Here is a 115343-nt window from a genome sequence, read left to right as displayed (position 1 = left end):
CCTGGTCGAGAACTACCGCACCGACGCACGCACCCGCCGCATCGTGCAGCGCTCGCGAACCATCGTGGTTCCGGTCGTCAACGTCGACGGCTTCGTCATCTCCCGTGCAGCCGCGCCCCTGGGCGACTTCAGCGAGTTCGACTACGAGATGAAGCGCAAGAACTGCTCGATCTCGGTCCAGACCCCGGCGGACCGGCGCGGTGGCACCTGCGCCGACAACCCGGCCGGGCGGCTGCGGGGCACCGACCTCAACCGCAACTACCCCGGCTTCTGGGGTGGCCCCGGTGCGAGCCCGCTGTGGTCCTCGGACACCTTCCGCGGGGACGGGCCCGGGTCGGAGCCGGAGACCGACAACGTCCGAAAGCTGGTCTCGGAGCGCCAGGTCACCAACCTGATCACCAACCACACCTACTCCAACCTGGTCCTGCGTCCGCCGTCGATCCGCTCGACCGGGTTCAGCCCCGACGAGCCGGTCTACCGCCAGCTGGGTGCGGACATGACCGAGGCCAACGGCTACGCCAACTGGGCCTCGTTCCAGCTCTATGACACCTCCGGCTCCACCGAGGACTGGAGCTACTGGAACACCGGCGGGCTCGGGTTCACCTTCGAGATCGGACCCGACGAGTTCCACCCGCCGTACCAGCAGGGCGTGGTGAACGAGTACCTCGGCCTGGCACCGGCCGCGGGTGCGGGCTACGGCGGCAATCGCGAGGCCTACTACGTGATGGCCGAGGCCACGGTGGACGCCGGGCTGCACTCCACCATCGTGGGCAGCACTCGTCCGAACCGGAGGCTGACCGTGAGCAAGTCGTTCATCACGGCCACCTCGCCGGTGATCCAAACCGACGGGACTACCGCTGCCCCGCGCTACTACCGCGACAACCTCACCTCGAGCCTCGAGACGAAGGGCGGGCAGTTCCGCTGGGCGGTGAACCCGTCCACCCGTCCGCTCGTGGTGGGACGTTACGGCCGTGACCCGCAGGGTCCCGCGCAGCCGACCCAGGCGATCGTGAACCCGGCGGGCACCCCGGCCGAGGGCACCTACGAGACCGCGACCTTCACCGTGGCGGGTCAGCCGTCCTACGACAACGGCACCGCCACCGTCGTGATCCAGTGGCCCGACGCCCAGGTCGACTGGGACGTCGAGATCTACGACTCCCGGGGCCGGCCGGCCGCGACTGCGGCCACCCTGGCCGACCCCGAGCAGGCAGTGCTGATCGACCCGGCGCCGGGCACCTACACCGTCCGGTTGGTCAACTACGGCGGAGGAGCCACCTCCGACTGGACCGGTCGGGTCGACTACGCCTCCCCCACCCCGGGCACCTACTCCGGGCTCAAGGAGGCATGGAACCTCACCTGCAGCAACCGCAACGGCCGCGTGCTCGCCACTCGGGAGGTCGTGGTCGACCGCGGTCAGACCGCCCGGGTCGGGGATCCCTGCACCAGGAAGGGCAGGTAACCGGCAACCCGCGTGGCTGGGTCGCGCACCGGGGTCCCTAGCCCCGCCCCCGGCGCACCCAGCTCGCGCAGGCCCGGGTGGAACCGCGGCGCACCCCGGCACAGGGTGGTGGCTCCGCTCCTGCCACCTCGTCACCGTAGGAGTCGTAGTCCCGCAGGTGGGGTGCACGTCGCATCCCGTTGAGGAAGATCTCGCAGTCGCAGAACCCACCCATCCCCGCGAGCCGATGCTCCAGCGCAGTTGCCCGCGGTGCACGCAGGTCGCGATAGCCGCGAGCGAACCGCAGGGTGGTGTCGCAGCCGAACTCGTTGAGCATCCGCAGCACGTAGCAGACCAGGCACTCACCGCTCCGTGGAGTGGTGAGTGCGCGGGCCCGGGAGCGCACGAACTGTTCGGCGTACTGGTCGATCGTGATCTCTTCCACGGCGATCCTCCTCAGACACACATCAGTCCTACGGCGGAGCACCGACAAGTCGGCCACCACGGGCCCTAGAGTCCGCACGTGCCACGGAGAAGCGCAGGACTCGGGACCGCTCTGGCAGCCGCTGTGCTGCTGGCCGGCTGCAGCAGCCTTGCCCTCGAGGAGGGCCCGACACACGACACCAGCGCGCCCGCTACCTCGTCCCCCGCCAAGCCGGCGCCGTCCCGGACCCCCGCCACATCGCCAGCCCCTACACCGACCGAGCCCGGCGACACCGAAAGCGGCGACACCGACCGCGCCCGTGACGTCCTCGACCGGCTCCCGGTGAAGGGCCGCGCCCCGATGACCGGCTACGACCGGGCGCGGTTCGGGCAGGCCTGGCTGGACGCCGACCGCAACGGCTGCGACACCCGCAACGACATGCTCGGAGTGCGCCTCACCGAGATCGTGCACCGACCGGGGACGAAGGACTGCGTCGTGACCAGCGGCGTCCTGGCCGACACCTACACCGCGACCACGATCAGGTTCGTCCGCGGCGACGGCACCCTGGTCGACATCGACCACGTGGTCGCGCTGGCGGACGCGTGGGTCACCGGCGCCTTCGGCTGGGACATCAAGAAGCGTGCCGCCCTGGCGAACGACCCGCTCAACCTGGAGCCGGTCGACGCCTCGGCCAACCGCAGCAAGGGCGCGAGCAACGCCGCCTCCTGGCTCCCGCCGAACAAGGGCTACCGGTGCGCCTACGTCGCCCGCCAGGTGGCGGTCAAGGCGAAGTACGGCCTCTGGGTGACGCCGCCGGAGCAGGCCGCGATCGCGCGGGTGCTCACCAGCTGCCCGGACGAGCGCGTGCCCGCAGACTCCGGAGCTCCCACCACGGTCACCCAGGCCATCACGGACCCGGACGCCGAGCCCGAACCCGCCCCGGAGAAGGCCACACCTCCGCTCGGAGGCTCGGTGTACTACGAGAACTGCACCGCCGCCCGCGTAGCCGGAGCCGCACCCCTCCGCCGCGGCCAGCCCGGCTACGGCTCGCACCTCGACCGGGAGGGCGACGGCATCGGCTGCGAGTGAGCAACACTCGCGTCCGATTCAGCGGGTCAGGACCCGGCCTGTCCCTGCTCGCCTGCCAGGACCCGACAGACGGCGTCGGCGGGTGCCGCCAGCTGCTCGGCCAGCCGACGCAGCTCGGGTGCGTCCGAGTCGGTCACGCCCCCGGCAAGGGAAGGGATGACCGTCGAGTGCAGGAGCGTGGCGGCGACGATGGGCCATGGTTCCGCGACGAAGTCGACCCCCTCCACCTCCCCCTCGATCGCCGCCCGTACGAAGGCGGTCGACACCGCGGCGAGGTCCCCGGCGTCCACCCCGAGGTTCGACTCTCCGACGTGCTCCACGAAGGCCCCGATGGTGGCGTACTGGAGGTCGAGGGGGACGTCGGTCAGCATCCGGAAGTCGTGAGGGCTGGTCCGCACACGTTGCTCCGGCGGAGCCTGCCGTCGACACGCCTCCGCGACAGCCGCCACCCAGCCGTCCGGTTCGTCAGCCACCCTGTGGGCCACGTCGTCGGGCACGAACAGGGGTGCGGTCTCGAACATCGCTCCCCCCTCGATCGGCACCAGCCGACCGATCACGCACTCGTCGGGCAGGAGCAGCGAGGCACCTCCGAGGTTGGGCACGGTGACCTGCTCCCCCGCCCCCAGGTCGAGCCAGGTCAGCGTTCGGGGAGACCTGTGCAGAAACCTGAACGCGCCCATGGTTGCGCTGGCCCAGTCGTGGATCTGGTCGGCTCCCGCGATCAGGTCCGGCGTCGCGACCCGGGCCAGGAAGTGCTGGAGAGCACCGAGCTCGTAGAGGAAGACCTGCCGATGCACCCAGTCGTGGTCGATCACCTTCGCGCGGGCGTCGAGCCGGTTGACGCCGACCAGGGTCCCCTCCCCACCCCTGGTCTCGACGGCGATCTCGATCGCCCTGTGGGCACGGGGGCGGACCGTCTCGTGCAGCGATTGGGCCGCCTGGTCCAGGATCCAGCGCGAGGTCACCCATCGGGGCAGCAGCGGCCGCAGGGCGACGAGCTGGATCAGTCGCTGCACCCGTAGTGGACGCCAGAAGTGGTCGTCTCGACCGGTGTCCAGGTCCCTCATGATCAGCTCGAGGGCCGTGAGGGCGTCCCCGCGCGCCTCGGCGAGGTCGGTGGCGTGCACCAGCTCGCCGAGGCCACCGAGCGCGCCCGCCCGCAGCTCACCCATGCTCCGCGGATGACTCCCCGGGCGCGACCTGTTCTGCTGCGCCTGCTTGCGATGCGACTGCTTCTGGTGTGCCTGCTTCTGGTGCGGCTTGCGCTTGCGACCTCGTGACTTCGGCATACCTGGAGCCAAGTCCGTGGCGCCGCCGCCTGCCAGCAGCATTCCTCGCCCTGTGGAAAACCCGGGGAGGTGCGGAGTCCCTGGTGTGCCTGTGGATGACGAGATGCGCACTGCGGCTTCGCGGCCAATCATCGGCCCATGACACATGACGAAGCTTTCCGGGCGAGGATCGACCACCGTCTGCACGACCAGCTCGTCGAGCTCGTCCTCGACCAGGGCCCCCAACGCCTGGAGTGGCTGGTTCGCCGTGCGCGACTCGAGCTCCGCGACGCTCGCATCGACGAGCAGGCGGCGATCGACGCGATCGAACCGTCGACGATCCTGGTACCTCGTCCGACCGGGGAGATCGATCACGCTCTCGCGCTCCTGGAGGGGAACGTGCTCACCCACCGGGTGCGTGCTCCACTGCGCGGTCGCACCGACCTCTGGCTCGGCGCTGGTGTGCAGCCGCTCCTCAACTTGGCAGCGTTTCGTCCCCTGCAGCTGGCCGACGGAAGCGGGGAGGTACGCCGCGCCGAGACCGGCTTCGACGCCCTCGTGGGCCCGCCGGGATGGCTGCCCGACGTTGAGCGCTGGGAGCTCATCGGGCTTCGCATCGTCGGGCAGCGCCTTGTGGTGCAGCCAGTGCAGGAAGACGATCTCCCCACGCCTGCCGAACAGCTGCGAGTGCGACAGATGCTCTCCTCGATCTATGTCCGCGAACAGTTCTTCAGTGGCCAGGACCTCAACTTCTCCACCCGTCCGGCCGAGGTCGCGCGGATGATCTCCCTTGCCCTGCTCGAAGATCCTGAGCTGTTCGCAGCGCCGTACCCGCCGCTGGACGAGCTTCTGCACAACCCGCTGCAGCGACAGGTCGACCTCGACCACTGGCGCTCGGTGGCCGTGAGCCAGCAGTGCGAGACCGTCGGCTTCTGGCTGGACGGGATCCCTGCCAGCCTGCACATCGAGCTGACGGCGCGAGCGCAGCACTACGGAATGAGCGATGCCCAGTTCATCGTCGCCCTGCTCGGCACCCTGGCCTGGAGGACTCCGTTCGCCGAGGACATCGAGGCCTGGAACGACTGGAACCCTGACTGGCGTCCGGCTTCGACCACACCACTGCCGCAGCAATCCGACGGCACCTGACGCTGCACTTGCGCGGCCTAGCATCGTCTGCTGAACCGGACGTCGCCATTCGGCAACCGGCTGGCGTCATATGCCTCGTCATGGACTCGGTGGTGGTGCCAATTGCAGAGCAGGACCCCGTCCTTGAGGTCGGTGCGGCCGCCCTTGGCCCAGGCTCTGCCCCAGTGATGGGCCTCGCACCAGGCGGCGGGGATGGTGCAGCCTTCGGCGCGGCACTCCTTGTCACGCACGACCATCGCCTTGCGCTGCGCAGGCTTGAAGAACCGCGAGGACCGACCCAGGTCGAGCACCTCGGACTTCCCGTTCAGCACGGCGGGGATGATCTTCGCGGTGCAGGCGAGGCGCCGGACCTCCCCGGCGGTGAGCCGGTCGGTCGGCCCCAGTTCGCCGACGCCGAGGTCACGGCGCAGGTCCGCGAGCGGGATCGTGACGATCACCGTGGTGGCATCCCCACCGTGGACCGGCAGCCGCTTCGCGTCGACCGCCTCCAGCAGCGCGCAGAACGCCTGGCCGCGGCGTACGTCGGCCGGGACGCGCTCGGTCGTGCCGGCAGTGAAGCCTTCGACGCCGTGGTGTCGAGGTGAGGTGAACGCCTCCAGGTAGGTGTACAGCCGGGCGGCCACGCTGTCCGGAACATGGATGGTGATCCGGGTCGACCCGTCACCCAGCCTGGTCGTCGCCAGCGAGGTGCGGCGCCAGGCGCGGGACTCCTCAGCGGCGAGCGCCTTGGCCTCCTGCTCCTCGGCGACCTCCGGTGCCACGTGGTCCAGGATCCGCCGACCGAGGTGTCGCAGCTCGCGTGGCCCGAAGTACGCCGCCTGTGCCACCAGATGGGTCTCGGCGGCGGCCATGATCTGGGTCCCGAGCTCGTTGGCGGGCAGCTCCTCAAGCGCGTGCGCGATCACCCGCGCCTGCGCGACGTTCACCTCCCCGGCTTCAAGGGCGGAACCCAGGTGCTGCCAGCGCCGGTCCAGTGCCAGCCCCAACGCGAGATCGCGTCGGTTCGCACCCGCATCACCACGCGTGTGGTGCGTGACCAGCGCCGCCGCGTCCCGGGCGCCCTCGGCCACTGCGAGATCGTCCGAGGCGGCCAGCACCCGCATCCGCAGGGAAGCGAGCTGCGCCTCCACCCGACTCAGCTGCACCAACGCAGCGCGTTTCTCGGCCGGGGCCATGAACTCCACCGCCACATCTGCGGTGTCCTTCAATGCCGCCTCCACGGCGTCCGCACACTCCAGCACCGGATGCAGCGCGGGCCGATCGAACGTCGAGCTCATCGCGCACCTCCCGCACCGACTCGTGACCATGACTGACTGGTCTCACACGTCGATGCAGCACGCCCGTGAGCAGGCGGACCCTCATCGGGAGAGTCCGGGCCGATCCCTCAGCATCACTATTGGATCGAACTTATGTTCGATTCTACAGGCGCAGGCGGGAACCGGCAAGGGGGTGGGTTCAAGCGGTTGTGGCAACCTGCCGCTGGCCCAGGCGGGACCACTCCCGGTCACCCTGAGCACCGCTCCGGAGACAGCGCCAAGCCCGGAAGGTCACGGGCACCCCTCGTCCAGCTTCACCGCAAGCAGCTCCACCAACTTGTCGATGGGCACCTTCGCCCCGACCGCCGGTCGCTGACCACAGACCTTCCAGCCCGAGTCGAGCACCTGGAACCGCCCCAGGCCAGTCGCGTCGGTCTGTGTCAGCAGGTAGCTACCCAGCGCCTGGAGCATGTCCTGGGCGTCCTGCAGGTTCGCCCCGACCAATGCGGGCATCACGAACGTCTCGACTTCCGCCTGTGACCTGTTCGCCTTCGGCTTGTTGTTCGGGCTCTTGCTGGACTCAAGGGTGGGGTCCGCCTCCGGCTCGGCCTCCCCAGAGTTCTCGTCGGGCGGCCCCTCGTTCTCACACGTGCGGTCCACGACGAGCCGCGGCGGCGAGTCGATGGTCTTTCCGGGAGCAGGCTCCTGTTTGCACACCGTCCACGCAGACTCGTTCAGCACCCCGAACGTGCCACCCCCGACGACCTCGACCTCGTCCTCGAAGCCAGCCCGCTTGATGTCACTCAGGGCGATGTCCAACTGCCGAGCACCGACATCTGGCATCACTTGCGGATCGCCACTTCCGCACCCCGTCTGCACGACCAGGAGCAGCACGGGAATCGCGGCGTACCAGCGTCGGGTCCTGGCCGTCGACTTCGACCTGGCTGAAGCGGAGGCGTACGACGTCCGCAGGCGCAATGGAGCAAGCATGAGAATGGTCCCCGAAGAGTAGTCAGATGCGGTCCCACCGCTGGCGCGCACGTGAACCTACGGACCGATGAGCAAGAGGGCGAGACCTTGTCTCATCCCCGCACCTTCCAGGGCTCCCGGCACGTCCCACCGCAAAGGCAGATGCGCGACCGGCCGAAACCTCGTCGAGCGGTCGGACACAACGCCTGTGCTCGCGTTGCCTGGGAACTGGCAAAGGGTCTGTGCCCAGCCGATCTCAGTCCAGCTCGCGCCGCACCCGCGCACAGACGCCGTCCAGCCGGCCCGCGAGGGCGTCCGCCTCGACCACCGTGATCCCGCCGACCGGGTCGGCTTCCCGGACATCCGTGTCACCGGAGGACGCGGCGATGCGCAGGTTGCCGACGAGGTTCACGGTCGCGGTGCGCACGGCCGCGGCGTACGCCACCGCAGCGGCGGCGACGTCGGCGAGGGGCTGCCGGCTGCCGTCACTCAGCAGCAGCTCCAGCAGCGGCTCCGCCTCGGCGGCGACTTCGATGATGTCCGCGCTGCTCCGGGCGGCGGCCACGGCAGCGTCGTGCAGGTCGGGCCCGCCGGCCCGCCAGGCGGAGACCAGCCGGACCGACGCGGCGGCATCGGAGTCCACCAGGACCAGTGCCCTACGGCGCAGCTCGACGCACGCGGAGACGGCCGGGCTCAGGTCTGCGGAGGACTCCGGCCGGGGCGGGTAGGAGGCCACCATCTGGGTCAGCGCGGACCCCAGGGCGAGCATCACCGCCGCCGCCGCACCTCCACCCGGGTCAGGCCCCGGAGCAGCGAGCCGGTCCAGCCATCCAGCCCCGTCGTCTCCCACTGCGCCCCTCCCGACTCAGGATCGTCGGCTCCGCCGCCGGCGTCACGTCGGGGAAACATACCGTTCCTAGGATGCCGGGTGTTGACCACATCAACATGCAGCTGGGGACGGGACCGGCGGATCGGAGGGCGCGATGCAGGCGTGGCCGTTGGCCGGGGACGCCCACCCCGAGGACCGGCTTCGTCCCGGTGTGCACGGGCCGCGCGCGGCCCATCTCGCCAGCTCCCTGGCGGCCGGCGGGTCGCCGCTGCTGAAGACCGATCCCGCCGCGGAAGGCTCCCTGGCCGACCTGGCCCGCATCGCCAAATCACTGGCAGACCCCATCGACTCGACAGCCCGACCCGATGCTGTGCTCGTCTCGGACCTCGCCCCGGTCACCGCCGTGCTCCGGGCAGCGGCGTACCGCGACGCCGGGCTCGACGTCTGGTGCCGGATCTCGCTCCACGACCGGAACCGCGTCGCCGTAGAGGGCGACCTCGCGGCTCTCGCCGACCTCGACGTGGCGGCGGTCGTCGTCGGCACCGAGCCCGTCCCCGTCCGGGTGGACGACCTCAGCCCGCTGGACTGCGTCCGGCTGGCGGCGTACGCCGGGCACCTCGTCGTCCTCGACCACGGCGACCAGAACGTCGAGCCGGTATGGCAGCAGGCGGGCGCGACCGCGGTGCTCCGCGGCCTTCGCGCCGTCGCACTCGGTGGGCACCCATGACCGCGGCCGTGTCGGACTGTCCGAAGCAGATGACCTACGGGCCGTGCGGCGGAGTCGCCGCCGACGGCACCTGCGAGGTCGCTCCGACGCCGTGCTGCTTCGTCTCCTCGACGCTCCCCTCGGGCTGGCCCGCCGTCGACGAGACCCCGCCCGGACCCACCACCGCCGCAGGCCGCGAGGTGGTGGCGCTGCTCGCCCGCCGGCCCCTCGTGGTCACGGGCTTCCCAGCCCTCCCGATGAGCAGCGACTCGGTACGCGCCTGCGCGGAGGTGCTTCGCGACGCGACCGACTGCGCACTGGCCGGCGACTCGGGCCGGAGCCGCGTGCAGTATCCGCCCGCCTACCGCGCGCGGCTGATGGCCCAGGAAGGGCTCCGGGTCTGGTCGGGGGTCAACTGCCGCGACCGTGACCGCGACGTCCTCGACCTCGAGCTGGCGACGCTGCGCGAGGTGGGAGTGGCCGGGGTGCACTGCGTGACCGGTGACCACACCGATTCCGGCGACCGGCCCGATGCCAGGCCGGTCTTCGACCTCGAGGCCGCGACCCTGCTCCCCCGCGCCCACGCGCTCGGCCTGCTCACCTCCTTCGCGGAGAGCCCGAACGCGCCACCGGTGGAGGTGCGTCCGGCGCGGGTGTCGGCGAAGGCCCGGGCCGGTGGCTCGATGTGCTGGCTGCAGTACTGCGGCGAGGTGGAGGACGTGCACGCCTTCGCCGAGGCGACCGCGGCGGCCCACGGCGCACGGGTCCCGATCGTGCCGGGGGTGCCGCTGGTCGTGGACCGGGCGGGAGCACTGCTGCTGGCCGACTTCGCGGCTGCGGTCCTGCCGCGGGGATACGTGGAACGGGTGCTGGAGGCCCGCGACCCTGAGGCCGAGGGGATCCGGGCAGCGGTGGAGCTGGGCACCCACCTGCTGGAGGTGCCCGGGGTCGTCGGCGTGGTGGTCGCCGGGGGCGCGGCGCCTGACAGAGAGGTCGCCTTCGCCGGGGCGCTGGCCACCGTGGCGCGCGAGCTCGGCGGGGGTTCCTGACCCGACCTGACCTGACCCGACCTGACCTGACCCGACCTGACCTGACCCGGGCGCTCAGCAGCGCCCGGGATAGTCCGCGAACCGCCGCTGCGGGTCGAGCCGCGCCCGGACCGCGTCGATCCGGTCCAGCACCCCTTCGGCGAAGCAGCACTCGAGCCGCTCGGGGCTGCGGCGCAGGTCGAGCTCGCCGACGTAGTGCCCGGTCCACGCAGGGCGCAGCTCCTCGATCGCGTCGCCCGCCCACCGGCGGTTCTCCTCGTCGCGGTCACCCGGGACCCAGTTGGAGTACGCCGCCACGGTGATCGTCCCGAGCGGCCGGTAGGCCTGGTCTCTCGCGGGTGGCGCGAGCCGCCGGTAGGACGACGAGCTGACCAGGATGCTGCTCCACCGGGACGGGCACCGCTCCATCGGCTCGACCAGGGCCGGCAGCACCTCGGCATAACCGGTGGTCGTCCACGCCTGCTGGGCGACGATCCCCAGTCCCGGCGGGGCGGTCTCGGTCTCGGTCATCGTGGCGATGTCGCTCGGCCCGGCGTACGCCATCCGCGCGCCGCGGAGCACGGTTGCGTCGACGGGCGCGAGCAGCGCCTCGGCCGTCTCGGCGTCGTCGGCGTACGCGGTGGCGGCCACGGTCACCGCCGGCTCGTGGAGGTCGGGGTGCAGCGGTGAGCCGGTGGGAGCGAGGAACACCGTGAGCTCGACGCCCGGCGCGATCGACGCCGCGAGGTGGTCGGCCCAGGCACCGATCTCCGCGACCCGTGTGGCCGGGAAGGACAGGATCCGGCGCTGCACCTGCTGCTCTGGCCACAGGCGCAGGTGGAAGGCGGTGACGATGCCTGGGAACCCGGGGCCGGCTCCGCGCAGCGCCGCGAACGCCTCGGCATCGGTGGCGGCGTCCACCCGGACCACGGCCCCGTCGGCGAGCACCACGTCCGCGGCGACGACGCTCTCGCCCGCGCTCCCCCACACACCGTGGTTCCAGCCGTTGCCGCCGGCGAGGAGGTAGCCGCCGAGCGCCACCGTCGCCCGGTGGCCCACCGGGAAGGCCCAGCCGCTGCCGTGCAGCGCCCGGCCAGCCTCGAGGGAGGTGGTGCCGGGGCCGACGACGGCCGTGCCGGCGTCCCGGTCGAGACGTACGCCGGACAGGGCACGCAGGTCGAGGGCGAGCGAGTCCTCGCGCAACGCGGCGAACGACGCGCTGTGCCCGCCGCTGCGCGAGGTCACCTGCAAGCCCTCCACAGCCGCGTGCGCCAGGGCGGCCCGGACCTCGTCGACGTCACGCACCCTGGCCACCACACGGGGGCAGAGATCGGGCACCACCGCCGAGGCGGAGAGGGCGCGGCGGGCCTCGTCGTACCCGGCGTCGTCACGCCGGAATGTTGACCACATCGACATGTGCGCCATCGTGGCCGAGGTCCGTGACGCCGTGATGACGAACGCCGACCCGCCGTGTTACGGCCACCGGTGCAACGCAAACGCAACAGGGACGCCGCGGACGACGTCGTTGGCGAGACTAGATTGGCGGCCATGTCGTCCCAGACCTCGCCAGCCGCCGAGCGAGCCCTCGACCGCTCCGTGCACCGCCTCGGGGCCCGGATCCGGGACCTGCGCAAGGCCCGCGGGATGACGATCGTGCAGCTCGCCGCCGCCGCTGACCTCTCCCACCCGTTCATCAGCCAGATCGAGCGCGGCCTGGCGCGGCCGAGCATGTCCTCGCTGTTCCGGATCGCGCGCACCCTCGGCACCGACCAGCAGACGCTGCTCGCCGAGAGCTCCGCCCCGGAGACCGGCTCGGTGCGCCGGCGCTCCGACGAGGCGGCGGCCGACGTGGCCGGCGGCTCGGTGCACGCGCTGGTGCACGGCGCCGACCGGCCCTTCATCCCGATGGAGTACCTCGGCGAGTCCGAGGTCCTCACCGACTACTGGGTCCACGAGGAGGACGAGTTCATCTACGTGGTCTCGGGTCGCGTCCGGGTCGACCTCGAGGGGACGCAGGACGTGCTGGAGCCGGCGGACTCGATGTACGTCGAGGGCGGGGTCCGCCACCGGTGGGCCAGCGCCGACGGATCGTCGTACCGACTGCTCGTCGTCAAGGAGCGGCGACGACCGAGCCCCGGTCAAGCCGGCGACCCAACCGGCGACTGAGACCCTCGACCAGCTCCCGCTCGTCGGCGGCCACCAGCCTCCCGTCGCGGACCACGACGCGACCGCCGACCACCACGTGGCGCGGCCGCCTGCCGGGAGCGGCCCAGAGCAGCCCGGCCACCGGGTCGGCGACCCCCGCGTCGGCGACCCCGGAGACGTCCCACACGCAGAGGTCACCGGCACTGCCGGGACGCAGCGTGCCGAGCTCGGGGCGGCCGAGCCCGGCAGCGGAGCCCGCGGTGGCCATCTCCAGCACCTCGCGCGCCGCGAGCGACGGGCCGACCAGCGGCGCGACCTGCATCGCCAGGCGCGCATCGGCCAGGAGGTGTCCGGCGTCATTGCTGCCGCCCCCGCTGGTGCCGAGCCCGACGACGACGCCGGCTGCACGCAGCGCCGCGACCGGCGCGATCCCCCAGCCCATCGGCAGGTCGCAGCCGGGTGCGTGCGTGGCGGTGACCCCCGCGGAGGCCAGCCGGGCGATCTCGGAGTCGCTGACGCCGCACAGGTGCGCCAGGGTGACGTCGGGTGCCAGCCAGCCCCACTCCTCCAGCAGCTCGAGGGGGCGGCGCCCGTAGCGCTCCGCGGCCACCGCGACGTCGACCTGCTCGTTGGCCTGGGTACGCCGCCGCACCCCCCGCCGGGAGGCCACCTCACCCAGCAGCCGGAACGTCTCCTCGGAGTCGGAGTGCACCCCGGCCGGGCCGACCGCGACCTGGAGCATCCCGTCGGCGGACACCCCCCGAGGGGAGCGGCCCACCAGCGCCTCGGCGACCAGGTCGGCGCTGAGAGCCGCCGTCTCGGGATCGTCGCGGGCCGCGCCGCGGACGAACACCAGCCGCCCACCGAGGCCCCGGGCAGCGTCCGCCGCTGCTGCGGCGAGGTGCACGGAGTCCTCCGGAGAACAGCCGGCCGGCCAGGCGAGGTGGTGGTCGGCGACCGTGGTCACCCCGCACAGCAGCCCTTCCGCCACCCCCACCCGTGCCGCGACCGCGACGAGCTCGGGATCGACCACGACCTGCTCGTACGCCGCCGCCATCGTCACCAGCCACGAGGCCATCGGCACGCCGCGGGTGCCCGGCAGGGTCCGGAACGCCGACTGGAGCAGGTGGTGGTGGGCGTTGACCAGGCCGGGAGTGACGACGCAGCCCGAGGCGTCCAGCACCTCGGCGCCTTCCGGAGCCGACCCCACGGCGACCACACCATCGGAGACGAGGACGTCGCCGGTGCGCTCGGTGCGGGCGTCCTCGACCACCGCGGTGGCGCCCCGCACCAGCAGGTGCGCGGGCCGCTCGGAACGGCTCACGCGCCCGAGCGCGGGACGCTGAACCGGGCCGCCTCCTCGATCACCTCGACGAGGGTCTCCACGGCGGCCTCGAAGCGCACCTTGCCCACCTCCGCGTTCGCGTCGGTCGCGTCGCCGATGTAGCCGTCGGGACCGAAGTCGTCGGAGAGCCAGCCGAACGAGACCGGCCGTCCGAACCCGATGTGGCGGTACTCCGCGAGCTCCTCGGGGACCCGTCTCCCCGCGTGCTCCATGTGCACCAGCTCGGGACGAAGGTGCAGCATCAGCGAGGTCTCGCCGTGACCGCCGTGGATGCCCATGCCGAGCTCGTCCTCACGCGACGCACCGCCCTGGTCCACCGGCAGCGAGAGGTGCGCGAAGAACGTCTGCAGCCCGAACTGCCGTCGCAGCTCCCGGTTGGCCACCTGCCCGAGCGCGGAGTTTCCCCCGTGTCCGTTGACGAAGAGCAGCCGGGTGATCCCCGAGGTCTGCAGTGACCGACCGATGTCGACCAGCACTCGCATCAGGGTGTCCCAGGACAGCCAGATCGTCCCCGGGGACCAGGAGTGCTCGTCGGACTTGGTGTAGGCCAGCCCCTCCAGCAGCACCACCGAGGCGTTCCCGGCCTGTGCCGCCGCGGCGACGGCCGCCTCCGCGGCCTCGGTGGCGATCACGTAGTCGGTGGAGACCGGCAGGTGCGGGCCGTGCTGCTCGACGGCCCCGAGCGGGAGCACCGCGACCGTGTCCGCAGGCAGCGCGGCGATCTCGGGGGCGGTGAGGTCGATGAACCGGGGCGCGTGTCCATCGCCCGTCAGAGCGGGGTCCCGCATCAGCGCACCCCCACGTTCACCCGAGTCGGTACGACGTGGTCGGGCACCAGCTTGCCGGGGTTCAGCAACCCCTTCGGGTCGGTCCCCCGCGCCGTCTCCACGGCGAGCTCGACGTTGCGGTCGACGTACCACTGGTGCGGAGAGTGCACCGTCATCCCGAGAGCCTCCATGGCCTCCATGCCGGCCAGGACGCCCTGCTCGTCGTGGTAGTCGGCGACCACCATCGCCAGCGGCCCGTGCCCCATCAGCTCGAGGTGGAGGTAGACCTCGCCGGGATAGACGGCGCGGACGGCGTCCGGGTCGGACCAGTAGATCTGGCCGCCGGTCTCCATGTGGAACCACGTCCGTTCGGGGTTGGCGCGCTGCAGGAACAGCACGGGGTGGTTGTAGGACATGCCCGAGAGCCGGTCGCACGCGGCGTAGTCGGCGGACACGTTGACCACGTCTCCCCCGGCCGCGAGCACCCGTCGCTCGATCTCGGCCACCGTCGATGCCTCCGCGATCACCCGCAGGCTGAACCGGTCGGGGTCGAGCTCCAGGCCGGCCGGCAGGCTCGGCACCAGCATCGGCTCGTCGCCCGAGGCCAGCCGGGGCAGCACCGGCAGGTCGAGCAGGCTGCGGTGCACGGTGACCATGTCGGCCCAGGAGTCGAAGGCGGCGTGGATCGCGCTCCACTCCCGGGCCGGGTCGGTGGCGATCTCGACCTCGACCAGGATCCCGGTGACGCCGTACGCGTGGATGTACGGCGTCGCCTCCTCCCCCCGGGCGTGGATGAGCTCGCCGCTGCCGTCCATCGGCGCGACCGTGACCGCGCGGACGAACCCGTCCGAGGTGGTCCCGTGCTCGATCGTCCCGGTGCCCGCGCTGCCGCCCGCGACGAAGCCGCCGACCGAGGAGGCCTTGGTGGACGGGAAGATCCAGATGTCCCGCCCGGCCGCGCGCGCCACCCGGTCGATTTTGGAGAGCAGCGCACCGGCACCCGCGCGGATGCTGCCGTCCTCCAGCAGGGTGATCTCGCTGAGCTTGCGCAGGTCCAGCACGATCCCGCCGTCGAACGGAGTCGCCTGGCCGTAGTTGCCGGTGCCGGCCCCGCGGGGGGTGACGGGCACGTCCTCGGCATGCGCGAGGGCGAGCATCCCGGCCACCTCCTCCGGAGTCCGCGGGCGTACGACGACATCGGCGACGTACTTGCCGCGCGGGACCTTCTCCTCCAGCACCGGTGACATCCGCGACCAGTCCGAGGAGTTCTTGATCAACGTGTCGGGGTCGGTGGAGACCCGGTCGGCTCCCCACCGGTCCGCCACCTGGGCAGCGACGTCGAGGCTGCGCTCACGGATGGACACCGGCTGACTGGTCACGGGCTCACTTCCCCATGGAGATGGAGGTGTCGATGAACTCGTTGGTGTACAGCGACTTCGGGTCGATGTCGGCGCTCTTGATCGTGCCGGACTTCAGCAGGATCGGCCCGAAGGTGTCCACGATGCCCTGCATCCGCTCGGGGTCGAGCTGACCGAAGACTCCGGAGGCGGGGTCGTCGGTGACGATGTCCAGCGCCTCCATCTGCTCCTCGGCGAAGTCGGCCACCTCGGCGGAGTAGGTCCAGCCGGTCTGGTACTTCTCCACGATGTCGACGATCACGCTGTTCGCGTGGTCGGGCTCCTCGAGGTAGTCGATCTGCGCCTGCTGCATGATCGGCACCAGCTTGGCCAGGCACTCGGCCTCACCCTTGACGTCTGCCTCGCGGACCGCGAGCGGCTCGGGGTAGATGCTGTAGCCGACCTCGGAGAGCAGCTGGTAGCCGATCTCCTTGCCCCACTGGGGAATCTCCTTCTCGTAGATGTACGGCTCGGCGGTGGCGAACCCCTGCTGGAGGATCGCGGGGTCGGAGACGAAGCGCTGCGGCGTACCTTCGTAGGACTGGTCGGACTGCTTCTCCTTGATGATCCCCTGCGAGGCGAGCAGGCCCGGGATCAGCTCACCGGCAGTGACCACGGGGTCCCCGTCCGCCGCCGCCTCCTTGATGGTCTTTGCGCCCTTCTGCGTCTTGGGGTCCCACATCAGGATCTGGGGGCTGTTGGTCATCTGCGAGGTGACCGCGACGGTCGGCTGCCCGGGCGCGGCGATCGCGGCGTCGCTGTTCACCGCTCCGATCAGGATGTCCTTGTCGAGGTACATCAGTGCCGGCACCGGCTGGAAGTTCACCGCCGGGCCGCCGGAGCGGATCTCGATGTCCACGCCGGTCTCCACGCCGCCGGCGACCAGCGGACCGCTCACCGTCTTCTTCTCGGTGTCCACGGTGTAGTCCTTGCCGACCAGGTGGTACATCGCACCGTGCTCGGCCTCGGGCTGCCAGTCCTGCTGCATCACGACCTTCGCGGGGCACACGTCGGCGAGGTCGAGCTTGCTCCCCTTGTCGGCGGACCCTTCGGCGGTGGCGCCGCCGTCGGTGGAGCCGGACTCATCACTGCCGCAGGCGGTCAGGCCGAGGGAGAGGACGGCCAGCGTGGCCAGGGCGGAACGGGACAGGCGGTTCATGGTGACTCCCAGTGTTCGGCGGTGGGGTGTGTGGCGCGGGCGGGATGTACGGCGGGGGCGGCGTCACTGGCGCCCGGTGCCGTACCAACGGCCGATGACGGCCCGATCGAGGGCGGCGAAGACCGAGAACACGGCCACGCCGAACAGCGCGGTGAGGATGATCGCCATGAACAGCGGGTCCATGTTCAGCCGCAGCGTGTAGATGCGGAGCAGGCTCCCGATGCCGGGGCTGCCCTGCTGGAAGAAGAAGTCACCGACGATGGTGCCGATCACCGAGAGGCCGGCGGCATTGCGAAGCCCGGTGAAGATCGCCGGCACCGCTGCGGGGAACTGCAGCTTGAGCAGCCGCTGCATCCGCGTCGCCTTGTTGAGGGTGAACAGGTCGTGCGCGTCCGGGGTCGCGCTCTGCAACCCGAAGAGCGTGTTGGAGATCATCGGGAAGACCGCGATGATCACGCAGACCACGATCCGGGCGTTGAACCCGTAGCCCATCCAGATCCCGATCAGCGGCGTCAGCGCCAGGATCGGCACGGTCTGCAGGATGACGGCGTACGGGTAGAGGATCTTCTCCACGAAGGTCCACTGCGACATCAGCACGGCCCAGCCCATCCCGATGACGACCGCGAGCACCAGGCCCAGCAGTGCCACCGCGACGCTCTGCCCCAACGCGTCGAACATCGGGTTCATCACGTTCGGGTTGGTCACGGTGTTGCCGACCACGTCGTGCAGCGGTGGGAGCAGGAACCGGCGGTCGGGCTCGAGGATGACGTAGGTGACGAAGTACCAGATGGCGACCAGTCCGGCGAGGGCAGCGAGGACCGGGAGCACCTTGTTCCACAGCACCCCGGCCACGGCGCGCAGCCGTGGGGTGGGGGCCTCGGGCGCGGCCGCCTCGACGCTGCTCAGCTTGGGGCCCCGGGTCTGGGTCAGCTCGGTGTGCGAGTGGAGCTCGGCGCTGCTCATGAGTGCTCCCCCAACGCGGCGGAGACGCGGCCGGTGAGGGCGGCGAACTCGGGGGCGTAGCGCAGCTCTGGTGGTCTCGGATAGGCCCAGGGCACTGGGACCTCCGCGACGATCCGTCCCGGGCGCCCACTCATCACGATCACGCGGGTGGAGAGGTAGACCGCCTCGGAGACCGAGTGGGTGATGAACAGCCCGGCGAACCGCTTGAGCTCGAAGATCCGCTGCAGCTCGGTCTGCATCCGCAGCCGGGTGATCTCGTCGAGCGCGCCGAACGGCTCGTCGAACAGGGCGAGGTCCGGCAGGGCGACCAGCGCGCGGGCGATCGAGACGCGCATCCGCATGCCGCCGGAGAGCTGGCGGGGGTGCTGCTTCTCGAAGCCGGTGAGCCCGACCAGCTCCAGGGCCTCCAGCGCGGCCGCCCGGCGCTCGGCGCGCGGGGCGCCGCGCAGCTCGTTGACGAGCTCGACGTTCTTCAGCGCGCTGCGCCACTCCAGCAGCGTGGGGTCCTGGAAGACATAGCTGGTGGTGGTCGCGGCGACGTCGATCTCCCCGCCGGTGACGGTGTCGAGCCCGGAGGCGAGCCGCAGCAGGGTGGACTTGCCGCAGCCCGAGGGGCCCACCACGGAGACGAACTCCCCCGGACCGACGTCGAGGTCGACGCCGGTCAGGGCGGTGGTGCCGGTCGGGAACCGCTTGGTGACGTTGCGCAGGGACAGCGTCGTGGTGGTGTCCGCTCCTTGCGAGGAGCCTGGGCGGTGCTGGGTGCTGGTCATGGTTCTCACCTCGAAGTGGCGGCGGGGGTCAGTGACCGGGTCCCGGTGGACCAGGCGGTGAGGTCGAGCGAGCGGCTGACGCGGGTGTCGGCCACGACCCGGCCGGCGTGGACCACGACCCGGGCGCCCTCGGCGCCGGCGAGCACGTCGGCGATCGGGACGTCCGGGACGAGCATGAAGTCGGCGGCGTTGCCGGACTGGGCGCCGATCTGGGCGCCGACCTGGGGCAGGCCCAGCACCGATCGCGGTCCGGTGGTGACGGCGGCGAGCGCCTCGGTGACGGTGAGGTGCCCGGCCGTGACCAGCAGCGAGGTGGTCTCGAAGGGATCGGCCCGCCCGACCGGGTTGAACGGGTCGCGCAGGTTGTCGGCGCCGGCCGCGAGCGGGATGCCGGCATCGAGGACGGCGCGCAGGTTGGGCAGGCCCCGGGGCATGACCCCGTCGACGCCCCAGCCCTGCAGGTAGAGGTTGGTGATCGGCAGCGTGACGATCCCGATCCCGGCCTCGGCGACCCGGGCCAGCACCGGGACCAGCCGGCCCGAGGCGAGCGAGCCGAGCCGCACGCAGTGGCTCGCGGTGACCAGCCCCTGCATCCCCCGAGCGAGCACCTGGTCGGCGAGGTCGAGCAGGTCGACGGTGTGCGGGTCGGTCTGCTCGTCGGTGTGCAGGTCGACCGGGAGGCCGTACTGCTCCGCGACGTCGAGTGCCCGTCGGGTCTGGTACGCCGGGTCGTCGGCCAGGTGCGGGCAGCCGCCGACCACGTCGATGCCGCGGGCCACGCCCTCATGGATCACGTCGGTGGGGGTGTCGGGTCCGGCCAGCAGGCACACCTGGAGGTTGACCACGCCGGCCAGCTCCTCGCGCAGCTCGACGAGCGCGTCCACCCCACGGAGCGGGTCGCCCTCGAGGAGCGCGTCGACATGGGTCCTGATCGTGGTGATCCCGTTGGCGACGTACAGCTGGAGCGCGGAGCGCGCCCGGTCGAGCACGTCGGCGCGGTCGATGCCCGGCACCAGCGTGCGCCACTGCGCGATCGCGCTGAGCAGGTCGTTGCCGGCGGCGGGATCGGTGCGGGACCAGGTCAGCGCCTTGTCCAGGTGGGCGTGCGGCTCACTGGCGGCGGGGACATAGCGCCACCCCTCGGCCTCCAGGACGGCGCCGCCCTCATCGGCGACGTCGTCCGCGACATCGTCCTGCCTGGCGCCCGGCGCGCGCACGGCGCCGATCCGCGGGCCGTCGAGCACCAGGTCGGCGAGGCTCCCGTCGAGCAGGCGCACGCCCCGCACCTCGGCCAGGCGCAGCCCGCCCAGCACCGCAGGATCTCCCGGTGCACCGACCGGCACTGCTCTGCCTGGAACGCTCGTCACACGTCACCCCTGGGTCTCGGGCTCCTCGCAAATGTTGATGTGAGGAACATTCGTGACCCTAGGCAGCGAATATTTCAACCACGTATCCGTGCGGGTGCAGTCGCGTGACGTCGTTCGTTCCGCTCAGGCGGTGTCCCGATCGCCGCTGCGGACGACCGCCTCCTCCGGCACCCAGCGGAGCAGGTCGCCCGGCTGGCACTCGAGGACCTCGCACAGCGCCGCCAGCGTGCTGAACCGGACGGCCTTGGCGCGGCCGTTCTTGAGCACGGCGAGGTTGGCCGGCGTGATCCCCACCGCCTCGGCGAGGGCACCCACGGACATCTTCCGCTGGGCCAGCACCACGTCGATGTCGACGACGATCGGCATCAGATCACCTCGTCGAGCTCGGAGCGCAGGTGCCTGGCCTCGGCGTCGCGGGCGACGGCCTGGGCCAGCAGGGTGCGCATCACCAGCACCACCAGCGCGATCCCGGCGATCACCACGGCAGCGCCGCCGATCAGCAGTACGACGCCCGGCGCCACCGCCTCACCGGGGGCGAGCAGCACCCCGAGCCCGAACATCAGCAGCGACGCGACCGCGATCGCCCCGATGATGACGTCGACGTACCGGAACGAACCGTGAGAGAACACCGTCCCCCGCCGCACCATCGTCAGCAGCCGCCACACGCAGACCATCACGACCTGCGCGGTGACGATGCCCAGGAACACGATCGCGAACAGCGCCGGCCGCAGCTCCAGCACCTCCTGGTCGGCGCCGTCCAGGTCGCTGAACGCCAGCGGCAGCATCACCAGTTGCAGGAACACCGACCCCACCAGCGCACAGGCGAGGACGAAACGGAGCGCGAGTGTCGCCCAGGCGGCCATCAGATCTCCTTCGATTGGATCTCGATAGGAATCTATCGAAAAACAATCGATCAGACCAGAGTCGCCTTGAGAGTTCTCGGCTACCTACTCGCGGTCTCGCGGGTCCACTCGGCAGTCCTGACCATCCCCATGCCCACGGTGAAACGAACGCTGGTGATGCTCGTGGCGCGGGGAAGCTGCATCACCACGACGCCGCGACGTCGGACACCCGGCTGCAGGGACGAGATGTCGAGCAGCTTTCGTCCCCGCAGCTTCACCAGCCCGTCCGCCGGGCGATGGATCTCGCCTCGATCGTCGGTGGCCCTGACCTCGACGCCCATCGAGTCGGCGAACGGCTGGGTCCCGACGTTGCGCACCGTGAACGGGAGGCCGACGAACTTCGTCCCCGGGGCCGGCCGCACGCCACGTGTGGCCGAGCGGACCCATACGGGCTCCGTGGCGACCAGCGACAGTGCCGGCCGCTCGGCCCGGCCGGCGAGTTCCACCGGAGCACCGAAGGCAACGGTGGTCGTGGGGGCCACCAGTCGGTCCAGGTTCCCTGACCCCAACTCGGCGATCCGCGCGGGCACCTCCAGGACGAAGACCGCGCAGCTGACGAGTGCCACCGCGGCCATCGCTACCAGCGCCCTGAACGGCGTGGTCCGCCCCCAGGCGTTCCGGCTGGAGTTCCCTGTCCTCACGCGGTCTTTATATAAGTAATTCTTCCTTTTGTCGGGATTAGCGATCAACTTCCCACCTGCGTGACGCCAGCCCGGATGCCTCGTTTCCGACACATGGAAGCCGCACCCATCGCCGCATGGACCCTGGTCAACGAGATCCCGATCCCCGAGGACGTCAAGCCCCTCCTCGTCCCGGGTGAGGAGGCGGTCGCCGCGTTCAAGACCTTCCGTGACAGCGCCGTGTTCACCACCAAGCGGCTGATCGTGCGGGATGCGCAAGGCATCACCGGGAAGAAGGTCGAGATCTACTCGCTCCCCTACAGCTCGATCAACATGTGGTCCTCGGAGAACGCAGGGAGGCTCGACTTCAACTCCGAGATGGAGCTCTGGACGCGAGCCGGTCACATCAAGATCAAGCTCGGCAAGGGCGCCGACGTACGCCGCCTGGACAGCCTGATCTCGTGGGCCGTCCTCAAGAGCCAGTAGCCACTTGGGCTCAAGGTCCGATCACGAATCGTCGGAAGGTCTGCCCCTTCGGGTCGAAGCCCTTACGCGCCCTCACCCGCCCGGCCGCCACCGATCGCGGCCTCGATGGCCTGGTTGACGGTCTCGACGACGCGCAGCCGCGCGTAGCGCTTGGAGTCGCCCTCGATCAGGTGCCACGGCGCCTGGGTCGTGCTCGTCCGGTCGAGCATGTCCTCCACCGCGTCGGCGTAGGCAGCCCGCTTCTTGCGGTTGCGCAGGTCCTCCTCGGTGAGCTTCCACGACTTCAGCGGGTCGCCCTTGCGGGCCTTGAACCGCCGCTCTTGCTCCTCCTCGGAGATGTGCATCCAGAACTTCACGAGGATCATCCCCTCGGCGACGAGCATCGATTCGAACTCGCGGATCTCGGCGTACGCCCGCTGCCACGCGTCGTCGTCGGCGTACCCCTCGACGCGCTCGACCAGCACCCGGCCGTACCAGGAGCGGTCGAAGACCGACATGCCTCCCCACCCGGGCAGCACCGGCCAGAACCGCCACAGCCAGTGGTGCCGCTTCTCGTCGTGGGTCGGGGCCGAGAACGCGCGCACCCGCACGTGGCGCGGGTCGAGCCGCCTGACGAGCCGCTTGATCGCGCCACCCTTGCCGGACGCGTCCCAGCCCTCGAACACGATGCACACGGGCGGACCCAGCTCGCCGCTGCCGGTGAGTCCGGCCATCCGCAGCCGCAGGGACAGCAGCTTGGTCTGCTCCTCGCGCAGCCGCTTCTTCGCCTCCTTCTTGGGCAGCGAGGCCGTCAGGTCCAGCTCGTCGAGTCGTCCCATCAGGGCTTCTCCTCCGCCGTAGGCACGCGTGCCGGGAGTCTAGGGAGATCGGCGTCGCTGCGGCTACGGCGTGACCACCGCAGCCGGGTCGCAGCCGGTCGGCGGAGGTGCCGGGCGCGTTCTGCGCCGGCCACTTCGGAGGGGGGGTTGCACAATGGACACGTGGGCCGGTGGTGGCAGGGCTTGGCGTCCCGCGAGGTTGCGCGCGTACGCCGCAACGGCCCCGCGGCGGTGCTGTGGTCCCTGCGGATCACGATCGCGGCCACCAGCGCCTACGTCGCGGCGTTGCTGATCTTCCCGGGGACCGAGCCGCTGCTCGCGCCGCTGACCGCGATGCTGGTGGTGCAGGTGACACCGATGTCGCTGCTCGCCAGCGGGCTCGACCGCGTGATCGCCGTCGTGTCCGGCCTCGTGCTGGCAGTCGGGTTCGCTGCCGTCGTACCCCTCGAGTGGTGGAGCCTCGGCCTGCTGATCCTGATCTCCATCACCATCGGGCAGTACCTGCGCCTGCGCGACAACCTCGTCGAGGTGGCGATCAGCGCCATGCTCGTCCTCGGCGTGGGCGCGGCCGGTGCGGAGGCAGCGGCGTGGCAGCGGCTCACCGAGACCCTCGTCGGCGCAGCCGTGGGCATCATCGCCACGCTGGTCTTCCCTCCGAAGGTCGCCACCTCCGATGCCGGTCAGGCCATCGACGGGCTCGCAGATGCGGTGACCGACCTCCTGCTGCGGGCAGCCGAGGAGCTCGACGCCATGGCGCCCGACGAGCGTGGGCTTCTGCCCCGCGCAGCTCGTGACTGGCTGGACCACGCCCGGCGCATCACGCACGAGATCCCGACCGTCGGCGCCGCGCTGCTGCGGGCGGAGGAGGGGCGGCGGCTCAACGTGCGCGCGGTGCGCACGCCACGCGTCGAGCCCGGCCTGCGCCAGGGCCTGGAGGCGCTCGAGCACTCAGCGGTGGCGATCCGCGGCCTGATGCGCTCCCTGGTCGAGGCGGCCGATCGCGACTGGCTCGAGGAGGACTCCGCAGCGACGGTCCTCGGCGATCTCGCCGCAACCTTCCGCGAGGTGGCGGCGGGGACCGACGCCTTCGGCGAGCTCGTGCGTCACGAGGGGGACGTGGAGGTCGGCCTGAGCGCCACCGACATCGCGCGCCTTCAGGAGGCCCACGACGGCATGGTCCGCGCCCTGGCCCGCATCGACGCCGCGCTCGCGGCAGAGCAACCGCCCGACGTGGTCGAGCTCTACACCAACACCCGTGCGACGGTACGTCGGCTGCAGCACGAACTGCACCTCGACGAGCGGGTACGCCGTCAGCTGCGCCTGGCTCCCCCACGACGTCGCCCGCTCCGCCCGGGCAGCGGCGCCCATCCACCCGCCGGCCCGGTGCCGCCGGTCGGGCCCGACGCCGACACGCAGGACCTGCCCGCGATCACCGACGAGCCACCGAAGTGATCGTCCGCCTCAGGCCCGTGCAGTCGTCGCGGCGTACGCGAGGACCTCGGCCATCGCCGTCATGTCGTCCGGCCCGGTGAGCTCCACCTGGCCGAGCCAGACAACCACAGTGCCGGTGGACGGGATCACGTAGCCGGCGGTCCCGGTGCCGCCGATCCAGCCGTAGCGACCGAGCACGTTCCACGGGTCCTTGCGGCTGACGTCGACACCGCCGCCGAAGCCCCAGCCCTGGCCGTCGAGGAACGGGTTGTCCGGCTCGGCCTCGACGTGGCTGGTCATCATCAGCCGCACCGACTCGGGGCTCAGCACCCGCCCACCGCCCTCGAGCAGCATCCGCCCGAACGCGAGCCAGTCGTCCACCGAGGACACCAGCCCGCCGGCACCGGACTCGAACGGCGGCGGTGACGCCCACTGGCCCTCAGGCGGGTCGACCAGCGCGAACCCGTCCTCCGAGCGTTGGTAGAGGGAGGTCATCCGGTCCACGTCCTCGGTCCAGAACCTGGTGTCCGACATCCCGAGCGGCCCCAGGATCGTCTCCTGAAGGACCGCACCCAGGCTCGTGCCCGACGCCCGCGCGAGCAGTACGCCGAGGACGTCGAGCCCGACGTTGTAGGTCCACCCCTCCCCCGGCTGGTGCGCCAACGGGATCTCGGCCAGCCGCGCCATCCACTCGTCCGCGGCCGGCCACCCGTCCGGCCGCAGCGGTCCCTGGCCCAGGCGCTCGATGAGCTGCTGCGCCACCGGCGACCCGACATCCGCAGTGAACCCGTGGCCGCCGGTCAGGGTGAGCAGGTGCCGCACCGTGATCGTCCGGTCAGCGGGTATGACGTCGTCCAGCGCCCCGCCCGGCTCCCGCAGCACGACCGGCGCCGCAAGCTCGGGCAGCCACTCCCGGACAGGGGCGTCGAGGCCGAGCACCCCGCGTTCGACCAGCACCACCGTGGCGGCAGCGACGATCGGCTTGGTGATCGAGGCGACCCGGAACAGCGAGTCGCGCGTCATCGCCGGACCACCCACGCTGCGCTCACCGACGCAGACGACCTCCACGCCATCTCCGCGTGCGACCACGGCGACCGCCCCGGGCACCCGGCCCGCGGCGTACTGCTCGTCGCAGATGTCCTGCAGCTCGGCCATCGCCAGATGGTGGCACGCCCGTCCAGGGGACGGCTACGTCGCGATCGGGTGCGCCTCAGGGACCGCCGCGCCAGTGGTCGATCCGGTGGTGGTTGGGGGCGAAGCCGTGGTCGATGCCCCACAGCACGGCCTGGGTGCGGCTGGACACCTCGATCTTGCGGTAGAGCGTGCGGATGTAGGACTTGACCGTGTTGGGGGTCAGGAAGGTCTGGGCGGCGACCTGGGCGTTGTCGAGACCCTGGGTGATCAGCGCGAGGATCTCGGCCTCGCGCTCGCTCAGGCCCTCGCTGCGGCCGGGCCAGTCGAGCCCGTTCACGCCGCCAGATCGACCGGGTGGATCACTGAAGACCACCTCGCCCGCGTGCACGGCTTCGAGGGCGGCGATGAACTGACGGGCCGGCAGCGCCTTGGAGAGGTATCCGTGCACCCCTTGCCGGCGCGCGCTCTCGACGAGCTGTGGATGGAAGTTCCAGGTGTAGACGACCACGCGTCGCGCGTGCGGGTTCTCCAGCAGGACCGCGATGTTGTGGTGGTCGGACTCCGGTTGCGCGAAGCAGTCGTAGAGCGCGATGTCGACGACGTCCTCGACCGGCTTGTTGGTGTCCAGCTCGGCGACGATCACACGGTCGCGGTAGCGGTCGATGATCTTGGCGACCCCCATGACGACCACGTCATAGTCGTCCACGAGCGCGACCGTGATCGGTCGCGTGCTCGTTTGGGTCTTAGCCGTGGCCACGGCGCAACATTAACCTACCCAGGGGTGTATCGGACCCTCCTCAGGGGTCACAGGATGGTGGGACCAACCTCCACCGAAAGGCACACATCATGCTGGGTCTCATCCTCACCATCCTCGTCGTCGGACTCATCGCCGGCGCCCTGGCCCGATTGCTCATCCCTGGCAAGCAGGACCTGTCCATCGCGATGACCATCGTCCTGGGCATCGTCGGATCGTTCATCGGCGGCTTCCTGGGCTACCTGCTCTTCGGCAAGGACGCCTCCGACGGCCTCCTGCAGCCTGCCGGCATCATCGGCTCGGTAATCGGGGCCGTCATCGCGCTGCTCATCTGGACGCGTGTCGGCGCGCGCCGGTCGGTCCACAGCTGACCGGCCGATGACCGGCCCTTCGGTCCCCCGGTGTCCCGTCTGCGCCCAGGAGCTCGTCCTGCAGATGGACCCCGCGGCACCTCCGGACACCCAGTCCACCGTGCTGCTTGCCGACCCACCCGTTCCGCTACGTCTGCGCGTCCCCGGACTGTTCCTGGGCCGGGGACGCGTGACGTCACGGCGCGGCGCGGCGCGGCCGACGGGAGGTGGTCAGGGACGCCAGGTCGTCGATCGGCGAGCAGACTCGAAGATCGAGTCGATCACGGGCTCGGCGAGGATTTCGCCGTGTCGCCCGAGCCAGTTGGCGACCTGCATCCTCGGTATGACGTGTACGCCGTTCGGCGCCTTCTTCACCACCACGTCAGATGCATTGACCGTTACGACGATCCCCTCGACGTGCACGGGGAAACCGCACGCGGCGGTCAGCAGCTTCGCCGCACGGGCCGCCTCGTGTCGGCTGTTGCGGATGTAGGGCTGCTTGTGGCCGTCGACCAGGAAGGTGTCCCCGCCGACCCAGATCTTCGCCCCAGGGTGGTGCTTCGCGTTGACGGTGAAGACGCCGGCGGGACCGATGACCACATGGTCGATGTCGGCGCCCCGGGCGCCGACCGGGATCGCGTGCAGAATGCGCCAGCGCGGGTCCTTCTTCGCGAGCTTCGCAAGCCGGGCGGCCACCTTCTCCTCGCCGTCCGCCCCGATCCGCCAAGCGCGTTCGTCGGTGTGCACGCCGAGTGCACGCGCCAGCAACGACCTCACCGGAGCGGCGCCGCGGGCCGCGATGGCCTGTTCCCGCGCTTCGGCTCCGGGCAGGTTGGTAGACAGGTCGAGCCATGGGCGCGCGATCGGAACATCGAGGGCTGGAGTCACCGGGTCGGGCTGCGCGACCGGAGTCGAGGCAGCAGCCACGTTGACCGTCGGGACAACGGCCCCGACCAGGTCGGCGTTACTCGCCTGCCACGCCGTCACGGCTTCGAGGAGTGCGCCTTCGTCCGCCGGACTCTCGGGATACCCCTCGCCGGACTTCAGGTCCCACCAACCGACCTTCACCTCGTCAGCCCGGGTGACGTACAGGCGGTCGTGCCCGAACCGGCGCCAGCGGTTCACCAGCACAGACGAGTCGCTCATACGCTGAGTATCAGGTCTCGAGCGGCCCTTGTGGGCGTTTTGCGCGAATTGTGGAAGCGGCCGACCGCTCGCATCGCCTGACGAAAGTGGAGTGTCAGGCAGGAGGCAGCCGGTGTCCTGTCACCCGTGCGCAGCCCTTGCCGGTCCCCTCCATCCACGCCAGTACGTCGAAGATCCGGATGGCTGAAACGGCCGGACTCACGCCTGCAGAGTCACGCAGACCAATGAGCCGATCGTGAAGATCCGGACGAGCTTGCAGCTCCGCGCGCAGGGCCTCCCACACATTCTCAACCCCGGTCACCTCGACGATCTTGGTGTCGTAGATCGGACGGAGTCGCGGCCGCTTGCGAGCCAACAGCTTGGTCGCGGTCGTCGGCCCAACGCCTGGCAGGTCCAGCAGTTTCTGGTGAAGCACCCATCCGACCCAGTCGTCCTCCCACTTCGTGGTCTCAAGAACCAGGTCCCGGTCGGGGCCGAGCTCCTCGAGCAGCGCCGAAAACTCAGCCGCCTCGGTGCCCAGCAGCCTGATCGACGCCTCGGCGGGAACATCGACCGAGAGGAACGACACCGCCACCACGTCGTCGGCCGTGAACCGGTTCGCGTTCGCCGTACGAAGTGAGGTGCTGTCCCACGCGTCGAACATGGCACCGGTGAACCGCCACGACTTTCCGTTCGCAGACCGATGGAGTTCGTGCTCGCCCACACCGAAGTAGCACTGCAACGCATCTATGCAGTGCTCGATCGAGGCCTCGTCGTCGACAAGTAGTGCACTGGGCAGACGCATGGCCGCTCCTCGGTCCTCTCACGTGCATTGGGAAACCACGACCTTGACCGTCACCCTCGACCCGGGCCGGGCACCGTAGCGCCGAAGTCACCAAACCGGCGCCCTGGCCGGCGCTCCGTAAGACGCGGACGCGAGCCCTGAAGGACCATGGAGCTGATCCGCCCAAACCCATCATTGGTTGTCGACGGGCGAGTCTTTGACGACCACTTCAACTTCGGTGAATCCGAGCGCGGCCAGGAGACCCTCGAACAGATTCCGCGCACTCCGCTTCCCCATATCGATGAGGTCGGATCGACCAGCAGCTCGCGTGATCGACACCTTCGCAGCTGCGGCCGCACGCGCTTGGTAGTCCTCGGGCAGCTCGCCGCCGATGAACGGCACGGACCCTTCTTTGCCGATCACAGAAAGGCCATCCTCGGCGTCCACTCGCGGCTCGGCCAGCTCAACGGCCGGTAGCTTGAGAGTCACGCGCGTCCCCGAGATGTCGATGTCATCATCCTGAAGCTTGCCAAGCTCGATGATGGCGTCGACCTCAGCGTTCGCCAGAAGGGTGGCCTTCGACTCGAGGAAACCTCCGCATGCTTTGAGGAGTTGCTGGGCGGGTGTGCCACCATCCTCGTCCGGGTCCCCCTTGAGGTCGTACGCCTCCGGGGTTCCGTTACAGACCACGACAGGCACTTCGAAGGAGCCCGTCGCCGCGGTTAGCCGCTTTTGCTCTTTAAGTCGCTTCAGGACAACGTCGCCCGTCGCGACAACGGTTTGGCGGTTGAACAGCGAGTCGTAGATATCCTTTATAGGGGCTAGGTTCGACACCAGCGACCCTCCAACTATGGCAATGACGAGCACCAGCGCCCAGGTACCGACTCGCTTCAACTCGTCCTCCATCCAATAACCGCAACCGCGGCTTCCCGGCACCTTGCCGACGCCGCATCGTAGAAGGAACACCCGACAGTTATCGGCTGGTTCAGCATTTCTGGATCAGCTCCCAGGTGCAGGTGCCCCTGGCACAACCTGAGCGGATTCGGATCCCGGACAAACGGCACGCAACTTGAATGCCCCGCAGCACGCCATGCGACGAAGCAGGCGTGGAGAGAACTTGGCAAAGCACGGACACCCGTTCAAGGAGATGGGCAAAATAGCCCTATTGTCCGAAACGTCAGCGTCGTCACGGGGTCCCATGAACAGTCTGGAGCGGCTCTTGCAGGCCGTCCTTAGCGAAAACCCCAACCTGACTGCCCGGGAGATCGCGTGGCAACTTCGCTCTAGCGGGGCCAGCGTCACCAAGCGCGATGTCAATCCGCTGTTGTACGGCAACGCCAAGTTCCTCCAGGATGGCGGCTACGTTCCTCGATGGCGTCTCGTCGGGCAAGCCCCGGGGCGTGCCGACATCACGTCGCGTGTCGCATCGAAGCGGGCTCAGCGCAAACGCCTGGATGATCGCCAAGGACAGGTGGCGGTGCTCCGATCAGGTCGACACAGCCCCTCGGAAGTCGCCAAGGCCAGCCCAGAACTTGCGGCCGCCATCGCCCTGCTTCGAGAGCACGGCATACACATGGAGGACGACCCCCAGTCGACCTCCACCGCCACGGACGGCCCCAACCTTCAAGAGGTGTCCCGCCAGCAATCATCGTCCCGGGCAGAGGATGCCGCTGGTGGGCGCCGTGGCACTGGTGCGCATACACGGCCGAGCACGGCCTCAATCGCGACATCTCCCGTACCGGTACCTACGACGTGGACTATCGGAGGACTCCGACCATGGCAGCGCGAGGCGCTGTCAGCCTGGTTCCACTCCGGCTGCATCGGCGTGTGCGAGGCCGTGACGGGGACAGGCAAGACTCACCTCGGCCTCGAGGCAGTTGCGCAGACCATTCGACGGGGTCGGCGCGCCACCATCCTGGTGCCGAGCCTCCTGCTCCAACGGCAGTGGGAGTTGAAGCTCGAGCAGTTCGTGCCGACTGCGGTGATTGCCAAAGTGGGAGGGAGCAGGCGGGGCGACCCCGACGTAGCTGACGTCGTCATCGCGGTTGTGCACAGCGCAGCGCGGGCCGACCTATCAGCAGCACCCGGCATGGAGCTCTTGGTCGCTGACGAGGTGCACCGATACGGCGGGCAAGGCTGGTCCGCCGCACTACGCGCCGGGTACACACGGCGCCTCGGTCTCACGGCCACGCTCGAGCGAAGCAGCGACGAGGGCGTCAGTAACTACTTGCTGCCGTATTTCTCCAGCGTTGTCCACTCCTACGGCTATGACCGCGCTACACGCGAACAGGTCGTCGCACCGTTCGACCTGATCTTTCTCGGCGTCTCGCTTGAAGAAGAAGAGCGCGCAGAGTACGAGAGTCTGAGCCGGCGCATCAGCCAGGCGCGAAAGGTGCTCATCGGCGCCGGCGCCTCGCCTGCGACGTTGCACCAACAACTAGGCTCGCTTCGTAGCGTCGGCGGCAACGTGACACGGGCAGTGATCGCCTACGAGCACGGAACCAGGGAGCGCCGCAGCCTGCTGGCGGATACCCCCGCCAAGCAGCGGGCTCTGCGGGAACTCGCAGAGTTCGTGCGCGAGAGCGACGGCTCCGTCATCTTCACTCAGAGCGTGGACACTGCCAAAGCAGCGGCCGACATCTTGAAGTCAGAGGACGTCACCGCTGAAGCGATCTACAGCAACGGCATGGGCGCTCCACGTCGCCAACAACTCATCTCCGACCTGGCGGACGGAGCGTTGCAGGCCCTTGCTGCGCCAAAGATCCTTGACGAGGGTGTCGACGTTCCCGATGTGAACCTGGGGATCGTCATGGGTGCAAGCAGCTCCCGCCGCCAGATGATTCAACGGTTGGGCCGAGTCATCCGCCTCAAGCAAGACGATGGCATTGCTCGCTTCGTGATCCTTTACGTGACAGACACCGTGGAGGATCCCGAGGCTGGCGCCCGGGTTGACTTCATGACAGAAGTGGAAGGCGCTGCTACTCGGGTCATGTTGATGCGTGAGTGGGGTGAGAACGACCTCGACGCGCTCTGGGCCGGTAACGGCTGCGGGTGGATTCAGACGCCAGCTGCTGAGGTGGACGAGCAGCGTCTGGCGCAGCCCTCCGCGCTCATGGCGGATACCCGTACCCCGTCGCGAGCCGGACCGGCCCGGAAGCCTCGCCTTCCTGCCCGCCCACCGTCCCCCGATCCCCAGGTCTTGCGCCTCCTCAACGACATAGCAGAAACCAGGGAGCTGCTGATGCTGATGCGTGAGGAAGACGGCCAGGAACGGAAGCTGTCATGACCCTCTCTCCACACCGATGGCGTCAGGTTGGATGCGCGGCCCACGACGCGGAGCGAGAAGCACTTGAGAAGATTCGCGAGCTAGTCGCTGACGACCCGCTCTGTATAGCTTGGACCAACCTCTCGATCCTGGACGCCCGAGATCTTCCGACGGAGATCGATTTGCTGATGGTCAACAGTGCGGGAATCTTCGTGGTGGAGCTAAAGGGCTGGCATGGGGAGATAACCGGAGTCGGCTACGACTGGAAATGCAGAGCTGGCAAAGGTCCTGCTAGCCCACGGCACAGCCCCATCTTGTCGACCCAGAGCAAAGCGCGTCGACTCAAGTCTCTTCTGCTGGAGCTTCGCGACGAACAGGGCGAGCGTGTGGAAGTCCCCTGGGTAGCACCCGTGGTGGTTCTGCACGGCCGCAACAGCAGGGTCAAGTTGGACGACCGCGCAAGAGTTCAGGTTTACGGCTTGGATTCCTACAACGTTAAAGGCGTGCCCACCTTCACGGAATTCCTTCGTCAACCGCCCCTCGGCGGCCAATCAAGGCTGGACAAGACTGCGGTCGATTCGATCCGCCGGCTGCTTTCTCGGTCCGGCATGACACCTCAAATGGTGCAGTCGAGCGCTGTCGTTCGCCTCGTCGGGGTCGACCCGAACCCCAGCGAAACCCTGGAGCCAGGCGACGCCGCAGACTCGCCAGCACCAGCCGCCGAGGAGATCTCGAGTATCTCAGCCCTGCTGACGGGCCTCACTGACGGTCAACTTGAACGTTTAGGCGTCCCGGCCGAACTTGTCGAGGTCGTCCGCCTCGTCGCACATGAGGAAGAGCTGATCGGTCTCGTCTCCGACGACGTGTTCGATGATGTGGAAGCCGTGCTGGCAGGAGAACGTGTTGACGAAGTCGCCCTGCGGCGCGACAAGGTCAATGCCATTTTTGGGAATGTCGACGCGCAGGCAAGTACCGGGCACCCAGCGGCGGATTCATCCAAGGCAGCCGAGCCACGTCGCCGGTCGGCGCCTGACAGCACGGGGGTCAGCGACCCCTCAGTTGACACCCTGATCGTGAGTCCCGCAGAGACCGTCGACGCCTTGCCCATCGACCCTTCGGACGCGGCAGAGAGACTTCGAACCGTGTTCGGCGACCGCGTGAGGGTCAAGTCGACACGAGTGCCCCATGAAAAGCCCCGGCAGTCATCCCGCGCCACCGTTACGGGCGGCGTTGGCGAATCCAAGACCGCCTGCACCCAGAAACACCTGGCGTACATCGCTGTCTCTTCAGAACGAGTCTTGGAACTGGCGCGGGCTGAAGCGTTGCAGGGGCGGACTGCGGCCGCGCGCGACCTGCTCAATGAAGTGCATTCGTTCATGAACCAGTTTGGTGTTCGAGACTGGTCGCGTATCGAACTTGATGAGTTGCGGCAGGTGCTGAGTCACCACACTCTCCTGGCTCAACACCTGGAACAACTGGCCGAGGTCGGCCCAGCGGCGCATCCACATGCCCCGAGGATTGAGTCCGGGACGACGGCGCCAGCCGGGTCCATCTGGACAGGCGAGGAGCCTGGACCTGCATACTCGTTGCTGCTTCGTGTCCCAGACGTCCTCGACCGCGCCAGTGGGCTCTACTTGAGTCAGCACATAGGGGAAACGGCCGCCGCCGAGGTCAACGAGCGACTGCTCCGAGGGCGCCCAGACGGAGGACGAATCCGAATCACGCCACAGGGTGTCGTGGTGTCGCGTAGAAATGCCAGCTCGCCTTGGTTTGCCGTGGGAACCGTGAAGGCAGAAGAGTGGTTCCCCGCCGAGACCCGTCCCGCTGCCCGCAACACGAGACAGCTGTCATTGACCTAGTTTTCGGCAGAATGCGATCGCAAGAGTCCGAGCCGGGTGCCAGGGGCCAGACGATTGGGTCAGCGACCCGTGACCGGCTCCCCACACACCGGACACTGAATCCCGTCCACCGTCATGTCAGTCCTAGTGGTCCCCTGCTCGCCACACCAGTCACACGCCCAGCGGACGATCCGCTCGCGGCTCACAGAGGGATCCCCAACCGCCCCGCGACCACATCGCCGGCGTACTCCCGGATCATCTCCGCCTCCCCAACGACGATCAGGTGGTCAGTGGCCCGCGACATGCCGACGTACAGCTTCTCCTTGGCGCGTTCCTCGCGGGTGCCCTCGTTGAGGCAGAGCACCACCGCGGGACGTTCGAGGCCCTTGCAGCCGAGCACGTGGCCGTAGAAGACCTCGTCCTCGTCCCAGTAGCTGCGCCAGTAGCCGCGGTGACCCAGGCGGTCGGTCTCCTCCACCTGGACGTAGTGTCGGTGACCCGTGGTCAACAGGGCGACGTTGCCGGGGAACCAGCCGATGTCGAGCAGCAGGCCCACTGCTTCGTCGGCGACGTCGATCGCCTTGTCGGCCGACGCAGGGATGAAGTGCACCTCGGCGCCCTCGCCTCCGCGCGAGGTCATCCGGGTCGGGGCGAGCGGGCCGAACGTGGAGTGGATCTGCCGGGTGTTGCGCAGGTTGTGGTCGAGCACGAGCGGGACGAGCGGCACCGGTGGCTGTCCGAAGCGAGCGAAGATGCGCTGGTTCTCGTCGGAGTAGACGTAGAGCCCGCCGGTCTCCTCGTCCTTCATCGCTCGCAGCAGCGGGGTCCACCAGTTGTCCGCGAAGTCCTGGGCCTCGTCTACGATGAAAGAGTCGAAGCGGTGCCCGGGCGGCAGCTCGGCAGCGAGCTCGGCCATCTGGGCGGGGAGCTCATGCTCCCAGAAGTCGCTGTCCTCGCGGGTGCCGCTGGGTGCTCCCCAAAGCGTGCCGAGCTCCTCGTAGGTGCCGACGAACGCGGGCCGGTGGTTGCGAGGCCACTGCTCCACCGCGCGCTTGAGGTACTCCGCGAGCCCGATCGAGTAGCAGAGCAGGGCGATCCGCTGCGCCGGTCGCTCGGGGCGCCCCCGGGTGAGCTCTCGCGCCTGCGCCAGGGCCAGCACGGTTTTGCCCGACCCGGCACCACCGCGCACCTCGACCCGCGGGAGGAGTCGGGTGACCTGGAGCAGCATCGCCTGCTCGGAGGTCAGCCGGTCGGCGTGGCTTTGCCGTTCAGCTGCCTCGGCGTTCCGGTCGTACCCCGTGAACCCACGCCCCTTGAGGATCTCGCTGATCAGCTCCACGTCGTCATGGGTCGGCGCGCGCTTGCCCTGCCCTGCGCGACGAGCGTTGTCCTCGACCCGCTGTCCGAGGGTCGCGAGGTCGTCTCGATCGTGCAGCGACCACCGGGGGCAGTCCGGGGCAGCGAAGTCGTCGGGAAAGGCGGAGTACGGCGTGACCACCGCGTGCGCCCACACCACCCGTTGCCGATTCCATCGGGGATCCGCCTCGACGTAGTCGCGCACGGCGTACTTGACCCGCATCGCCTGGTGGACCGGATCGATCCGCCGCTGCCCGCTGCCCTGCTGCCACCAGATCGGCTCGTCCGTCACCACGTCACGGTCCCGGGCGCCGAACCAGACCGAGCCGCCCTTGACCTCGACCACCACGACTCCGACCCCGGGGAGGAGCACGATGATGTCCGCCTCGTGGTCGAGCGTCTCGTCGACGATCCGCAGCCCGGAGACCAGGATCGCGTCGCCGGGGAGCTGGTCGCGCAGGGTCGCCCAGACCAGCCGCTCAGCCTCGTTGGCAAAGGTCGGATCGAGTGCAGGTACGCGCGCGGTCACGAGGACTCCTCTCGGTCGGTGGAGCTGCGGGAGGTTCGATCGAACCAGAGCTTCCCGCCGACTCTTGTTGCGGCGTCGTCGGCCAGGTCGTCGAGCTGCTCGATCACCTCGTCGAGAGTCCACAGCAGCTGTGGTCCGAAAAAGGGCGCAGCCGGCAGGTCGTAGGACGCCGTGATGACGCCATCGGCGAGCACGAACTTCAAGAAGTCCTGGCGCTGGTTGAGGATGCCGATCTCGATCCGTGCCTGGCGGACGTCGCGCACCGAGCGCACCACGAAGCTGAAGATCCTGATGATGGGCTTCTCGTCGTGGACGCGCACCCAGATCGGCACCGTGCCGCCGGTGATCGGGAAGTCGCCGTCGTCGTCCTTGACCATGGTCTTCCCGTAGACCCGGGTCAGCGCCTCGTGGACCATCTCGGCGAGGTCACTGGGGTTGTCCGGAACACCCATCACCGGCCTGGGGTCGTCCTCGGCCGACTGCCCGTCGACCACTGAGTCGTCGGCGGGCGCATCACTGTCGTCAGCGTCGGGCCCCAGCCGGTCGCTGACCAGGAAGTCCGGGTGCAGTACGCCGAAGACCTGCCGGAAGGCGGCGGTCACCATCGTGAGCACCACGTCGACCTCGTTGCGGGCGAGGTCGTACCACCAGTTCGGCGACTCGACGTCGGCCGGCTGCCGCCAGCCGAGCGCGGTCAGCGCGTTCTCCTGGTCGACGTCCATCCGGTACTGCTGGTCGAGCACCTCGTTGCTCGAGACCTCCGCGCGGATCCGGTCGCCGTACCCCGCGAACTGGACGTAGGGAAACGCCCCCGTCTCCTCGGTCTCACCCTCCAGGTCGATCGAGAAGCTGCCGTCCCCGATCACGGCCAGCGCCTGACGCACCCGCGCCTCGAACTGACCCCATGAGGCCTGGACCTCGTTGTCGAACCTTGTGCTCATCTCGACCCCCGTTCTGTAAGTCACAGTACGAAGGACCCCCGACACTTCGCCGTTGGCAGGGATCGGCTCACGCCCGGATCCTGGGCCAGTTGGTGGCGAGGTCGGCCCTCAGTTCGACGGCTGGTGGGAGCGACTCGACACGGGACAAGCGCAGCCCAAGCTCGTAGTCGACCCGGAAGGTGAGGCGCGTCCCCGAGGCCACGAGCCACAGCCAGGAAGCACGCGAGGCCCACAGCTGGTGCGCCAGCTTCCAGGCTTCCCGACGGGCTCCTTGGGGACCGCCCCGAGCCACGGAGAGAGGTTTGCCGGGGTCCGTCTCGAAGCCGGGCAGCAGATCTTCCAGTCCCTCGATCTGGTGGGACTCCGTCTTCGCCTCCCCGAGCACGACGATGGAACCTGCGGCATCAACGACCGCGAGGTCCAGGTTCATCTCGGAGTCCGGCGTCTCGAACCGAATCGCCTCCACGGGGTACCCGAGATCCTGAACGAGCTCGACGTAAGCCGCCATATGGGGGAGGTACTCCCAGCAGAGGTGGGCGGGATCACCCTCCACGAGCCACGCCGTGTGCTGGTGCGGGTCGTGGGTCCGCAGGTAGTTGCCGTCGAACGCGATCAAGCCTGCCTCCAGCCCCTTCACCACCAGCGCAGCATCGGTCTCATGAAGTCTCAGAGCGGCGTGAGTCGCCTTGATCGGCCCTAGCTGTCGACCCAGGAACGTTGCGCACCGTTCCATGTGCTCGAGGTAGATCCGAGAGAAAGTGCCCTCAGGTGGCCATCCGCGAGAGTCATAGGCCTCGGTGATGGTCATGTCGCGGAGGGGCCGTAGCGGTCGACGTACTCCCCCGAGGTGACGGCGGGATCGAGGAACACGACCGGGTCGAGCTTGTGGAACCGGTCGGGGCGGACGAGAAGCGAGGACCACACAGAGTCGACATCGTCACCGCGGGAACGCAGGGCAGGTGCGACGTACGACCGCTGGTAGGCCAAGTTGTCCGGCGAGAGCACATGGACGACGCGAGCTGCGTCGGCGTCAAGTTCGGGGTCAATCTCCAGCTGCCACGCGAGCAACTGTTGACGGACCAGTTGGTAAAGAGGCTCGTGGAACAGATCAGCCAGCTCGACTCCGCTCGCAGCGATCGGAGCATCCGGAGCGCGAACCAGGTCGCCGTAGCGTCGACTCCGCTCCTTGAGCTTGCGTTCCGCATCTCGCCCGGCCGAGGGATACACCTCGGTGAACTTCCACTCCACCAGGGCCAGCTCGTTGACTCCTGCACCGGTGCGGTAGGCAAAGGCGGCGTCCACGCTGGTCGATTGCGCACCCCGCGTGCGCTTCCCGTGCCTGGCCTCGTTCAGGTAGTCCTTGGGGCCTAGGAACTCGAAGGTCAGGAACCGACCTGCCTCCGCGTCGTCAATCTCACCGAAGTCCCGCACCTCTCCGATGTCCAGGACACCGCCGAAGGCTCGTTTGATGCGAGCCGGGTCACGGACCATCTGACCCAGCGCGTTGACACACTGCACCTGCGACGACCGCAGGTGGGGCGACGGGTTCCGGCCGGCCCCCTGGTGCCAGGGAATACCGAGCTCCTCGAAGAGTGCCAACGCTTCTTCACGGACCTCGGGGAGGAGGTTGTGCGTGGCGTACTTCTTGGGGAGCAGATAAGGCGCACCCTCATCCGCCCTTGCTGCCTCTGGCAGCGTTGAGGAGCGATGCTTCCAGGCGACACCGCGGTTGTTGTTCTGGACGGCGTACGACGTCGTCACTGCTCGAGGTCTGCCAGAAGGAAGACGCGACTCGTCGAGGGGGATCAGCTCGCCCAGTAGTGACACCTCAAAGATCTCGATCTCCGGTGCCCCCAGGCTCGAAAGCTTGAGCGCATCCCTGACCTCGATCATTCGACGGATCGACTCAGGTGAGGCGCCGCGCTGCACTGCCACTACGGGAACCACAGTTGGCCGAGCCGGGAGGTCGAACGCCCATGCGGGGGCCAGACCCAGCGCACGTCGTTGAGCAGCCATCTCGGTGAGGACCTCTCTCGCCTGAACCGAGTCCTCGTCGATCCATCGCTGAAGCACCCGCGCGTACATCAAGGCTTGCGCCGGGACCCACGTGATGGAACCACCCTTGAGTGGCTTGACCTCGACAGCCAGCACGCGACCCTGCTCGTCCAGAGCCAGGGCATCGCACTCCGAACCCAACGACTTGGGTTGGCCAGTGAAGTTGAAGTCGGCAGCCGTCAGAGCTTCCAGGATGGGGATGCTGCACGCATCGAGGATCTTCTTCTTCGTGTCCTTGTCACCGAAGCTGGGTGTGACTTCGCGGTCAAGCACCAATCTTGACCGGGTTCGAAAGGAACCGACAGCCGCTTGCACGGCTCCCTCCGTCCGACCGTGCGACTCGGTGGCGGTGGGGATCACTCGCTCCAGGTAGAGATCCACCTCGGGCCACAGATCGAACCACTCGTCGACCGAGTGCGGCGTCGACCAGGCGTCGTTGAACTGGCCCGCCTTACGGTGGGCCTGGTGTGCATCGAGCCGGATCTGACCGTTGGGAGCAGACTTCACGTGCAGGACGGCAGTAAGCCCTGTGTAGAGCGTCATGTGCTGGGCGCCCGACTTCACATCGCGTCTAGGACGCAGATCGAGGGGGAAGAGACCCGCCTTGACGTAGGCCGCTAGTCCGGCGGCAAAGCCCTCGGGTTGGAAATGGGCGAGGAACCCCGGCGACAAGCGGCGGTCGTACCTGATGTCGAAGTCATTCTTTGTCACGCGAATCGCGACCTTTCCGAGATCGGGTGGCCGTCAGCGGCCGGTGCCGCTTGGTCTGGTCTCGGCGTCCCTGGTCGGCTCACCGACACCAGATTGCACCGGGAACACGCGCAACCGCTGGCTTATTGCCTAATTGCCGCCCAGGTCGAGCAAGATCGGGGCTCCTCGCACTTCTACTTGCGTCAGTGCCGCAGAGCACAGCGCATTCCTACTCGCATCGATCGCATATTCCGCCGAGTTTCTCGGTGTAGTGCTCAGGGCACAACTCCCGCTGCGCAGCGTAGGCCTTCGCTGCCTGAGCCCCGCCCTCGAAGCGGGGGCCGACCTCGCTTTTCTCGAGCGCCTCTCGGAACAAAGCCACGGTCTGCTCCATGACTTCCGGCTGCTCGAGAACCTGAGCAGTCACCCGCAGCGTTCCGGTGTAGCTATTGTTGGCGTGCAATTTCCAGCCGGTCGAGAGCGCAACCTGCTTTGCTCTCTCCGGCGAGAGGCGAAGGTCGACAAAGGACTTGTTGACGTAGCCCGCTATGGCGCCATTGGTCGCTGGCCGCACACCGACGTAGGTTGGCGTGTCATGTTCCGCAGTCAGTGATGCGTGGTTCGAGACTGTGCTTACCAAGCGCCGCAGAGCGGGAGCAGGACCCACCCGCTGGAAGGCTGGCTCGAGGTCCCGGGGCAGGGGTGCCGACACATCCGGTCCACTATCTCCGCTACTGGTCACGCTTCACTCCACTCCGAAGTCGGCACCGGCCGCGTCCCAGACAACACCCTTGCCCCGTGTAGTCGCCAGAGCTCGTTTCACGTCGCGGCGCGCCTGGTGAGCATCGACACCCAGCAGCCGCGAATAAGCCACCGCGACACTCGGAGTGCGCTGGTGGGCAGCTACGCAGTGCAGCAGCACGGTGTGCCCCTCGGCCCTCAGCCCGCGAACGGCATCGGCCGCGTCGTAGAGCGCGAACGCGAGATTGGGGTTCGCCTCCGGGTCTTCGCTGTCCATCAGCCGCGACTCGACGATCACCCGAGCATCCCCGAAGCACGACTGACGGCGGCCGACCCTGCACATCGATACCACCGCGGTGGCGTCGTGCCGGGTCGTGCGGTGGGTGCCGAGAAGTACGCCGGGGTCTTCCGGGTGGGCCACCACGCTGGAGCTGGCGCGCTCGTCGTAGTGCACGTCGTCCACCAGGGGCCAGCCCTTCGGGTCCGGCACGCCGGCGTGGGTGAGCAGATAGGCGGCGGAGACCAGGTCACGACCGTCGCGTCCGGGCCAGCCATGAACTGCCCGACGCCAGCGCCACGGGACAGCGCTCGCTCCCCAGCGTGCTCCCAGCAGCCCGCCTGCGATCGCGGCCACGGTGTCGGTGTCGTCGCCGATCCGCACCGCGGCGTGCAACGCGTGCTGCAGATGGTGACAGTCGAAGGAGCCGCGCGACGGTTCCTCCGCAGGCACGGGCGTCGACGAGATCGCTGCGAGTGCCGCCTGCAGCGCCGAGACCGTGAACCCATTGGGGTTGAACCGAGACGCAGGCCCCTCGAGCGCTTCGTCCAGCCACGTTCGCCACTGTTCGCGGCGACCCGCGGGGACCAGGTTCAGGCCCTGGTGGACGTCGATGCGTCCCTCGAGGACCGCCAGCCGGATCGCCTCGGACCACAGGACGCACGAGTCGCCCGCGAGCGGGTCGCCGTGCGTCAGTTGTGCCTGGCGCCGCGCCAGCTCGGCGCAGGCGTTTCGGTCATTGAGGTGCGCCAGGGCGACCGGCGAGGTGCGCATCAGCGCACCGTTTCCCCCCGACAAGCGGTGCTGCGATGCGTAGACGGCAGCCTCCTCGGTCATCACCCTGGCCGAACCCGACTCTCCCCGCTGGAGCGCTCGCCGGGTCGAGGCGAGGACGGCACTGGTCTGGATGCCGATGTCGGCCGGCCCGTCGTCGTACCAGCGCAGGAACCCGTCGGCCACCGCGTCCAGGTCACGCAAGATGCCGTCCGCGACCGCGACCGCCATGGACGTGTCGTCGCTCCACTCCCCCGGCTCGAAGTCGCCGAGGCCACCACCCGTCATCTCGGCGAGCTCGCCCGAGTCGGGAGGCCGAGCGAACTCGTAAGGCACCCCGATCGCATCGCCACACGCCTGCCCCAGCAGCACGCCCGCTGCTCGGTCGCTCTGCGCCGTGGTCAGTCTCACGCGTCCCCGCCGTCCTGGGGACGACGGCGCCCCCGCTTGTAGCGCGACTGGTAGAAGGAGTCGCGGGTCACCTTCGACATGTACGCCGCGTCGTGCGTGTCCAGGTCTGCTACGAACGTGCCAACGTCGTCGAGCTCTGCCTGCAGGTCGGCCATGACCTCCTCGGGCGCGTCTGCCCCAGCCTCGGTCAGCTTGGCCCTGGCCGAGTCGAGCCGCTCGGTGGCCGTCTTGCGGTCCCCTCGCTCGAGCGCCTCGGAGGCAGCCTTCTTGTCGTCCTGCGCCTCCTGGAACAGGACCTCGGTGCGAACCTTGGGATCGGGGACGCGACCCGCCGCCTGCTCACCAGGGACGACGTTGACCGTGATCGGCAACGTGACCACCTGCTCGACCAGCCGAGGAAGCTCGACGTAGCGCAGCTCCAACTCGGCCACTTGGGCCAGCCCGAGCCCGGCCATGGCGGGCACCTTCAGCTTGAGCAGCAGCTTTCGCTGCTCACCTGCGTAGAGGTCGCCGATCTCCAGCATGACCACGCCAGGGGCGAGCTGGTGCCCGGGCAGGTCGTTGTAGACCCGCAGCATCTCCACCGACTCTCCAAACTTGACCGTCAGCGTCGCCGCCTGCACGGTCTTGGACAGCAGGCCGGTGGCCTCGGCTGCGATGGCGGCACCAGCCTGGTCAGCTCCTTCGGCGAACACGTGGTTCCCGGCTCCGGAACGGGCTAGTGCGGCGAGCAGCGTCTCGTCGTACCCGAGCCCAAGTCCGAGCGTCGAGGTCACCACCCCGTGCGCCCGCCCCTGCGCCGCGATCCCCGCCAACGCATCGGTGTCGCGGACCCCCTCATTGGTGTGCCCGTCCGAGACGATCAGCAACGTCGCCCCCGAGCGGTCCGGGGTGGTTGAGCCTGTCGAAACCACCCGGCGCACCTCCTGCAGACCGCGGAGCAGCCCTGCGCCCAGGTCCGTCATTCCACCCGGCCGCACGTGCCGCAGCTGGGCGACGATGACGTCCTTGTCCAGGACGGGCCCGGCGGGCACCGCGACCTCGGCGGTGTCGTCGAACACGACGACGCCGAAGTTGTCGCGGGCGTCGAGCCGCGAGACCAGAGCCTCCAGCGCCTTGATCGCGGAAGGCAAGAGGTTCTGCATCGACCCGCTGCGGTCCAGCACCACTTGGAAGGTGGCCGGCGCGCGGTCCTCCTCGGCAGGCAGCGCAGGCGCCTCCAGGTCGAGAAGTACGACGACCTCGTCGGTCGTCTCGTGCGCCACGACGTTGACGTCGAGCTGTGCGGAGAACTTCATGTCTTCCCCCGTTCTGCGGCCTCGGCCGCGTTCTGCTGGTGATGGTGTTCGGCCCTACCGGCGTCCGTTAAGAACTGCCGGGGAGACATGACAGACCGTACGAAGAGCCCCCGACACAACGTGGGGTGACGATCCTGGGCTTCGGAGCCCCTACTCCTCGTCAAGCTCACAGGCGAGCTGGCGCAGCTCCGTGAGCCGGAAGGGATAGTCGAGACCCGTGCCCTCGCGTCCCACGATGAGCTCAACGCGGTGCGAGTGCGCAGTCACGGCGCCATCGATGTCCGCCTCGCTGTACAGCGAGTTCTCGATCTCGGAAGACAGGTCAATGGAGGACCCCGGTTCGAGGCCAAGAGCCGCGATCAGAGCCTGCTCGTCGTGGATGACGTCGTCGGCGTAGCGGAGGCAGTACTCCCGCGAGGTGACCTCAGGGGCGAGGAACGCCTCGGGATCGAGGTGGGTGAACCGGTCACCCGCTCGGAGCAATCGGGACCAAACGGCATCGACCGTGTCGCCGAGCTCGCGGTGTTCTGCACGCGGCAAGGACTGCTGGTACTCCACGTTCGCAGGCGGCAGCACGTGGATGATCCGGACCCGGCCCGCACCTTCGGCACCGGCCTTCTCGAGCTCGTGGGCCAGCAGCTGCTGGCGCACGAGCTGGTAGAACGGTTCGTCCAGCAGCAGCTCGAACGGGAGCACGTCGTGACGCACCGGACCGGCAGGATCCTCGACAAACGAGGCGTAACGCCGAGCCCTGGTCGCGTCCTGACGAGCATCGCGGGGCCGAGGAGAGTAGGTCTCGGTGTACTTCCACTCCACCAGCACCAGCTCGACCACTCCGTCGAGTGACTCGTGGAGGAATGCCGCGTCCACGCTCGTGCACTTCGCGCCACGCGTCCGAGTCACACCTGGAGCCTCGCCGAAGAAGTCCGTCGGCCCGATGTACTCGAAGGTGAGGTGCCGCCCGGGCTCGATCTCGAGCACGCGACCGATCTGCAGCACCTCACCGAAGGCCCGTCGGATCCTGTCCGGATCCTTGACCATCGCGGTCAGTGCGTTGACGCACTGCACCTGGGACGAAAGCAGGTGGTTGCCAGGCCCGTCTCCGACGCCGGCGTGCCACGGGATACCGAGCTCGCGGAAGAGATCGAGCGCCCCTTGCCGCACCTCGGGCAGGAGCGAAAGCGGGGCGTGCTCAGCAGGGAGGCAGAAGTCGTACTCCGCACGGCCGGGCAGGCCGTCCTTGCCGACGTACGGGGCGGGCGTCCGGGCAGCTCCCGGAAGGGTGCGCGTGGTGCTCTTCCAGGCGGCGGCCTGGGTCTTCTGCTCGAGTGAGTACGTCATGGATTCAATGTAAGAAGAACCCCCGACACAACGTTTTCCACCTAAAGCGCTCATGTGTCGTGGTCGCCATCGGGGGCGACCTCAAGCCGGTGTGGCGTGACCGCCTGCGCCAAGTCGCGGACCGACTTCGCTCGGAAGGGCACCTCGTGGACTACCGCAGCGTCAACCTGGTGGGACGCATAGACCCGCTAGACCTCGACTGACTAGTCGCACCCACACGTGCCGTTGCGCGATCGCTCCATGGTGCATGTGGAACAGGTTTCGCCCCAAGCCCTCTCCGTGGGGGTTCCGCCCCCACCGCCCGAGGCTACGAACCCCGGTAGTGGGACGAACTCTCCAGGCGCCGGTACGACGTATCCCTTTGCCCACCCAGGCGACACCCCGGCCTCCGAGCCCGAGCGCGATGTAGGAACGGCTGTTCGGAAGCCAGTCTGGTCCCAGTCGACGCCGCGCAGGTGGGACCGGATCAGTCCCAGGGTGTCGACATGACTGCCGAATGCCCGCATTGCCGCCTCGAGCGATGTGAAGTATGTCCGCCCCTGACCAGACACCTCCTTCTCGCACCAGTGGCACAGCTGCATCGTGGCGCGGTCAGCATCCCTGGCCTCGCGCGACTCATGGCCGAGCAGGTGCGGACACGGACCGATGTGCAGTCGCAGTCCGCCCTCCGTGCGGCAGCACCTGCCCGGACAACTCGCCCTGATCCGGGCCCTTCATCGCCTGGCTGGCGTCCGTGCTTTCCACCGACATCGCCATCACATCCATCTCTGTTCTCGTGACAGCACGAATGATGTGACACACCCCCGACACAACTCCGCAAGGTGAGAAACGCCTGCGGCTGAGGCAAAGAAGGACGAGACTCGGGTAATGCCCGGCGGACGCAACCAACGAGGACCGATGGAGCGTCTGGTCAGGCTCGTATCGGTCCTGAGCCACGCCGGACGCGCTGGAGTGCCAGCGAGCACTCTGCTCGAGGCGGCCGCCTTCCCCGGTGAAGGCGACCCCATCACTCAGCTCAACAAGGACCTCAACCACTTGCGTGCCCAAGGGTGGGAGATTTCAAATGTTTCTCCGCCTGGCGAGGCAGCCCATTTCCGGATGACAGGAGTCGACAATCGGTTGCGCGTCAAGCTGAGCCCCGGCCAGCAAGCAGCGCTGCGTCGCGCTGTTCTGGTCGCTGACCGTGCCGACCTGGTCGAACGTCTCGGCCTCCCACCGAACGACAAGCCCGAAGAGGTGCCGACCCTGATGGGGGCGCCCCTACCGACCGAGGCTCTGTCGATTGCGGTTGACGCCGTACGGCGCGGCCGCTTGCTGCACTTCGAATACAAGGGGAAGTCGCGTGTAGTGCATCCGCAATCGTTGCGGGTGCAGAGCACGACCTGGTACCTCCGCGGTTGCGAGGACGGGGATGACGCGATCAAGGCGTTCGTGGTCTCCCGGATGCAGCATGTGTGCGCGGATGCCCCCGAATCCGCCAAGCGACCCCCAGTGGCTCCACACCAGTCGATCCATCCAATGGCCTGGGAGATCGACCCACCCGTTGAGGTCACCCTCCGAGCACCGGACGAGCACGTGCACGACGTCCGGCGGTGGCTCGGCACGCCCCAGGATGAGCGTCCTGAAGCGGGGACGACCGAGCTCGTCTACCGCGTAACCAACCGATCAGCCCTGCGTAGTCGCATCTACCTGTTGGGACGCCGGGTGAGCGTAATCAGCCCCGACGAGGTCCGAGACGAGCTCATCGCCGAGCTCGCCCGGATGGCTGGTGAGTGATGCCCCCCGTCGCAAAGTACGCCCAGCGCATCGGCCGACTCCCAGTCGTTCTCGAGCACCTGGCTGCACACCCTGAAGGCCTCACCCTTGGTGATCTGTCAGCACGCTTCGAGGTGCCGGCGGAGGAGCTGAGGGAGGACCTCTTGGCCTACTACACCGCCGACGTGGGTGTTCTGCTGCTTGGCCTCTCCCGCCCCGACGTCATCGAGTTCCTCGGACCTGACGGCCGCTCCGCCGACCCTGGGAGCGCGGATGTCGTGCGCGTGATCGACGAGCGACCCGGCGAAGAACTGGGCGTGGAGTACGTCGACCCGAGCGAGCTGGCCCTCGTCTACGCCGCTGCGCGCGCACTGCTCGACCTCGAGCCGGACAACACGGAACTCGCCGAGGCAGTCGAAGTCCTCACCGAGACGATGTTCGGCGAGCCCCAACCTGTGTCCGCCCCAGGGAGTTGGAACGAACCGCTGCCTGCCTTCCGTCGCGCCGTGGACAACCACCTCAGGGTCGACATCGTCTACTCCCGCGCCTGGCAGCAGGGCGTCACAGAGCGGACCATCGAGCCCTACCGACTTCTCCAGACCCGACGGGGCTGGGAGGTGGACGCCGGCCCACCCGATGCCGACGGACGCCTGCGGACCTACCTGCTCCCGAACGTCCGCGAGTACAACGTCCGCGACGAGGACTTCACTCCCCCGGAGGCCCTCGAGCCCATGCTCGAGCAACAACGGGCCACGGAGACGGTGCGCGTGCAGATCCCACACGCCGCCCTGTGGGCCGCAGACTTCTTCGCAGAACAGGTCAGCATCGTTGACGACGACGTGGCCACTGCCACCCTCGATCTCGATCTGCTGCCTCCAGTCGGTCAGCGGGTGGGGTTGTTGCTGCTCGCCGCGGGGGACGTCGCGCGGGTGATAAAGCCCTCGGGGCTGATCACGGCGGGACCAGCGCTCGCTACGGAACTGCTCATGCACCACCGATCCACGCCTTCTTGACGGAGACCTGTGCCGTCGCTACCTAGGGGCGACTTCGCCGATCAGTAGTCACGGGGCAGTGAGAGCAGCCCGCTGCAGCGCAGCACTAATGTCAATCGCTCCCGCGTGCTGCATCGTCGGTCCGTTCATCATGAGGCGCCATCCTCTGACGTGGTTATTCCACGTCCAGCGCTCCTCCACGGCCGATAGGGGCAGCAGCACCCCCGAGATCACCGCGAAGTCGATGTCGGAGAGGAGCACGAGTGCTGCGTGCTCGAAATCTCTGCTCCGAAAGACGCTGGCCTGACGCTGGCCGACTCGTTCAGGACTCGAAAGCACTCGCGCCTTCACTTGAACACGACCGTATTCTTCCGACTTCACGTCATAGGACTTCATCGAGTTCGTCGCTAACTGCAACCCTCCCAGCGCTCGGGCGGTCAGCCATTCCGCATAGTCGCCCACGGGTGGGTTGTTCGTCCGAAGGACTTTGCGACGACGCAATTCCGCGGTAATAGAGCCTTGCAAAGTGAATAGGTCTGCCACCGGCACCGTGCTCAGATTGCTCGAGGCGACCTGCTCCGGCCGCTCGCCCGAGTGCGAGCGATCGGCGCTCTCTACGCTCGAGGTCCCAATCTCAGGTCCAGCGATTGTGCCACGCGGCGAATCGCTGTCGGCGAGCATCACCGGCTCCGTCAGCGCCTCACGCGCATAGAGGTAGAAGCCCGGGATCGGCTGCTGGTCCTTGCCGATGAGGATGCGGTTGACGAGTCCCTGCTGATTTGCCACCACCGAGAAGACTGGTCGGTCGAACTCGAGTGCGATCAGGTAGGCCGCAACGCCTTCGCGGGTCGTGTCGCCGCTGAGTCCGCACTCCACCCCTGCGATCGGGACGCGGATGTAGTCCTTCTTGAAGGCGAGGTCGCCCGCCACTGTCTTGCTGGGTGACGTGCCGAGCCAAGCCATGAGCAGTGCGTTGAACTCAATGAGGTCGGCGCAGACGTGCCCCGGTTCGATGTGATTCATGCGTCCTCCTTCTCGCGTGTGCACAGGCCTACGAAGGCGCCCAGCTCCAGCAAGTCCTCCGGCGTCTTGGGCACGTGCGCCGTCAATCCACTCCCGCGAATCAGTAACGCGAGCCACTGAGCTCGCGAAACCGCGACGTTCACCCGGTGACGGTCGAGCAGAAAACCCATGCCGCGCGGCACGTCTGAGGCGGATGATGCCGTCATGGAGACAAGAACCACTGGAGCCTGCTGACCCTGGAACTTGTCGACAGTGCCGACCCGCACGGTCCCCAGGCCGGCCGACGCGAGTCGCTCACCGATGAGTTGACGCTGCGCGTTGTAGGGCGCGACGACCAGGAAGTCGTTCTCGGTCAAGGGGCGAGCTCCCGGCTGGTCGTCCGGATCATGCCAAACAGTTCCAATCAACGAACCTACTCGACGTACAACTTCATCCGCTTCTTCCGGACTCGAGACGCTGTTTCCCTCATGATCCAAACGAACGACCTCAAGGCCGGGTGCTACGCCTGCGAGGTTGCGTGCGGAAGCAACTGGCGCCGAACGCAATTCGTTGTTGTAGGACAGCCTGGAAACAGGGGCGCACACGTCGGGATGCATGCGGTAGGAGGTTTCAAGGAAATAGCCACGGTCCCGCGGCATGGTGGGGTGGCCATCGATCACCCAGCTCAACGCCGAGTCGTTCACTGGCTCACCATGGATGCCCTGGCTCACTTGGGGCAACTGCTGAGGATCGCCGAGAAGTAATAGTCGCTGCGCTGCGACTGACACTGCGAGAGTGGCTGCCATTGAGAACTGGCCGGCCTCGTCAATCACGAGCAGATCAAGCCCATCAGGTGCCACAGCTGAGTTGGTCATGTTCCATGCCGTGCCACCGAAAACGAACCCAGACTCGGCGCGCTCCGCGGCGAATGTTGGGTACTTCCTGATGTTCCCCTTGCCGAAGGTGACCCACGCACCATGCGTGCGGTTCTCGACCTTGGCAACCAGATCAGGGGAAAGACCTGCCTTGATCACGGCATCGAGCATGTTCTCAACCACCGCATGCGACTGTCCGACCACTCCGATCTTCCAGCCGTGCCTCTGCACGAGATCAGCAATGACGTGAGATCCGACATAGGTCTTGCCTGTGCCAGGTGGACCCTGCACCGCGAGATAGGAACGGTCCAGGTCAAGCAGGGTGGCCGCGAGATCTGCTTGCGGGCTCCCCGTATGAACGAGCCCATCCCCGCTGACAGTCCGTGGCGCACGCTTCAGGAGCACATCAATGCCGGATTGCTGGGGCAAGGCATCATCGCCGTCCGACCTCTGCGCGAGCAACTTGATCGCAGCTGCAATTCCAGCCGTGGGCACCGGCCTTCCGGGTACGAACGCCATCGGCAACACAGTGTGGTCGGGCTGCCCCGTAATGTTCGATTCGATGACCTCGACGACCAGTCGCCCGTCCGTGAGCACCACCACGGATGCAATCTCGTGCTCCTTGGGCATCCATCCACGCACCCCATGAGCCGGGACAACAAGCGCACCGGGCCCGGGTACGTCGTACAGGAGCCAACCCTTCGACCCAGCCACAAGGGTTGTGCTTGCACTTGACCACCCGGTCAGTCGAAGGCGCCGTCTATTCAGTCGTTCCTTGCCGCTCCGGCCCCAGTCCACGACGACTTGGACGTCTCCCGGATCGTCCACAAAGACAACGTCCTTGGTGTCGGCCCACTCCCCAGGCTCATGCACCAACCGGTCAAAGTGCGCCCACCAGAAAGGTTTGTCCTCACGCTTGTAGTAGTCGAGCGCCGATTCCAACATGGCCCAGGCCTGCTCCTCCAAGGTGCGTTCGCCTCGTGGGGCACCCCCCACCCTGGCCAACAAGTTGGCGCGAAGTGCCGAGAACTCGGGGTCATCGACGGATGGCGTCGCTTCAGGTAGGTCGCCCTCCCCCTCGATATTCATACTCTCCACCGGATCGACCTGTCGAAGGAGCCAGTCACGGAGCTCGAGCGTGGAGACACAGTCTGTCGTGTTGTAGGCGATCAGGTTGTCGCGGTGCTCCTCGGCAGCGACGTTGTCGTGGCCAAGACACGCACGATAGGCGGCGTACTCCACGATGGAGACATCTCCGCCCATCACCTCGCCTACGCGCGCTGACATGTAGAGCGGCTCCAGCTTCTTGATGCTGTATGACGGCTGCGAAACTCGGACCGAGCCACGCACCGTGGCATAAAGATCAACGAAGACACCGTGACGCAGCATGTCGTCAAGCTCGTCCTCATGTGTCTTGTGCTCCGCGACCAGTCGCTTCAGAGCCGTGACCTCGTACGGCGCGTAGTGGTAGACATGCATGTCCGGGTGCTCGGTCCGAATTGCCGCCACTCGGTCGAGGAACTGGACCAGTGCAGCGCGCTCCTCATGGGGGCCGTCGGCCCATAGGTGCCAGAATTCAGCGTGGGATCCGTCCGGGTGCCTGGCCGGCTGGACTCCCCAGAGGTACTCGAGGCCCCAGCGGTCACTGCCGTCGATGTGAAACATCGGGTCGCCCTCGAAGTCGAAGAACAAGTCACCGGCTGACGGCGCAGGCAACGCAACAATCGGTTTCGGGTCAAACACCTCGCTGTAGACCTTGGGGTGGCCCGCGGCTTCGGCCTCCATCTGCCGCAACTGGATGGCTGCTTGCGCCCGGAGGTTGGTGAAAGTGCTTACGCTAAGGCCGGCGCACCCCGAGGCCGTGGCCAACTCAGCGACGGTCGTGATCCCGGCGGCTCGAAACTTCTCTCTCTGGGTCATCCGCATGTTCGCGACCAGTACGAGGTCGTGGTGCAGGACTGCTGCCGCGGCGCAGTCGGCGCACGAGCCGCAAACCAACATGTCGCCGGCGTACCAGTCGGTCGCTGCGGTCGCCTCGCTGTGACGGTGGATCAGGTCCCGAAGGCGTTCCCTGCGCTCGCGGAACACTGGGAGGATCTCGGCCAACGGGTAGGTCGTTGTGGCCCCGGTGCCCAGGATGATCTCAACCGTTGGCGCGACCTCCTCGCCCATCCCAATGATCTGGTCGGCGTATGCCGCGACCTGGAGTAGTGCAGCCACCTTTGCGGTACGTGCGATCTTGGTGTCCGCCACGATCCAGCCCTCGTCCGTGCGACGCAGGAAGTCGGCATACCCGTGGAACTCGCCATCAAAGAAGCCAGCCTGGAAAACGACGTCCGGCCGGTCATCCAGTGCCTCGAGCGTCCGCTTCGCCAGCAGCTCGAGCGAGTCGCGTGAGGCGTAGTCCGCCATCCCGAGACGTGTCACCCCTCCCGGCTTGCCCGGGGCGTGATTCCCCAGTTGCTGCTCCAACATTTCGAGGACACGGCCTTCGTGGGCCAGGCCAAGATCCGCGATCTGTCTCTGAAGCGGGTCATCGGGCGTCACCAATCTGCTGACCCGCTTGACTTTCTCGTCGAGCTTGCGCAGGAAGGCGTACTCGCACTCCGCAGCGGTGGTGAGGTCAGAGGCGCTCCACACAACCTGGTTGTCGAGGATCAGCATGTAGGGCTCCTGATGTGAAGAACTGCGGCAAAGGCAGTAGCGGATGTTGGCACGGGGGGTAACGCATTTCAGGCTCGTCGTCCGATCGCCGAGAACGTAAAGGCTCCCCCCGACATAACTAATGCGGACGTCGCTCGCACCCAGGTTGACTTCGATCAAGCGCTTCTTGGCGCACCGATGCGACCTTCGTATGTATTGTGCACGCCAGACATGCCACGGCCATTACACACCCCGCGAGCACGCGATTGCCGAAGCGGGCAGCGCGCAGCGCGCAGCGCGAGTATGAGGAGAGCGATGACTACCAATTGGCGTGATCTAGTGCTTACCGAGATACGGCGCAAATGGCAGCCGGGCCAGGTTTTTTCGAGGAGCGAATGGCTTCGCCACAGCTTGCCTGCTTTCGAGCGGGAATTTCCAAACAACAGTGCATTGGCGGAGTCGGCACAGAGGACTTTGCAGAATCTCAGGGACGAAGGGCGGGTCGAGTTCCTCGGCGACGGCGTCTACCGACTGACGGCGGTGGACAGCCCAGGCTTGGACCCATCGGTCGCAGGCGAGGACGGTGTCCGCCGCGGTTTGCTGACTCGCACTGCCTATGCCGTGTTGGCCGAAGCAGCCGAGCCGCTGCAGAGCAGCGAGGTGATGGCGGGCGTTCGAGCGCGACTTCAACTCACTCCCCGAGAGCTCAGCACCAATTCCAGTGGGCAGGAGCGCTGGCGCACAGCGACAAGTGCGGTCCTCTCGCGCTCCACGTTCGGCGGTTGGCTGTCGCGAGATGGCGTCGGCGCCTACTCGCTGACTCCAAGTGGAGTTGAAGCGCTCGACGAGCTGTCGGCGGAGGATCTGTGGCTCGAAGTGAATCGCCGCTACCAGGCATCCAAGCGTGACGAATCAAGAACGGTCGGCTGGGATCCGTTCATTCGCTGGGCCCGTGAACTAACCACGTTCATCGATCTCGACGCCGAGGAGCGCGACTACAAGATCAAAGCTGCTGAGAAGTGGGCCGTTGCCGGCGCAGCCTGCGCGAACCGCGGCCAGGACTGGTCCGAGCGTCTCAAACAGGCGTCCGGCGCGGGAAACCTCGTGGACTCGTTCGCCCAAACCTGGCTGCGGAACCGCATTCTCGATCATCCCGACGAGGTGCGCGCCGCGTTCGGGCAGTTGTACACCGCAGGCACCGTAGAAGCAGTCGAGGAGTTCGGCAAAGCGCTCGGTAGTTGGGGCGAGTACGTCAGCCCTGGCGATCGTACTGTCTTTGCCTCTTGCCTCCTGCTCGGTCGCGACGTTTCCTCGTTCGCTCCGTATAGACCCGCAATGGTTAAGACCTGGGCAGACCGGGTCGGCGAAGACCCGGGCACGACTCCGGGACAGCGCTACGCGGGCCTGCTCTCGCTGTGTGACGGACTGCTCGAGCGCTGGCCCGGTGAAGAACCGCATCTACGGGATCGTCTCGACGCCCAGGGCCTGGGTTGGGCCGTCCTCAAGTGGCCGCCCCCCGACAGGTGGCCACCGATAAAGCGTGCCGAGCTGCAGCAATGGCGCGAAGGGCGCACTGACGAGGTCCGTGTGGATCGCGGCGCTGGGATATGCCCCACGATGGAGGCGGCAGCGTGGCGTGTATTGGGCGCCGGGCTGCGAGGCGAAACCTCGGGCATCGTCGAAGGCGTCCAAAGCTGGTCGGTGGACAACGCTCAGGATCTCTCCGCTCGGTTAACTACCGGCGATAGCGGCCAGCGGTTCGCAGATCGACTAGCTCAGCAGCTCCACGGCGCCTCCGACGGCGTCCTATGTTTGGCCGCCGAGTTGCTCTACATCAGGGACGCGCCACTGCACGACATGAAGGCTGCGACAAAGGCCACCCGGCTTGGCGCCATCCTGACCTCGATGTCGGGGTCGCGGACCGTGCCTGAAGCGCAGCAGGCAGGACTCAGCGACGGCCACGCCTTCGCCGGTGGTCAGGGATACCACGCCCGTGCACCCGAACATCTTCAGTGGTTGTGCCGATTCGTCCTCCATTGGCTCGAGCAGTCCCCGGAGACTGTCAGCGAAGCACTGAGAGACCCCAATGCCTTTCGTGAAGTTACGACAAGCGTGCCAGGCGACTCGCCGTCGATCCGCTACGTCGTCGAGTATCTAGCGTGGCCCGGCATTTATCCGTCGATTGTGAGCGCTGCCCATCGCCGGAAAATTCGAGATGGCCTAATCTCGGATCTCGGGGTTTCCGCCGGAAACAAGGACGACGAAGTAACCCATGATCTCGTTGCTTTGCGCTCTCTCCACGAACGTAAGAAGAAGGGCTATGTCTCCTGGTACGACCCGCCATATGTCACCCGGTGGCGACCCGGTTCGTCTGCCGGTCCTCGCGCCTGGCTGGTCCGCTCTGACGCCCCCGAGGACGCAGTTCGGTGGCTCGGCAGCGGATGCGTCGATCTCCGTGACGAGGCCGGGCTTGCGTTGAATACCAGCCTTACTCTGTCTGAGATCTCGAGCCTGGTGGCGGAGGGCTATGCCCACCTCCCGCCCTCGCAGCGTGACGAACTGGCCTTCGCCCTGCACACGTTCGTTGCGGGAATCCAGGAGGGCGACATGGTCGTGGCCATGAACGAGGAGCAGCTCATCCTCGGGACCATCGATGATCCCGGGCCCTTGGACGAGCAACCGTCCTCGCTGTTGACCCGCCCGGTCCTCTGGTCCGACTCACGGACTCCACTGAATGAACTCTCAGCCAAACTCAGCGCTGCCTTAGAACAGGAAGGCCACGTCGTCGACTTGACGGCCGTCGTCCAAATGCTGTCTGAGCTGGTGGACGATGACACGGGCTCCCCCACTGACTCGCCCGTCGCTCCAAGGCCACCCGCGCGGGCGACGCTACCGTCCGTACCGCAGAGCCTGGCCGACGAACTGTACATGCCGCTAACGCCCCTGCAGGAGCTAGCCAACCTCCTCAACCAGCGACGACAGCTCGTTATTTACGGACCCCCGGGAACCGGCAAGACGTACGTCGCCAAGAAGCTCGCGGAACGCCTAGCCGGAGCCCAAGATCCCAGCCGCGTTCGGCTCGTCCAGTTTCACCCGTCGTACTCCTATGAGGACTTCTTTGAAGGCTTCCGACCAGTTGAGAAGAACGGCCAGGCGCACTTCGCCCTTCAGGACGGGCCACTCAAGTTGATGGCGGCGGAAGCAGCCAAGACCGAGAATCGGGAAAAAGCTTATGTGCTTATCATCGATGAGCTTAACCGTGCCAATTTAGCTAAAGTGTTCGGCGAGCTGTACTTCCTCTTGGAGTACCGTGAGGAGACGGTACGGCTCCAGTACCGACCAGACAAGCCGTTCAGCCTTCCCGACAATATGTTCATCATCGGCACAATGAACACGGCGGACCGCTCTATCGCCCTCGTCGATGCCGCCATCAGACGGCGGTTCCCCTTCTATGAGATGCACCCACAGCGGGAGCCGGTGAAAGGCGTCCTCGCTGAGTTCGCAAGGAGAAAGAATCTGACCGACGATCGCGTTGGGCTGCTTGAAGCATTGAACGCAGCAATGGGTCAGCGCGGCCATGACCTGCACATCGGCCCCTCGTACCTCATGCGAGACGGACTAGGTGCACCCGGAGCACTGGACCTGGTGTGGCGCTACGACATCCTCCCGCTGCTCCATGAGCACTTCTACGGCAGCAAGTCACCCGAGGCGATCGATCAGGAGTTCGGCCTAGCCTCGCTAAGGAAACGCATGCAGCAGCAAGGCGTGGCGAACGGAAGCCCGGACACCCCGGCGGCCTGATGGATTTCAGGCATGAGTCCCTGGACGAGCTCGACCTTGTCGGCATCGAGGTTCAGCTCGAGGCCGACAAGGCGGAACTGCTGGTGGAGTCGAAGCTTGTCGACGTTCGGCCCTTAGGTGCCCAGAGCTATCAGCTGCTGCCCAATGGACGTGTTGGAGCCGTGCGCTTCGATGACTTCCAAATCGAGGTGACCCCAAAGCACAAGCTGGGAGTGGCCCACCTGATGTTCCTCCTCGGCTACGCCAAGGACCCGGGGTTTCAGCCAGAGTTCGTCAAGGCCGAGAGATACGACGATCTGTGGCCCACGATGGCTCACTCGCTGGTGGCATCGGTCGAACGAGCGCTGACGCTGGGGATCCTGCAGGGATACAGAACCGAGCAGGAGGCGCTGCTGACGGTTCGGGGTCGCATTGCCTTCGAAGAACAGATACGCCGCCGGCCAGGCCAGGTAGTGCCGATCGAGGTGAGGTACGACGAGTTCAGCCCCGATATCACCGAGAACCAGATTCTCTTGGCTGCCATTCATCTCATGCTGGGCGTCCCGCGCCTGCAAATGGAGACGCGACGACGATTGCTGCATCTGGTCGCGCGCTTCACCGGAGTGAGCCGACTACCTCCCGGTACAGCAATGCCCCGTTGGCAGCCCAACCGGCTCAACGCCCGATACCACCCAGCCTTGGGGCTAGCGGAAATCCTTCTGCGCAACAGCTCTGCTCGCGTGACCGCAACCGGTGTCGAGATGTCGGCGTTCGTCGTCGTCATGTGGAAGGTCTTCGAGGACTTCATCACAACTGCCCTCAGCGAAGCACTTGCCAACCGTCCAGGATCCGTTCGTCCACAGCTGCCCGCCTTTCTAACGGGCGAAGGAGATTGGAGCCGCGGGATGAGCGGGAAGGCAGCCGATGACCCGCATGGCGACGTTGCCATGAACGTGGACCTTGTGCACCTCGACCAGCACGGCAATCCGAGCGTCGTCTTCGACGCGAAGTACAAACTCGCGTCGAGCACCGGCGAGTACGCCAACGCTGACCACTACCAAATGCTCGCGTACTGCACGGCATTGCGGGTCCCGGTCGCCTGGTTGATCTATGCGGGCGGCGGCAAGGACGTTCGACGGAAGATCAAGAACACGGAAGTCGACATCGTCGCCGCTCCGATCAACCTCAGGCAGTCACCTGAAGCAGTACTGGCACATGTCGCAGAGATCGCCCACCGGGCCATCGAGGGGACAGCAGCAACGGCCTAAGGCTACGACGTCCATCGACACACAGCATCGGCGCAAGAACCGCGGCGAGAGACCACCATCGCGGCGTGGCAAGCTGGCCTCTACCGAGCGCGGCCTGCTCGCACCCGCCACCTTCGACAACCGATCCTCCGGGGCCAAGCCAGATCTCCGCACGCGTGCGGCTCGAGAAACCATAAGGAGGCGTCAGGCGACGACGGACGCGGTACGAGTAGCGTGTTCCGACATGGGACGTCCCCGAGCCGAGCACGGCACCGAATCCAGGTACAGCGCGGGCTGTCGCTGCAATGACTGCAGGGCAGCTAATGCGCTAGCAGCACGACAATATCGCGAGCGATTGAAGCAGACCGGGTTCGCGGGGCAGAAGCACGCAAGGTATTCGACGTACGCCAACGGGTGCAGATGCCCTCAATGTCATGAGGCGTATAGGGACTACGCAAGCGGCCGGAGACAAGCAGCCAATGGGTGACCTATGCGGCATTCGCGCCTACGGGTCGATCCCGATCATCTCCGCAACCGCACGTCCGATGACTTCGCCCAAAAGCGGCGGAACAGCATTACCGATTTGCTTAGCAATTTTCGAGCGATTGCTGCCAGCGAACTGGAAGTCATCGTCGTACGACTGTAAGCGCGCTCCCTCACGAACCGTGAGCGCGCGCTGTTGGTACGGGTGAATGCACTTGTTCGATGCCGGATGAATGAAATTGACCGTGATCGTCGGGGCAGGCTCATCCGGGTCCAAGCGCGAGTAGCAACTCGAGAAACCACTGGTGATGAGGTGTTTGGGGATGCTAGAGATATTTGGTCCCGCGTGACGAATGATTTCCATCATCTTTGCTGTGTGCCTTGTTGAAGCATGCATGGTCAGATCCAACGCCTTCGCACGGCGCTCCCGCTGAAAATCATTCTTGGGATCGATGATGTACTGAGTCGCCTCCTGACCCGATTCCACAGGCGGGAGGTCTCCAATCGCGTCCATGACGGTGACCGCGGGAGGCAGCTCGGCGGTCTCGCCGAACAGGTCGCTGTCGGGAGGCGCAAGCATTCGATCACGCTGCCGGTGGCCTATGGTCCGATAGCGGCCACCATGCGTGGGTAAGGGCCAGCGAATATCGCCGCCGCGCTCGACACCGATCAGGATCAAACGCTCCCGTTTCTGCGGAACACCAAAGTTAGCTGCGTTCAGGATCCGCCACTCGGTGTCGTACCCCAACGTTTCGAACTCCTCTTGGACGGCCATCAGGTCCGCCCCATCCTTATGTGTCGCAAGGCCAACTACGTTCTCGAACACGAGCACCTTGGGCCGCCAGAAGCCCACGTAGGCAGCAAACTCCTCAAACAGAGTGTTCCGAGGATCGTCGAAACTCGTGGATCTGTTCGGCCTGATAGACGAGAAGCCTTGGCATGGCGGCCCTCCGATGATGACGTCCACTGCGTTGCCATACAGGCCGGTCGTCTCGGCAACGGCAGAACGGGGGTATTTTCGGATATCCCCCGCCACCGCGTGAGCCCCAGGGTGATTCAACTTGAACGTCTCCACCGACAAGGGCAACAGATCGATACCGTAGACAGTCTCAAATAGGCCTGTTCGCTCGAACCCCTTGGAAAAGCCGCCTGTTCCGCAGAACAGGTCCATGACCTTGAGCTTGCCCATCCCAGCCCTTCATCCGGTGGAGACGATAGTCTCGTAGACGCGAAGCGTACCCGACCATAGGGTCTCCGCCTGTGAAAGACACGGTGGAACCAGGAGACAGCCTTAGCCAAGAGGTGGCCGCGGTCATAGCGCGCCTACGCAAAGCGGAGGGCTGGACTCTAGAGGAACTGGCCGACAGGAGCGGGCTACACCGCACCAGCCTGGGCCTGATTGAGCGCGGCGAACGGAGCATGACTCTGGGCTCGGCACATGCCGTTGCCAGGGCGCTCGACGTTCAATTCTCAGTTATTGTCGGCTTAGCAGAGGCAGCAGGCTCTCCACAGGTCGTCAAGACTCCACGCCGACTCCCCTCCGAGACCTCAAGGAACGCGTCTCAGGTTGAGCGTCTTTGCGGGTTAACTGGCGCGATGATCCGTGAGGCGATCGAGCACACCTACGACACGTTGGACCTGATTGACGCCGAACTTCTCAAAGCCGGTTCTGAACCCATCGCTGGGTTGGTCGAACTGGCGAACCTATCGTCGATGATTGGCAACCTACTGGGAGCAGGGCTGGCTAACGCTTCGGCGGGGCAGTACCTCCGCAACCGGCCACACGCGTTCCCAGACCTCGTACCCCAGAAGCCGCACCTGCCGAACCTTGAACTAAAGATGGCTCTCGAGACCAACTACCCCAAGGGCCACCTAGCGAAATCGGGTATGTACATAACGTTCCGCTATGCTCTCGGGAGCACGGACGGGACCTATGTCCGGGGCCGTGAAGGTCGAGGCAAGACCCCATGGATCTGGGAGGTTCGCATTGGGCACCTCGACCTCTGCGACTTCGCACTGAGCAACACGGCAGGTGACTCGGGCAAGACGGCGGTCATCAAGACCCAATCTCTCAAGGACATGACGCTCGCGTTTCAAGACGATAGATTCTACCCCTACGCGCGGCGGTGGGCCTGAGCGCTTGTTATCCAGTCTCAGGTTTGATGAAGGGCCTAGTGTGGCTTGCCGGCCATGCTTCCTCGACCTCTGAGGGGCGTGGAGCTCACCGCTCTTAAGTGCAGGTGACCTGCACTACTCACGCGCGGTCCTCTACATCCACCTCTAGGAACAGACTCCGCGCCCTCGGTGACCCACAGCGCCCGCAGGCTTGGTGACCCATCAGGTCAACGGCCCACAGCCGCGCTACTACCACGCGGGCGGCACTCGCCGTGTTCCTTATGTATTGCCACCGCCAACAACACCAAAGCCGCCACCCAATCGGGTGGCGGCCTTTGTGTTGCCGGGCCTAGAAGCCGAGTCTCTTATCTCGTGAGATTCGCGCTCTCAACTTTCGAGATTCGCCATCAGCTGTCCAGTTGCGTCGAGTTGTCAGTAGCAGTTGCATCGCTGCCAATCGCTATCACTATCAACTTGCACTATCATAGTGACGTGACTCCTCTCGACACCGCCATAGCGGGTCTCGCCGAAGACGTCGGCCAGGCACTCTTGACGTTCGCCCAGCGTCTTCGTTCGGCCCCCGAAGTGGTTCCGGGGGTTTCGGCCGCCCGCGAAGCCCCACGTTCGCCGAAGCTCGGCAAGTCGCAGGAGGCCGTCCTTGAAGCAGTTCGTGAGGCGGGCGCGAAGGGCTTGACGTCGGCCGAAGTGGCCAAGGCAACGGGAAAGAAGGACACCAACACTCCCCGGATGCTGCGCAGTTTGGCCGAGCGAGGGCTGGTCGCGTCCACGGACTCAACCCCCGCGGTCTGGACTCTGGTACCTGGGTGACAGGGGACGACGATCACTGGTAGGAAGGCCCAACACCTGCACCCTCCAGCACTTCGAGGACGACGTGGACCCTGCCCCTTCCGGCTGGTACCAAGACCCGGAGGACGGAACCGTCCTCCGCTATTGGGACGGGATCGTCTGGACCGACCACCGCGCGCCCGCTCCCAGCAGCCCGGTCACTGCCGCCCCGTCGACCCCCCCAAAGGCGGGCTCGGTGCCGAGCACGGGGCTGGTCGACGCGGCCGGCCCCTCCCGCCGCCCCAGGCGTGTGCGTCCGCGCTTGGCGGTGATCGTGGCAGGCACGATGGCCTTGGTACTAGTGGCAGGCGCCGTATGGTGGAGCCAGAGCCGAACCACAGAAGCGACCCAGGACGTTGCGCAAGATAGCCGTGCGGGAGAACAGGTCGGCCCTTGGTTCGTCTACGAACCACTGGTCAGGGACTCTGTACTGCAGTGGAGCATCAACGGACGCAACACCGACAACGTCGAGCATTCGGCTTACACCCAGGTCACGTTCCTCGACAGCGCTGGGCGACAACTGCTCAGCGCCTCGTGCATGAACTCCTCCCCAGGGGAGTTCATCTCCCCCGGCGAGGAATTCACGTTCAACTGCGGGTCCAACGACCAGCACGCCGAAGGTCTCCCGGAGAACTACGAGTCCATCACCCTCCACACGACCCCCGGGTTCCCCGAGAACGCCGAGGAACGATCCGAGATGGGGTATTGATCGTCTCGACCCGACCCGCGTGGGGCATCAGCCGCCCAGAGAGAGGCCGACTTCCCAGTCCTGGGACTCCATCTCCGAGAGCGACATGGTGATCCCTGTGCGACCCGAGGTGCTGATGTCGTAGTACTTCTCCTCGGGGACGTCCTCGACCGTGAACTCGAAGGTGCACACGCCCTCACCTGGCTCACCCCCCTCGAGCTCCCCGGTGGCGATAGTCTCTCCGGCCGAGTCCTTGACCAGTACTGTCTGCCCGCCATAGATATCGTCGTAGCCGCCAGAACCCGAGCACGAGAGACTGCCGGCATCACCAGTCCAGTCGAGGTCCAGGGTCCCTGTGATCGTGTGCTCCGACGGAGTCAGCGCGACCAGCACGACCACGAGCAGCACCAGCACGCCGAGCCCCCCTGCGGCGGCGGCGAGGTAGCGCGGGGATCGAGACTGCGCAGGACCCGCTGACGGTGGTGAGGTCGGCGGGTGCGCAGGCAAGGGCGACCGCGGATACGTCGGGGCGGAAGCTGGCGCAGCACGCTGGGAAGTGACGGGTGGTGCGGTCGGCGAAGGACCGGACCCCGCAACAGGGGGGCTCGCCGGGGAAACGCTGGCGGCACCCGCTCCGCACTGGGGGCAGAACGTGTGCCCTTGCGCCAGCGGGTGCCCGTTCGCGCAGGTTGGTCCGGCGGCACCGGGAGCCGGAGGGGGTGACTGGTCGCTCATCGCGAACCTCTCTGTGCGTGCGCCTCGAGCTGGCCCCGAGGCAAGCGGTACTCACCGGGACCCTAGGGCCGAGAGACGACAGATGCAGCGCCTTTCGCGCAACCGAGGGCCCTGCAGACCTGCCGACACCGAGGACATGCAGATCGTCGCTCCCCCGGCGCCTGAGCCGACGCGTCACCAAGGCGACCCAGATCTGCGCCCGCGATCGAGTGGCACCTCGAGCACGGGGCACCGTCAACCACCACCTCACCCGGCGAACCGCCGCCCGTCGCGCCGGCGACGTGGTCCTGGAGCCGGGCGCGGTCCGCGGTCTGGCCGGGTGGTGCGCCTGGTCCACCTGCGCAGCTTCCTGCTCATCGACGCCGACCGGAGCCGCACCCCGGGGACACCCGGCGCCGCTGATGGCCCCCCGGAGGGCGGGATGAGCCCACGACACTGTGCTGGCCCGCTGACCGCGAGCGGAGCCGCTGCGCGGTCCATGAGGTCCGCTGGGCCGCGCTTGCCGGGTCCGTGGGTGTGCTCGGCCTCGGCGACGATGACCCCGACGTCGACATCGGTCAGCGGGGTGAGCGCGTCACCGTGGGCGACGCTCCCATTGAGGTACACCTCCGACTTGGGGAACTCGGCGCGGAGCGCCGCAGCGAGCAGATCCCGCCGGTCGCGGGCGGCCTCGAGTTCCTCGTCGTCGACCTGGATGTTGCCCAGGGCCCTCTCGAGGAGGTCTTCCAGGGTGGGCTCGGGCTCTTCTTGTCGCTGGTACATCTCATCTCCGAACTGCTGGTTGCCAGACTGCGCAGATCGGTGATCTCATACGGATACCAACACCCGCACCAGACATCACCTGTCTGTGCCACGCGAACCCGGCCCTGCAAGGCCGGGTTCTTGTGTTTCCGGGGACTCGGCGAGCCCCCGGACATCAGATCAAGCACCACCGACATCTCGGTGCTGCGTCGACCCTTGAACAAGTCCGGCCCGGCCTCCCCCGTGAAGGGAAGACCGGGCCGGAAGTGTGAACAGATCATCATCACTATCAATCTCTAGGACTCATAGTCATAGGGATTGGCAGTCATGCAATTCGCTGACAGAACGTGCAACTGACCGCTGACAAACGCGTGCAACTCGACATCAGCTGCAGCCGCTGGTACTCCCGCAGCCCTCGCACACGAAGCAGCTACCAGCAGGCCGCATCTTCGTCCCGCAGGTCATGCACAGGGGCGAGTCAACTGCGACGCCGGTGATCTTCTCGAAGAGCTCGGCGGAGGTGTGGGCCTCCCCCGTGCCGACCTTGGCCGGGACCTCGCGGGACTCGGCGCCGTGGGTGTCCTTAGTCTCGATGACCTCGGCGCGGTTGTCGACGTCGCCAGAGTGGTCTCGGCTGTCCGCTCGCTTCGCTCCCTGCTCGACCACCTGTGAGGCGCCCTTGGCCTCGGCGATGTCGATCTGGATGAGTTCGTCGGCTCCCCCGGTCTCCTCGATGGGCTCATACGAGCCGGTCTCGAGGTGGCGCTGGCGCTCCTCGGCGGAGTAGATGCCGAGCATGGAGCGGTCCTCGAAGGACAGGTAGTCCAGCGCCAGGCGGCGGAAGACATAGTCCATCAGGGACTGGCTCATCCGGATGTCGGGGTCGTCGGTCATGCCCGAGGGCTCGAAGCGCAGGTTGGTGAACTTCGAGACGTAGGTCTCCAGCGGGACGCCGTACTGCAGGCCGATGGACACCGCGATCGAGAAGGCGTCCATCACGCCGGCCAGGGTGGAGCCCTGCTTGCCGAGCTTGAGGAAGACCTCGCCGAGCTCGCCGTCGGCGTGCGCACCGGAGGTCATGTAGCCCTCCGCGCCACCCACGGTGAAGCTCGTGGTCAGCGACTTGCGGCTCTTGGGGAGACGCTTGCGGAACGGCTTGTGGATCTCCACGACCTTCTCGACGACCTCAGGCGTCTCGACTGAGGTCGAGATGCCCTGGTCCTTCTTCGCGGAGTCGGACTTGCCGTCGGAGAGCGGCTGGCCGACCTTGCAGTTGTCGCGGTAGACGGCCGTCGCCTTGAGGCCGAGCTTCCAGGACTGCAGGTAGATGTCCTCGATCTCCTCGACCGTCGCGGTCTCCGGCAGGTTCACCGTCTTGGAGATCGCACCGGAGAGGAACGGCTGGCAGGCAGCCATCATCCGCACGTGGCCCATCGGCTTGAGGGCGCGGGCGCCCATCGCGCAGTCGAAGACCTCGTAGTGCTCGGGCTTGAGGCCGGGCGCGTCGATGACGTGGCCGTTCTCGCCGATGAACTCGACGATCGCCTCGATGGTCTCCTGGGCGTAGCCCATCTTCTTCAGCGCCCGCGGGATCGTCTGGTTCACGATCTGCATCGAGCCGCCGCCGACGAGCTTCTTGAACTTGACCAGCGAGAAGTCCGGCTCGATGCCGGTGGTGTCGCAGTCCATCATGAAGCCGATGGTGCCGGTGGGCGCGAGCACGGAGGCCTGCGCGTTGCGGAAGCCGTTCTTCTCACCGAGCTTCTGCACATCGGCCCAGGCCTTCGTCGCCAGCTTGTGTACGCCGGCGTCGTGCACGCCGAGGGTGCGCACCACGTCGTTGGCGGCCTGGTGCTTGCGCATGACCCGCTTGTGCGCGTCGGCGTTGCGGGCGTAGCCGGCGTACGGGCCGACGACGGCAGCGAGCTCGGCGGAGCGGCGGTAGGACTGGCCGGTGAGCAGCGAGGTGATCGTCGCAGCCATCGCGCGGCCACCGTCGGAGTCATAGCCCAGGCCCATTGCCATCAGCAGGGCGCCGAGGTTGGCGTAGCCGATGCCGAGCTGGCGGTAGTTGCGGGTGGTCTCGCCGATCGGCTCGGTCGGGAAGTCCGCGAAGCAGATCGAGATGTCCATCGCGGTGATGATGAAGTCGACCGCCTTGGCGAACAGGGCGGCGTCGAAGGTGTCGTCGTCCTTGAGGAACTTCAGCAGGTTCAGCGACGCCAAGTTGCACGAGGAGTTGTCCAGCGACATGTACTCCGAGCACGGGTTGGACGCGGTGATCCGGCCGGTCTCGGGGTTGGTGTGCCAGTCGTTGATCGTGTCGTCGTACTGCAGACCCGGGTCGGCGCAGGCCCAGGCGGCCTCGCTGATCTTGGTGAACAGCTCGCGGGCGTCGATGGTCTCGATGACCTCGCCGGTGCCGCGCGAGCGCAGCCCGAACTCAGTGCCGTCCTCGACCGCACGCATGAACTCGTCGCTGACGCGGACCGAGTTGTTGGCGTTCTGGTACTGCACGCTGACGATGTCGGCGCCGCCGAGGTCCATGTCGAACCCGGCGTCGCGCAGGGCGCGGATCTTGTTCTCTTCCTTCGCCTTGGTCTCGACGAACTCCACGATGTCGGGGTGATCGACGTCGAGGACGACCATCTTGGCCGCACGACGCGTGGCGCCGCCCGACTTGATGGTGCCCGCGGAGGCGTCGGCGCCGCGCATGAAGGAGACCGGGCCGCTCGCCGTACCGCCGCTGGAGAGGAGCTCCTTGGAGGAACGGATCCGGGAGAGGTTCAGGCCGGCACCGGAGCCGCCCTTGAAGATGAAGCCCTCTTCCTTGTACCAGTTCAGGATCGAGTCCATCGAGTCGTCGACCGAGAGGATGAAGCACGCGGAGACCTGCTGCGGCGACGGGGTGCCGACGTTGAACCACACGGGAGAGTTGAACGAGAAGTACTGGTTGACCAGCAGCCAGGTGAGCTCGTGCTCGAAGAGCTCGGCGTCGGCGGGGGTGGCGAAGTAGCCGTTCTCCTCGCCGCTGCGGGTGTAGGTCTTCACGACCCGGTCGATGAGCTGCTTGAGGCTGGTCTCACGGGCCTCGGTGCCGACGGCGCCGCGGAAGTACTTGGTGGTGACGATCGTGGAGGCGTTCACGCTCCAGGTGCTGGGGAACTCCACGCCGCGCTGCTCGAAGACGACCGCGCCGGTCTTCCAGTTCTGCTGGTGGACGTCGCGGCGCTCCCAGGTCAGCTCGTCGTAGGGGTGCACACCCTCGGTGGAGAAGACCCGCTCGATCTTCAGCCCCTTCTTGTTGCGCCCGCGTGCTCCGGTCCCGGTCACCGTTTCCGTCATGTTCCCCTGCTCCCTGATTCGTTTCGCGTCGTCGTACTTCTCGAGTGCTGCTTGTCTTCGTCTTGCTGCGTGTTGCCTGCTGCTGGTTGCCCAGCGCGGTCGCTTCCCCACGACCACGCCGGGCGGTCTGTGGTCAGCCCGTGGGCTGAGGTTGTACGGCGTTCGGCCGGTCGAGCCGGAGCATCGCGATCTCGGTCTCGAAGTCCTCGGCGGACTCGAACGCGCGGTAGACGCTGGCGAACCGGAGGTAGGCCACCTCGTCGAGCTCACGCAGCGGACCCAGGATGGCCAGGCCGATCTCGTTGGCCGGCACCTCCGCGAAGCCGACGCTGCGCAGGGTGTCCTCGACGGTCTGGCCGAGACGGGCCAGGTCGTCCTCGGAGACGGGCCGGCCCTTGCACGCCTTGCGTACGCCGGCGACGGCCTTCTCACGGGTGAACGGCTCGGAGGTGCCGCTGCGCTTGATCACCGAGAGCTGCATCTGCTCGACCGTGGTGAACCGCTTCTCACACGTGGGGCACGAGCGCCGACGACGGATGGAGGAGCCGTCGTCGGCGACCCGTGAGTCGAGCACCCGGGTGTCTGAGTTGCGACAGAAGGGACAGTGCATCCGGGGCTCCTCTCAGGGGGTTCTCGTGCCACTTGTCAGGGCTCCACACAGGTCCAACCTGTGTGTTCTCCTGTGGATTCCGCGGTGGATAACCCGGGTTTCTGTGGGAAACCCCATCTGTCCTGTGCGACTAGATGTGGATAACTACAACGGTGTAACTACTAGATGTAGTGGTAACCGTACGCCTGCGGCCCGAGGGGTGCAACACCATCAGGGAAACGAATCCGGGCCGATGCCGGGCTGCTCGCGTTGTCGCAGGTCAGAGCGCGGAGGGCCGGTTCGAAATAGTCATTTCGGGTGGTCTGTACCCACCCGTTCGTCCGTCCGTTTTGCGGCGTACGGCCGTCCTGTGGATCAGCACTCCCTGTGGATCGTCGTTCTGGGTGAAGATGAGCCTGTGGACACGCAGGAAGGGACGCTGACACCGGGGGACGAGGCACGTCCACCGGGCCTGCGTGTGCTCGGGCTCGCCCTGGCGGTCACGGCGACGCTGGTCGCGTGGGGCGTGCTGGTGTACGCCGCGATCGACTTCGGCGGCGAGGCCCGTGCCGGCCGGTCGGTCGCCTGGGTCCTCCTGGGCATCACCACGATCGGTGCCGCGACGTGCCTGTTCGCAGCCCTGCTGCTCGGCACCCGGCTCCTCGCCGCGGTGCAGGGGCGCCCCGTCCCCGCGCGCCCCAAGGGTGGGCGTCGACGAGCCGGTCACTAGCGCGAGTGGCACCGTGGCCGTGCTCCCTGTCACGCACCGGCCCTGCCGCCACGGGTCTGTCACCGTCGCGTCGTAGGCTCAGCCGGTGAGCAAAGTCGACGCCCTCAGGGCCATGCGCGAGGCCAGGTACGCCCGCGACAGCGCCAGCGGACCCACCCGCCGTGAGGCAGCTGCCGCTGCCGCAGGAGGGGCGCCCGTCGCCCCGCGCGCGAAGGTCACGCCGAGCAAGGCGACGCCGAGCAAGGCCGCCAAGAGCAAATCGGCAGCAGACGACGCGGCAGCCGCACCCGAGGCCGAGCGCTGCGGGCACAAGTCGATGAACGGCCGCTCCTGCACCCGCGACGCCGGTCACTCGGAGAAGAACCACCGCTACAGCTGACCGCGCGCGCGTTGTCCACAGCCACGGATTCGGTCTAGCCACCGCGTTCCGGCAGTAGTTGACTGCCGAGGACTGCAGGCGCGAGCAATCCTGGGCGGTGAGTGGCCAATGCGCACACTGGCACCCCGACTCGCTGCCACGGCGACGCTGCTCGCGCTCCTCGTGAGTGGGTGCGGAGGCGGCAACCCCGAGCCGGCCCCGGCGCCGAAGCCGACGAAGAGTACGTCGCCCTCGGCGAGCCCGAGCGCGCCGGTGATGCCGGAGGCGGCGAAGGCGAAGACGCGCGCGGGGGCTGAGGCGGCCGTCCGACACTTTCTTGCCGCCATGGAGTACGCAGGGGAAACCGGCGACACCTCAGGCTTTGTCGCTACCTACACGGCGCAGTGCACGCGATGTGATGCGATCACTGAGGGAATCCGAGCGACATATGAAGCCGGGGGATCGCTTGAGGGCGGGGCATGGCGACCCACGAGACTGAAGTTCTACGCGATAACAGACGGCATCGCCTATGTGGACGCCGTCGTTGACTATGAACCTCAAACTTGGATCCGCAACGCAAGCGGAAGCCAGACGACATCGCCTGGGCGGCGAAACGTCCTCAAGGCGTTCCAGTTGCGCTGGAGCGAGGAACGATGGCAAGTCAGCGCACTGGATCCGCAGCAATGAAGCTTCTCTCGATAATCGTCATGCTCCACCTCAGCTGGGCCTGGCCCATCGAGGCTGACCCGAAGGTCGGGCCGAGCTCCAATAGCTTCGACACCTGGTCCCGATCAGTGCACCAGCCCTCCACCCGTAGCCCAAAGCGGCAAGCAACTGCGGGAACCATCCCCAGCCGCAGCAACCCCGTTCGATACGAGTACCGCTCCCCCTGCCTACTGTCCAGCGACGGCGACGATCCGATGTGCGCTGCGAACAACTGCGCTCCGGGAGAGAGCCTGGCTCGACTCTGGCGGGTGACGCCTCCGCCGGCGACACCGCTGGACCTGGTCTGTTACGGAGGCGAAGGACCTCCCGCACTTGCCGCCGCTCCCCCGCAGGTGACCGAGGCGATGATCCTGGCAGCGTTCCGGCGGGTCCCGCTGCCGTCGCTTCGCTCGCAGAGCCAGCCGGCGGACAAGACACTGATCAACTTCGACACGATCTTCTTCACGCGGGCCGAGCCGCTGACCCGCCAGGTCACCTTGCTCGGACAGTCCGTGCGTCTCGAGATCGTGCCGAGCCGGTTCGAGTGGGTGCACGGCGACGGGACGACGGCGGTGACCACGACCCCGGGAGCGCCGTACCCGGCCAAGGAGATCGTGCACCGCTATGCCGACGCGCACCGCACGGTCGCGCACCGGGTGGTGGTGACCTGGAGCGCGGAGTACTCCCTCAACGGCGGTCCCCTGCGGCCCGTCAACGGCACCGTGACCACCTCCGGTCCCGCCACTGCACTGCGGGTCGCGGAGGCGAGTCCGGCGCTGAGCGGGCGTGGGCACTGATCAGGTTCGTGCGAGGCCTGCCCGTGCACTAGGTTCCCCCGGTGCGAACGCCGAGAACCTCCACCAGACTCAAGCTCGCCTACGCCGGCTTGGCAGCCACCGACACCTGGCTCTCGGGCCGCCCGGACAGGTGGGCGCACCGCGCCCGTCTGGTGACCAAGCCACTACTGATGCCCGTGCTCGCGGGATCGCTGGCCACCGATCCCCGCGCCCGCACATCCCCCCTGCGCACGACGACGCTCGTCGCCCAGGCGGCCGGCTGGGGCGGCGACGTCGCCCTGCTGCGACCGGGTACGCGCGCGTTCCTGGCCGGTGCCGGGTCCTTCGGTGTGGGACACGTGGCCTACCTGACCGGTTTCCTGCGTCATGGTGGAGCCGGGACGCTCACCGCGGGCCCAGGGGCCCGGGCTGTCGTCGGGACGTGGGCGGTTACTGGACCTGCGATCGCGGTGCTCGCGGGACGCCGGCAGCGCGAGCTGGGCGGCCCGGTGCTCGGGTACTCGACCCTGCTGTCCGCAATGGCGGCCGCGGCGACGATGCTCGATGACGGCCTCTCGCCGACGGCTCGCCGGATGACCGCTGCCGGTGCGGGGCTGTTCCTGCTCTCCGACACACTGCTCGGGCTGAGGGAGTTTGCACTCACTGATCCGCCGGAGGCGTTGGAGACGGCTGTGATGGCGACATACACGGCGGGGCAATTCCTGCTCAGTGAGGGTGCTGCGCGGGCCTGAGCGTGCTGCTCGCCTGGAGTGGTCTCGACTGACCGCTCAATTGGTTCGCTGCTCGACCAGCTTGTGGTGACTGAGGCTTGCCTGTCGCCAGAGTGGTCTCGACTGGCCGCTCACTTCGTTCGCTGCTCGACCACCTTGTGGTGACTGAGGCTTGCCTGTCGCCTGAGTGGTCTCGACTGACCGCTCACTTCGTTCGCTGCTCGACCACCTTGTGGGCGGCTGAGCCTTGCCCGTCGCGTGAGTGGGTCTCGACTGGCCGCTCGCTTCGCTCGCTGCTCGACCACCTTGGGTGGGATGGGGGGCGGGGTGGGTCGAGCGTGTCGGCCCACCCCGCGGGTCCCCCGTGCCGGCGACCCGGGTCGAAGAGGTCGTCGGCACGTCTGGTGCCAAGGTCAGCCGCGCGGGACCGCGAGCTTCTGGCCCTCGGCGATCTGACCACCGGGGAGCGAGTTGAGCTCCTTGATCCGGTGCACCATCGTGCGGATCTCGCCGGGCTGGGCGAGGTCCGCTGCGATGTCGTAGAGAGTGTCGCCGGGGGCGACCTCGATCACCCGGACCGGCTCGGGGGTGCCTCCGGAGAGGCCCGCGGCGGCCCAGCCGCCGAAGGCGGTCATCAGGGCGAGCGCGAGGCCGAGGAAGGTGAGCACGGCGACCACGCGGCCGCGGCGGGTCAGCCGCACCCGTCGGGGGGTGGCCGGACCAGGCTGCGCAACCGGGGCGACCCGGCGCGAGGAGCGGACCCGGCGTGCCGCCGGTGCCGAACGGACCGGACGGGCCGGAACTGCCTCGAGGGCGCGCTGCCCGTAGTCGAGATCGAAGACCCGGTCGAAGTCGACCTCGACGCGGCGGTCGCGCTGCGTCGGGACCGCGGCGCGGACCAGGGCGTCGAAACGCGCGTCGACCTCGTTGGCGGAGGTGGCGTCCTGCGGGCGGTGAATGCTGAGAGTGCTCATCGGTCAACCTTTCGGGGAAGTGCCCGGCCCAGGTGGCCGAGCGGTCGGTTGGCGACCCCTGCTGTGTGTTGATCGATTTCTATCGGCAGCCACTGACAAGTTCGTTTTCCGTGGACCTGCCGGGCTGATCGAGCGTATGTTCGATCGAACACGTGTACGACGTTAGGGCACGTGTTCGAACGAAGCAAGCACCCAGTCGAACAAATGTTCGGCTGATACGACCGACAAGTAGCGCGACACGCCCTTCGAACATGTGTTTGAAGTGACGCATGTTGCTGGACTAGGTTCTCCCCATGGCGACTCGCGATCAGGACCCCCAGAAGCCCACCCGGCTCCCCCGGGCGAAGAAGACCGCCCCGAAGACCACCGCGGCCACGCTCGAGGCGGGAGCCGGCGCCAAGGTCACCGAGCTTCCGGACGCGGCTCCGGACAGCACCGGCCTGACCCCGCGGCAGCAGCGCATCCTCAACGTGCTCCGCGAGTCGATCGAGAAGCGCGGCTACCCGCCGAGCATCCGCGAGATCGGCGAGCTCGTCGGGCTCACCAGCTCCTCCAGCGTGGCCCACCAGCTGCGCGTCCTGGAGGGCAAGGGCTTCATCAAGCGCGATCCCAACCGCCCGCGCGCCCTCGAGGTGTTCATCCCCGAGCTGATGGCCGCGCGGCGTGCGATCGCCTCGGCGGACGAGGCGGGCTACGACCAGACGGGCCTGGGCGACGCCGTACCCACACCCACGATGGTGCCGCTGGTCGGCCGGATCGCCGCTGGTGGACCGATCCTCGCCGAGGAGAAGGTCGAGGAGATCTTCCCGCTGCCCAAGAGCCTCGTCGGCGACGGCACCCTGTTCCTGCTCGAGGTCTCCGGCGACTCGATGATCGACGCCGCCATCTGTCACGGCGACTACGTGGTGATCCGCCAGCAGCCCGACGCCGAGAACGGCGAGATCGTGGCCGCCATGCTCGACGGCGAGGCCACGGTGAAGACCTTCCAGCGCCGCGACGGCAAGGTCTGGCTGCTGCCGCACAACGATGCCTACGACCCGATCGACGGCACCTACGCCACCATCCTGGGGAAGGTGACCACCGTCCTGCGCCGGATGTGAGACAACTGGCCGGAATACTATTATTTCGGACATATACTGCATGAATGTCCGTACGGTCCTGGCGCGCGTGCGTCATCGCAGTGCTCGCGCTGCTGCTGGTCGCCGTACCCGCACTCCTCGCACAGGACGGGCGTTCGGGCGAGCCGTCCGCCGGCCCGCAAGCCGTCCCGCTCGCCCCGGGAGCCGGCGAAGACCCCTCGACGCCCGCGGGCGATCCCGGCAGTGCGCGTCCCACCCCGGCTGTCCAGGAACAGGCCGTGGGCAGCGCGTCCAAGCCCGACGCGTCGCTCGCGGACAACCGGACCCAGCCTGCCGCCGACCCTGAGCCCCGTGTCCTGCCCGAGCGGATGCAGGGCCGCCCCGCCGTGCGCGCGCTCGGTGGCCGGCTCCCCGCCGTCGCTGCCGGCAACGGACTCTCCCCGGCAGGCTTCGAGGAGCTGCTGGTCGAGGATGACACCGTCTGGCTGACCCCGGAGGGACGTGTCTACTTCGAGGAGGAGGCCCCCGCCGAGGTCACCACCACCTCGGGTGACGCCGCCCCGACCGTGGCCGCGGCGTACGCCGTGAGCGAGACCTTCACCCTGCACAGCCGGCCGGACGCCACCCGCAAGATCTTCCTCGACTTCGACGGGGCCACCGTCACGGGCACCGGCTGGAACACCTCCAAGGGCGGCTCGATCCCCGACGGCGTACACACCGGCTTCGACACCGACGGTTCACCGAGCACGTTCAGTGCCTCCGAGCACGGGTTCATCCAGGAGGTCTGGCGCCAGGTCGCGGAGAGCTATGCCCCGTTCGACGTGGACGTCACCACGCAGGATCTCGGCGTCGCCGCGATCACCAGGAGCTCGGCGAGCGACACCACCTACGGCACCCACGTCGTGGTGACCAGCTCCGAGGCTCCCCGGGCGTCGGTGTGCGGCGGCTGCCTCGGAGTGGCCTACCTCCGCACGTTCGACCTGATCAGGGCCACCCCCGACTACCAGCCGGCCTGGGTCTTCGCCTACAACAAGGGCTTCGACCCGATGACGGTGGCGCAGGCGGCCACCCACGAGACCGGGCACAACCTGGGACTCGAGCACGACGGCACCACGTCCACCGACTACTACGCCGGCACCCGCGCGTGGGGCCCGGTGATGGGCTCCTCGATGAACCGGGCAGTGAGCCAGTTCAGCATCGGGGAGTACGCCAGGGCCAACAACACCCAGAACGACTTCGCCGTGATGCAGTCCAACGGACTCCCGCTGCGCACCGATGACCACGGCGGGACCGTCCAGACCGCCACCGTGCTCACCGCCAGCACGTCGTACGACGTCTCCGGGGTGATCGGCACCCGCACCGACACCGATGTCTTCGCGATCACCCGCTCGTGCGTGAGCGAGCTGCGGGCCTCCGTCACCGGCATCGGCGCCCAGACCGCGCTCGACCTCAAGCTGGACCTCCTCGACGCCGACGGCCGGGTGCTGGTCAGCAACTCCCCCGTCTCCGGCTACACCGGCACCACCGTCCCGGTCTCCACCGGGATGAACGCCTCCCTCGTGCGGGAGCTGGGTCTCGGCACCTACTACCTGCGCGTCGACGGTGTCGGCAACGGCGATCCGCTCACGGGCGGCTGGTCGGACTACGGCAGCCTCGGGCAGTACCGCCTCACCGCGACCGGATGTCCCACCACCCCCACCGACCCGCTCTCGCCGTCGCCGACTCCCACTCCCAGTCCGGGGCCGTCCCCTGCCCCGGGAGCGACCCCGTCGCCCAGCGCCCCGGCGGTGCCGGCGCCCAAGCCGACCCCCGCCCCGGCACCCAAGCCCACTGCGCCGAAGCCCCCCGCCCCCAAGGCCCCGGCTCCCAAGGCCCCGGCCCCCAAGGCCCCGGCTCCCACGGTCAAGAAGCCCACCGCACCGCGCATCGGCGTAGCGGCCGCCGGCGCCCGCCGCGGACCCAAGACCGCGCTGGTCCGCTGGGGTGCCCCCGTCCGCACCGGCGGTGCCGCGATCACCCGCTACCGCGTCGCGGCGTTCCGCCTCAACGCCCGCAACCGGGTGGTGCGCACGTTCACCTCCGGCTACCAGCGGGCGAGCGCGAGGTCGCTGGTGATGCGCCTGCCGGCCGGGCGGTACGTGTTCAAGGTGATGGCCCAGAACAGGGCCGGCTCCTCGCCGTGGTCGCCGGCCTCACGCGTCGTCCGGGCCCGCTGACAGTTCCGGCAGGTCGCGGACTGCTCCGGTTTGGCCCTAGCCCTGGGCCAGCCGCTTCAGCGCCCGGCGTACGACGGCGGGGTCGTCCGTCTGCCACATCGGCGGCAGGCTGGCGCGCAGGAAGCCGCCGTAGCGAGCCGTCACCAGCCGCGGGTCCAGGCAGGCCACCACTCCCCGGTCGGTGGTCGTGCGGATCAACCGGCCGGCCCCCTGGGCCATCAGCAGCGCCGCGTGCGTGGCGGCCACCTTCATGAAGCCGATGACCCCGGCCTTGTCCGCGGCCCGCTGGCGCGCCGACATCAGTGGGTCGTCGGGGCGTGGGAACGGGATCCGGTCGATGATCACCAGCTGGCAGGTGTCACCGGGCACGTCGAGGCCCTGCCACAGGCTGAGGGTGCCGAACAGGTTGGTGTGCGGGTCGCCGACGAACTGCCGGGCCAGCTCGGGCAGCTGCGCGTCGCCCTGCGCCAGCGTGGTCAGGTGCGGCAGCGCCTCGCGGACGTGCTCGGCCGCAGCCTCCGCGGCGCGACGACTGGAGAACAGCCCCAGCGTGCGGCCGTCGGCCGCATCTACGAGCTCGGTGATCTCGTCGAGGTGGGCCTGGGTGAGGCCGTCACGGCCCGGGGGCGGGAGGTGCCGGGCGACGTAGAGGATCGCCTGCTGGCCGTAGTCGAACGGTGAGCCGACGTCGAGCCCCTCCCAGGTGCCCTCGCTCGCCTCGGTCGCCCGATCGGCGGGGCGCAGCCCCAGCGAGGCCGCGACCGCGTCGAAGTCGCCGCCGAGCTTGAGCGTGGCCGAGGTGAACACCACGGTCTTCTCGGCGAGCAGCTTCTCCCGCATCGGTCCGGCCACCTCCAGCGGCGCCACGCACAGCGGGTAGGACCCGCGGGGACGGTCGCTCTTCCCGCCGGAGCGGTCGGCGATCCAGAGCACGTCGCGGTCCGAGCCGGCCGCCATCCGCTCGGCCACCTTGAAAAGCTCCTGGGCCCAGCCCCTGGCCTGGGTGCTCGCCGCGTCGGCGCCACCGCCCTCGCCGCCCCGGGGCGCGTCCTTGGGGAACGCCGAGACGAGTGCTCGCGCCGCGTCGCGCACCAGCACGATCGCGTCAGCGAGCTGCTCGGGCACCCGGTCGATCCGCCCGGGCTCGCTGACCTCGATCGCGTCCCGCAGCCGCTCTCCGGCATCGGCGAGGTCGTCGGCCTCGGGCCCGTCGACGTGGCGCTGGGAGCGGCGCGCCGTACGGTCGATCTCGAAGACCGAGAGCTCGTCGGTCGCTGCCTGGGTCACCCGCGAGACGAGCTCGTGCGCCTCGTCGATCACCGCGACGTCGTACTCCGGGATCATCGGCACGCCCTCGATCGCGTCGATCGCCAGCAGCGAGTGGTTGGTCACGATCAGCTGCGATCGCGCCGCCTTCTCCTTGGCGCGCTCGGCAAAGCACTCCATGCCGTAGGGGCACTTGGCCGCCCCCAGGCACTCCCGGTGGCTCACGCTGACCTGTCGCCAGATGCGGTCGGTGTGCCGCGGCGCATGGTCGCGCTCACCGGTACCGCTCTCCCTGGCCTCCTCCTCGACCCACTCGCGCAGGGCGAGGACCTCGGCGCCCTGCGACCCCTCGGGGAGCTCGACCAGCGCACCCTGGTCGTCGGGCACTCCCTCGCGGACGCGGTGCAGGCAGGCGTAGTTCGAGCGGCCCTTGAGTACGGCGTAGCTGCCGTTCTCGCCGAGCTGGTCACCGGCCGCCTCGATCAGCGCCGGGATGTCGCGCTCGACCAGCTGGTGCTGCAGGGCCAGGGTCGCCGTCGCGATCACGACCCGGTCGTGGTGCAGCAGCGCCGGGACGAGGTAGGCCAGCGACTTGCCGGTGCCGGTGCCGGCCTGGACGAGGAGGTGCCGACCGCGCTCCATCGCCTCGGTGACGGCCTCCGCCATCGCCACCTGGCCGGGCCGCTCCTGGCCGCCGAGCTCGGCCACGGTCGCACCGAGGACCGTCCGCACATCACGCTTCTCGACCGACTCCTGGACCACCAGGGCACCCTATGTCCTGGCTCCACCAGGTCCGTGAGCGCGCACACACCCTGAGGCGGGAGGGTGCACTTCAGGCTGGTCAACGTGTTGCGTTCTGGGGTAAGCAAGTCAGATGTCCACCACTGAGAAGACTCCAAAGCCCGCTCGCCGGGCCGGGCGCGGCCACTTCACCGTCCACCCGGCCCTGGAAAGTCCGGTCGAGGACCACCAGGCCACAGGCGGCCTGGACCGGGTCGTCTTCGGTGTCACCGCCGCGATCGCGCTCGCCTTCCTGGTGTGGGGCTTCGTCGACACCGGCTCCCTGGGCAGCGCGTCCTCCTCGGCCCTGGACTGGACGGTCACCACGATGGGGTGGCTGTTCGTGCTCACCGCCTCGGCGTTCGTGCTCTTCGTGATCTGGCTCGCGATGGGCAAGTTCGGTGACATCCCGCTGGGCAACGACGGCGAGCGCCCGGAGTTCTCCACCATCTCCTGGGTGGCGATGATGTTCAGCGCCGGCATGGGCATCGGACTGATGTTCTACGGCGTCAGCGAGCCCCTCGCGCACTTCGTCACCCCGCCTCCCGGCACCGGGGGCGAGAACGACCCGGCCGCCGTCCAGACCGCGATGGCCACCACGCTGTTCCACTGGACACTGCACCCGTGGGCGATCTACGCCGTGGTCGGCATCGCGATCGCGTACGGCGTCTACCGCAAGGGCCGCCCACACCTGATCAGCGCGGCGTTCACCTCCCTGATCGGCAAGCGTCGCGTCGAGGGCCCCGCCGGCCGGGTGATCGACATCCTGGCCATCTTCGCGACCCTGTTCGGCTCGGCCGCCTCACTGGGCCTCGGTGCCCTGCAGATCGGCAGTGGCCTCGAGATCGTCGGCGGCATCGGCAAGATCGGCAACGGCGTGCTGGTCGGCGTGATCGCCGTACTCACCGTCTGCTTCATCGCCTCGGCCGTCTCGGGCATCAGCAAGGGCATCCAGTGGCTCTCCAACATCAACATGGTGCTCGCGCTGACCCTGGCGGCGTTCGTGTTCGTGGTCGGACCCACCGTGTTCATCCTCGACCTGGTCCCCACGGCGCTGGGCTCCTACTTCCAGGACCTCGCGCAGATGTCGGCTCGCACCGAGGCCGCCGGCGGCGACGGCATGGCCTCGTGGCTCTCCGGGTGGACGGTCTTCTACTGGGCCTGGTGGATGTCGTGGACCCCGTTCGTGGGCATGTTCATCGCCCGGATCTCCCGCGGTCGCACGATCCGGCAGTTCGTCACCGGCGTGCTGCTCGTCCCCAGCCTGGTCAGCCTGGTCTGGTTCGCGGTCTTCGGTGGTGCAGCCATCAAGCTGCAGCAGGGCGGCACCGACATCGGCGGCGAGTCCAGCGCCGAGGGGCAGCTGTTCGCGATGCTGGAGCAGTACCCATGGGCAACCTTGACCTCGGTGCTCGTGATGGTCCTGGTGGCGATCTTCTTCGTCTCCGGAGCCGACGCCGCCTCGATCGTGATGGCCGCGCTGTCCGAGCGAGGCACCCTGTCCCCCAGCCGCTGGGTCGTCATCTTCTGGGGCGTCACCACCGGTGGCGTGGCCGCGGTGATGCTGCTGATCGGCGGCGACACAGCCCTGACCGGCTTGCAGAACATGACCATCGTCGCGGCCCTGCCGTTCGCGCTGGTGCTGATCGGTCTCTGCGTCGCCCTGGTCAAGGACCTCCGCTCCGACCCGTTGATCGTGCGCCGCGAGTACGCCGCAGCCGCTGTCGAGGACGCGGTCGTCAGCGGCGTCACCCGGCACGGCGACGACTTCTCGCTCTCGGTGGAGGAGAAGCCGGAGTCCGAGCCGCAGACTGGGCCGCAGGCTGGGCCGCGGGAGGGCTAGCCGGTTTCCCAGGTCTAGAGGTCAAACTGCCTCTTCACACACCGCGTGGGGTGTGTGAAGAGGCAGTTCGGGTTCATCACCTGGGAAACCGGATCCACGGAACCGCCCCTCAGAACGTGACGCTCGGCGCGGTCGCCTGGCCCTCGGGGGCGCGATAGAAGTCGCGCTCGTGCACGCTGGCGATGCTGGTGAAGAACATCCACGGGATCGTCTGGGTGAGCTTGTTCAAGGTGGCGACGGCGTCGTTGTAGTACTGGCGCGCGAACGAGATCTTGTCCTCGGTCTCCGCGAGCTGGGTCTGCAGCTCGAGGAAGTTGGTGTTCGCCTTCAGGTCGGGGTAGTTCTCCGCGACCGCGTTCAGGCTCACCAGCGAGGAGGTGAGCTCGGCGTCGGCCGCGGCCTTGGCCGGTACGTCGTCACCCTGCGCCGCCTGCTGCACCCGGGTGCGCGCGTTGGTGACCTGCTCGAAGACCCCCCGCTCGTGGGTGGCGTAGCCCTTCACCGTCTCGACGAGGTTGGGGATCAGGTCGGCGCGCCGGGTCAGCTGCACGTCGATGCCACCGAGCGCCTCCTGGGCGCCGATGTCGGCGGTGCGGAGCTTGTTGAAGCCGATGATTCCGAAGCCCACGAGCGCCACCACGACGACGGCGATCACGATCAGTGTGGTCATGTCAGTTCCTTCTCTCAGGTGTGGTGGCCGCGGTGACCACCGTGAGTGTGGCGCAGGGACTCACCAGGAGCCACCCCCGCCGCCGCCTCCGCCGCCACCGCCGGAGAAACCGCCGCCGCCCCCGCCGCTGCTGCTGCTCGAGGAGCTGCTCTGGGAGTCCTCGTACGCCGAGATGGCGGAGTTGACCGTCGAGGAGAAGTCCTCGACCAGGTCCGAGGCGATGCTCCCGCCGGTGTACCCGCCCGCCGAGCCGGCGAGGTAGTGCGGCTCCGGGGGTGCCTCGCCGGTCTCGAGCTGATACTTGCGCGCCCACTCCTCTGCGACCCCGAACGCCACGGCCCAGGGGATGTAGCTGGTGTAGAGCTCCTTGCGTCCGGAGAAGTCGAAGCGCTGCTCGGCCGACGGGGTGGCCAGCATCCGGCGGAACCCGCCGACCCGTGACCACAGCTCCCGACCCGCCTCCGTCCGCTTGGTGCTCGAACCCGGCACCAGCAGCTCGGCCGCGGCCAGGGCGAACAGCCCCGGGACCAGCGCGAGGGCCGAGACGTGGAACGGGTTGGCCACACCGATCCCGATCGCGAGCAGTGCCGCAACGATCACCAGGACACCACCGAGGCTGCCGATCCCCGCGGTGACGATCAGGTGTTGCTGCCTCGCCCAGGACTCGACCTCGGACTCGAATCCGGAGATGGCCCGTTGCAGCTTCTTGCCGGCCTTGACGCTCGCGTCGGCCTGGAACGAGCCGCCGCGGACGCCGAGCTTGGTCACGGCGTACGCGGTGACCGGGTCGAGGCGCTGCCAGGCGGCCTTCTCCATCGTGTCGGTCACCTTCCAGCCGCCCTCGTTGCGACTGAGCCGGGTGGCCCCGACCTCGGCGGTCTGCATGATCGAGGCGACGAACGCACGCTGGTCGACGTCCTCGCTGTGCAGGTACGCCGCCTGCGCCGGCCCGATTCCCTCTGGTGGCGCGTACATCAACGGGAACTGCGGCTTGCGTTCCCTGGTCCGCCTGGCCAACCACTCCCCGATCAGTCCCGCCGCGGCGGCCAGCAGGAGCAGCGAGACCAGCGCCGGCGTGCTGGTGCCCAGGACCGGGTCCCACCGCAACGGCCATGCCGAACGCTCTCGCTCCGGCGCGGCCAGATCGAGCGAGGTCTTCACCGTCAACGGGGTACGCCGGGCAATCTCCCCGGTGGTGACCGTGAAGCCGTTGCCACTGACAGCGGCGGTGCACCCGTCGGCGCTCCCGACGCCCACCGCGCAGCGGACGTCCTGCGGCGGGCCGGGCAGGGTGACGCTCAGCCGCGCTCGGTCGATCCCCATCTGCCAGCCCCCGGGGACGAGGTTCCAGTAGAACTGCGAGCCGGCGCCCGCCGGGGCGAGCACTCCGTCGATCGTGTAGCTGATGACGTAGGTGTGCTCGCCGCTGATCTCCCGGGAGGCCGAGCCGATCTTCACGTTGCGGTAGCGGCTGTTCCCGACGTTCTCCACGTCGAATTCCTCGGGCCGGCCGTCGCGGGTGACCGCGATGTCCTGCGGCTCGAGCCGGACCCGGGAGTCGCCCGGGTCGCGCAGGTCGAAGAACCTGAAGATGCCGTGCTTGTCGCTCCGGAAGTCCACCGTCAGCGACTCGGTCGCGCTGAGCCGCCCGTCCTCGGAGACCACGAAGTCGGCCGTGTAGTCGGTGATCCTCGTCGGGTCGAAGCGCCCCTCGTCACCGTCCGATCCCCAGTAGAGGGCCGGGAAGACGAGCATCAGGGCGAGCACGAGCAGCCCGAGAACGCGGCCCCCCCAGCGCAACATGCCCGCACGCTACTGGCTGCCGCGCTCCCCGTGTCGGAAACGGTGCGGTCGGCCGGGGTGCCGGTTTCCCCGGTCTAGAGGTCGAACTGCCTCTTCACACACGGCGTGGGGTGTGTGAAGAGGCAGTTCGGGTTCATCACCTGGGAAACCGGATCGGATCCCTCAGCCGTGGGCGTACGGCGCGAGCTCGCCGGCGAGCGCCTCGTTGACGCGGGCGGTGAGCAGGGTGCCGTCGGGGGTGTGCTCCACGGAGAGGACCTCGCCGCCCTCGTGGGCGCGGCTGAGCAGGTCGCCGCGGTCGTAGGGAAGCAGTGCCTCGATCTCGACCGAGGGGTGCGGCAGGTCAGCCTCGACGGCTTCCAGCGCCTCGGCGATTCCCTCGCCGGTCTGCGCCGAGACGACCACGGAGTGCGGCTCGCGCTGGCGCAGCCGGGCCAGCACCAGCGGGTCGGCGATGTCGGCCTTGTTGATCACCACGAGCTCGGGCACCTTGTCGGCCCCGATCTCGGCGAGCACCTCGCGCACGGCGGCGATCTGGCCCTCGGGGTCGGGGTGCGACCCGTCCACCACGTGCAGGATCAGGTCCGCGTCGGCGACCTCCTCCAGCGTGGACCGGAACGCCTCCACGAGCTGGTGCGGCAGGTGCCGGACGAAGCCCACGGTGTCGCTCATCGTGTAGATGCGGCCGTCGGAGGTCGTCGTACGCCGCGTCGTGGGGTCCAGCGTCGCGAACAGGGAGTCCTCCACGAGCACACCGGCGTCGGTGAGCCGGTTGAGCAGCGAGGACTTGCCGGCGTTGGTGTAGCCGGCGATCGCCACGCTGGGGATCTCGTGGCGCCGACGCCCGGAGCGCTTGGTGTCGCGGGTGGTCTTCATGTGGGCGAGCTCGCGGCGCAGCTTGGCGATCTTGGTGTTGATCCGCCGCCGGTCGGTCTCGATCTTGGTCTCACCGGGGCCACGGCCACCGATGCCCTCACCGCCGGCGACCCGGCCACCGGCCTGGCGGGAGAGGTTGCCACCCCAGCCGCGCAGCCGCTGCTTCATGTAGCTGAGCTGGGCCAGCTCGACCTGCGCCTGCCCCTCCTTGCTCTTCGCGTGCTGCGCGAAGATGTCGAGGATCAGGGCGGTCCGGTCGACGACCTTGACCTTGACCTTGTCCTCGAGGTTCCTCAGCTGGCTGGGAGCGAGCTCCCCGTCGAGGATCACCGTGTCGGCGCCGGTCGCGCGGACGATCTCGGCGAGACCCTCGACCTTGCCGCGGCCGATGTAGGTCGCGGGGTCGGGGCTGTCGCGGCGCTGGTAGAGCGCGTCGAGCACCTCCGAGCCCGCGGTCTCCGCGAGCAGGGCGAGCTCGGCCATCGAGTTCTCGGCGTCCTGGACGGTGCCGCTGGTCCACACGCCGACGAGAATGACCCGTTCGAGCCGGAGCTGGCGGTACTCGACCTCGGAGATGTCCTCGAGCTCGGTGGAGAGCCCGGCGACGCGGCGCAGCGAGTGCCGCGCGGCGAGGTCCATCTCGCCGGTGGTCTCGTCGGCGGCCTCGGGCCACTCGGTGTCGGTCTCAGCGCGTGCCGGGGCAGCGTGATCGGCCGCGGAGGCGTCGGCCGGGGAGTCGTCCCAATCGGCTGTCTCGGCAAGCTCGGCGGCCAGGTCGAAGTGTTCTGGTGCGTTCGTCATACGCGTCCAGAGTATGGCGGCACGCAAGTCATTAGTGCAGATCGGGGCCGAAGATCCGATTTGGGCGACTGCGCCGCCGGCGACGACCCCGAAGGCGACTCCGTCACCGCCGGGAGACGACGAGCGCGGAGCCCCCGCCGCGGCGTACCGGCTCGCTGACCGCGGTGACCTGGCCGCGGGGCCCGAACTCGATCGCCGTGGCCGCCCCGATCTCCGCCTTGCTCGTGAGCGCGTCACCGGCCAGGACCAGGTCGTGGTCCAACGGTGCCAGCACCTTCTCGTACGCCGAGATGAACGCCGGCTCCGCGGTCACGGTGGCGGTGTTGCGCTGCGAGGCGCGCGGCGCGGCGATCGCCTGCTCGACGCTCATCCCCCGGTCCAGCCGGTTGAACAGCATCTGCAGGACGGTGGTGATGATCGTGGAACCGCCGGGCGAGCCCAGCGCCAGGAACGGCTTGCCGTTCTTGAGCACCAGGGTCGGCGCCATCGAGGAACGGGGCCGCTTGCCCGGCTGGATCCGGTTCGGGTCGGCCGGGTCGTAGGTGGCGGAGAAGTCGGTGAGCTCGTTGTTGAGCAGGAACCCGCGGCCGGGCACGGTGATCCCGGAGCCGCCGGTCTGCTCGATCGAGAGGGTGTACTCCACGACATTGCCCCACCGGTCGGACGTGGTCAGGTTGGTGGTGTCGATGTTCTCGGTGTCGGCGGCCTTGCGCCCGCTGCTCGCGGGGTCACACTTGCCGTCGTAGCTCGCGACGTTGCCGGCCGCCACCGGCTTGGTCGCCGCCCTGGCCGGGTCGATGCTGCAGGCGCGCTCGGCGGCGTACTTGTCGGAGAGCAGGTCGCGCAGCGGCACCTTGGTGTACGCCGGGTCGCCGACGTACTTGCCGCGGTCGGCGAAGGCCAGCGCGCTCGCCTCGAGGTAGCGGTGCAGCGCGTTCGCGTCGCTCATCCCGCTCAGGCGGAAGCGCTCGAGGATGTTCAGCGCCTCCCCCACGGTGGACCCGCCGCTGGAGGACGGCGCCATCCCGTAGACGTCGTAGCCGCGGTAGCCCACCCGGGTCGGCGCCTGCTGCTTGACCCGGTAGCGCCTCAGGTCGCCGGCGGTGAGGTGGCCCGCCGGGACCGGCAGGGTGGCGTCGGCCCGCTTCGGGGGCGACTGGACCGTGCGGGCCATTTGCCGGGCGAGCTTGCCCCGGTAGAAGGCCTTGGTGCCCTTGCGGGCGATCAGCTGGTAGGTGCGGGCGAGGTCGCGGTTGCGGAACACCGAGCCGACCGCGGGCGGCTTGCCGCCGGGCAGGAACAGCTTGCGGGTCGCCGGGAACTGCGCGAACCGTGCCTGGTTGTCGGCCGTCTGCTCGTTGAAGGTCTTGTCCACCACGAACCCGCGCTTGGCCAGGCGGGTCGCGGGACGCAGCGCCTGGCGCAGGCTCTTGCGGCCCCACTTGCGCACCGCGGTCTGCCAGGTCGCGAGCGTGCCCGGGGTACCGACCGCGACGCCGCTGGTGACCAGCTCGGGGGTGAAGTTGTAGGGCTTGCCGGTCGCGGGGTCGATGAACGCGTTGCGCGGCATCGTGCGGGGCGCGGTCTCGCGGCCGTCGAGAGTGCTCACCTTGCCGGTGCGCCCGTTGTAGTGCACGAAGTAGCCCCCGCCGCCGATGCCGGAGCTGTAGGGCTCGGTGACGCCGAGGGCGGCTGCGGTGGCGATCGCTGCGTCCACGGCGTTGCCGCCCCGGCGCAGCACCGCGATGCCGATCCGCGAGGCCTCGGGGTCGACCGAGGTGACCGCGCCGCCGTACCCCTTGCTGGTCGCGGTCTTCACGTTGTAGCGCTTCTGCTTCGGTGGCAGCTCGCGGGACTGCCTGACCTCCGCCTGTCCGGTGGCACCCACGGCCGGGGGCGGCACCAGGGCGAGACCGGCGAACCCGGTGAGGACGGCCGTCCCGGCGGCCACGAACCTGCGATGTGCCTGCGACATGGGTGCTCCCGAAAACGTCGACGAGTGCGTTCATCCAAGATGAGCACGTCCGGGCGGCGCAAGGGGGGACGTGGCGCCACGGCGTGTTTGCCGGGTTCGGGGGCGGGTACGTCGTTCCCCATGACCGACGAGCAGAAGGACGACGCCAAGCAGGGTCCTGCCAACCCGCAGGCCGCGGGCGTGGAGGCACCCACCCCGCCCCGCGGCCCCCAGCGCCAGGACGAGCCCGAGGGCGACCTGTCCGAGGGCCACGACGACGACGTCTCCGGGAGCGCGACCGCGAACAAGCACGCCTCCGAGTCCGGCGGCGGCACGATCCCGCTCGAGGACGAACAGCCCGGCCCGTCAGATTCTGGGCAGGATTCTGGGGAGGCGCTTCAGGAGGAGAACGCGGGCACCTCCCAGGACCAGCCGTCCGGCGCGGCGTCGGAGGGCTGAGAGATGAGCGGCAACGACGACGCCGACCACACCCTCGCTGGCCCCGACGAGGTCGCGCACGCCGGTCAGACCCCGCCCGCCGAGGTGGAGGAGTCCGACCCCAACGCCGACAGCCGTGAGGGGCTCGCCGGTGACATGGGCGTGAGCAGCGGACGTCCCGGGCGGGTGCGCGGCGTCGAGGAGGAGGTCACCTACGGCGTGGCCCCGACCCATGACGACGGCGCGGATGACGAGGACCGGGAGGGCGAGGCGCCCCCCGAGCAGTCCGCCTTCGACGACCGACCCGAGGTCCACCCCGAGGAGCTCGACCGGCACGAGTCCGACCCGGGCTCCAACCCCAGGCACGGGGTCTGAGCCAGCGCCGGTGCGGTGACCCGGCGGGTGAGTTCGCATACGCGCGGACACAAGTTTGAGTTCGAGCACAGTCCCAGGCGGCGCAGGCGGGACAGGGGCCGACTTGTGTCCGCGCGTATGCGAGATTCCGGACGCCCTCAGCCGACGACGACGGGGTGCTTGACCACGGCGTCGAAGAAGTAGCCGGCGTCGTTGAACCTGGCCACCTCCGGCTGGGTCCGGCCGTGCACGTCGGTCGCGCGGGCCAGCAGGACGTGCTCCCCCGGCGCCGCGCCGTCCCAGCGCACCGACCACCGGGTCCAGGCCGTGCCCCGGTCCTCGAGACGAGCCAGGCGCCAGCTGCGGCCGCCGTCCAGGCTCAGCTCGACCTTGCGGATCGGCCCGGCCCCGCTCCAGGAGCGGCCGTGCAGCACCCGGCCGCCGCGGCGCGGCAGGCGGGCTCCCCAGGCGAGCTCCCAGGCGCTGCGGACCGGGTTGACCGTCAGCGGCGGGCTGTCGGCGGACCAGTCGCCGCCGCTCATCCGGTACCACTTCGTGTTCCACGGGGACCTCAGCACCGACCGAGAGACCTCCAGCGAGCCGAGCCACTTGATGCTCGCGATCCCGACCCAGCCCGGCACCACCAGGCGTAGCGGGAAGCCGTGGTCGGGCAGCAGCGCCCGCCCGTTCATCCCCCACGCGAGCAGGGCGTCGTCGAGGGCCTTGCCGATGGGCAGCGGTCGGCGTACGGGTCCGTGGTCGACGCCCTTGTCGACGTAGTCGGGGTCCAGCCCGGTCGCCATCACGTCGACGGCGTCGCGGGAGACCCCGATGCGCTGGAGTACGTCGGCCAGCCGGACGCCCTCCCAGGTGACGGCGCCCACCGAGCCCAGCTGCCACTGGGTGCCCGAGGCGGGCGTGCCCTGCTGTCCGGCGAAGAGGCTCCGACCGTTGCCGGTGCACTCGTGCACCGTCGTGGTGCGGACCACCGGGAACCGCCGCAGGCCGCGCAGGCTCAGCCGGGTCACGCGGTCGCTGCGCAGCCCGTCGCCGAAGACCTCCAGCCGGTAGGCGTCCGGGTCGATCACCGGCGTCCGGGTGTGGTTGCGGACGAACAGCCGCGACTGCGGGGTCAGGTGGCGCGCGTGCACGACCGAGTCCCAGCGCATCTCGGCGTTGGTGCCGTAGCCGATGAAGAACCGCTCCGGCAGCGGCTTGAGGATCGCTGCGGGCCCGCCACCGGCTGCCGGCGCCGCGGGCGCGGCGACGGCGGGCAGCGGCGCGCCGGCCACCCAGCCCGCGCCGGCCGCTCCCGCGGCGGCCTGCAGCAGCCCGCGACGGCTCAGCGGCCGCTCGGTGGGAGCGGCGGTGCCGGGGAGACCGGCACCGGCCGCGGGGTCAGGGATGCGTCCACGGGTCGAGTCCATGCCGAGTGAGCATACTCTAGTAATCCACTCGACATAGTCCCCAACCCGGGGTGTCGGACTACTTCGGGGGCATCCTGATGCCGCCGTCGACGCGGATGGTCTCGGCGTTCATGTAGGAGTTGGTCACGCACTCCACGACCATGCTGGCCAGCTCGTCGGGGACGCCGAGGCGCTTGGGGAACAGCACGCTCTCCCCCAGCTTGGCCTTGAACGTCTCGGCCGCCTCGCCCTCGCCGTAGATCGGGGTGTCGATCAGGCCGGGGGCGACGGTGTTCAGGCGGATCCCGACGGCGGCGAGGTCGCGGGCGACCGGCAGGGTCATCCCGACGACACCGCCCTTGGACGCGGAGTACGACGCCTGGCCGATCTGCCCGTCGAAGGCGGCGACGCTGGCCAGGTTGACGATGGCGCCGCGCTCCCCGCTCTCGGTGGGCTCGTTGCGCGAGATCGCCGTACCCGCGAGGCGGATGCAGTCGAAGGTACCGATCAGGTTGATCTCGACGACCTTGCGGAACGCGTCCAGGTCAGCGGCCGACTCGTAGGTGCCGTCGCGCCCGACGGTGCGCTGTGCCCAGCCGATGCCGGCCGAGTTCACCAGCACCCGGATCGGGCCGAGCTCCTCGGCCTGCTCGATGGCGGCCTTGATCTGCTCGGTCTTGGTCACGTCGACCGGGGCGAAGACGCCGCCGATCTCGTTGGCGAGGGCCTCGCCCTTCTCCGCGTTCAGGTCCGCGACCACGACCTTCGCACCCTTGGCTGCGAGCTGACGGGCGACTGCTGCTCCGATGCCGGAGGCTCCGCCGGTGACGATCGCACTGGCTCCGTTGATGTCCATGCGCGGCATCCTAGGGGCACCGCGCTCCTGCCCGCGGCCCGCCCACGTGTCGTCAGCCGACGTAGCTCTCCGGCCGTCCCCACCCGGCGGTGCGGGTGGTGCCCCGGTCGACCAGGACGCACCGGGTGCCGGTGTAGTTGGTGGGCATGCACTTGTTGCAGTGGATGCACAGGGACGGGGTCGCGGGCTGGTCGGCGATCCGGTTGACGAGGTCGGGCTCGCGCAGCAGCGCCCGCCCCATCGCCACGAACTCGAAGCCCTCCCGCATGGCGAGGTCCATGCTGGGACGGTCGGTGATTCCACCGAGCAGGATCATCGGCAGGTCCACCGCGGCGCGGATCTGCCGGGCGTCCTCCAGCAGGTAGACGTCCCGGTAGGGGTACTCCCGGAGGAAGTGGCGGCCCACCGACTTCACGCCGAGCCTGATCGGCTGCGGCATCACTGCTGAGAACTCCTCCAGGGGCGCGGCACCCTTGAACAGGTACATCGGGTTCAGCAGCGAGGAACCGGCCGTCATCTCCAGCGCGTCACAGGTGCCGTCGGCGGTGAGCCACTGCGCGACCGGGATCGCCTCGTCGAGCCAGAACCCGCGGGAGACGCCGTCGTCCATGTTCATCTTGACGATCACCGCGACCTGGTCGCCCACGGCGTCGCGCACGGCGCGCATCGTCTCCCGCGCGAACCGGGCCCGGTTCTCCAGAGACCCTCCGAACTCGTCGCTGCGACGGTTCAGGCGAGGGCTCAGGAACGAGCTGATCAGGTAGTTGTGCCCCAGGTGGACCTCGACGGCGTCGAACCCGCACTCCACCGCGCGCCGCGCGGCGTCGGCGTGCGCGTGGACCACGCGCCGGATGCCGTCGGCGGTGATCTCCCGAGCGAAGGTGAACGCCGACTTGTTGAACAGGCGACTCGGTGCGAGCGCGGGGAGGCCGTTGCCCTTCGCGTGGGCCACCGGCCCTCCGTGGCCGATCTGCGCGGAGACGGCCGCCGCCTCGGCGTGCACCGCGTCGGTCAGCGCGCGCAGGCCGGGCAGCGACTCGTCGGTCCAGTGGACCTGGTGCCGGTCGGTGCGGCCCTCCTTGGCCACCGCGCAGTAGGCGACGGTCGTCATCCCCACCCCGCCCTTGGCGTAGGCGACGTGGAAGTCCACCAAGTCCTGGGTGACCCGACCCCGGTGGCTGAGCCCCTCGTAGGTGGCGGCCTTGATCACCCGGTTGCGCAGGGTCACCGGCCCGAGTCGTGCCGGAGCGAGCGGGTCGGGACCAGGTCGTGTGGCACCGGGGCCTTGGTCGGGTAGGGAGATCACGCCAGCACGCTAGGAGCGGCCCCTGGCGGACACGCGGCCCGATCTCGCTCACCGGGAGCCCGACCAGCCCGGCTGCGTCTGTCTCCCGGTGAGTGGGACCGCCCCGGCGAAGCGCTCGGCCGCGACCTCACTCTGACCAGGAACAAGCGGTACGGCGTCCTGGCTCGGGGGGGGCACGTGCCCGTCCACCCCGGAGGAGTACCAGTGAAGTCATCCATCTCTCGTCGTTCCCGGCTGGCGGCGGCGCTCGTGGCAAGCACCCTGACCCTGACCGCGTGCGCGGCCTCGTCGGACGAGGCAGGCAACGACAAGGACGCCTCGAAGAGCAAGGTCAGCAAGTCCGAGATCTACACGACCGGCATCGTCGGCGCGACCGGGGAGGAGGGCGAGCCCAAGAAGGGCGGCACCCTCACGATCGCGGACTTCGGCGAGCCTCGAGTCCTGGATCCCGCGAAGACCTACGCCAACGGGGCCACCGGCGGTAGCGCCATGGCGGCCGTCTACGACACGTTGATGCGCTTCGACTACGAGAAGCAGACCTTCGAGCCCAAGCTGGCCGAGTCCCTGACCAGCGACGACGACACAGTCTGGACGCTGAAGCTGCGTGACGGCGTGAAGTTCACCGACGGCACCCCGCTGGACGCCGACGCGGTGCTGGCGAGCCTGAAGTACTACCAGGACAACTTCGCCTACCAGTCGCTGCTGCTGCTGGCGAACGTGGCCGGGACGAAGAAGACCGACGACCGCACGGTGGAGTTCACGCTGCGCACCCCGTGGGCGAGCTTCCCGAACATGCTGGCGCAGGGCCCGGGCATGATCCTGGCCCCGGCGGCGTACGCCGACCCGAAGCAGTTCCAGCCGATCGGGGCCGGCCCGTTCGTCCTGGACAAGTACTCCCCCGGCGAGGAGCTGACCCTCAAGGCGAACAAGGACTACTGGGACGGCGCGCCGTACCTCGACGGACTCCGGTTCATCTGGCTGGGCGGTACCGACGACCAGCCGAAGCTCGACGCGATGAACAGCGGCGACGCCGACACCGCGTTCCTGCGCGACGCCGCGGTGGTGGAGAAGGCCCGTAACGAGGGCGCGGCCGGGATGATGTTCGCCACCGGCCTCGGCGACAACCTGTGGATCAACAGCCGCAAGGGCTCCCCCGGGGCCGACCCGAGGGTGCGCCAGGCGATCAGCTACGCGTTCGACGCCAAGACCTACGTCGCCCGCACGCTGGACGGTGCCGGCCTGCCGACGAAGAGTCTCTTCAACGAGACCTCGCCCTGGTTCACCGAGGTGGAGCCGCCGACTGCGGACCCGAAGCAGGCCAAGAAGCTGCTGGAGGAGGCCAAGGGCGACGGCTACGACGGAGAGATCTCCTACTCCCACGCCGCCGACGCCTCCGCGCAGGCGGGAGCGGTCGCGATCAAGGCCATGCTCGAGGCGGTCGGGTTCAAGGTCACCCTGGACCCCATCCGCAGCGTCGCCGACCAGGTCAAGAAGATCTACGTGGACCACGCCTACGACATGGCAGTGGCCGCGACCAGCATCCCCGACGAGGACCCGTACTCCCGGCTCGCAGGTGCCCTCGGCGGCAAGTCGCCGTCCAACCCCACCGGCTACGCCAGCGCAGAGATGGACGGGCTGCTCGCCGAGCTGCAGACCGCCGACTCCCCGGAGACCGGCAAGGACGCGATGACCAAGATCGAGGAGCTGTGGCACCAGGACGCCCCGGGGGTCGCCATCTCGGCCGGCGGGACCTTCCAGCCCTGGAACGAGGACGTGCACGGCATGTCCCCGACCACGGAGACGATGTTCCTGCTCGACAAGGCGTGGAAGGGCTGATCCCCACGGCCTGAGACCGGTCGTGCCCCGGACCCCGATGGGGTCCGGGGCACGACTGCGTCCGGGGTGGGACTGGTCCGGGGTGGGGACGCTCAGGTCAGCGGACCGTCCGCGGCCACGGCAGCGCCTGCTCGAGCTGGGCGGCCAGGCCGAGCAGCAGCGACTCCTGCCCGAGGTCGGCGGCGAGCTGGACGCCGACCGGCAGGCCGTCCTCGTCGCTGCCCAGCGGCAGCGAGATCGCCGGCATGCCGGTGAGGTTGAAGACGCTGGTCCAGGCGGAGTAGGTGCTGCCGTGCTCGTACATCGTCTCGGGGCGCGTCGTGTCCAGCAGCCCGAGCGGTGGGACCGGTCGCGGCAAGGTGGGCGTGAGCAGCACGTCGTACGTCGTGAAGGCGGCGCCCATCTCCCAACCGATCTCCTGGGCCCGCCGCAGCGCCCGGTGGACCTGGGACCCGGTCAGGGAGCGGTAGTGCTCGAGGAGCAGGTGGGTGAACGGCTCCACGTCGTCGGGGCGCAGCTCCCGGCCCAGCGCCGCGAGCCGGTCCTCGACGGTGACCACGAGGTCCGCTCCCATGAGCACCCCGGAGGTGGCACCGACGTCGTCGACCTCGAAGGCCGGCACGGTCTCCTCCACCACGTGACCGAGCTCTTCGCAGACCTTGGCGGCCGCGAGCACCGCGTCGCGGCACGCCGGGTGGAGATCGATCCCGTTGCGCGGGCGCAACGCCAGCCCGATCCGCAACGCTGACGGTGCTCGACCCACGGCGTCGAGGAAGGTCCCGTCCGGCGTCGGGGCGGCGAACGCCTCCCCGGGCAGCGGGCCGGCGACGACGTCGAGCAGGAGCGCGCTGTCGCGAACGGTGGTCGTCAACGCGTGCGGCACCGACACGGGGCCGGCCAGCGTCCCCGGATCGGGTGAGCCCGTCACCCTGCCCCGGCTCGGCTTGAGCCCGACCAGCCCGCACATCGAGGCGGGGATCCGGATCGACCCGCCACCGTCGGTCGCGTGCGCCGCCGGCACCATCGCGACCGCGACCGCGGCTGCCGAGCCACCGCTGGAGCCCCCGGTGGAGCGTGCCGGGTCGCGGGGGTTGCGCGCGGGGCCGTGCAGCTGGGACTCGGTGCTGGCGTTGAGCCCCAGCTCGGGGGTGTTGGTGGTGCCGAGCACCACGAGGCCGGCCCGCTTGTAGCGTCGTACGAGCTCGCTGTCGTGGGGCGGCACCTGGTCGGCGAACAGGCGACTGCCCTGGGTGGCGGGCAGTCCCGCCACCTCGATGCCCAGGTCCTTGACCAGGAACGGCACCCCACGCAGCGGCCCCTCGGGGAGACCGGCCTCCACCTCGGCGAGTGCCTGCTCGTAGCGGCGACCGACGACCGCGTTGACGCCCGGGTCGAGCCGCTCGATGCGCTCGATGGCGTCCTCGACCACCTCCCGGGCGGTCGTCTCGCCGGTGCGGATCGCCGCCGCGGTCGCGATGGCGTCCCTGGCCTGGTTGCTCTCGGTCACGGCAGCGGCTCCTCGGGGACGGGTTCGACGTGGTGGCAGGCGATGAAGTGCCCGGCGCCGATCGGTCGTAGCTGTGGTTCCTCCTCGGCGCAGCGTTCGGTGGCGAGCGGGCACCGGGTGCGGAAGCGGCACCCGCTCGGCGGTGCGAGCGGCGAGGGGAGCTCGGTGCTGCGGACGTCGGGACCGACCTTGTCGTTCACGTCTTGGTCGGGAGCGACCTGACCGGGGACGGACGCCAGCAGCATCCGGGTGTACGGGTGCAGGGCCTGGGTGTCCACGGTCGCCGAGGGCAGCACCTCGCAGGTCTTGCCGAGGTAGAGCACCATCACCCGGTCGCTGACGCTCTTCACGACCGCCACGTCGTGGGCGATGAACACCATGCTGAGGCCGAGACGCTCCTTGGTCCGCTCGAGCAGGTTCAGGATCTGGGCCTGGACGGAGACGTCGAGGCTGGAGACGGGCTCGTCGCAGATCAGCACCTGCGGCTCCAGCAGCAGGGCCCGGGCGATGCACACCCGTTGGCACTGGCCACCGGACAGCTCGTGGGGCCGCCGGTCCCAGACGGAGTCGGGGTCCAGCCCGACGGCGGCGATGGTCTCGCGGACCAGCCCGTCGCGGTCGGGGCCGTCGTACCCCCACACGGAGAGGCCCTCCGCGACCAGGTCCTTGACCCTGCGTCGCGGGTTCAGGGCGGAGACCGGGTCCTGCAGGATCATCTGCATCCGGGCCCGGGCGCGACGCAGCTCGCGTGCCGACAGCCCGGTGAGCTCTTGCCCCGCGAACCGGACCGACCCCGCCTTGGGCCGCGGCAGCTGCATGATCGCCCTGCCGGCGCTGGACTTGCCGCAGCCGGACTCCCCGAGGATGCCGAGGGTCTCGCCCGGGAGCAGGTCGAGACTGATCCCGGACACGGCGTGGACGCGCTGGCGACGACCAACGGGGAACTCCACGACGAGATCGCGTACGGCGAGGACGGGCTCGGCCTCTGCGCGCAGGTGTGCGTCACCGGTGCCCGCCATCAGTCCCTCTCCCCGATCTCGACAGGTCCGGGCACGGTCTGCTGCGGACCGAGCGGACGATGGCAGGCGACGACGCGCGTCGTCCCCGCGGTGACCAGCGCGGGCGACTCGGTCTCGCAGCGGTCCACGCGGCGTGGGCAGCGCGGCGCGAACCGGCAGCCGGGGACCTCCTCGACCATGTCCGGCGGAGCGCCCTCGATGGTCCGCAGCAGCGTGTGCGGCGGCGCGGTGAGATCCGGGATGGAGCCGAGCAGCGCATCGGCGTAGGGGTGCCGCGGCGCCGCGAACAGGTCGCGGGTCGCTGCCTGCTCGACGACCCTGCCGGCGTACATCACCACCACCTGGTCCGTGCGGCCGCGGATGGCGCCGAGGTCGTGGCTGACCAGGACGGTGGCCATCCGCCGCTCTGCCGCCAGCTCGGTCAGCAGGTCCAGGATCTGCTTCTGCACGGTCACGTCCAGCGCAGTCGTGGGTTCGTCGGCGATCAGCACGGCGGGGTCGCAGCTGATCGCGACCGCGATCATCACGCGCTGGCGCATGCCGCCCGAGAGCTCGTGCGGGTACTGGCGCAGCCGCCGGCGCGGGTCGGGGATGCCGACCCGCTCGAGAAGCTCGGCCGCCCGTTCGACCGCCTCGCGCCGCCCCAGTCCCAGGTGCACCCGGAGCGGGTCGGTGAGGTGGGCGCCGATCCTGCGGACCGGGTTGAGCGAGGTCATCGGGTCCTGGAAGACCATGGCGACCCGGGGCCCCCACAGCTTGCGGCGCTCCCGGGGCGGCAGGGCGTGGACGTCTCGTCCGGTGAGCCGTGACGTGCCGGTCACGACGGTGGTGGGACCGGTCGTCACCAGCCCCATGATCGTCCTGCCCAGCACCGACTTCCCGGAACCGGACTCCCCGACCACGCCGATGGTCTCGCCGGCGCACAGGCTCAGCGAGACGCCGTCGACGGCCCGGACCGCACCGCGCGGGGTCCAGAAGGTCGTCCTGAGGTCCTCCACCTCCAGCACCACCTCGGCACCGGGGCTCACAGCTTCGCCCCCCGGGGGTCCCAGCGCTGCTGGGCCCGCTCCCCCAGCAGGTTGAAGGAGAACACGGTGAGGAACAGCACCGTGCCCGGGACGAGCAGCACCGCAGGGTGCTTGGCCATCGTGTCGTTGGCCTCCGCCTCGGCGATCATGTTGCCCCAGGTGGGGCTGGGCGCCTGGATCCCCAGCCCGAGGAAGCTCAGCGAGGCCTCGGCGACGATCAGCCCGGAGATCACCACCACCCCCATCGAGAGCATCGGTGGCAGCACGTTCGGGACCAGCTCGCGCATCATGATCCGCCAAGGTCCGGCGCCCAGCGACCGGGCTGCCAGCACGTACTCCCGCTGGGAGTAGGCGATCGTGTTCGCGCGGGCCAGCCGCACCATGGTCGGGATCGTGAGCAGCGACAGCGCGAAGGCCATGTTGCGGACCTCCGGCGCCAGGATCGAGGCCAGCACGATCAGCAGGATGAGCGGCGGCACGGACAGCAACGCGTTCGTCAGCACGCTGACCACCGAGTCCACCCCGCGCCGGTAGTAGCCCGCGAGCACCCCGATCGCGCCACCCACGACCAGGCCCGTGGTGACCGCGAGCAGCGAGATGGTCAGCGACGCCCGGGCGCCGTGGAGGACCCGTGCCAGGACGTCGAGGCCGTAGCCGTTCGTGCCGAGCGGGTGGTCGAGGTAGGTGAACGGCGGCAGGTACGCCGGGTCGAGGATCGTCGCGGCGACGTCCTCGTGCTCGCCCAGCGGCAGCAGCGGTGCCGCGACCGCGGCCAGTCCCAGGACCACCACCCAGCCGGCGCAGAGCACCAGCAGCAGGTCCACGCGGCGCCGTCCTCGCGACCGTCGGGACGACCGGCGACGCGAGGGCTGCTCGGCGCCGAGCTGCGGATCACGCATGAGCATGGCGCGTCCTCGGGTCCAGGTAGCCGTAGCTGAGGTCGATCAGCGCGTTGACCAGCACGTACAGGGCAGCGATCACCAGGGCCGCGCCCTGGACCATGGGGAAGTCGCCCTGGCTGGCCGCGGTCACGACCAGCGTGCCCATCCCGGGGAGGGTGAACAGGTACTCCACGATCACCGTGCTCCCGATCAGCGTGCCCAGGGCGATGCCGAGCACCGTGACCAGCGAGAACGACGACGGCCGCAGGGCCTCGTTGACCATGACGTGCCGCGGCGACATGCCCTTGGCCCGGGCGGCGAGGACGAAGTCCTCACGCACGGTCCGGGTGAGGTCGTTGCGCAGGATGCGGGTGAACAGCGCAGCCTCGGGCAGGGCGATCACCACCGCTGGCAGCAACGCGTGCGTGAGGTTGCCGCCCAGGCTCTCCGAGAGCCGAACCCACTGGGACCTGGGGAGCAGCTCGAGACCGTCGACGAGCAGCATGATCAGCAGCAGCCCGAGCAGGAACGACGGCACCGAGAGCACCGCGAACACGGCGGCCCCGATCACCCGGTCGGCGAGCCCACCCTCCCGGTGCGCGGAGACCAGGGCCAGCGGGACGGCCAGGAGCAGGGCCATCAGCAGCCCGAGGGCGGCCAGCTCCAGGCTCACCGGCAGGGCCGCCCCGATCCGCTCGAGGACCGAGTGGTTCGGGGGGACGATCGAGCGGCCGAGGTCGCCGGTGACCGCGCCGCCCAGCCAGTCGGCGTACCGCTGGGGAAGGGACTGGTCGAGGCCGAGCTCGGTGCGCAGCGCCGCGTACTCCTCCGGCGGGTGCCCCGGACCGAGGATGGCGGCGGCCGGGTCCCCGGGCAGCAGAGCCACCAGGAGGAAGACACCGAAGCTGACCAGGGCGAGCACCGCGAACAGCTGGACGAGTCGACGCAGGACACCCACGACGCTGCTCCCTCCTCGGGTTCTCGGCCGACCTCGGGACAGGCTAGGAGCCGGGGCAGGGCTCGTCAGGGTGCTTGTCCCGCTGACCGGGAGGATCCCGCTCAGTGGACGGGCCGGTTCCCCATCACGACGGCGCTCCCTACCGTGCGCGGGTGAGCTCCCCAGACCCCGCCCGGCCGCCCGAGCGCGATGACGTCGCCGCGATCACCCGACTGAAGTACCGCTACCTGCGCTGCCTGGACACCAAGCAGTGGGAGGAGTTCGCCACCTGCTTCACCGACGACGCGACCGCCGACTACAACGGACTCGCCTTCGAGGATCCCGTCAGCCTGGTCGACTACATGCGCACCAACATGGGCCCCGGAGTGCTGACCATGCACCAGGCACACCACCCGGAGATCGACCTCGCCCCCGATGACCCCGACCGGGCCGCGGGCCTGTGGTACCTGCACGACAAGGTGATCGTGGACCAGTTCCGCTTCGCCCTGGAGGGAGGCGCGCTCTACACCGACAGGTACGCCAGGACCGACGACGGGTGGCGGATCGCGCACACCGGCTACCGCCGTACCTTCGAGATGACGTGGAACCTGGATGACCCGGGCGCGGTCAAGGTCGCGGGGCCCGAGGTGCGCTCCCGGTTCTAGACCGGCGGGTCCGCCCACCGGTCAGTCGTGGCCCGGACCCGCCAGCAGGGCACGGGCCTCGGGCCCACCGTCGAGGCCGCGGGTGGTGCGCGCCTCGATCTGCCAGCCGTCCTCGGTCCTCCTCAGCTCGAACCGGTTGGCCCCGATCCGGACCGGGAAGACGCGGTCGTCGCGGCCGCGCACGAGCAGCACGGACTCGCAGACCGCGACCGCGCGGTCCGCGTCCACGACGACGTGCGCCGGCCCCAGGAAGTGCGAGCAGCCGCGGCCGATCAGGCCCTGGTGGGCCTCGGAGCGCACCATCTCGGCGACCTCGGCGCGCGAGCGCATCTGCAGGTCCTCCACGTCGTAGCTGCCGTCCTCGGTCCACAGCGCCGCGACCCGATCCGCCTCCCCGGCGTCCACGAGCGGGCCGTAGGCGGCGACGACCTGGGCGACCGCCTGCTGGTCCTCCAGCCGCTGCAGGCGCTGCTCCAGCGCGGCCACCCTGGTCTCCTGCGCGTCGCTCATGTGACTGCCTGCCCTGCTCGCTCGAGGACTGCCAGCGTCTCCAGCTGCTCGAGGTAGTGGTCGCAGGACTCGGCGGCCAGGTGCACCGAGACCAGCGTGGCGCCGGCCTCGCGAGCCCGGGCCACCGCTGTGGCGGCTCGTGCCGGGTCCTGCATCGGGTCCAGGGGCCGTCCCGCACCGAGGACCACCTCGAAGCCTTCGGGCAGCGAGTGCTCGGCCAGCATCTGCGCCAGCTGCGCATGCTTGAGCCCGAACGGGACCCAGCCGTCCCCGCGCTCGACGGCCCGGCGCAGGGAGCGGGAGGTGTGCCCACCGATCCACAGCGGCACCCGCTCCTGGACGGCGTGCGGCTCCACCACGAACCCGGAGAACCGGAACCGGCTGCCGGCGTACTCCGGGCGGGCCTGCGACAGCGAGGCGCGCAGCGCGTCGATGGCGTCGTCGGCCACGGCGCCGCGGGCCGAGTAGTCGGCACCAAGCAGGTCGAACTCCTCGGGGACCGATCCCACCCCGAGCCCCAGGACGACCCGACCGTGGCTGAGAAGGTCGAGCGTGCCGTAGCGCTTCGCGACGGCGAGCGGGTGGTGATAGCCCAGCACGAGCACCTGGGTGAGCAGCCGGATCCGCGTGGTCACCGCGGCCAGGAAGCTCAACGTGGCCAGCGGGTCCCAGTACGTCGCCCCCCGAGCGGCCGCGAGCTCGTCCGGGAGGGCCACGTGCTCGGAGCAGGTGAGGTGGTCATAGCCCAACCGGTCGGCGGCCTGGGCCACCCGGACCAGCTCCTCGGGCCCGGCGGTCCGCTCCCAGGGCGAGTGGAAACCGGGCAGCGCCGTGACGATGGGACTGGTGATCCCGAGACGCATCGCACCTCCTCCTGCGGCCGGGCCGGTCGCCCCGCGGCGCCCCGAGTCAACCTGCTCGGGACCGACCGGCGCCCGAGCACTCCCACTGAACGAAACAGAATGAATTTCAGAATGCTCTGGTCGTCAACCCCTCGGGTTGTTACCGTCGTCACATCTAGAATTCGTTTCAGTTCTGCCGGAGGTGGCCGTGGTGACCGTCATGGAACTCGAACTCGACGACGCGGGCGATCCGCAGCTGCTCCCCGGCGTCATCCCGACGTCGATGGTCGAGCGGATGACGCTGATCCTCGACCTGTTCACCACCCGGGAGGAGCTGCTCCCGCTGGAGCAGATCGCGCGCCGGACCGGGCTGCCACGCTCCACCGCGCACCGGATCCTCGACCAGCTGGTGCGGCTGGACTGGCTCCAGCACGCGGCCACGGGCTACGGCCTCGGCCGCCGTTCCCTCGGCCTCGGTGGCGGGCACGGCGAGAACGACCGGCTGCGCTCGGTGGCCTCGCCGTACCTGCAGGACCTGTTGCTGCGCACGGGTGCGGTGGTGCACCTGGCAGTGCTCAACGGCGGCCGGGTGCAGTACCTCGACAAGCTGGGCGGTCGCTCAGCCGTCGTGGTGCCCTCCCGCGTCGGCGGGACCGCCCCGGCGCACTGCACGGCCCTGGGCAAGGCGATGCTGGCCTGGCTCCCGCCGGAGGAGGTCGACGAGCGCCTCGGCAGCCGCCGCGAGGCACCCACCCGGCAGTCGCTCGCCCAGCCCGAGGCCCTCCACCAGGAGCTGGCGCGCATCCGCACCCGCAGCGGGCTGGCCATCGAGCACGGCGAGTGCTTCCCCGACATCGCCTGCGTCGCGGCAGCGGTCCGCGGGCCGCTGGGACCGGTCGCGGCGGTCTCGCTGGTCGTGACCAACGGCGCGGCGCTGGAGCGTGCTGCTCCCCTCCTCGTCGGCGCGGTCCGCCGGGTGACCGCCGAGCTGTACCCCGAGCACGTCCGCCGGGACCAGCACTCCGCGTTCGCCCAGATCAGGCAGACGGAGGCACGAGCGATCGGATGACCCGGTCGGTCCGGGTGACCACCCGGGCCCGGTCACCGGCGACCTGCGCGTCCGCCACCCGCTGGTGCTCCTGCACGACGTGCACCGGGCCGTGCGGGAGCGCGGCCAGCCCTTCCCGGGCGACCTCAGCCGGGTCCGAGACCCGCAGCCCCGGGAGGTCCAGCTGCAGCCCCGCCCGTTCCATGGCCGGGGTCCGGGTGGTTCCGAGGACCAGCTCGAGCACGTCCACGCCGTGCGGCTGCAGCTCTGCCCACAGCCCTTCGGCGAAGACGCGGCTGAACGCCTTGGCGCCGGCGTACACGGACTCGGTGCTGGTGCCGACGTAGCCCGCGAGCGACCCGATGAGCAGGATGCCCCCGCGTCCGCGCTGCTTCATCGGCCGCGCGAAGTGCTGGGTGAGCCCCAGCATCGTGGTCAGGTTGACGTCGACGACCTGGCGGAAGGCGGCCAGGTCTCCCTCGGTGAACGGGCGGCCGTGGCTGTTGGCACCCGCGTTGTAGCACAGCAGCCCGACCTCGAGGTCCGCCGTGGCCTCCCCGACCGCCGCCACCGCTCGCTCCTGGCTGAGGTCGACGGCCACCGTGCGCACCTCGGCCCCGAGCCCGCGGACCCGGGCCGCCGTCTCGTCGAGGGGACCTTGGCGGCGGGCGACCAGCACCAGGTTGATCCCCTCGCCCGCCAGCTGGGCGGCGACCTCGGCCCCCACCCCCTCGGAGCCTCCGGCGACCACGGCCCAGGGGCCGTACGGGGACGCGTCCACGTCGTGGTGTCGTGGTTCCTCGTGTGCTGGGGACATCCCGGGAGTCTGGCTGGGACCGGGGCGACGGGGGCCCGCGATCCCACTCACCGGTAGCCTGCGAGTGCGGAGCGCGGCGAGCGGCGCACGATGGTGACGACCGGGGAGCACCGGTCTCCAGCCGACCGAGCGTCGGCGTCTCTGGTTCCCAGGAGGTCGCGTGCCACGGATAGCGGAGACGCGCACACCTGCCGAACCCGTCTCGCAGGTGCAGAAGGAGCGTTACCGCCGGATCCTCCAGGCCGCGAGCCGGCTCGGGGCCGAGCACGGCGCGGAGCGGATGCAGATGAACGACGTCGCCAAGCAGGCCGGCGTGGCCATCGCCACCCTCTACCGCTACTTCCCCTCCAAGACCGACCTGTTCGTCGGGGTGCTGCGCTCCCAGGTGGAGCGACTCGGCGAGGAGCCACGGCCCGCCCCGCAACCCGGTGGGCGAGCGATGGCCGTCGCCGAGGTGCTCATCGAGTCCAGCCGCCGGATGCTGCGCCGCCCGCAGCTCGCCACCGCGATGCTGCAGGCGAACAACGCCGCCCAGCTCAAGGCCGGTCGCGAGCACGCCGAGGCCAGCTCGGCCTTCCACCACCTGCTCCTGACGGCCCTGGGCTGCACCGAGCCCGGTGAGGAGGACCTGAGGATGGTTCGACTCGTCGAGCAGACCTGGTACGGCATCCTCGTCTCCGCCCTCAACGGGTTGATCTCGCTGGAGCAGGCCGAGGAGGACGTCCGGCTGGCGTGCACGCTCCTGCTCGGCCCCCGCTACGACCGGACTGCTCCAGCCTGAGCCGGTGACGGCGCCCCCGGTCCGGTGACGGTCCCGGTCAGTGGAAGGACCCGCCCGGACCCGGCCCGACCCGGCCGATACTCACGCGGTCCTGAGCTCTCGGAGAGGAACCGCAGATGAGCACCCAGACCGACCCTGCCGCGGCGGCGCAGGCAGCCCTGGTCGCCATCATCGGCCCCGGTGGACCTTGCGAGATGCAGGTCGAGGAGGTCCTCGGAGCTCCGGTCAGGGTGTTCACCCGCCGGTTCCGCGCCCTCCATGAGGTGCTGGCCGGCTCCGTCCAGTACGGCGACCGCCCCTACCTCGTCACGCTCGAGGGTCGTCTCACCTTCGAGGAGCACGCCGCCCGCGTCTCCTCGGTGGCACGGGCACTGCGCGAGCAGTACGGCGTAGGTCCCGGCGACCGGGTCGCCATCACCTCGGCCAACACCCCCGCCTGGGTGGAGTCGTTCTGGGCGATCACCTCGATCGGGGCGATCGCCGTCGGCTGCAACGCGTGGTGGGCACCGCGCGAGCTCGCCGACGCACTGGCCCTCACCGAACCCGTCCTGGTGCTGGCGGACCGCAAGCGGGCTGCCGTGGTCACGGCGCTGCCCGACGTCGCTGCCCGGCTCGTGGTCCTGGAGGACGAGCACGAGCAGCTGGCCACCGCGCACCCCGGGGCACCGCTGCCGAGCACGGAGGTAGCGGAGGACGACCCCGCCGTCATCTTGTTCACCTCCGGCACCTCCGGTCGCCCCAAGGGGGTGGTGCACACCCACCGCAACCTGTGCTCGGTGATCGGCTTCCACCAGTTCAACGACGCCGTCGCCGCAGCGTTCGGCGACCCGGTGGCACCGCAGGACAAGACCTATCTGCTGGCGATGCCGCTGTTCCACGTGGGCAGCCTGCACAACCTCACGGTCACCCGCCTGGCGACGGGCAGCACCGCGGCCATGCACCTGGGCGCTTTCGAACCCGCCCGGGTCCTGCAGCTGGTCGAGCACGCCCGGGTCACACACTGGGGAGCGGTCCCGACGATGGCCAACCGCCTGCTGACCTTCGACTCGGTGGGCGACTACGACACCTCCTCGCTCTATGCGTTCTCGCTGGCCTCCGCTCCGTCGTCCCCCGCGTTCAAGGAACGACTGCGCGAGCGGCTGCCGTTCGCCGGGACCCTGGTGGACAGCTACGGCCTCACCGAGTCCTGCACCGCGGTGGCGGTCGCGACCCCGATGGACCTCGCCGAGGCACCGGGGACCCTGGGCTCACCCGTGGTCGGCGTCGAGCTCGAGGTCCGGGACCCGCTCGGACGCCCCCTGCCTCCGGGCGTGGAGGGGGAGGTCTGCGTGCGCAGCGCCTACAACATGCGCGGCTACTGGCAGAACCCCGAGGCCACGGCAGCCGCCATCGACGACGACCGCTGGCTGCACACCGGCGACCTGGGCACGCTGGACGACAAGGGGCGCATCCGGCTCTCGGCGCGACGCTCCGACCTGATCATCCGCGGTGGGGAGAACGTCTACCCGCCCGAGGTGGAGGCGGTGCTCTCCGAGCACCCCGCGGTGCGCGAGGTCGTGGTGATCGGCGCCGAGGACGAGGACCTCGGGCAGACGGTGTGCGCGGTGGTGGTGCCGGTGGACGCCACCACCGACCCCGACGAGCTGGTGCGGGTGCTGCGCGCGTACGCGGCCGCGGAGCTGGCGCACTACAAGGTCCCCACCATCTGGCGGGTGGATCCGGCTCCGCTGCCCCGCAACGCCACCGGCAAGGTGGTGCGCCCGGCCGTCACGCTCTGAGCCGGCGTGCCCCCTGGGTCAGAGCCGGGGGTCAGAACCGGGGGTCAGAGCCGGGTGACGCCCTCGGCGGTGAGCACCGCAGGCCCGGTCATCAGGATCCGGTTGTCCTCGGTCCACACGATCCGCAGGGTGCCGCCGGGGAGGTCCACGGTGTACGTCGTGCCGCGCGGCGCCTCGTCAGCCAGCGCGGCGGCGACCATCGCGGCGCAGGCGCCGGTGCCGCAGGACCGGGTCTCGCCGGAGCCACGCTCGTGCACCCGCATGGCCACGTGGTGCTCGCCGCGGCGTACGACGAACTCGACGTTGACGCCCTCGGGGTAGACCTCCGGGTCGTGCCCCGGCGCCTCGCGGAGGGCTCCTGCCTCGGCGAGGTCCTCGACGAAGACCACGGCGTGCGGGTTGCCCATGCCGATGTTGCGGGCCTCGAACGTCCGCTCGGCCTCCCCCTGGCCCACCGTGACCGTGGTCAGCCCGAGGACCTCGGGGGTGCCCATGTCCACGGTGATCTGGTCGCGGTCGAAGGTGAGGGTCTTCACGCCGGCGCGGGTGGCGATCGGCAGCGGGTTGCGCGGGTCGACGTCGGCGTGGGTGGCCAGGTAGTGCCCCAGCACGCGGATGCCGTTGCCGCACATCTCGGAGACGGAGCCGTCGGCGTTGCGGTAGTCCATGAACCACATCGCCTCGCTCCTGGCCGCCACCGCAGCGGGGTCCTCGGTGGCGTCGGTGCGGACCACCCGGATGACGCCGTCGGCGCCGATGCCGGACCTGCGGTCGCACAGCAGCAGGGCCTGGCCTGCGGTCAGCTCTTCGCGACCGTTGGCGTCGGGGAGCAGGACGAAGTCGTTCTCGGTGCCGTGGCCCTTGACGTAGGAGTACTCGATCACGGGTCTGATCCTGTCATGGGCCTGTCGGGCACTGGCCTCCTCGGCCGGGGTGGGAGCGGGTTCGATCGGAGAAGGTTCGGGTGCGGGTTCCTCGACGGGACCCTCCGCCGGGCTCTGTTCGGGGCCCTTCTCTGGATTCGGGGCGTCCGCGACGACCTCGTCCTTCTTCTCCGGCAGCCCGACCAGTCGGCGTGCCCAGTTCCACGCGGCCACGGGTCAGGCCCCCGGGTTGCGGTAGAGGTTCTCGGCGTAGGCGGGCCCGTAGTACTCGTCGAGCTCGTCCACGGTGGCCTCCGGTCGTTCCAGTCGCTGGGCGATCACCGCGCGCCGGGCCACCACCCCCTCGGGGTCCCAGGTGGTCGGGTCCCACAGCGAGGAGCGCAGGAACGCCTTGGCGCAGTGGTGGAAGAGCTCGTCGATCTCGACCACCAGGGCCAGCAGCGGCCGGTGCCCCTTGACCACCATCTGGTCGAAGAAGGGCGCCTCGGAGACCAGCCGCGCCCTCCCGTTGATCCGCAGGGTGTCGCCGCGTCCGGGGATCAGGAACAGCAGGCCGACGTACGGGTTCTCCAGGATGTTGCGGTAGCCGTCGGCCCGGCGGTTCCCGGGACGCTCGGCCAGGGCGATCGTGCGCTCGTCGATGACGTGCACCATCGTGCCCGCGGGGTCGCCCTTGGGCGAGACGTCGGCGGCCCCGGACGCCGAGGCGGTGCCGACGACGCAGAAAGGGGACGCCTCCAGCCAGGCGACGTCGACGTCGGTAAGGCGCTGGCGCGCCTTGTCCCGCACGCGAGGCGTGGGCTCACCGAGGAGAGCCGTGAGCGCGTCGACGTCGACGATCTCGGTCCACGGCTGGTGAGCGGTCATGGCGTGAACCTACGTCGCTGCCCTGTGGCTTCAAACCCCGGTAGGTGCCGCGGCCGCTCGCCGGGTACTCACTGGGCACTCAGTGGGCACTCAGTGGGCACTCACTGGGGCGAGGGGATGGCGGCGAGCGCCTTCTCGACGCGCTCGGGGTCGTCGTGGGCGACCCAGACGATCCGGGGGTCCTTGCGGAACCAGCTGTCCTGCCGGCGGGCGAAGCGACGGGTGCGGTTCACGGTCTGCTCCCGGGCCTGCGCCTCGGTGATCTCGCCGTCGAGGAACGCGAGCACCTGCTGGTAGCCCAGTGCGCGGTACGCCGTACGCCCCTCGCGCAGGCCGCGGCCCGCGAGCTCGCGGACCTCCTCGACGAGGCCCTCGGCGAACATCTCCTCGACCCGCTGCTCGATCCGCCGGTCGAGCGTGGGCCGGTCGATGTCGACGCCGATCTGGACGGCCCCGGGGTAGTGATAAGTCGGCTCCGGCAGCGCCGCGCTCCACGGGCGACCGGTGAGCTCGATGACCTCCAGCGCCCGCACGACCCGGCGGCCGTTGCGCGGCTCCATCTGCGCGGCGGCGGCAGGGTCGACCTCGGCGAGACGGGCGTGCAGCGCCTCGGCACCGATGGCCTCCAGCTCCTCCTCGAGGCGGGCGCGTACGACGGGATCGGTGCCGGGGAACTCGAAGTCGTCGATGACGGCGCGCACGTAGAGCGCGGAACCGCCCACCAGTACGGGGGTGACGCCGCGCCGGTGGCAGTCCTCGATGACCTCGCGGGCCCAGCCCTGGAACTGGGCGACCGTGGCGGGCTCGCGGACGTCGAGCAGGTCGAGCAGGTGGTGGGTGATCCCGCGGCGCTGGGCCGGCGGCAGCTTCGCCGTACCGATGTCCATGCCGCGGTAGACCTGCATCGAGTCGGTGTTCACGATCTCGCCGCCCAGTCGCTCGGCGAGGTCGAGGGCCAGGGCGCTCTTGCCCGCCGCGGTGGCGCCCACCACCGCCACCACCCGCGGGGCGGTCGGGTGCGGACTCGCGGGCGTGGACACGGCCGTTAGTTTGGCAAAGGTGGAGGCGGGTACGCCGAGCGGCACAGCCCGATGACATCGACGAAGCCATCCGTGGCCGACACGAGGAGAAAAACAGTGAGTTTCCTGGACCAGGCGAAGAAGCAGCTCGGTGACGTCGTGCATCAGCACGGCGACAAGATCGGCCAGGGTCTCGACAAGGCCGGGCAGGCGTTCGACACGAGGACCGGCGGGAAGCACACCGACAAGATCCGCGCCGGCGTGTCCAAGGCGAAGACCGCGCTCAACGACTACGAGGCGCGGAGCGGGGACCTCCGGGCCACCTCCGGCGGCAGCCAGCCCCCCGAGCCGTCCGCCGACCCGCCCGGTGGCCCGGCCAGCGACCCGACCGGCCCCAGCGGCCCCTCGGACCCGAGCGAGCCCACCGCACCGACCGAGCCCACCGCACCGAGCGGGCCGATGAGCTCGGCCGGCGGGGGCGACGAGGACCCGGTCCCCACCGACCCCTCCCCCGTGCCGCCGGAGCCCGGCGCCGACCCCAACGAGGAGATCGCCGACGGCACCCGCCCGGTCCCCGCAGGGGGCACCGAGTGAACGGCGACAGCCAGGAGCCGGGCGAGGCACCCGAGCCCAAGACCGACCCGGCCCCCGACCCCGCCCCCGGCGGCCCCGCGGACCGGGTCCTGGACGAGGACGACCAGCCGCCCGCCACGCCCGACCAGCCGCGCTCGGCCCAGGTCGAGGAGGAGAGTGTCCCCGACGAGATCGAGGAGGCCGAGGACGTCGACAAGGACGTCGAAGAGGGCGAGAAGGGCACCGACGAGGCGACCGACGAGCCTGCCTGAGGGCCGGGGCCTGGGCTGGGTTCGGCCTGGGTTCGTGTTCGAGAGTCCGTTGCTCGCCGGCTCGGCGGGCGCAATTGCTGGCAAATGACGGTCGCTTTCCCCGGGCGTACTGACATTTGCCAGCATTTGCGCGCCACGGGCGCCTCAGCAGTGGAGCCAGGACCGGGCCAGCTGGCCCGGGAACCTCAGAGCGAGCAGCCGTCCTGGGGCGGCAGGGGTGCGGGTACGCCGACCGTGGGCAGTCCCAGGGAGACGCCTGCGGGGCTCGGGGTGGCGGTACGGGCCTCCCAGGCGTCGCCGGCGCGGGTACGCCGCAGCGAGCTGATCGGGCCGTCGGCGACGAGGTGGTGCGGTGCGCCGTAGGTGATCATGCACTCCACCATGTCGCCGGGTCGGACCTCGACCGGAGTGCCGTCCTCGAGCACGGGGGTGAAGTGCACCAGGCGGTTGTCGCGGGCGCGGCCGGTCAGCCGGAGGGTGGCAGCGTCCTTGCGCCCCTGTCCCTCGGCGACCATCAGCTCCACGGTGTGACCCTCCAGGGCCCGGTTCTCGGCCCAGGCGACCTCATCGGCCAGCGCCACGAGGCGCAGGTAGCGCTCCTGGACGACCTCCTTGGGGAGCTGGTCGGGGAGCACGGCGGCCGGGGTGCCAGGCCGCTTGGAGTACTGGAAGGTGAACGCCCCCGAGAAGCGCGCCTCGCGCACCACGTCGAGGGTGGCCGCGAAGTCCTCCTCGGTCTCGCCGGGGAACCCCACGATGATGTCGGTGGTGATCGCCGCCTCGGGCATGGCGGCGCGGACCCGCTCGATGATCCCGAGGAACTTCGACTTCCGGTAGGAGCGCCGCATCGCACGCAGCACCGCGTCGGAGCCCGACTGCAGCGGCATGTGCAGCGAGGGCATCACGTTCGGCGTCTCGGCCATCGCCTCGATGACGTCATCGGTGAACTCCGCGGGGTGCGGCGAGGTGAACCGCACCCGCTCCAGGCCCTCGATCTCGCCGCAGGCGCGCAGCAGCTTGGAGAACGCCTGGCGGTCACCGAACTCCACGCCGTAGGCGTTCACGTTCTGCCCCAGCAGCGTCACCTCGGCGACGCCCTCGGCGACGAGCGCCTCGATCTCGGCGAGGATCTCGCCGGGACGACGGTCCTTCTCCTTGCCACGAAGCGAGGGCACGATGCAGAACGTGCAGGTGTTGTTGCACCCAACCGAGATCGACACCCAGGCGGCGTACGCCGACTCCCGCTTGGTGGGCAGGGTCGAGGGGAAGACCTCGAGCGACTCGAGGATCTCGACCTGCGCCTCCTCGGCGATCCGGGCGCGCTCGAGCAGCACCGGGAGTGACCCGATGTTGTGGGTGCCGAAGACGACGTCGACCCAGGGGGCCTTCTCGGTGATCGTGGAGCGGTCCTTCTGGGCGAGGCAGCCGCCCACGGCGATCTGCATCCCGGGCCGCGTTCTCTTCACCGAGGCGAGCTGCCCGAGGTTGCCGTAGAGCTTGTTGTCGGCGTTCTCCCGCACCGCGCAGGTGTTGAACACCACCACGTCGGCGGGTTCAGCGCCCGCACCCCCGGGCGCCGCGACGTAGCCCGCGTCCTCCAGCAGACCGGTGAGCCGCTCGGAGTCGTGGACGTTCATCTGGCACCCGTGGGTGCGGACCTCGTAGGTGCGGGCGGAGGCAGGCTCGGGTGCAGTCATGGCCGCACCAGCCTACGTCGCGCGGTGCGCGCCCCCGCCCGGCCCGCTCAGCCCTTGTCGGGGTCGGCGGCCTTGCGCAGGGTCTCGCTCTCGCTCTCGACGGCCTTGGCCACGGCCGGGTCGAGCAGCTCGGGCGTGCCGGGCTGCTGGAGGGCGCTCTCCACAGTGGAGGGGTTGGTCCCGGCCTCGGCACCGGTCGTGCCCCCGGTCCCACCACGTGCCGAGCTGCGCGTCGCGGCCTTGGGCTCGTTGTGGAACGACTCCGGGGGCGTCTGCGGCTCGGCCTCGATCACGATGGGCTCGGGCAGGTCCTCGGGTGCCGGCGGGGCGAACGCGGCCAGGTCGGGGCCGGGGATGTGGTCGCGCGGGTCCTCGGCCGGAGCCTTCTTCGCCGTCGCCTTCTTGGCCGGAGCCTTCTTCGCCGCCGCCTTCTCGGCCGGGGCCTTCTTCGCCGCCGCCTTCTCGGCCGGGGCCTTCTTCGCCACCTTCTCGGCGGGGGCCTTCTCCGCGGCGGGAGTCTCGGCAGCCGGCGCTTCCTCGGTCGGGGCCTTCGCGGGAGCCTTCTCCGCCGCCGCCTTCTTGGCGGGAGCCTTCTTCACCGGGAGCTTCTTCTCGACCTTGGCCTGGACGTCCTCGACGGTCTCGGCGACCTTGACCTTCGCCTCCGCAGCCGTGCCCTGCACCTCCGCGGCGACGTCCTTGACCGCGTCCGGTACCGGCTTCGGGCCTGCTTCCCTGGCAGTCTCCGGAGTCTTCTCCGGTCCCTTCTCTGCGTCCTTCTCTGGGCCCTTCTCTGCACCCTTCTCTGGGGCACCCCCGATCCGGCTGCGCACCAGGCCGATCCCCGCCCCGGCGGTATCCTTGACGAGTCCGGTCGCCTTCGCAGCGGTACCGAACGGAAGTCGGACCGCGGTGCGGGCAGTGCTCACCGCGGTGTGCGTGAGTGACTCGACGGTGCTCTTGATCGACATGCTGGTCCTCTCGGGAGGGTCGGAAGTGCAGTGCCGCGGCGTGGCCCCGAGGCCTCGCAGGACGCGTTGCCAGACCTGTGCCCGCCTCAGGGAAGGCCAAACCGTCACCAAGATCACCCCTACGGTTACTGGTGTGCAACGAAGTGGCGCGTGGCTCGACTCAGGTCCCACCGATCCCTAGAGTCACGGAATGACTGGGCCTTGAGCAGCAGGGCCACCCGGCGCCGACAACCTGCCCAAGGCATCTACAGAGGAGCAACGTGTCGACCTACGAGCCCCTGATCGTCCTCGACGGCGTGAACAAGTGGTTCGGCGACCTGCATGTCCTCAAGGACATCAACCTGAGCGTCGGCAAGGGCGAGGTCGTCGTCGTGATCGGCCCGTCCGGGTCCGGCAAGTCGACCCTGTGCCGGGCGATCAACCGGCTCGAGACCATCGACCAGGGCACGATCACCCTCGACGGTGAGCCGCTCCCGGCCGAGGGCAAGGCCCTCGCGGCGTTGCGCGCCGAGGTCGGCATGGTCTTCCAGAGCTTCAACCTCTTCGCCCACAAGACGATCCTCCAGAACCTCACCCTGGGGCCGGTCAAGGTGCGCGGCAAGGGCAAGGCGGAGGCCGAGACGCGCGCTCGGGAGCTGCTGGCCCGGGTGGGCGTCGCCGAGCAGGCCGACAAGTACCCCGCCCAGCTCTCCGGTGGCCAGCAGCAGCGGGTCGCGATCGCCCGGGCGCTGGCGATGGACCCCAAGGCGATGCTCTTCGACGAGCCGACCTCGGCGCTGGACCCCGAGATGATCGCGGAGGTCCTCGACGTGATGGTCGACCTCGCCAAGCGCGGCATGACGATGATCGTGGTCACCCACGAGATGGGCTTCGCGCGTACGGCGGCCGACCGGGTCGTGTTCATGTCCGACGGCGCGATCGTCGAGGAGAACACCCCTGAAGAGTTCTTCACCAACCCCAAGTCGGACCGGGCCAAGGACTTCCTCAGCCGCATCCTCAAGCACTGACCAGGCACGTACCCACCACGAAGGAGAAATCCATGCGATTCACGAGGACCAAGGCACTGATCATGGCCGGGGCGATGTCTCTCGCCGTCGCCGGCTGCGGCGCCGATGAAGACAACAACGGCACGAGCGGCGACGACGCCGCTGACGCCAAGTTCGACGCGGGCACCACGATGGCCGAGATCCAGAAGTCGGGGAAGATCACCATCGGCACGAAGTTCGACCAGCCCGGTTTCGGCCTGCTGGGTCTCGAGGACAAGCCCGAGGGCTTCGACGTCGAGGTGGGCGAGATGATCGCCAGCGCCCTGGGCATCGACGACGACAAGATCACCTGGAAGGAGTCGCCTTCCGACGTCCGCGAGCAGCTGATCGAGGACGGCGAGGTCGACATGGTGGTGGCGACGTACACCATCAACGACGAGCGCAAGAAGCGGATCACCTTCGCCGGCCCCTACTACGTGGCCGGTCAGCAGCTGATGGTGAACTCCGACAACGACGACATCAAGGGCCCCGAGGACCTCAAGGACCCCAGCATCAAGGTGTGCTCGGTGACCGGCTCGACGCCCTCGGAGCAGATCAAGACCTACCTCGCGGACGAGAAGAAGCAGCTCACCCTGTTCGACGTCTACGACAAGTGCGCCGCGGCCCTGCGGAACAACCAGGTCGACGTGGTGACCACCGACAACGTGATCCTGCTCGGGTTCGCCGCGAAGTCCGACGGCAAGTTCAAGCTCGTCGGTGAGCAGTTCACCAAGGAGCCCTACGGCATCGGCATCAAGAAGGGCGACGTCGAGTTCTGCGAGTTCATCAACCAGACGCTCAAGGACAACGAGAAGGAGTACGAGGAGGCGTGGGCGGACACCGCCGGCGAGATCGAGGGCACCCAGACCCCGACCCTCCCCGAGCCCGCTCCCTGTTCCTGATCACCCGGTGGTCCCGCCGCGGCATGCGGCGGGACCACCGCTTTCCAGCTGAGAAGAGGCACACGTGGAGGGAGTGACCCAGAACCTCGACCTGTTCTGGTCGGGTTTTCTCCGGTCCCTGGGCATCTGCCTGTGGGGGATGGTCGGTTCCCTGTTGCTCGGCACCGTCCTGGCGACCTTCCGGGTCTCGCCGATCCCCTCGCTGCGCTGGTTCGGCACCGCGTGGGTCACCGTCGTGCGCAACTGCCCGCTGACCGTGGTGCTGTTCTTCTTCGCCTTCGGACTGCCCGAGATCGGGATCAACCAGTCCTACTACGCCTTCGGGGTGGCGGCGCTGGTCGTCTACACCTCGGCGTTCGTGTGCGAGGCGGTGCGCTCGGGCATCAACTCCGTGCCTCCGGGCCAGGCAGAGGCGGCGCGCGCGATCGGGCTCGGCTTCACCCAGTCCCTGCGCGAGGTCATCCTGCCGCAGGCGTTGCGGACCTCGGTCCCGCCCGTGGGCAGCGTGATCATCGCGATGTTCAAGAACTCCGCGGTCGTCGGCGCCTTCGGCGTCGGCGGTGACCTGTACGCCGTGGGCAAGAGCCTCACCAGCGCCCAGGGCTACGCCACCATCCCGGTGCTGACCGGGGTCGCGATCGGCTACCTGCTGATCACCATCCCCGCCGGGCTGATCCTCGCCGGCATCGAGCGCAAGGTGGCGATCGTCCGATGAGCGCCGAGACCGTCCTCTACGACGCTCCCGGGCCCCGCGCGCGCCGACGCGCGTTGATCGGCACGGTGATCGCCTCGGTGCTGATCCTCGGCCTCGTGGCAGTGGTGATCAAGCGCCTCTACGACCAGGGACAGTTCTCGATGGAGCTCTGGGGTCCGCTCATCGACCCCGGCAACGAGTCCTTCGAGCCCGTCTGGAGCCTGCTCTGGAAGGGCCTCCAGGCCACGCTGATCGCGGCGGTGCTGGCGATCGCTCTCTCACTGGTCGTGGGCTCCGTGGTCGGCTCGGTCCGGCTGCTGCTCTCGCCGGGGGCGCGGATCCCGCTGGTCGGCCTGATCGAGCTCTTCCGCGGCCTGCCCGTGGTGATCACGATCTTCTTCGTCTATCAGGGGCTCCCCGACCTCGGCATCGACGTCGGGCCGCTCCCGGGTGAGGACGGGCTCTGGTACGTCGTCATCGGGCTCACGCTCTACAACTCGGTGATCATCGCCGAGATCATCCGCTCCGGGGTGAACTCACTGCCGCGTGGGCAGGCCGAGGCCGCCCTGGCGATCGGGATGACCCCGGGCCAGACGATGCGCACGGTGCAGCTGCCGCAGGCGTTCCGGACCATGCTCCCCGCGCTGATCAGCCAGCTGGTGGTGATCCTCAAGGACACCTCGCTCGCGGCCGTCCTGGGGATCTACGTGGAGCTGCTGCGTCGCGGCAACATCATCGCGCTCAACCTGGACAACCCGATCCAGACCCTGACCGTGGTCGGGCTGATCTTCATCCTGATCAACTACGCCCTCTCCCGCCTCGCGGTGTTCGTCGAGGGGCGGTTGGCCCGGCGCGGCGTCTCGCGCGAGCAGATGGACAAGAGCATGACCATCGAGGCGGGCCTCGGCGGCGGCGCCCTCAGCTGAGACCCGGCGGGGTCAGGCCTTCTTCTTCGGGGTCACCCAGAGCCTGATCGTGCCCTCGATCACCACGGTGCCGTCGGTGCGGACGCCCTTGACCCGCACCGGGACATCAGGGTCCGTCCCGGTCCACTGCTCGGGGTCGGTCTCCGCGATGCAGGTGATGTCGGTGGTCGCCTTCGCGGTGTAGCTGACCTCCATCCCCTTGGGGATCCAGCGCTTGTCGCTGGGGATCGAGGCCTCGGCGAGCACGCCCATCGCTGCCTCGAGGCCGTTGCACAGCGCGATCGCGTGCACGGTCCCGATGTGGTTGTGCACCCCGCGCCGCTTGGGGATCACCACCTCGGCGTGGTTCGGCTCCACCACGGTGAACCGCGGCCGGATGGTCCAGAAGTACGGCGCCACCTGGGAGAACGCGAACGAGAACAGCCGGTCGCCGATCACCGGGATCGCGTGGGCCTTGGCGTGCAGGTCGAGGACTTTGCTCATGGGCCAACCTTACTCACCGGTAACCGGCGAGTACGGCGTGCTCAGCCGGCGGTCTCCAACCGCGACACCAGTCGGCGCGCGTCGTGCGGGGCGTAGCCCTTGATGTCGTTGTCGAAGTAGACGAACGCGTCCCGGCCATCGGCGGTCCAGCCCCGCAGCTTCTCGGTCCACTCGTCGAGCGCAGTGTCGGTGTAGCCGCTGGCGTAGAGCTCGGTAGCCCCGTGCAGCCGGACGTAGACGACCGGGCCCACCGCCTGCTCGAACCGCGGCCAGGTGCCGGCGGAGTCCGCCACCACCAGGGAGAGGTCGCAGGAGGACAGGTGCGCGATCGCCTCGTCCGCGGCGAAGCTCGGGTGCCGCGGCTCCAGCGCGTGGAACAGCGGCCGCTCCACCACCTCGCCGCTCCACAGCCTGTCCCCGGAGACCTTGTCGTCGTGGAGCTCGGCGAGCGCGGCGGCCTGCGTGGTGGTGCGCGGGAGCAGCGAGCAGAAGTCGGCCAGCACCTGCTCGTCGTAGGGGAAGGTGGCCGGCAGCTGCCACAGGATCGGGCCGAGGGTCTCCCCCAGGCCCAGGACGCCCTGGGCGAAGAAGTTGGCCAGCGGCACCTCGATGTCCCGGAGCCGCAACATGTGTGTGATGAACCGGCCGCCCTTGACCGCGAACACGAACCCCTCGGGCACCTCGCTGCGCCACTTCTCCCAGCTCGAGGGGCGCTGCAGGGAGTAGAAGGACCCGTTGATCTCGATCGAGGAGAGCTGCGAGGCGGCGTACTCCAGCTCGCGGCGCTGCGGCAGTCCCTCGGGGTAGAAGTCGCCGCGCCACGGCGGGTAGCGCCACCCCGAGATGCCGATCCGGATGCTGCCCATCACGGCAGAATAGGCGGCGAGGTGGCGAGGTTCAGCGACGGGCGAAATGGGAAGGTATGCGCCATGCGCGCCCTCCCCCTCCTCGTCACCAGCGTCCTCCTGGCCTCCCTGCTCGTGCCGTTGACCGCACCGGCCGGCGCCGCAGCCGACGCCACGCAGACCAGCGGACGCCTCGTCCTGCTGCTGGACTCCTCGGGGTCGATGAAGGACAAGGCCGCCGGCGGCGGCACCAAGATCGAGGCGGCCAAGGACGCGTTGAACGACGTGGCCGACACGCTCCCGGACGGCGTCGAGGTCGGCGTGCGCGTCTTCGGGGCCACCGTCGAGAACAGATCCCAGCGCGGCGCCTGCACGGACACCCAGAACGTGGTGCCGGTCGGCCCGGTCGACCGTACGGCGATCAAGCGCGCGGTCTCGAAGTACAAGCCCTACGGCGAGACGCCGATCGGCAACGCGCTCAAGGGAGCCGCGAAGGACCTCGGCTCCGCGACGGACGGAGCGCCGCGCACGATCGTGCTGCTCTCCGACGGGGAGCCCACCTGCGCCCCCGACCCCTGCAAGGTCGCCCGCCAGCTGCGGACCCAGGGAGTCAACCTGCGGGTCAACGTGGTCGGGCTCGGCGTCTCCGGCAAGGCCCGCAGCGCCCTGCAGTGCGTGGCCCGAGCCGGCGGCGGCCGCTACTTCGACGCCTCCAGCGCCGCCGAGCTCACCGAGAGCATGGTGCAGGTCAGCGTCCGCGGCCTGCGGCTGTTCAGCCTGTCCGGAGAACCGGTCACCGGTGGCACCAGCACCGCCGATCCCACCGCCCTCGAGCCGGGTGACTACGTGGACGAGACCCTCGCGGACGAGGCTCCGAAGTACTACCTCGTGGACAAGCCGACGAACGGAGCCTTCACCGCCTCGGCAGTGCTGCGCCCCCGTGACAGCGACAACATGTCGGATCTCCTCAAAGTCTCCCTGCTCACTCGGGACGGCCAGCGGTGCGTGAACGACTACGCGAACAAGCTCAACGTGTTGGGGCTGGAGACGATCATGGGGTCGTCGGCCACCTTCAGTCCCGTCATGGAGTCGAGCGCCCACACCTCCTGCGCGGCCGAGGAGCAGCTGCTGGTCCAGATCAGCTTCAACGGCCCGCCCACCCCGATGAGCTTGCGCGTGCGCACCCATCCCGAGGTGACCAACCTGGCCGAGCTGCCCGAGCCGGCGAACCAGGCCGACGAGGACACCTGGCAGCGCCCGGCCCCTCTGACCGGCACAGGGACCCCGATCATCGGCGGAGCGAGCTTCGAGGAGGCGCCCGAACTGGAGCCCGGGACGACGTACTCCGACACCCTGCGGCCCCGTGAGCAGCTGCTCTACAAAGTCAGGATGGAGTACGGCCAGAGTGCCCGGATGACCGCACGGGTCGAGACCGATGTGCATGCGGCCAGGCTGCAGGGGCCCATCGGTGTGCAGGTGCAGGCCAAGGGGTTCAACCCGTTGGGCCGGGACCTCGGCTACACCAACAACCTCGATGCCGGTGTCCGCCCGATGGGCCGCTACAACGGTGGGGACCCGGTAACGGTGAGCCATGCCGTGCCCCCCGTGCGCCTGCAGAACCTGAAGTCCCTGCGCACCGAGATCAGGGCGAGCGCCTTCGACGGCTTCTACTACTTCACGATCGAGATGGGCGGGGTGAGCGACAGGGCTTCGGAGGAGTTCGCGGCCCCGGTGCGGCTCGCGGTGGCTGTCGACGGGGAGCAGCACGGTGCGCCCGAGTACGACGGGGAGGTGCAGGGCGCGTCGACCGAGGAGTCCCCGGCTGCCGAGCCCGAGGCCGATGACGACCCGGAGGCGGGCACTGACGACGCCAAGGACTCCGACACGGCGGAGTCGAGCGCGGGCTACGTGGTCGAGCCCTGGATGCTGGCAGTCGGTGGCGTCGTCGTGCTGGTGCTGGTGGCGGCAGCGGTGTTCGCCGGGCTCAGGGCCGGTCGTCGCCGCCGGGCCGCCTGACCCGGCCCCGAAAGGCGGCGAGCCCGCGTGGTTCGTCGTTGGGCGAAATGGGATGATGCGCGCCATGCGCGCGCTTCCCCTCCTCACCGGCACTGCCCTCCTGGCCGCCCTGCTGGTGCCGGTGACGGCACCAACGGGCTCGGCCGCCGACGTCTCGGAGACGAGCGGACGTCTCGTCCTGCTGCTGGACTCCTCGGGGTCGATGAAGGACCCGGCTGCCGGCGGCGGCACCAAGATCGAGGCCGCCAAGGCCGCGCTCAGCGACGTGGCCGACGAACTGCCCGACGGCGTCGAGGCGGGCGTGCGCGTCTTCGGCGCCACCGTCGAGAACAGGTCGCAGCCCGGCGCCTGCACGGACACCCAGAACGTGGTGCCCGTGGGCCCGGTCGACCGGGCGGCGATCAAGCGCGCCGTCTCCACGTACAAGCCCTACGGCGAGACACCGATCGGCAACGCACTCAAGGGAGCCGCCGAGGACCTGGGCGCCGCGAGCGACGGTGACCGGCGCACGATCGTGCTGCTCTCCGACGGGGAGCCCACCTGCGCTCCCGACCCCTGCAAGGTCGCCAGCCAGCTCCGGTCCCAGGGCATCGACCTGCGGATCAACGTGGTGGGCCTCGATGTCGCCGGCAAGGCACGCTCCGCGCTGCAGTGCATCGCCCGCGCCGGCGGTGGCCGCTACTTCGACGCCGACAGCGCCGAGGACCTCGCCGACTCGATGGTCCAGGTCAGCGTGCGCGGGCTGCGCGAGTTCAGCCTCTCCGGTGAGCCGG

General features: G+C 69.0%; 102 protein-coding genes and 1 pseudogene (2 of these 103 running past the window's edge). 42 read left to right on the top strand and 61 right to left on the bottom strand.

Annotated features, from left to right (window positions below; translation table 11 throughout):
• Positions 1-1459, top strand: partial view of a M14 family metallopeptidase gene (locus AC4BGC_RS04035; protein WP_490554456.1) — the 3' portion only. It extends 680 nt beyond the left edge of the window; the window shows 1459 of its 2139 coding nt (coding positions 681-2139); its start codon lies beyond the left edge, outside the window; its stop codon occupies positions 1457-1459.
• Between the two features lie 37 nt (positions 1460-1496).
• Here the strand turns inward: AC4BGC_RS04035 and AC4BGC_RS04030 are convergent, their stop codons facing one another.
• Complete coding sequence (locus AC4BGC_RS04030; protein ID WP_490554454.1) at positions 1497-1883, bottom strand: DUF2695 domain-containing protein; 387 nt, start codon at positions 1881-1883, stop codon at positions 1497-1499.
• A 78-nt stretch (positions 1884-1961) separates the two neighbouring features.
• Here AC4BGC_RS04030 and AC4BGC_RS04025 point away from each other — a divergent pair, with 78 nt between their 5' ends.
• Positions 1962-2951: a GmrSD restriction endonuclease domain-containing protein gene (locus AC4BGC_RS04025; protein ID WP_490554453.1), complete on the top strand. Its 990-nt coding sequence runs from the start codon at positions 1962-1964 to the stop codon at positions 2949-2951.
• 26 nt (positions 2952-2977) lie between these two features.
• Here the strand turns inward: AC4BGC_RS04025 and AC4BGC_RS04020 are convergent, their stop codons facing one another.
• The gene (locus AC4BGC_RS04020) at positions 2978-4240 is read right to left on the bottom strand and encodes a hypothetical protein (RefSeq protein ID WP_490554451.1); all 1263 of its coding nucleotides are present in this window, start codon (positions 4238-4240) and stop codon (positions 2978-2980) included.
• A gap of 138 nt (positions 4241-4378) precedes the next feature.
• On the opposite strand from AC4BGC_RS04020, the gene AC4BGC_RS04015 reads away from it, so the two are divergent.
• A complete protein-coding gene (locus AC4BGC_RS04015; RefSeq protein WP_490554450.1) occupies positions 4379-5365 on the top strand; it encodes a hypothetical protein in 987 nt (328 codons plus the stop codon).
• Between the two features lie 17 nt (positions 5366-5382).
• Here the strand turns inward: AC4BGC_RS04015 and AC4BGC_RS04010 are convergent, their stop codons facing one another.
• The 3 genes from AC4BGC_RS04010 to AC4BGC_RS04000 form a co-directional block, all read right to left on the bottom strand.
• On the bottom strand, positions 5383-6642 hold the full coding sequence (locus AC4BGC_RS04010; RefSeq protein ID WP_490554449.1) for a DUF222 domain-containing protein: 1260 nt from the start codon (positions 6640-6642) through the stop codon (positions 5383-5385).
• 270 nt (positions 6643-6912) lie between these two features.
• Positions 6913-7515: a hypothetical protein gene (locus tag AC4BGC_RS04005; RefSeq protein WP_490554448.1), complete on the bottom strand. Its 603-nt coding sequence runs from the start codon at positions 7513-7515 to the stop codon at positions 6913-6915.
• Positions 7516-7846: 331 nt separating this feature from the next.
• Positions 7847-8440 carry a cyclodeaminase/cyclohydrolase family protein gene (locus tag AC4BGC_RS04000; protein WP_490554446.1) on the bottom strand — a complete coding sequence of 198 codons (594 nt, stop codon included), beginning with the start codon at positions 8438-8440 and terminating at the stop codon, positions 7847-7849.
• A gap of 133 nt (positions 8441-8573) precedes the next feature.
• Between AC4BGC_RS04000 and AC4BGC_RS03995 the strand changes: the two genes are divergently transcribed.
• Together AC4BGC_RS03995 and AC4BGC_RS03990 are read left to right on the top strand one after the other, a co-directional pair.
• On the top strand, positions 8574-9146 hold the full coding sequence (locus AC4BGC_RS03995; RefSeq protein ID WP_490554444.1) for a hypothetical protein: 573 nt from the start codon (positions 8574-8576) through the stop codon (positions 9144-9146).
• Positions 9143-10174, top strand: a complete 1032-nt coding sequence (locus tag AC4BGC_RS03990; protein ID WP_490554443.1) for a methylenetetrahydrofolate reductase C-terminal domain-containing protein — start codon at positions 9143-9145, stop codon at positions 10172-10174. Before AC4BGC_RS03995 ends, AC4BGC_RS03990 begins: the two co-directional genes overlap by 4 nt.
• A gap of 54 nt (positions 10175-10228) precedes the next feature.
• Here AC4BGC_RS03990 and AC4BGC_RS03985 read toward each other — a convergent pair whose 3' ends face one another.
• Positions 10229-11569, bottom strand: a complete 1341-nt coding sequence (locus tag AC4BGC_RS03985; protein WP_490554442.1) for an FAD-binding oxidoreductase — start codon at positions 11567-11569, stop codon at positions 10229-10231.
• Positions 11570-11701: 132 nt separating this feature from the next.
• Here AC4BGC_RS03985 and AC4BGC_RS03980 point away from each other — a divergent pair, with 132 nt between their 5' ends.
• Complete coding sequence (locus AC4BGC_RS03980) at positions 11702-12319, top strand: helix-turn-helix domain-containing protein (RefSeq protein WP_490554440.1); 618 nt, start codon at positions 11702-11704, stop codon at positions 12317-12319.
• Here the strand turns inward: AC4BGC_RS03980 and AC4BGC_RS03975 are convergent.
• The 10 genes from AC4BGC_RS03975 to AC4BGC_RS03930 form a co-directional block, all read right to left on the bottom strand.
• A complete protein-coding gene (locus AC4BGC_RS03975; protein WP_490554438.1) occupies positions 12264-13622 on the bottom strand; it encodes an amidohydrolase family protein in 1359 nt (452 codons plus the stop codon). The genes AC4BGC_RS03980 and AC4BGC_RS03975 overlap by 56 nt on opposite strands.
• Entirely contained in the window at positions 13619-14431 is an 813-nt protein-coding gene (locus AC4BGC_RS03970; RefSeq protein ID WP_490554437.1) for a creatininase family protein, read from the bottom strand. Before AC4BGC_RS03970 ends, AC4BGC_RS03975 begins: the two co-directional genes overlap by 4 nt.
• Positions 14431-15789, bottom strand: coding sequence for an FAD-binding oxidoreductase (locus tag AC4BGC_RS03965; RefSeq protein ID WP_490554435.1), 1359 nt, complete (start codon positions 15787-15789; stop codon positions 14431-14433). Before AC4BGC_RS03965 ends, AC4BGC_RS03970 begins: the two co-directional genes overlap by 1 nt.
• Before the next feature lie 4 nt (positions 15790-15793).
• Positions 15794-16966, bottom strand: a complete 1173-nt coding sequence (locus AC4BGC_RS03960) for a substrate-binding domain-containing protein (protein ID WP_490554434.1) — start codon at positions 16964-16966, stop codon at positions 15794-15796.
• A gap of 63 nt (positions 16967-17029) precedes the next feature.
• A complete protein-coding gene (locus AC4BGC_RS03955; RefSeq protein WP_490554433.1) occupies positions 17030-17929 on the bottom strand; it encodes an ABC transporter permease in 900 nt (299 codons plus the stop codon).
• Positions 17926-18702, bottom strand: coding sequence for an ABC transporter ATP-binding protein (locus AC4BGC_RS03950; RefSeq protein ID WP_490545952.1), 777 nt, complete (start codon positions 18700-18702; stop codon positions 17926-17928). The genes AC4BGC_RS03955 and AC4BGC_RS03950 overlap by 4 nt, the downstream gene beginning before the upstream one ends.
• Positions 18703-18707: 5 nt before the next feature.
• Positions 18708-20069: an amidohydrolase family protein gene (locus AC4BGC_RS03945; protein ID WP_490554432.1), complete on the bottom strand. Its 1362-nt coding sequence runs from the start codon at positions 20067-20069 to the stop codon at positions 18708-18710.
• A gap of 123 nt (positions 20070-20192) precedes the next feature.
• Positions 20193-20435, bottom strand: a complete 243-nt coding sequence (locus AC4BGC_RS03940) for a helix-turn-helix domain-containing protein (RefSeq protein WP_490554431.1) — start codon at positions 20433-20435, stop codon at positions 20193-20195.
• Complete coding sequence (locus tag AC4BGC_RS03935) at positions 20435-20932, bottom strand: DUF2975 domain-containing protein (protein WP_490554430.1); 498 nt, start codon at positions 20930-20932, stop codon at positions 20435-20437. Before AC4BGC_RS03935 ends, AC4BGC_RS03940 begins: the two co-directional genes overlap by 1 nt.
• 80 nt (positions 20933-21012) lie before the next feature.
• Complete coding sequence (locus AC4BGC_RS03930) at positions 21013-21612, bottom strand: hypothetical protein (protein ID WP_490554429.1); 600 nt, start codon at positions 21610-21612, stop codon at positions 21013-21015.
• A gap of 93 nt (positions 21613-21705) precedes the next feature.
• On the opposite strand from AC4BGC_RS03930, the gene AC4BGC_RS03925 reads away from it, so the two are divergent.
• Entirely contained in the window at positions 21706-22077 is a 372-nt protein-coding gene (locus AC4BGC_RS03925) for a PH domain-containing protein (RefSeq protein ID WP_490554428.1), read from the top strand.
• A 62-nt stretch (positions 22078-22139) separates the two neighbouring features.
• Here AC4BGC_RS03925 and AC4BGC_RS03920 read toward each other — a convergent pair whose 3' ends face one another.
• Positions 22140-22895 (bottom strand): polyphosphate kinase 2 family protein, encoded by a 756-nt coding sequence (locus tag AC4BGC_RS03920; protein ID WP_490554426.1) that lies wholly within the window; start codon positions 22893-22895, stop codon positions 22140-22142.
• Positions 22896-23057: 162 nt separating this feature from the next.
• Between AC4BGC_RS03920 and AC4BGC_RS03915 the strand changes: the two genes are divergently transcribed.
• Positions 23058-24347, top strand: a complete 1290-nt coding sequence (locus AC4BGC_RS03915) for an FUSC family protein (RefSeq protein ID WP_490554423.1) — start codon at positions 23058-23060, stop codon at positions 24345-24347.
• 9 nt (positions 24348-24356) lie between these two features.
• Here the strand turns inward: AC4BGC_RS03915 and AC4BGC_RS03910 are convergent, their stop codons facing one another.
• Positions 24357-25481 (bottom strand): serine hydrolase domain-containing protein, encoded by a 1125-nt coding sequence (locus tag AC4BGC_RS03910; RefSeq protein WP_490554421.1) that lies wholly within the window; start codon positions 25479-25481, stop codon positions 24357-24359.
• A gap of 55 nt (positions 25482-25536) precedes the next feature.
• Positions 25537-26166 carry a response regulator transcription factor gene (locus AC4BGC_RS03905; protein ID WP_490554420.1) on the bottom strand — a complete coding sequence of 210 codons (630 nt, stop codon included), beginning with the start codon at positions 26164-26166 and terminating at the stop codon, positions 25537-25539.
• A 140-nt stretch (positions 26167-26306) separates the two neighbouring features.
• Between AC4BGC_RS03905 and AC4BGC_RS03900 the strand changes: the two genes are divergently transcribed.
• Positions 26307-26585, top strand: coding sequence for a GlsB/YeaQ/YmgE family stress response membrane protein (locus AC4BGC_RS03900; RefSeq protein ID WP_490554419.1), 279 nt, complete (start codon positions 26307-26309; stop codon positions 26583-26585).
• A 210-nt stretch (positions 26586-26795) separates the two neighbouring features.
• Here the strand turns inward: AC4BGC_RS03900 and AC4BGC_RS03895 are convergent, their stop codons facing one another.
• From AC4BGC_RS03895 to AC4BGC_RS03885, 3 genes are all read right to left on the bottom strand, one after another.
• A complete protein-coding gene (locus AC4BGC_RS03895; protein WP_490554418.1) occupies positions 26796-27689 on the bottom strand; it encodes a nuclease-related domain-containing protein in 894 nt (297 codons plus the stop codon).
• A 115-nt stretch (positions 27690-27804) separates the two neighbouring features.
• Positions 27805-28494 carry a DUF6308 family protein gene (locus AC4BGC_RS03890; RefSeq protein ID WP_490554416.1) on the bottom strand — a complete coding sequence of 230 codons (690 nt, stop codon included), beginning with the start codon at positions 28492-28494 and terminating at the stop codon, positions 27805-27807.
• 171 nt (positions 28495-28665) lie between these two features.
• Entirely contained in the window at positions 28666-29379 is a 714-nt protein-coding gene (locus AC4BGC_RS03885) for a DUF4230 domain-containing protein (protein ID WP_490554415.1), read from the bottom strand.
• A 292-nt stretch (positions 29380-29671) separates the two neighbouring features.
• Here AC4BGC_RS03885 and AC4BGC_RS03880 point away from each other — a divergent pair, with 292 nt between their 5' ends.
• Together AC4BGC_RS03880 and AC4BGC_RS03875 are read left to right on the top strand one after the other, a co-directional pair.
• The gene (locus tag AC4BGC_RS03880) at positions 29672-31759 is read left to right on the top strand and encodes a DEAD/DEAH box helicase family protein (RefSeq protein ID WP_490554413.1); all 2088 of its coding nucleotides are present in this window, start codon (positions 29672-29674) and stop codon (positions 31757-31759) included.
• Positions 31756-33597 (top strand): nuclease-related domain-containing protein, encoded by a 1842-nt coding sequence (locus tag AC4BGC_RS03875; RefSeq protein WP_490554411.1) that lies wholly within the window; start codon positions 31756-31758, stop codon positions 33595-33597. The genes AC4BGC_RS03880 and AC4BGC_RS03875 overlap by 4 nt, the downstream gene beginning before the upstream one ends.
• 181 nt (positions 33598-33778) lie before the next feature.
• Here AC4BGC_RS03875 and AC4BGC_RS03870 read toward each other — a convergent pair whose 3' ends face one another.
• The 8 genes from AC4BGC_RS03870 to AC4BGC_RS03835 all read right to left on the bottom strand — a co-directional run bounded on the left by AC4BGC_RS03870 (position 33779) and on the right by AC4BGC_RS03835 (position 43989).
• A complete protein-coding gene (locus AC4BGC_RS03870; RefSeq protein WP_490554410.1) occupies positions 33779-35461 on the bottom strand; it encodes an NERD domain-containing protein in 1683 nt (560 codons plus the stop codon).
• Positions 35458-36402 (bottom strand): TY-Chap domain-containing protein, encoded by a 945-nt coding sequence (locus tag AC4BGC_RS03865; RefSeq protein ID WP_490554409.1) that lies wholly within the window; start codon positions 36400-36402, stop codon positions 35458-35460. Before AC4BGC_RS03865 ends, AC4BGC_RS03870 begins: the two co-directional genes overlap by 4 nt.
• A 67-nt stretch (positions 36403-36469) precedes the next feature.
• Entirely contained in the window at positions 36470-37210 is a 741-nt protein-coding gene (locus AC4BGC_RS03860; protein ID WP_490554408.1) for a hypothetical protein, read from the bottom strand.
• On the bottom strand, positions 37207-39168 hold the full coding sequence (locus tag AC4BGC_RS03855; protein WP_490554407.1) for a PGN_0703 family putative restriction endonuclease: 1962 nt from the start codon (positions 39166-39168) through the stop codon (positions 37207-37209). Before AC4BGC_RS03855 ends, AC4BGC_RS03860 begins: the two co-directional genes overlap by 4 nt.
• Positions 39169-39376: 208 nt before the next feature.
• Complete coding sequence (locus tag AC4BGC_RS03850) at positions 39377-39721, bottom strand: hypothetical protein (RefSeq protein ID WP_490554405.1); 345 nt, start codon at positions 39719-39721, stop codon at positions 39377-39379.
• A gap of 171 nt (positions 39722-39892) precedes the next feature.
• A complete protein-coding gene (locus AC4BGC_RS03845) occupies positions 39893-41350 on the bottom strand; it encodes an ADP-ribosylglycohydrolase family protein (protein ID WP_490554404.1) in 1458 nt (485 codons plus the stop codon).
• Positions 41347-42648 carry a vWA domain-containing protein gene (locus AC4BGC_RS03840; protein WP_490554402.1) on the bottom strand — a complete coding sequence of 434 codons (1302 nt, stop codon included), beginning with the start codon at positions 42646-42648 and terminating at the stop codon, positions 41347-41349. The genes AC4BGC_RS03845 and AC4BGC_RS03840 overlap by 4 nt, the downstream gene beginning before the upstream one ends.
• 150 nt (positions 42649-42798) lie before the next feature.
• Positions 42799-43989, bottom strand: a complete 1191-nt coding sequence (locus tag AC4BGC_RS03835; protein WP_490554401.1) for a PGN_0703 family putative restriction endonuclease — start codon at positions 43987-43989, stop codon at positions 42799-42801.
• Between the two features lie 897 nt (positions 43990-44886).
• Between AC4BGC_RS03835 and AC4BGC_RS03830 the strand changes: the two genes are divergently transcribed.
• Together AC4BGC_RS03830 and AC4BGC_RS03825 are read left to right on the top strand one after the other, a co-directional pair.
• Positions 44887-45765, top strand: a complete 879-nt coding sequence (locus AC4BGC_RS03830) for a WYL domain-containing protein (RefSeq protein ID WP_490554400.1) — start codon at positions 44887-44889, stop codon at positions 45763-45765.
• The gene (locus tag AC4BGC_RS03825; RefSeq protein ID WP_490554398.1) at positions 45765-46757 is read left to right on the top strand and encodes a helix-turn-helix transcriptional regulator; all 993 of its coding nucleotides are present in this window, start codon (positions 45765-45767) and stop codon (positions 46755-46757) included. Before AC4BGC_RS03830 ends, AC4BGC_RS03825 begins: the two co-directional genes overlap by 1 nt.
• A gap of 48 nt (positions 46758-46805) precedes the next feature.
• Here AC4BGC_RS03825 and AC4BGC_RS03820 read toward each other — a convergent pair whose 3' ends face one another.
• Together AC4BGC_RS03820 and AC4BGC_RS03815 are read right to left on the bottom strand one after the other, a co-directional pair.
• Complete coding sequence (locus tag AC4BGC_RS03820; protein ID WP_490554397.1) at positions 46806-47759, bottom strand: hypothetical protein; 954 nt, start codon at positions 47757-47759, stop codon at positions 46806-46808.
• On the bottom strand, positions 47756-51277 hold the full coding sequence (locus AC4BGC_RS03815; protein ID WP_490554396.1) for a TM0106 family RecB-like putative nuclease: 3522 nt from the start codon (positions 51275-51277) through the stop codon (positions 47756-47758). Before AC4BGC_RS03815 ends, AC4BGC_RS03820 begins: the two co-directional genes overlap by 4 nt.
• A gap of 294 nt (positions 51278-51571) precedes the next feature.
• Between AC4BGC_RS03815 and AC4BGC_RS03810 the strand changes: the two genes are divergently transcribed.
• Positions 51572-55057 carry an AAA family ATPase gene (locus AC4BGC_RS03810; protein ID WP_490554395.1) on the top strand — a complete coding sequence of 1162 codons (3486 nt, stop codon included), beginning with the start codon at positions 51572-51574 and terminating at the stop codon, positions 55055-55057.
• Positions 55057-56304 (top strand): McrC family protein, encoded by a 1248-nt coding sequence (locus AC4BGC_RS03805; RefSeq protein ID WP_490554394.1) that lies wholly within the window; start codon positions 55057-55059, stop codon positions 56302-56304. The genes AC4BGC_RS03810 and AC4BGC_RS03805 overlap by 1 nt, the downstream gene beginning before the upstream one ends.
• Positions 56305-56788: 484 nt before the next feature.
• On the opposite strand, the gene AC4BGC_RS03800 is transcribed toward AC4BGC_RS03805, so the two are convergent.
• Complete coding sequence (locus tag AC4BGC_RS03800) at positions 56789-57955, bottom strand: DNA cytosine methyltransferase (protein WP_490554393.1); 1167 nt, start codon at positions 57953-57955, stop codon at positions 56789-56791.
• Positions 57956-58026: 71 nt separating this feature from the next.
• Between AC4BGC_RS03800 and AC4BGC_RS03795 the strand changes: the two genes are divergently transcribed.
• The 4 genes and pseudogenes from AC4BGC_RS03795 to AC4BGC_RS03780 all read left to right on the top strand — a co-directional run bounded on the left by AC4BGC_RS03795 (position 58027) and on the right by AC4BGC_RS03780 (position 60436).
• Positions 58027-58902 (top strand): helix-turn-helix domain-containing protein, encoded by an 876-nt coding sequence (locus tag AC4BGC_RS03795; protein ID WP_490554392.1) that lies wholly within the window; start codon positions 58027-58029, stop codon positions 58900-58902.
• Between the two features lie 471 nt (positions 58903-59373).
• Positions 59374-59709, top strand: coding sequence for a helix-turn-helix domain-containing protein (locus AC4BGC_RS03790; protein WP_490554391.1), 336 nt, complete (start codon positions 59374-59376; stop codon positions 59707-59709).
• 64 nt (positions 59710-59773) lie between these two features.
• A pseudogene (locus AC4BGC_RS03785) lies at positions 59774-59872 on the top strand (DUF2510 domain-containing protein); the annotation flags it as partial.
• Positions 59873-60265: 393 nt separating this feature from the next.
• Complete coding sequence (locus AC4BGC_RS03780) at positions 60266-60436, top strand: hypothetical protein (protein ID WP_490555745.1); 171 nt, start codon at positions 60266-60268, stop codon at positions 60434-60436.
• Positions 60437-60463: 27 nt separating this feature from the next.
• Here AC4BGC_RS03780 and AC4BGC_RS03775 read toward each other — a convergent pair whose 3' ends face one another.
• The 4 genes from AC4BGC_RS03775 to nrdR form a co-directional block, all read right to left on the bottom strand.
• The gene (locus AC4BGC_RS03775; protein WP_490554390.1) at positions 60464-60829 is read right to left on the bottom strand and encodes a hypothetical protein; all 366 of its coding nucleotides are present in this window, start codon (positions 60827-60829) and stop codon (positions 60464-60466) included.
• A 567-nt stretch (positions 60830-61396) separates the two neighbouring features.
• Positions 61397-61912, bottom strand: coding sequence for a nucleotidyltransferase family protein (locus AC4BGC_RS03770; RefSeq protein WP_490554389.1), 516 nt, complete (start codon positions 61910-61912; stop codon positions 61397-61399).
• A gap of 363 nt (positions 61913-62275) precedes the next feature.
• Positions 62276-65236, bottom strand: a complete 2961-nt coding sequence (locus tag AC4BGC_RS03765) for a vitamin B12-dependent ribonucleotide reductase (protein ID WP_490554388.1) — start codon at positions 65234-65236, stop codon at positions 62276-62278.
• A gap of 133 nt (positions 65237-65369) precedes the next feature.
• On the bottom strand, positions 65370-65846 hold the full coding sequence (nrdR, locus tag AC4BGC_RS03760; RefSeq protein ID WP_490546013.1) for a transcriptional regulator NrdR: 477 nt from the start codon (positions 65844-65846) through the stop codon (positions 65370-65372).
• 397 nt (positions 65847-66243) lie between these two features.
• On the opposite strand from nrdR, the gene AC4BGC_RS03755 reads away from it, so the two are divergent.
• The 5 genes from AC4BGC_RS03755 to AC4BGC_RS03735 all read left to right on the top strand — a co-directional run bounded on the left by AC4BGC_RS03755 (position 66244) and on the right by AC4BGC_RS03735 (position 69146).
• Complete coding sequence (locus AC4BGC_RS03755) at positions 66244-66555, top strand: hypothetical protein (protein ID WP_490554387.1); 312 nt, start codon at positions 66244-66246, stop codon at positions 66553-66555.
• Positions 66556-66640: 85 nt separating this feature from the next.
• On the top strand, positions 66641-66934 hold the full coding sequence (locus AC4BGC_RS03750) for a hypothetical protein (protein ID WP_490554386.1): 294 nt from the start codon (positions 66641-66643) through the stop codon (positions 66932-66934).
• Positions 66935-67042: 108 nt separating this feature from the next.
• On the top strand, positions 67043-67600 hold the full coding sequence (locus tag AC4BGC_RS03745) for a DUF6318 family protein (protein WP_490554384.1): 558 nt from the start codon (positions 67043-67045) through the stop codon (positions 67598-67600).
• Positions 67601-67983: 383 nt separating this feature from the next.
• Positions 67984-68415: a hypothetical protein gene (locus AC4BGC_RS03740; protein ID WP_490554383.1), complete on the top strand. Its 432-nt coding sequence runs from the start codon at positions 67984-67986 to the stop codon at positions 68413-68415.
• Positions 68416-68456: 41 nt separating this feature from the next.
• Complete coding sequence (locus AC4BGC_RS03735; protein ID WP_490554381.1) at positions 68457-69146, top strand: lysoplasmalogenase; 690 nt, start codon at positions 68457-68459, stop codon at positions 69144-69146.
• Between the two features lie 392 nt (positions 69147-69538).
• On the opposite strand, the gene AC4BGC_RS03730 is transcribed toward AC4BGC_RS03735, so the two are convergent.
• Positions 69539-70099 carry a LysM peptidoglycan-binding domain-containing protein gene (locus AC4BGC_RS03730; RefSeq protein ID WP_490554380.1) on the bottom strand — a complete coding sequence of 187 codons (561 nt, stop codon included), beginning with the start codon at positions 70097-70099 and terminating at the stop codon, positions 69539-69541.
• 293 nt (positions 70100-70392) lie between these two features.
• On the opposite strand from AC4BGC_RS03730, the gene lexA reads away from it, so the two are divergent.
• Together lexA and AC4BGC_RS03720 are read left to right on the top strand one after the other, a co-directional pair.
• Positions 70393-71199, top strand: a complete 807-nt coding sequence (gene lexA, locus AC4BGC_RS03725; protein WP_490554378.1) for a transcriptional repressor LexA — start codon at positions 70393-70395, stop codon at positions 71197-71199.
• Between the two features lie 44 nt (positions 71200-71243).
• Positions 71244-73394, top strand: coding sequence for a hypothetical protein (locus AC4BGC_RS03720; protein WP_490554377.1), 2151 nt, complete (start codon positions 71244-71246; stop codon positions 73392-73394).
• A gap of 36 nt (positions 73395-73430) precedes the next feature.
• On the opposite strand, the gene AC4BGC_RS03715 is transcribed toward AC4BGC_RS03720, so the two are convergent.
• On the bottom strand, positions 73431-75425 hold the full coding sequence (locus AC4BGC_RS03715; RefSeq protein ID WP_490555711.1) for an ATP-dependent DNA helicase: 1995 nt from the start codon (positions 75423-75425) through the stop codon (positions 73431-73433).
• A gap of 109 nt (positions 75426-75534) precedes the next feature.
• Between AC4BGC_RS03715 and AC4BGC_RS03710 the strand changes: the two genes are divergently transcribed.
• The gene (locus tag AC4BGC_RS03710) at positions 75535-77283 is read left to right on the top strand and encodes a BCCT family transporter (RefSeq protein WP_490554376.1); all 1749 of its coding nucleotides are present in this window, start codon (positions 75535-75537) and stop codon (positions 77281-77283) included.
• Positions 77284-77392: 109 nt separating this feature from the next.
• Here AC4BGC_RS03710 and AC4BGC_RS03705 read toward each other — a convergent pair whose 3' ends face one another.
• From AC4BGC_RS03705 to ggt, 4 genes are all read right to left on the bottom strand, one after another.
• Entirely contained in the window at positions 77393-77953 is a 561-nt protein-coding gene (locus tag AC4BGC_RS03705) for a LemA family protein (protein ID WP_490554375.1), read from the bottom strand.
• Positions 77954-78013: 60 nt separating this feature from the next.
• Positions 78014-79756 carry a DUF2207 domain-containing protein gene (locus AC4BGC_RS03700; RefSeq protein ID WP_490554374.1) on the bottom strand — a complete coding sequence of 581 codons (1743 nt, stop codon included), beginning with the start codon at positions 79754-79756 and terminating at the stop codon, positions 78014-78016.
• Positions 79757-79918: 162 nt separating this feature from the next.
• Positions 79919-81433 (bottom strand): GTPase HflX, encoded by a 1515-nt coding sequence (hflX, locus tag AC4BGC_RS03695; RefSeq protein ID WP_490554373.1) that lies wholly within the window; start codon positions 81431-81433, stop codon positions 79919-79921.
• A gap of 103 nt (positions 81434-81536) precedes the next feature.
• Entirely contained in the window at positions 81537-83408 is a 1872-nt protein-coding gene (ggt, locus tag AC4BGC_RS03690) for a gamma-glutamyltransferase (RefSeq protein ID WP_490554371.1), read from the bottom strand.
• A 120-nt stretch (positions 83409-83528) separates the two neighbouring features.
• On the opposite strand from ggt, the gene AC4BGC_RS03685 reads away from it, so the two are divergent.
• Positions 83529-83846, top strand: coding sequence for a hypothetical protein (locus AC4BGC_RS03685; protein WP_490546039.1), 318 nt, complete (start codon positions 83529-83531; stop codon positions 83844-83846).
• 3 nt (positions 83847-83849) lie between these two features.
• Positions 83850-84200, top strand: coding sequence for a hypothetical protein (locus tag AC4BGC_RS03680; protein WP_490554369.1), 351 nt, complete (start codon positions 83850-83852; stop codon positions 84198-84200).
• Between the two features lie 137 nt (positions 84201-84337).
• Here the strand turns inward: AC4BGC_RS03680 and AC4BGC_RS03675 are convergent, their stop codons facing one another.
• Genes AC4BGC_RS03675 through AC4BGC_RS03665 form a run of 3 tightly spaced genes read right to left on the bottom strand, consistent with a single transcriptional unit; the run spans position 84338 to position 87747 of the window.
• Positions 84338-85606, bottom strand: coding sequence for a molybdopterin-dependent oxidoreductase (locus AC4BGC_RS03675; RefSeq protein WP_490554367.1), 1269 nt, complete (start codon positions 85604-85606; stop codon positions 84338-84340).
• Positions 85607-85664: 58 nt separating this feature from the next.
• A complete protein-coding gene (locus AC4BGC_RS03670; RefSeq protein ID WP_490546044.1) occupies positions 85665-86441 on the bottom strand; it encodes an SDR family NAD(P)-dependent oxidoreductase in 777 nt (258 codons plus the stop codon).
• Positions 86442-86493: 52 nt separating this feature from the next.
• Complete coding sequence (locus tag AC4BGC_RS03665) at positions 86494-87747, bottom strand: NADH:flavin oxidoreductase (protein WP_490554366.1); 1254 nt, start codon at positions 87745-87747, stop codon at positions 86494-86496.
• 204 nt (positions 87748-87951) lie between these two features.
• Between AC4BGC_RS03665 and AC4BGC_RS03660 the strand changes: the two genes are divergently transcribed.
• Entirely contained in the window at positions 87952-89583 is a 1632-nt protein-coding gene (locus tag AC4BGC_RS03660; RefSeq protein WP_490554365.1) for an ABC transporter substrate-binding protein, read from the top strand.
• A gap of 97 nt (positions 89584-89680) precedes the next feature.
• On the opposite strand, the gene AC4BGC_RS03655 is transcribed toward AC4BGC_RS03660, so the two are convergent.
• The 5 genes from AC4BGC_RS03655 to AC4BGC_RS03635 are packed head-to-tail and all read right to left on the bottom strand — an operon-like array spanning position 89681 to position 94976.
• The gene (locus AC4BGC_RS03655; RefSeq protein WP_490554363.1) at positions 89681-91090 is read right to left on the bottom strand and encodes an amidase; all 1410 of its coding nucleotides are present in this window, start codon (positions 91088-91090) and stop codon (positions 89681-89683) included.
• Positions 91087-92109: an ABC transporter ATP-binding protein gene (locus AC4BGC_RS03650; RefSeq protein WP_490554362.1), complete on the bottom strand. Its 1023-nt coding sequence runs from the start codon at positions 92107-92109 to the stop codon at positions 91087-91089. Before AC4BGC_RS03650 ends, AC4BGC_RS03655 begins: the two co-directional genes overlap by 4 nt.
• A complete protein-coding gene (locus AC4BGC_RS03645; protein ID WP_490554361.1) occupies positions 92109-93137 on the bottom strand; it encodes an ABC transporter ATP-binding protein in 1029 nt (342 codons plus the stop codon). Before AC4BGC_RS03645 ends, AC4BGC_RS03650 begins: the two co-directional genes overlap by 1 nt.
• Positions 93134-94036, bottom strand: a complete 903-nt coding sequence (locus AC4BGC_RS03640) for an ABC transporter permease (RefSeq protein WP_490554360.1) — start codon at positions 94034-94036, stop codon at positions 93134-93136. The genes AC4BGC_RS03645 and AC4BGC_RS03640 overlap by 4 nt, the downstream gene beginning before the upstream one ends.
• Positions 94029-94976 carry an ABC transporter permease gene (locus tag AC4BGC_RS03635; RefSeq protein ID WP_490554358.1) on the bottom strand — a complete coding sequence of 316 codons (948 nt, stop codon included), beginning with the start codon at positions 94974-94976 and terminating at the stop codon, positions 94029-94031. Before AC4BGC_RS03635 ends, AC4BGC_RS03640 begins: the two co-directional genes overlap by 8 nt.
• Before the next feature lie 152 nt (positions 94977-95128).
• Between AC4BGC_RS03635 and AC4BGC_RS03630 the strand changes: the two genes are divergently transcribed.
• A complete protein-coding gene (locus tag AC4BGC_RS03630; protein ID WP_490554357.1) occupies positions 95129-95620 on the top strand; it encodes a nuclear transport factor 2 family protein in 492 nt (163 codons plus the stop codon).
• Positions 95621-95641: 21 nt separating this feature from the next.
• On the opposite strand, the gene AC4BGC_RS03625 is transcribed toward AC4BGC_RS03630, so the two are convergent.
• Entirely contained in the window at positions 95642-96130 is a 489-nt protein-coding gene (locus AC4BGC_RS03625) for a nuclear transport factor 2 family protein (RefSeq protein ID WP_490554356.1), read from the bottom strand.
• Positions 96127-96993, bottom strand: a complete 867-nt coding sequence (locus AC4BGC_RS03620; RefSeq protein ID WP_490554355.1) for a TIGR03619 family F420-dependent LLM class oxidoreductase — start codon at positions 96991-96993, stop codon at positions 96127-96129. Before AC4BGC_RS03620 ends, AC4BGC_RS03625 begins: the two co-directional genes overlap by 4 nt.
• A gap of 199 nt (positions 96994-97192) precedes the next feature.
• Here AC4BGC_RS03620 and AC4BGC_RS03615 point away from each other — a divergent pair, with 199 nt between their 5' ends.
• Positions 97193-98041 carry an IclR family transcriptional regulator gene (locus tag AC4BGC_RS03615; RefSeq protein WP_490554354.1) on the top strand — a complete coding sequence of 283 codons (849 nt, stop codon included), beginning with the start codon at positions 97193-97195 and terminating at the stop codon, positions 98039-98041.
• Here the strand turns inward: AC4BGC_RS03615 and AC4BGC_RS03610 are convergent.
• Positions 98010-98837, bottom strand: coding sequence for an SDR family NAD(P)-dependent oxidoreductase (locus AC4BGC_RS03610; RefSeq protein ID WP_490554353.1), 828 nt, complete (start codon positions 98835-98837; stop codon positions 98010-98012). The genes AC4BGC_RS03615 and AC4BGC_RS03610 overlap by 32 nt on opposite strands.
• A gap of 160 nt (positions 98838-98997) precedes the next feature.
• Here AC4BGC_RS03610 and AC4BGC_RS03605 point away from each other — a divergent pair, with 160 nt between their 5' ends.
• Positions 98998-99618 (top strand): TetR/AcrR family transcriptional regulator, encoded by a 621-nt coding sequence (locus AC4BGC_RS03605; protein WP_490554352.1) that lies wholly within the window; start codon positions 98998-99000, stop codon positions 99616-99618.
• Positions 99619-99734: 116 nt separating this feature from the next.
• Entirely contained in the window at positions 99735-101396 is a 1662-nt protein-coding gene (casG, locus tag AC4BGC_RS03600) for a steroid-24-oyl-CoA synthetase (protein ID WP_490554351.1), read from the top strand.
• A gap of 44 nt (positions 101397-101440) precedes the next feature.
• On the opposite strand, the gene dapF is transcribed toward casG, so the two are convergent.
• The 3 genes from dapF to miaA form a co-directional block, all read right to left on the bottom strand.
• Positions 101441-102280 (bottom strand): diaminopimelate epimerase, encoded by an 840-nt coding sequence (dapF, locus tag AC4BGC_RS03595; protein WP_490554350.1) that lies wholly within the window; start codon positions 102278-102280, stop codon positions 101441-101443.
• A 216-nt stretch (positions 102281-102496) separates the two neighbouring features.
• Complete coding sequence (locus AC4BGC_RS03590; RefSeq protein ID WP_490546070.1) at positions 102497-103147, bottom strand: MSMEG_1061 family FMN-dependent PPOX-type flavoprotein; 651 nt, start codon at positions 103145-103147, stop codon at positions 102497-102499.
• 101 nt (positions 103148-103248) lie between these two features.
• Positions 103249-104187 (bottom strand): tRNA (adenosine(37)-N6)-dimethylallyltransferase MiaA, encoded by a 939-nt coding sequence (miaA, locus tag AC4BGC_RS03585; protein WP_490554349.1) that lies wholly within the window; start codon positions 104185-104187, stop codon positions 103249-103251.
• A gap of 96 nt (positions 104188-104283) precedes the next feature.
• Between miaA and AC4BGC_RS03580 the strand changes: the two genes are divergently transcribed.
• Both AC4BGC_RS03580 and AC4BGC_RS03575 read left to right on the top strand, forming a co-directional pair.
• Positions 104284-104760 carry an antitoxin gene (locus AC4BGC_RS03580; protein WP_490546073.1) on the top strand — a complete coding sequence of 159 codons (477 nt, stop codon included), beginning with the start codon at positions 104284-104286 and terminating at the stop codon, positions 104758-104760.
• Positions 104757-105011 carry a hypothetical protein gene (locus AC4BGC_RS03575; RefSeq protein ID WP_490546075.1) on the top strand — a complete coding sequence of 85 codons (255 nt, stop codon included), beginning with the start codon at positions 104757-104759 and terminating at the stop codon, positions 105009-105011. The genes AC4BGC_RS03580 and AC4BGC_RS03575 overlap by 4 nt, the downstream gene beginning before the upstream one ends.
• A gap of 185 nt (positions 105012-105196) precedes the next feature.
• On the opposite strand, the gene miaB is transcribed toward AC4BGC_RS03575, so the two are convergent.
• Positions 105197-106708, bottom strand: a complete 1512-nt coding sequence (miaB, locus tag AC4BGC_RS03570) for a tRNA (N6-isopentenyl adenosine(37)-C2)-methylthiotransferase MiaB (RefSeq protein WP_490554348.1) — start codon at positions 106706-106708, stop codon at positions 105197-105199.
• Between the two features lie 47 nt (positions 106709-106755).
• On the bottom strand, positions 106756-107679 hold the full coding sequence (locus AC4BGC_RS03565; RefSeq protein WP_490554347.1) for a hypothetical protein: 924 nt from the start codon (positions 107677-107679) through the stop codon (positions 106756-106758).
• Positions 107680-107957: 278 nt separating this feature from the next.
• On the opposite strand from AC4BGC_RS03565, the gene AC4BGC_RS03560 reads away from it, so the two are divergent.
• The 4 genes from AC4BGC_RS03560 (at position 107958) to AC4BGC_RS03545 (ending at position 111226) form a co-directional block, all read left to right on the top strand.
• A complete protein-coding gene (locus tag AC4BGC_RS03560; RefSeq protein ID WP_490546796.1) occupies positions 107958-108686 on the top strand; it encodes an amino acid ABC transporter ATP-binding protein in 729 nt (242 codons plus the stop codon).
• A 32-nt stretch (positions 108687-108718) separates the two neighbouring features.
• Entirely contained in the window at positions 108719-109606 is an 888-nt protein-coding gene (locus AC4BGC_RS03555; protein WP_490554346.1) for a glutamate ABC transporter substrate-binding protein, read from the top strand.
• 64 nt (positions 109607-109670) lie between these two features.
• Positions 109671-110321, top strand: coding sequence for an amino acid ABC transporter permease (locus AC4BGC_RS03550; protein ID WP_490554345.1), 651 nt, complete (start codon positions 109671-109673; stop codon positions 110319-110321).
• Positions 110318-111226: an amino acid ABC transporter permease gene (locus AC4BGC_RS03545; protein ID WP_490554344.1), complete on the top strand. Its 909-nt coding sequence runs from the start codon at positions 110318-110320 to the stop codon at positions 111224-111226. Before AC4BGC_RS03550 ends, AC4BGC_RS03545 begins: the two co-directional genes overlap by 4 nt.
• Positions 111227-111238: 12 nt before the next feature.
• Here the strand turns inward: AC4BGC_RS03545 and AC4BGC_RS03540 are convergent, their stop codons facing one another.
• Positions 111239-111709, bottom strand: a complete 471-nt coding sequence (locus tag AC4BGC_RS03540; protein WP_490554343.1) for a hotdog fold domain-containing protein — start codon at positions 111707-111709, stop codon at positions 111239-111241.
• A 41-nt stretch (positions 111710-111750) separates the two neighbouring features.
• Positions 111751-112575, bottom strand: a complete 825-nt coding sequence (locus AC4BGC_RS03535) for a DUF72 domain-containing protein (RefSeq protein ID WP_490554342.1) — start codon at positions 112573-112575, stop codon at positions 111751-111753.
• A 63-nt stretch (positions 112576-112638) separates the two neighbouring features.
• On the opposite strand from AC4BGC_RS03535, the gene AC4BGC_RS03530 reads away from it, so the two are divergent.
• Both AC4BGC_RS03530 and AC4BGC_RS03525 read left to right on the top strand, forming a co-directional pair.
• Positions 112639-114570, top strand: coding sequence for a vWA domain-containing protein (locus tag AC4BGC_RS03530; protein ID WP_490554340.1), 1932 nt, complete (start codon positions 112639-112641; stop codon positions 114568-114570).
• Positions 114571-114634: 64 nt separating this feature from the next.
• Positions 114635-115343, top strand: partial view of a vWA domain-containing protein gene (locus tag AC4BGC_RS03525; protein ID WP_490554339.1) — the beginning only. 1205 nt of this gene lie beyond the right edge of the window; 709 of the gene's 1914 nt are visible here — the first part of the coding sequence; it begins with the start codon at positions 114635-114637; the stop codon falls past the right edge of the window.

This window comes from Nocardioides sp. Z38_18 (genome assembly GCF_058215695.1).
Note: the sequence above shows the minus strand (reverse complement) of the source record. Positions and strands in the feature narration are given on the sequence as shown.

Bases quoted from the DNA above. Each gene is read 5' to 3' on its own strand.
- AC4BGC_RS04020 (WP_490554451.1), bottom strand. From the start codon at position 4,240: ATGCCGAAGTCACGAGGTCGCAAGCGCAAGCCGCACCAGAAGCAGGCA.
- AC4BGC_RS04015 (WP_490554450.1), top strand. From the start codon at position 4,379: ATGACACATGACGAAGCTTTCCGGGCGAGGATCGACCACCGTCTGCAC.
- AC4BGC_RS04010 (WP_490554449.1), bottom strand. From the start codon at position 6,642: ATGAGCTCGACGTTCGATCGGCCCGCGCTGCATCCGGTGCTGGAGTGT.
- AC4BGC_RS03995 (WP_490554444.1), top strand. From the start codon at position 8,574: ATGCAGGCGTGGCCGTTGGCCGGGGACGCCCACCCCGAGGACCGGCTT.
- AC4BGC_RS03990 (WP_490554443.1), top strand. From the start codon at position 9,143: ATGACCGCGGCCGTGTCGGACTGTCCGAAGCAGATGACCTACGGGCCG.
- AC4BGC_RS03985 (WP_490554442.1), bottom strand. From the start codon at position 11,569: ATGTCGATGTGGTCAACATTCCGGCGTGACGACGCCGGGTACGACGAG.
- AC4BGC_RS03980 (WP_490554440.1), top strand. From the start codon at position 11,702: ATGTCGTCCCAGACCTCGCCAGCCGCCGAGCGAGCCCTCGACCGCTCC.
- AC4BGC_RS03970 (WP_490554437.1), bottom strand. From the start codon at position 14,431: ATGCGGGACCCCGCTCTGACGGGCGATGGACACGCGCCCCGGTTCATC.
- AC4BGC_RS03960 (WP_490554434.1), bottom strand. From the start codon at position 16,966: ATGAACCGCCTGTCCCGTTCCGCCCTGGCCACGCTGGCCGTCCTCTCC.
- AC4BGC_RS03955 (WP_490554433.1), bottom strand. From the start codon at position 17,929: ATGAGCAGCGCCGAGCTCCACTCGCACACCGAGCTGACCCAGACCCGG.
- AC4BGC_RS03950 (WP_490545952.1), bottom strand. From the start codon at position 18,702: ATGACCAGCACCCAGCACCGCCCAGGCTCCTCGCAAGGAGCGGACACC.
- AC4BGC_RS03940 (WP_490554431.1), bottom strand. From the start codon at position 20,435: ATGCCGATCGTCGTCGACATCGACGTGGTGCTGGCCCAGCGGAAGATG.
- AC4BGC_RS03935 (WP_490554430.1), bottom strand. From the start codon at position 20,932: ATGGCCGCCTGGGCGACACTCGCGCTCCGTTTCGTCCTCGCCTGTGCG.
- AC4BGC_RS03925 (WP_490554428.1), top strand. From the start codon at position 21,706: ATGGAAGCCGCACCCATCGCCGCATGGACCCTGGTCAACGAGATCCCG.
- AC4BGC_RS03920 (WP_490554426.1), bottom strand. From the start codon at position 22,895: ATGGGACGACTCGACGAGCTGGACCTGACGGCCTCGCTGCCCAAGAAG.
- AC4BGC_RS03910 (WP_490554421.1), bottom strand. From the start codon at position 25,481: ATGGCCGAGCTGCAGGACATCTGCGACGAGCAGTACGCCGCGGGCCGG.
- AC4BGC_RS03900 (WP_490554419.1), top strand. From the start codon at position 26,307: ATGCTGGGTCTCATCCTCACCATCCTCGTCGTCGGACTCATCGCCGGC.
- AC4BGC_RS03890 (WP_490554416.1), bottom strand. From the start codon at position 28,494: ATGCGTCTGCCCAGTGCACTACTTGTCGACGACGAGGCCTCGATCGAG.
- AC4BGC_RS03885 (WP_490554415.1), bottom strand. From the start codon at position 29,379: ATGGAGGACGAGTTGAAGCGAGTCGGTACCTGGGCGCTGGTGCTCGTC.
- AC4BGC_RS03880 (WP_490554413.1), top strand. From the start codon at position 29,672: ATGAACAGTCTGGAGCGGCTCTTGCAGGCCGTCCTTAGCGAAAACCCC.
- AC4BGC_RS03875 (WP_490554411.1), top strand. From the start codon at position 31,756: ATGACCCTCTCTCCACACCGATGGCGTCAGGTTGGATGCGCGGCCCAC.
- AC4BGC_RS03865 (WP_490554409.1), bottom strand. From the start codon at position 36,402: ATGAGCACAAGGTTCGACAACGAGGTCCAGGCCTCATGGGGTCAGTTC.
- AC4BGC_RS03860 (WP_490554408.1), bottom strand. From the start codon at position 37,210: ATGACCATCACCGAGGCCTATGACTCTCGCGGATGGCCACCTGAGGGC.
- AC4BGC_RS03840 (WP_490554402.1), bottom strand. From the start codon at position 42,648: ATGAAGTTCTCCGCACAGCTCGACGTCAACGTCGTGGCGCACGAGACG.
- AC4BGC_RS03835 (WP_490554401.1), bottom strand. From the start codon at position 43,989: ATGACGTACTCACTCGAGCAGAAGACCCAGGCCGCCGCCTGGAAGAGC.
- AC4BGC_RS03830 (WP_490554400.1), top strand. From the start codon at position 44,887: ATGGAGCGTCTGGTCAGGCTCGTATCGGTCCTGAGCCACGCCGGACGC.
- AC4BGC_RS03825 (WP_490554398.1), top strand. From the start codon at position 45,765: ATGCCCCCCGTCGCAAAGTACGCCCAGCGCATCGGCCGACTCCCAGTC.
- AC4BGC_RS03820 (WP_490554397.1), bottom strand. From the start codon at position 47,759: ATGAATCACATCGAACCGGGGCACGTCTGCGCCGACCTCATTGAGTTC.
- AC4BGC_RS03815 (WP_490554396.1), bottom strand. From the start codon at position 51,277: ATGCTGATCCTCGACAACCAGGTTGTGTGGAGCGCCTCTGACCTCACC.
- AC4BGC_RS03810 (WP_490554395.1), top strand. From the start codon at position 51,572: ATGACTACCAATTGGCGTGATCTAGTGCTTACCGAGATACGGCGCAAA.
- AC4BGC_RS03805 (WP_490554394.1), top strand. From the start codon at position 55,057: ATGGATTTCAGGCATGAGTCCCTGGACGAGCTCGACCTTGTCGGCATC.
- AC4BGC_RS03800 (WP_490554393.1), bottom strand. From the start codon at position 57,955: ATGGGCAAGCTCAAGGTCATGGACCTGTTCTGCGGAACAGGCGGCTTT.
- AC4BGC_RS03780 (WP_490555745.1), top strand. From the start codon at position 60,266: ATGAACTCCTCCCCAGGGGAGTTCATCTCCCCCGGCGAGGAATTCACG.
- AC4BGC_RS03770 (WP_490554389.1), bottom strand. From the start codon at position 61,912: ATGTACCAGCGACAAGAAGAGCCCGAGCCCACCCTGGAAGACCTCCTC.
- AC4BGC_RS03765 (WP_490554388.1), bottom strand. From the start codon at position 65,236: ATGACGGAAACGGTGACCGGGACCGGAGCACGCGGGCGCAACAAGAAG.
- nrdR (WP_490546013.1), bottom strand. From the start codon at position 65,846: ATGCACTGTCCCTTCTGTCGCAACTCAGACACCCGGGTGCTCGACTCA.
- AC4BGC_RS03745 (WP_490554384.1), top strand. From the start codon at position 67,043: ATGCGCACACTGGCACCCCGACTCGCTGCCACGGCGACGCTGCTCGCG.
- AC4BGC_RS03740 (WP_490554383.1), top strand. From the start codon at position 67,984: ATGATCCTGGCAGCGTTCCGGCGGGTCCCGCTGCCGTCGCTTCGCTCG.
- AC4BGC_RS03730 (WP_490554380.1), bottom strand. From the start codon at position 70,099: ATGAGCACTCTCAGCATTCACCGCCCGCAGGACGCCACCTCCGCCAAC.
- lexA (WP_490554378.1), top strand. From the start codon at position 70,393: ATGGCGACTCGCGATCAGGACCCCCAGAAGCCCACCCGGCTCCCCCGG.
- AC4BGC_RS03720 (WP_490554377.1), top strand. From the start codon at position 71,244: ATGTCCGTACGGTCCTGGCGCGCGTGCGTCATCGCAGTGCTCGCGCTG.
- AC4BGC_RS03710 (WP_490554376.1), top strand. From the start codon at position 75,535: ATGTCCACCACTGAGAAGACTCCAAAGCCCGCTCGCCGGGCCGGGCGC.
- AC4BGC_RS03705 (WP_490554375.1), bottom strand. From the start codon at position 77,953: ATGACCACACTGATCGTGATCGCCGTCGTCGTGGTGGCGCTCGTGGGC.
- AC4BGC_RS03700 (WP_490554374.1), bottom strand. From the start codon at position 79,756: ATGTTGCGCTGGGGGGGCCGCGTTCTCGGGCTGCTCGTGCTCGCCCTG.
- hflX (WP_490554373.1), bottom strand. From the start codon at position 81,433: ATGACGAACGCACCAGAACACTTCGACCTGGCCGCCGAGCTTGCCGAG.
- ggt (WP_490554371.1), bottom strand. From the start codon at position 83,408: ATGTCGCAGGCACATCGCAGGTTCGTGGCCGCCGGGACGGCCGTCCTC.
- AC4BGC_RS03685 (WP_490546039.1), top strand. From the start codon at position 83,529: ATGACCGACGAGCAGAAGGACGACGCCAAGCAGGGTCCTGCCAACCCG.
- AC4BGC_RS03680 (WP_490554369.1), top strand. From the start codon at position 83,850: ATGAGCGGCAACGACGACGCCGACCACACCCTCGCTGGCCCCGACGAG.
- AC4BGC_RS03675 (WP_490554367.1), bottom strand. From the start codon at position 85,606: ATGGACTCGACCCGTGGACGCATCCCTGACCCCGCGGCCGGTGCCGGT.
- AC4BGC_RS03670 (WP_490546044.1), bottom strand. From the start codon at position 86,441: ATGGACATCAACGGAGCCAGTGCGATCGTCACCGGCGGAGCCTCCGGC.
- AC4BGC_RS03650 (WP_490554362.1), bottom strand. From the start codon at position 92,109: ATGGCGGGCACCGGTGACGCACACCTGCGCGCAGAGGCCGAGCCCGTC.
- AC4BGC_RS03640 (WP_490554360.1), bottom strand. From the start codon at position 94,036: ATGCGTGATCCGCAGCTCGGCGCCGAGCAGCCCTCGCGTCGCCGGTCG.
- AC4BGC_RS03625 (WP_490554356.1), bottom strand. From the start codon at position 96,130: ATGAGCGACGCGCAGGAGACCAGGGTGGCCGCGCTGGAGCAGCGCCTG.
- AC4BGC_RS03620 (WP_490554355.1), bottom strand. From the start codon at position 96,993: ATGCGTCTCGGGATCACCAGTCCCATCGTCACGGCGCTGCCCGGTTTC.
- AC4BGC_RS03615 (WP_490554354.1), top strand. From the start codon at position 97,193: ATGGAACTCGAACTCGACGACGCGGGCGATCCGCAGCTGCTCCCCGGC.
- AC4BGC_RS03610 (WP_490554353.1), bottom strand. From the start codon at position 98,837: ATGTCCCCAGCACACGAGGAACCACGACACCACGACGTGGACGCGTCC.
- casG (WP_490554351.1), top strand. From the start codon at position 99,735: ATGAGCACCCAGACCGACCCTGCCGCGGCGGCGCAGGCAGCCCTGGTC.
- AC4BGC_RS03590 (WP_490546070.1), bottom strand. From the start codon at position 103,147: ATGACCGCTCACCAGCCGTGGACCGAGATCGTCGACGTCGACGCGCTC.
- miaB (WP_490554348.1), bottom strand. From the start codon at position 106,708: ATGACTGCACCCGAGCCTGCCTCCGCCCGCACCTACGAGGTCCGCACC.
- AC4BGC_RS03565 (WP_490554347.1), bottom strand. From the start codon at position 107,679: ATGTCGATCAAGAGCACCGTCGAGTCACTCACGCACACCGCGGTGAGC.
- AC4BGC_RS03555 (WP_490554346.1), top strand. From the start codon at position 108,719: ATGCGATTCACGAGGACCAAGGCACTGATCATGGCCGGGGCGATGTCT.
- AC4BGC_RS03545 (WP_490554344.1), top strand. From the start codon at position 110,318: ATGAGCGCCGAGACCGTCCTCTACGACGCTCCCGGGCCCCGCGCGCGC.
- AC4BGC_RS03540 (WP_490554343.1), bottom strand. From the start codon at position 111,709: ATGAGCAAAGTCCTCGACCTGCACGCCAAGGCCCACGCGATCCCGGTG.
- AC4BGC_RS03535 (WP_490554342.1), bottom strand. From the start codon at position 112,575: ATGGGCAGCATCCGGATCGGCATCTCGGGGTGGCGCTACCCGCCGTGG.
- AC4BGC_RS03530 (WP_490554340.1), top strand. From the start codon at position 112,639: ATGCGCGCCCTCCCCCTCCTCGTCACCAGCGTCCTCCTGGCCTCCCTG.